Source organism: Streptomyces sp. NPDC048192 (assembly GCF_043202415.1).
Lineage (GTDB): Bacteria > Actinomycetota > Actinomycetes > Streptomycetales > Streptomycetaceae > Streptomyces.
The window spans coordinates 254,263-367,276 of the sequence record NZ_JBIDAL010000005.1; the positions used below are offsets into that span (position 1 = coordinate 254,263).

Below are 113,014 nucleotides of genomic sequence, written 5' to 3' on the forward strand. Positions count from 1 at the left end.
GGACCAAGGCCGACACCGGCACGACGGCCGACGCGAAGCCCGGCACCGACGCGACGGCCGACACCGGCGCGACGGCCGACGCAGACGCGGGGGGCAGCGCCGACACGCAGGCAGACGCGGCGACGGGTGCTGACGGGGGCTCGGGCGCGGACGGCGGGACCAAGGCCGACACCGGCACGACGGCCGACGCGAAGCCCGGCACCGACGCGACGGCCGACACCGGCGCGACGGCCGACGCAGACGCGGGGGGCAGCGGCGACACGAAGGCGGACGCGGGGACGGACGCTGACGGGGGCTCGGGCGCGGGCGCGGCCAGCAGGACCAAGACCGACACCCGCGCGAAGGCCGACGCGAAGCCTGACACCGACGCGGAGGCTGACGCAGACGCCAAGGGCAGCGCCGACACGGAGGCAGACGCGGCGACGGGTGCTGACGGGGGCTCGGGGGCAGGCGCGGCCAGCGAGACGAAGGCTGACACCACCGCGAAGACCGGCACGACGGCTGACACCGACGCGACGGCCGACGCGAAGTCCGACACCGACGCGGAGGGCAGCGCCGACACGAAGGCTGGCGCCGGTGCGGGCTCGACGGCGGTTGCCGGCGTGAAGGAAGAGGCGGACGCCGAGGTCGAGTCCCCCGCGCAGGACGACGCTGACGCCGACACGAATGCCCGGGGTGTTGGCGCCGAGGCCGAGGCCGACTCGGACGGCGACGCCGTTGCCGACGCGAAGGACGAGCCCGCGGCGAAGACGCAGCCGAAGGGTGAGGCGAAGGCTGACGCCGGGGCCCGAGCGAGCGGTGAGGCGCAGGCGAAGGCCGACGCCAAGCCCGACGCCAAGGGCGAGCCGGAGGACGTGGCTGCCGCTGCGGCCGAGGTGCGGCCGGAGCACGGCGACGGCGAAGCCGAGGACTCGGAGGACGCCCCGCAGGGGCCGCCCGCAGCCGACGGCGGGAGCCGCACGGGTGATGCGGGTGGGGGCGGCGCCCCCGTCGATCAGCCCACCGCCGTCTTCAAGGCCGTACGGCCCAAGCGGCCGGAGGTCGACCAGCCCACCACCATGCTCAAGCTCGGCGGCAAGCCCAAGGCCCCCGAGTCCGACTCCGAGCGCACCAGCAAGTTCGTCGCGCTCAAGAACGACATGGCCCCCGCGAAGCCGGACGCCACCACCCCCGTCCCGCAGGTCGGACCCGAGCGCACCACGCAGCAGCCGCTTCCCCCGAAGCCCCCGCTGGACCTGCTGGCGGAGTTGACGAACACGCCCCCGCCCCCGGAGACGGCGCTGCGCACGCTCGTGCGCCGGGTCAAGATCTGGACCCCCCTGGTCCTGCTCCTGGCGGTCGTCTTCGCGATCGTGCAGACCCTGCGCCCGCTGCCGGACCCCACTCTCGACCTCACCGCGAAGGACACCTACACCTTCGCCGGCGGCAAGGTCGACATCCCGTGGCCGGCCGGCGGCGAGGCGGCGCTGGACGTGCAGGGCATCGGCACGTTCGGTTCCTCCGGCGCCCAGAAGCCCGTGCCGATCGCGAGCGTCGCCAAGGTGATGACCGCGTACATCGTCCTGCGCGACCACCCGCTCAAGAGCGGCGCCGACGGCCCCAAGATCAAGATCGACAAGGCGGCCGAGCAGCAGTCGAACGCGGGCCAGGAGTCCACCGTGCACGTCACCGCCGGTGACTCGGTGTCCCAGCGCGAGGCCCTGGAGAGCATCCTCATCGCGTCGGCGAACAACATCGCCCGCCTGCTCGCCCGCTGGGACGCCGGTTCGGAGAAGGCGTTCGTGGCGAAGATGAACGCCACCGCCAAGGGCCTCGGCATGACGAACACGACGTACACCGACCCCTCGGGCCTGACGGACTCCACGGTCAGCACGGCCGTGGACCAGGTGAAGCTGGCGAAGGCCGCGATGACCGAGCCCGCCTTCCGCGAGGTCGCGGCGATGATGTCGTACACCGACTACAAGGGCGTCAACCACTCCAACTGGAACCACCTGGTCGGCAGCAACAACGTCGTCGGCATCAAGACCGGCACCACCACCTCCGCCCTCGGCAACCTGGTCTTCGCGGCGAAGCAGCAGGTCGGCGGCGGCACCCGCATGATCATCGGCGCGGTGCTGCGCCAGCCGGCCGGCGGCTCGGAGAACACGATCCTCAGCGCCGCCCTCGACCACAGCGACCAGCTGATCCGGGCCGCGCAGGGCGCCCTGAAGTCGGTGACGATCCTGAAGAAGGGCGATGTCGTCGGGTACGTCGACGACGGCCTCGGCGGCCGTACCCCGGTCGTGGCGACGAAGGACGTCACGGCGGCCGGCTGGGCGGGGCTGAAGGTGAGGCTGTCGCTCGCCTCCGGCACGGTACCGCACACCGCGAAGGCCGGCACCGAGGTGGGTTCGCTCACCGTGGGTGACGGTTCGACCGGTGCCGTCAAGGTGCCGGTGGCCCTGCAGAAGGATCTGGCGGAGCCCGGTTTCGGCGCCAAGCTGACCCGGCTGGGCTGAGCCCGCACCCCGGATCCGCCCGGACGCCACCGCCGCGCCCCCGCTCCTGTGAGCCGAAGGGGCGCGCCGGTGGCGGTCGCGCTCCGGAGGCGAGCCGCGCCCTGACCGCGCGCGCGTGCTAGCGTCACGAAACGGGGCAGGTCGCCGGTCGCGGGACACGGCCGCGAACTGGACGGCAAGCGGCCGCGAACACCGGGGAACACGGCCGAGAACAGAAGACGGGACACGGGGAGTGCCTTCAGGTGGCCACAGCGGAGCCGACACGCGCCGACGACGCCGATCCGGGCCCGGGACCGGGCCCGCGAATACGCCTGTCCGCGGCTGACCGGGAGGGTCCGGCCGACCACCCGGACAGCGCCGCCGGCGGTGACCGCGCCGCGGTGCGCCCCGGCGGCCTCGCGCGCGTCCTCGCCGCCGCCGAGCCCCTCAGGCAGCGGATGCTGAAGCACCCGGTGCTGTCCGTGACGGCCCTCGCCGGGGTCCTGCACATCGTGTGGTTCTTCACGTTCGCGAACAGCGGTGGCGATCTCGCGGCGCAGGACGCATGGGCGGAGTTCGTCGGCCGGCACCCGGACTCGGCGTACAACCTCGCCTGGTACGGCGGCATGCACCCGGTGTCGTACAGCGTGGTGTCGCCGTATCTGATGGCGGTCCTCGGCGTCCGTACGACGATGATGATCGCCGGGACCGTGTCGGCGGGCCTGCTGACCATGGTCCTGATCCGCAGCCGGGCGGTGCGGAACCCGCTGTGGGCCTCGCTCGCCGGGGTCGTCGCGCTGCTGTGCAACGCGATCTCGGGCCGGGTGACCTTCGGGCTCGGCACGATGTTCGCGCTCGGCGCGGTCGCGGCCGTCTTCTGCTGGCCGCACAAGTGGCGGCACAAGCGCTGGGCGAAGGCCGCGGTGGCCGCCCCGCTCGCCGGTCTGTCCACCATGGCCTCACCGGTCTCGGGGCTGTTCGTCGGCCTGGTCGCGGTCGCGCTGTTCCTGCAGAAGCGGCGGCCGGGCGCCTGGGCGCTGGGGATCGCGCCGACGGTGGTGGTCGCGGCCTCCTACTTCCTGTTCCCCTTCTCCGGCACCCAGCCGATGACGATCGGCTCGGTGATCATGCCGCTGCTGTACGGGCTGCTGTGCCTGTTCCTGGTGCCGCGGGAGTGGGTGACGGTCCGGCTGACGGCCGCGGTGTACAGCGTGGGCGTGGTCCTGGTGTGGCTGATCAGCTCGCAGATCGGGTCGAACATCTCCCGGCTGCCGATGCTGTTCGCGGGTGCGACGCTGGTGGCCGCGCTGCCGTTCACCGTGCCGAAGTCGCGGAAGTGGTACACGGCCGTGCTGGCGCTGCTCGGCTTCGCCGGGTGGATCGGCTACAAGTCGGTGGACGACATCATCCACACGACCCCGGCCGCGTCCTGGGCCCGTGAGCTGGCCCCGCTGGTGCACCAGCTGCAGAAGGCCGGCGCCGAGAAGGGCCGCGTCGAGGTGGTCCCGGCGCGCTCGCACCGGGAGGCGTCGGCGCTCGCGCCGTACGTCAACCTGGCGCGCGGCTGGAACCGGCAGGCCGACATGGAGCGCAACCCGCTCTTCTACGACGACACCCTCAACTCGGCGAACTACCACGAGTGGCTGCGGCGCTGGGCCGTGCACTTCGTGGTGCTGCCGAAGGACAACCCGGACGGCGACGGCGGCCAGCGGGAGCGGGAACTGCTCCAGCGGGGGATGCCGTATCTGAGGCAGGTCTGGGGCGACGCCAACTGGCAGCTGTTCCGGGTGACCGATCCGACCCCGCTCGCCGAGCCGGACGCGGTGGTGGACCGCGCCGAGCAGGGCGAGATGACGCTCCAGGTGCGCAAGGCCGGGCGGATCCTGATCCGGATCCCGTACTCGCCGTGGCTGAGCATCGTCGACGAGCACGGCAAGAGCCTGAAGCCGCCGCAGGTGATCTCTCCGTCCGGCACGCCGAAGAAGTACCGGAACGTCAACGGGTGCCTGATGGAGACCCCGCAGGACGCGAACGGCGACAAGTGGACGATGCTGCTCGCTCCGCGGGCCGGCACGTACCGGCTGGCCGCGCCGTACCAGCTGCCGCGCGGCACGCCGTGCCCGGACGAGCTGAAGTAGAGCCGCGCGAGTTCACGCGGAACCCCCGTGGCCTCGACCCGGTCGACCTGAAGGTTCGTTCACGTAGATGAACTCAGGTCATCAAGTCGAACATTTTTACTTCGACTTGACCTTACGCTTGCTTGTCGCGTTCATATCACCGCACCCACGATCGAGCACATGAACAGTCTCGACTGGGCCGTACTCATCGGCTACTTCGGTGTGATGGTCGCGATCGGCGTCTGGTCGCACAAGCGCGTGGACAACGTCTCGGACTTCTTCACGGCCGGCGGCAAGATGCCCTGGTGGCTCTCCGGCATCTCGCACCACATGTCGGGCTACAGCGCGGTCATGTTCACCGGGTACGCGGGCATCGCCTACACCTACGGCGTCACCTCCTTCGTCACCTGGTCCTTCCCCATCGCGCTCGGCATCGCCATCGGGTCGAAGCTGTTCGCGCCCCGCATCAACCGGCTGCGGTCCCGGCTCCACGTGGCCTCCCCGCTGGAGTACCTGAAGAACCGGTACAACCTGTCCACGCAGCAGGCGCTCGCCTGGTCCGGGATGCTGCTGAAGATCGTGGACGTGGGCGCCAAGTGGGCGGCGATCGCCACCCTGCTGTCGGTGTTCACCGGGGTCACCCTGAACCAGGGCATCCTCATCACCGGTGCGATCACGGCCGTGTACTGCACGATCGGCGGCCTGTGGGCGGACGCGCTGACCGAACTCGGCCAGTTCGTCATCCAGTTGCTGGCCGGCATCTCGATGTTCGTGGCGGTCGTGCTGAAGCTGAACGACAAGCACATCGGCTTCCTCGACGCCTGGAACGAGCCGGCGCTGCACGGCCACGGCAAGCCGCTGGTCGGGCCGTACGGCACGGTGTTCCTCCTCGCCTTCCTGTTCATCAAGCTCTTCGAGTACAACGGCGGCATGCTCAACCAGGCCCAGCGCTACATGGCGACGGGCAGCGCGCACCAGGCCGAGCGGTCGGCCCGGCTGTCGGCCGTGCTGTGGCTGGTGTGGCCGGTGGTCCTGTTCTTCCCGATGTGGATGTCCCCGCTGCTGGTCCACGCGCAGAAGCCGGACGGCTCCGACTCCTACGGCCTGATGACCGAACAGCTGCTGCCGCACGGCCTGCTGGGCCTGGTGATCGTCGGCTTCTTCTCCCACACGATGGCCATGTGCTCCTCCGACGCGAACGCCATCGCGGCGGTGTTCACCCGGGACGTGGCGCCGGTGCTGTCCTCCCGGGCGCGGGCGTGGGGCGAGCGGTCGGGGCTGATCGCGGCCCGCGTGACGACGCTCGTCTTCCTCGGCCTGTCCATGGCGGTGGCGACGCAGGTCAACTCCCCCACGTTCAAGGACATCATCACCGTCGTCATCAAGTGGGTGGCCGGTCTCATGGGTCCGATCGCGATCCCGATGATGCTGGGCCTGCTGCGCACCTTCCGCCGCTGTGGCCCCACGGCGGCGCTGACCAGCTGGGCGGCGGGTCTGCTGGCGTTCTGGCTGGTGAACTACCCCATCAACTGGCAGGTCTCGGGCGGTGTCCCGCTCCAGTACCAGGTGTCCGTGCCGCTGGCGGTGTCCCTGGTGCTCTACGTCGTCATCGGCTACGTGAAGCCGGAGGAGACGCCGGAGCGGCTCGCCGTCATCGAGAAGGTGAACACGGACGGGGACGCGGTGGCGGCGGTGCCGGTGCCCGCGAGCGCCGGCGACGACGTGATCGGGGCACCGGCGGCGGACTAGCCGCAGTGCGGCTTACGGCAGCTCGGGTGCCGGCGGTGCACTCCGGCGCGCGGCCCTAACGCGGGTACCTCGCCAGCCAGCCCGGTGACGAGCCCGCCGGGCCGTGCAGGGCCGGCCCCTGGGTCATCTCCATCGCGAAGTCGTCGGCCAGTTCCAGCACCGTGTGACGGCCCTCCAGTTCGGCCACCCAGGCCGGGGGCAGGGCCGTCTCGCCGTGCAGGGCGCCGAGGAGGCCGCCGGTGAGGGCGCCGGCCGCCGCCGACGGGCCGCTCTGGTTCACCGCGAGGCACAGCCCGTGCCGTACGTCCTCGCCGACCAGCGCGCAGTACACCGCCGCCGCCAGCAGTCCGTCCGCCGTGCCGTCGCCGGCCAGTTCCTCCACCCGCGTCGGGCTCGGGATCCCCTGCCGCACCGCTCCGAGGGCATGTTGCAGGGCGTCCGAGACGGGCTGGTGGCCGGGGCGGGCGGCGAGCAGGGCGAGGGCCCGCTGGACGGCGCCGTCCAGGCTCTCGCCCCGGGCCAGGGCGTGCACGATCACGGCGTACGCGCCCGCCGACAGACAGGCGAGGGGGTGCCCGTGGCTCTGCGCCGCGCACTCCACCGCGAGCTGCGCGACGAGCTGCGGCTCCCAGCCGACGAGCAGCCCGAAGGGCGCGGACCGGGCCATCGCCTCCGGGCCCAGTTCGCCGGGGTTCTTCGGCGACTCCAGCGTGCCCATGGTGTCGTCGCCGAAGCCGACGAGCAGGGCCCGGGTCGGGTCGCGGCGGGCGTACAGCCACTCCTCGCGGGCGAGCCAGCCGTCGTCCTTGCGGCGCTCGTCCGGCCCCCAGTCCCGCTGGGTGGCCGCCCAGCGCCGGTACGCCCGGTGCAGGTCGGTCGGCGGGTGCCAGGCGCCGGTGTCGCGGCGCACCTGGGCCCGTATCAGCCCGTCCACGCTGAACAGGGTGAGCTGGGTGTGATGGGTGACCGTGCCCCGGCGGCCGTGCCCGAAGACCAGGTCGAGCAGCCCCTCGGGGCCGTACGCGGCCCGGATCTCCTCCAGCGACAGCGGGTCGGCGGGCGCGCCGAGCGCGTCGCCCACGGCGACCCCGAGCAGGGTGCCGCGCACCCTGCTGCGGAAGTCCTGCTGCTCGGCTCGGCCCCAGACGGCGCCGGACGTCGCACTCATCCAGACCTCCCCACGGCACCGTCCGTCCGTACGACGCTAGGCACTGTAATCGACGGGGAACGGTCCGTTCACGGGGGCAAATCGGCCTCGAGTGCTCATTCCCGGCCGACCATGAGCGCCTCGACCCCGTCGGCGATCCGGTCGAGCCCGAAGTCCAGCGGGTCGGCGCCGTCCGGCTCGAACGCGCCCTCGGCGACGGCCCTGGTGAGGGCCGGGAAGCGGTCGGCGTGCCGGGCGAGCACGTCGCCGGCCAGCCGGTCCCACCGGCGTTCCTCCTCCTCGTCGCGGTCGCCGTGCTGCTGGGCGAGGTTGCGGACGAGCCCGACGACGAGGAGGAAGACCTTGTGCCGCTCGGCGGCGGTGAGCGGGGTCGGCTCCAGGACGGCGAGTGCCGCGTCCAGCCACTGGAGCTGGTTCGGGCCCATCACCTGGCGGCGCATGGGGACGGCCGCGAGGAGCCAGGGGTGCGCCGTGTAGACGCTCCACAGCCGGCGGGCCCACTCCCGCAGGCCGCCCCGCCAGTCCCCCTCCGCGACGCCCGCGAGGTCCGGCCGCTCGGCCAGCACGGACTCCACCATCAGCTCGACCAGCTCCGCCTTGCCGGGCACGTACCGGTACAGCGCCATGGCGGAGACGCCGAACTCCGCCGCGACCTTGCTCATGGAGACGGCGTCCAGCCCCTCGCCGTCGGCCAGCTCGGCGGCGGCCGCGGCGATGCGCCGGGGGGTCAGTTTCGGCTTCGGCCCGCGGGTGGGCCGGTCCTGCTCGCCCCACAGCAGCGCGAGGACCGTCCGCGGATCGGCCCCCTGCGCCTCCTTGCCCTGTCCCGCGCTCCGTCCGGCCACGAGGCCCCTCCCGCTCGGCTTCCGGGAAGCCCGTTGACTGCCCGCGACAACTGTATATACCGTAAACCCCGCAGCAAACAGCTGATGATATAAACAGTTTAGGGGGAACACCATGCTGCTGACCTACCGCGCCCTCAAGCGACGCGCGAACGCCCGGAAGCTCGCGATCACCACCCCGAACGGCGTCGACGAGTCCTCGTACGTCCGCATCGGCGGCATCGACCAGTGGATCTCGATCCGGGGTGAGGGCCGGGCGAACCCCGTGATCCTGGAGCTGCACGGCGGCCCCGGCGCCTCCAACCTGGTCTTCCTCCCGCGCACCCGCGCCTGGGAGCGGCACTTCACGATCGTCCGCTGGGACATGCGGGGCGCCGGGAAGACCTTCGCGGCGGGCGGTCCGCAGGGCCAGGGCGAGCTGACCCTCGACCGCCTCCACACGGACGCCCTGGAGGTCACGGACCACATCCGCGCCCGCCTCGGCGTGGACAAGGTCCTGCTGGTGGCCAACAGCTTCGGCACGGTCGTCGGCCTCCGCCTGGCCCGCAGCCACCCCGAGCGGTACTCGGCGTACGTCGGCACCGACCAGAACGTCGTCGCGGGCGGACGGGACACCTCGGCCTACGAGGCGCTGCTGGGCCGCCTGGAGAAGGCCGGCAAGAAGAAGCAGCTGGCCAGGATGGCCGCGCTGGGCCCGGACCGGTCGGCCTGGTCACCGCACGAGTGGGCCGAGTACGCCAGGACGGTGGTCACGACCGATCCCCTCACCTACGACACCATGAAGACGGTCGTGATCCGCTCCCTGTGGTTCTCGCCCCTGCACACCCTGCGCGACCTGCGCGCCTACCTGAAGGCCCAGACCTTCTCCGAGCAGCTGGGCCCCCAGGCCATGACGATCGACGAGTACGCCGAGGGCACCGCCTTCCGCCTTCCGTTCTTCGTCTTCCAGGGCGAGAGCGACGTCCTGACCCCACCGGAGCCGGCCCGCCGCTTCTACGCCGACGTCACCGCCCCCGTGAAGGGCTTCGCCCTCATCCCCGACGCCTCCCACTTCGCGTCCTTCCGCCACCCCGACCGCTTTCTCGACCTGATGCTGAGCAGGGTGCGGCCGGTGGTGACGGGGGACGCGGCGGTGCGCTGAAGTACCCCGCGCGGTGGCCCGGCGTCAGCCGTCGCTCCCGGTCCGGGCGGCCCTCCTGCGCCTCGGGGCGACCGCCTTGCGGATCTCCTCGGTGGCGGCGCGGAACGCGGGCGCGGCCTGCTCGAAGTAGTCGAAGAGCACCGCGCGTTGCTCGGGGCTGTAGCGGGACAGGACCTCTGCGATGTGCCGGCGGGCGGGGCCCACGACCTGCTCGATCCGGGCGAGCGCGTCCGGGACCGGCTCGACGATCACCCGTCGGCGGTCCTGGGGGTCCGCGGCGCGGCGCGCGTACCCCGCCCGCTCCAGCCGGTCGATCAGACGGGTGGTGGCCCCGGTGGTCAGGCCGGTCCTGGTGGCCAGTTCGCCCGAGGTGAGCCCGCCCTCCGCCGCGATCAGGCTGAGCGCGTACCACTCCGAGCCGTGCAGTCCGGCCGCTTCCGCGCTGGCCAGGCCCTGGAGGCCGACGGCGTCGAGGTACTGACGGAAGATCACGTGCTCGTCCCCGCCGCGCGAGGGGGTTGCCATCAACGGAGTCCTCTCCTAAATTTATCTGCACGGATGCAGATACTGCTTGTGTTCAGATTCTGCGCACAGTCTAGCGAGCAGAGGAGACCTCGCCATGCCGCACACCACGCCGGACGCCGCCGCCGTCACCGCCGTACTGACCGGACTCGTCTCCGCCTGGGAGCGCCACGACGCCGACGCCTACGGCGAGCTGTTCACCGAGGACGCCACCTACATCACCTACATCGGCACCTGCTACCGGGGGCGCCGGGACATCGTGGACAGTCACCGCGCCCTCTTCGGGGGCTTCCTCAAGGGCACCAGGCTCGCGGACGAGATCCTCGACATCCGCTTCCACGGACCGGACACGGCCGTGGTCAACGGCCGCGGCGACACCTACAAGGGCACACGGCCGCGCACACTCTCCAAGATCCAGACGTACACCCTGGTCCGCGAGGACGACGAATGCTGGCGCATCGCGGCCTTCCACAACACCAAGCGCAAGCCGCTGCTGGAGTCGATCTCCCACAGGTTGGCGCCGGCCCTGGTCCCGGCCGCGGAGAGGTGACCGAACGCCTGACGGGCGTACGGCGGTTGAGAGGTTCTCGCGGCTCGCTCAGTCTGGCGCAATGCCCTCGCGATAACCGGGCCCGCGGCAGGGCAGAATCGCGCCATGACCACCAACCCCCCACGTCACACCGGCCTCGGCCTGGCCGCCGGTGTGCTCACCGGCATACTCGCCCTCTACATCGCCCTGGTCGCGCTCGGGAACATCACCGACTTCGGGACCAACCAGCAGTTCGTACGGCATGTGCTGGCGATGGACACCACCTTCAAGGACCCGGACCTGATGGGACGGGCCATCACCAGCACCGGGCTGCAGGACACCGCTTATGTCGCGATCATCGTGTGGGAGACCGTGGCGGCCCTCGTGCTGATCGGGGGGACCGCGCTGTGGGCGTGGCGCAAGGACGACCTCGCCCGGCGCGTCTCCACCTACGGGCTGCTGATGCTGCTGCTGCTCTTCGGCGCCGGGTTCATCGCGATCGGCGGTGAGTGGTTCGCGATGTGGCAGTCGAAGACCTGGAACGGGCTGGAGGCGGCGACCAGGGTGTTCCTGCTCGCCGGAGTGGCGTTGATCGTCAACCTGCTGCCCGCGCGGCGGGCGGAAGCTATTTGACGACCGTGACGCCGGTGCCCTGATCGCCGAAGGACCACAGGGCGGCGCCGTCTTCCTTGTGGAGGCGGATGCCGCCCAGTTTCTTGCCGTCCGCCGGGGGCGGCGAGGAGCCGTCCAGGGCGTTGGAGAAGGCGATGTTCACGCCCTGCACCTTGGTGAAGTACATGACGTGCTCGATCTCCACGCCGTCGGAGCCGCGCAGGGACTGGGTGCGCAGGGTGACGGAGTACCGGCCGGGCTGCGGGTTCACCGTGCCCGGCCACACCGGAAACGTCCGCGTCGCCTTGTCGGTCGCGTCGACCATCCACACCCGCTTCTCGGACAGGGAGTACACGATCCGGCGGCCCGTGCCGGAATCGGCCGGCAGGGCGGGCGCGGCCGGCGTCTTCGGCGTCGCGGGCCCGTGGGCGCCCGCGGAAGCCGACGGGTTCGGCTTGGCGACGGCGGCGGTCGGGCCCGGCCCGTGGTCCGCCTGTACGGCGAGCGCGACCACCACCGCGGTCGCTCCCGCCGTCAGGCCGGTGACCCAGGCCCACGAGGGCAGTCGGGCAGCCACGGGACGCTTCTCCTGACGCTAGGCGTATGGGGCCCCTTCTCGGGTCGGGGGTCGGATCATCGTACTCAGTCCAGGACCGGCAGAAGTTCCGGCAGGTGCCCGTCGGAGGCCTCCGCCGCCCGCCGCCGCTCCTCGGGCACCTCGCCGTACAGCGTGGTGCGCGGTTTCGCCGGGCGGCCGGCCGCCTCGGCAACGGCGATCAGGTCGCGGACGGACTTGTAGGAGCCGTAGGAGGAGCCGGCCATGCGGGAGATCGTCTCCTCCATCAGCGTGCCGCCCAGGTCGTTCGCGCCGGAGCGGAGCATCTCCGCCGCACCCTCCGTGCCCAGTTTGACCCAGCTTGTCTGGATGTTGGGGATCCAGGGGTGGAGGAGGAGCCGGGCCATCGCGGTCACGGCCCTGTTGTCCCTGGTCGTCGGGCCCGGCCGGGCGATGCCCGCCAGGTAGACCGGGGCGTTGGTGTGGATGAAGGGCAGGGTGACGAACTCGGTGAAGCCGCCCGTCTCGCGCTGGATCCGGGCCAGCGTGCGCAGATGGCCCAGCCAGTGGCGGGGCTGGTCGACATGGCCGTACATCATCGTCGAGGACGAGCGGATGCCCAGCTCGTGGGCGGTGGTGATCACCTCGATCCAGGTGGCCGTCGGCAGCTTGCCCTTGGTCAGCACCCAGCGGACCTCGTCGTCCAGGATCTCCGCGGCCGTCCCCGGGATGGAGTCCAGGCCCGCTTCCTTGGCCGCCGTCAGCCACTCCCGGACGGACATGCCGGTGCGGGTCGCGCCGTTCACCACCTCCATCGGGGAGAAGGCGTGCACGTGCATGCCGGGGACGCGGGACTTCACCGCCTTGGCGATGTCGAAGTACGCCGTGCCGGGCAGGTCCGGGTGGATGCCGCCCTGCATGCACACCTCGACCGCGCCCACGTCCCAGGCCTGCTGGGCGCGGTCGGCGACCTGCTCCAGGGAGAGGGTGTAGGCGTCGGCGTCCGTGCGGCGCTGGGCGAAGGCGCAGAACCGGCAGCCGGTGTAGCAGACGTTGGTGAAGTTGATGTTGCGGGTGACGATGTACGTCACGTCGTCGCCGACCGCCGACCGGCGCACGTCGTCCGCGACGCGCGTGAGGGCGTCCAGCGCCGGGCCGTCCGCGTGCAGCAGGGCCAGCGCCTCCGCGTCGGTGAGCCGCGTCGGGTCGTCGGCCGCCGTCGCCAGCGCCTGCCGTACGTCCGTGTCGATGCGCTCCGGCGCCATGCCGGGGGCGGCCGCCTCGCGCAGCGCCTCCCAGTCGCCGTACACCTCGTCGAAGTCGTCGCGCCGGTCCTTGGTACGGCCCTCGGTGTCGATGGACGCGTGCAGGTCCGTGCGGCCGGTGGCCGTGAACGCCTCCTCCGGCTCCTGCCAGGGCAGGCCCCGGGGAAGGGCGCCGGGGCGGGCCAGGCCCGTCTCCGGGTCGGCCAGCGCGGCCACGTGCGGGCGCAGCCGCGGGTCCAGCCAGGGCTCGCCGCGGCGCACGAACTCGGGGTAGACGCAGAGGCGTTCGCGCAGTTCGAAGCCGGCCGCGGCCGACCGCGCGGCCAGCTCCTCGATCTGCGGCCAGGGGCGCTCGGGGTTGACGTGGTCGATGGTCAGGGGCGACACCCCGCCCCAGTCGTCGATGCCGGCGCCGATCAGCCGCTCGTACTCGGCGTCGACCAGGTTCGGCGGGGCCTGGAGGCAGGCGGCCGGGCCCATGATGTGCCGGGCGACGGCCACCGTCGCGACCAGCTCGTCCAGTTCGGCGTCCGGCATGCCGCGCATCGCCGTGTCCGGCTTGGCGCGGAAGTTCTGGATGATCAGTTCCTGGATGCCGTGGTAGGCGCGGGAGACCTTCCGCAGGGCGAAGAGGGACTCCGCCCGCTCCTCGTACGTCTCGCCGATGCCGATCAGCAGCCCGGAGGTGAAGGGGACGGACGAGCGGCCCGCATCCTCCAGCACCCGCAGCCTGACGGCGGGTTCCTTGTCCGGGGAGCCGTGGTGCGGGCCGCCGGGCTCGGACCACAGGCGGGTCGCGGTCGTCTCCAGCATCATGCCCATGGAGGGGGCCACCGGCTTGAGCCGCTGGAAGTCCGTCCAGGTCATGACGCCCGGGTTGAGGTGGGGCAGCAGGCCCGTCTCCTCCAGGATGCGGATGGAGACGGCGCGGACGTAGGCGATGGTGTCGTCGTAGCCGTGCGCGTCGAGCCATTCGCGCGCCTCCGGCCAGCGGTCCTCCGGCTTGTCGCCGAGGGTGATCAGGGCTTCCTTGCAGCCGAGCGCGGCGCCCTTGCGGGCGATGTCCAGCACCTCGTCCGGGGACATGAACATCCCGTGCCCGGCGCGGCGCAGCTTGCCGGGCACGGTGACGAAGGTGCAGTAGTGGCACTTGTCCCGGCACAGCCGGGTGAGGGGGATGAAGACGCTCTTCGAGTACGTGATGACACCGGGACGGCCCGCCTGTTCGAGACCCGCGTCGCGCACCCGGGCGGCGGACGCGGCGAGGTCGGTCAGATCCTCGCCGCGGGCCTGGAGCAGCACCGCCGCCTCGGCGACGTCGAGGGCGACGCCGTCCCGGGCGCGTTTGAGGGCGCGACGCATGGAGTTCTCGGTCGGTCCGGTTCCGGAGGTCGCGGAAGTCGTCATCCCTCGAGCATACGAGCGTGATCAGGGAACGTATCGCGCGTACCGGTTGCCGGGTGCGGGCCGCACCGCGGGAGCCGGCCGTCGGCGTACTCGGCGATGTGCGCGCGGCGGCCGGGCCCGGCCGCCGCCCCGGCGGTGTTCCGGCCGCGCGGCCTGCGCACCGGTCCGGGTGCGGATGGCCGGCCCGGGTGCTCGGGAACCCGGCCTGCATGAGCCGTGTCCGGTTCCGGACCGGTTCCCGGTGACGCTCGGGAACTCGCCCTCGCAGGACGCCGGCTCCCCGGACGCGCGGCCTGCGGGAGTCTTTCGCCGCCCTCGGCCGGGCGGCGGCCACCACCGGGGGACTCGGCACCGCACCGGCACCACCCTTCCCGCCCGGCTCGAACGCTCGCCCCGGCCGAAGACTGTCCGCGCCCCCGAACCGCGCCTACCGTGGATGCCGTGACGACGTTGCGCGGCACCCTCGCCCCCGGCTCGCCGGACTATGTGTACCTGCCCTTCGAAGTCCCGCCCGGCACACGGGAACTGCGCGTCTCCTACACCTACGACCGGCCCGCCACCCCCGCCGGCACCCCCGGCAACGCCCTCGACATCGGCCTGTTCGACGAGCGCGGCACCGAGGTCGGCGGGCCGGGGTTCCGGGGCTGGTCCGGAGGCGCCCGCACGGAGTTCTTCGTCCGGGCCGACGACGCCACCCCCGGCTACCTTCCCGGCCCGCTGCACCCCGGCACCTGGCACATCGCGCTCGGGCCGTACACCGTGGCCCCGCAGGGGCTGTCGTACGAGGTGACCGTCACGCTGACGCCGGGAGAGCCCGGCACCGCCCCGCAGCCGGTGTACCCGCCGGAACGCGCCCGGGGCCGGGGCCGGGACTGGTACCGGGGCGACTGCCATCTGCACTCCTGGCACTCCGACGGGCGCCGCACCCCGGCCGAGATCGCGGCGCTGGCCCGCGCGGCGGGGCTGGACTTCCTGGGCAGCTCCGACCACAACACCCACGCCTCGCACGCCCACTGGGCCGACGCGGCCGGCGACGACCTGCTGGTGCTGCTCGGCGAGGAGGTCACCACCAGGAACGGCCATGTGCTGGCCCTCGGCACCGACCCCGGCACGTTCGTCGACTGGCGCTACCGGGCCCGGGACCGGCGCTGGCCGCACTTCGCGCGGGTGATCCGCGACGCCGGCGGCCTGGTCGTGCCGGCCCACCCGTACGCGGACTGCGTCGGCTGCGCCTGGAAGTCCTCCTTCGCCGAGGCGGACGCGGTGGAGGTGTGGAACGGGATGTGGACGCCCGACGACGAGGTGGCGCTGGCCGCCTGGGACGGGCAGCTGGTCGCCGCCGGGCGCGAGGAGGGGGCCTGGCTGCCCGCCATGGGCAACAGCGACGCGCACCGGGACCCGGACGTCGTCGGGCACCCGCAGACGGTCGTCCTCGCCGAGGAGCTGAGCCGGGAGGCGATCCTGGCCGGGCTGCGCGCGGGACGGTCGTACGTGGCCGAGTCGCGGACCGTCTCGCTGGACTTCACCGTGACGGCGGCGAGCGGTGAACGGGCCGGGATCGGCGAGCGGTTGGCGGTCGGCGCCGACACCCCGGTGACGGCCCGGCTGGCGGTGTCGGGCGCCCCGCGCTGCTCGGTCCGCCTCGTCACCGACCAGGGCGTGCTGTTCCGCAGCGGCCCGCTGCCCGTGTCCGGGGCGGGGGTGGTGGAGTGGCGTACGACTCCGGCGTACGCGGCGTACGTGCGCGCCGAACTGCGGCACGAGACGGCGCTCGGGCCGGTGCCGGGGATGATGGCCGCGTTCACCAACCCGGTGTTCCTGGGCACGGTAGGTGCGTGAGGCCCGCGGCGGTTCAGCTCCGTGCGGCCCGCGTCAGCCGCCGCAGTTCGACGATCGTCGCGACGGCGTGCAGCCAGCGGGCGGCGGTGTCGTCGGCGTCGGCGCCGGCCGCGAGTCCTGCGCCGGCGGCCAGCCAGTCGCGGACGACGGCCGTCGCCTCCGGGCGCGGCAGCGGCTCGGGGAGCGCGGCGGCGTAGGCGAGGCCGCCGGCCCGGACGGTGTCGGCGAGGAAGGCCACCGAGCGCGGCCGGGTGCCGAGCCGGTCGAGCAGCACGGCCGCGCCCACGGCGCCGTCGCCGAACAGGGCGGTGCGCCGGGGGCCGGGCGGTGCGGTGAGGCCGTAGCGGACGAGGGTGGCGATGTCGAGCCGGGCCAGTTCGTCGTCGGTGCGGTCCGGGGGCGCGGGGCGGGGTTCGGCACGGGGTTCATGTTCCGGTCTCGGGGAGGCAGGGGGTCGGCCGGTTCAGCGGACGGTGACGGTGTAGGTGACGCGCTTCGGCGCGGACTGCCGGTACGGCGCGGTCGACGCCGGGGCCGGGGCGCCGCCGCCGTCCTCGTCGCAGGTGGTGGCGAACGTGCAGTGGGTCAGCACGATCCGGGTGCTGCCCTTGCCGGTGGCCTCGAAGGTGAAGGTGAGGCTGCTGCCCCCGCCGGCCATGTGCTTGTCGCCGGAGTTCCGGGTGCTGCGCTGCCCGCGCTCGCGGACCACGGCGACGTCGGGCCGGGGGTCGGACAGGTACCAGTGCTCGCGGGTGGAGGCGTTCTGGTGGACGGTGAGCGTGAAGCGCTCCCCGACCTTCGCGGTGATGCGGGGGTTGTCGGTGGGGTGCGCGACCGGGGCGGGCTCGTCGGTGCCGGACCCGCAGCCCGCCACGAGCGTGAGCAGCGCGAGGGCCGCTACCGCGCCGCCCGCGGCCCTGCCGCGACGCCACGGGCTCCGGCTACCCGGCCGTCGGGAGGTACACGCTGTACGCGTCGTTGAGTCCACTGTCCGCTGCCTTGCCCATGTGTCCGTTGATGAAGTCGTTCTCGCTGACCCAGGTGGTCGTGCCCCAGGGGTTGTAGATCTGCAGCATGTCGCCGTCCTGGGCGATGATGGTCATCGCGTGGGCGCCGTCCTTGCCCTGGACGTCGACGGGGACCGGGCGGCCGTCCGCGACCGCCTTCTCCACGTCGCTCAGCACCGCCCTGCGGTCGTCGGCGCTGCCGAGGTCGTGGCGCTGGTAGTCGTCGCCGGTGGCGGCGCCGATGGCGGTGTCGGCGATGTGCTCCTGCCCGTCGGGGCCCATGCCCTCCCAGTGGTCGCCGCCGTGCCCCTCCGTGTGCAGCCGGTGCTGCTCGGCCACCAGGCGCCGCTTGAAGGCCTCGGGGTCGTCCTCCTGTCCGCTGGGGCCGCCGGTGATGCCGAGCGCGTACAGCGGGTCGACCATGGCGCGCGCGGTGACGGTGGACGAGGCCACGCAGGTGCCCTCCGAGCCGTCGCCGCCCTGGATCCAGCGCTGCCCGTCGAAGGTGACGTAGTCCTTGTTGTTGTTGGAGCCGTCGGGGGCCAGGCCCTCGTCGTCCACGCTGTCCACGGCCGTGACGACCGGCGTGAGATGCCTGCGCAGCCACTCCGGGTCGTGGCCGTGGATCTTGCCCTGGAACTGCTCGATCTCCGCCACGCTGTGCCCGGCGGCCAGGGCCTTCATCAGGTAGGCCCGCTCCTGCGGGCTGTCCGATCCGGCGAGCATCCGGTCCATGGCGGCCCGGTCGGCGGTGCTCAGCCGGTCCATCCGCCGGCCGGCGCGCTCCAGGTCGTGCGCGGTGAGGATCTCGTTGAGCACGGGGTCGCCGTCGACGGCGCTGGTCTCGGCCAGCATCAGCTTGTCGACGGCCGTGAGGTCGCCCGTCCCCAGCTTGCGCATGCGGGCCTCGGCGACCCACTTGTTCAGGTCCCTGGCGACGGCGTGCGAGGCGTCGTCGGCGGCGATCGCGGCCTTGTACATGTCCTCGACGCCCAGGGAGGCGACGGAACGGGCGTTCAGCCGGACGGCCTCCTCGTCGTCGTCCTCGTAGAGGTCGTCGAACCAGCCGTCCTTGCCGCCGAGCATCCCGAGCGCCTCGCGCAGCGCCTCCCGGCCGTCGCCGTCCTGGCTCTTGGCGTCCTTGAGGGCGTCGGCGAACGTGAGCAGCGCCAGTCCGCCGCCGTACAGGGCCCGGCCCACCGCGTTGGCGGCCCGCCCCGCCGCGGCCACCGCGTCCGAGGCGAGGACACTCGTGTTCCCGGCCCAGACGTCCGGCAGGCCCTTCTTGGCCACGCTGTCGATGCGCTTGTAAAGGTCCTCGACGTCCTGCTTCTGGTACAGCTTGCCCAGGGTTTCCAGCGTCGCCGTGTCGCCGACCGGGGCGGAGACGGCGAGCGCGTCATTGATGGCGTCGATCAGGTCGTTCTTGCTGCCGGCGGAGGCGATGGTCCTGCACAGCTCGCCCAGCCGCTTGCGACGGTCGCCCGTGGACTCCGTCATCGCCCGCCCCCTCAGTAACCTGCCAGCGCCGACGGGCGGCTGGGCCGGGCGGACATGGTGCTGGTGAGGCTGCTGTCCCCGACGGCCACGCCGTGGACGTTCGTGCCGACGAGGCTGTCGCTGCCGTGGTAGGCGCCCTTCGACAGCCGTACCTTGTCGGCCAGTTCGTGCAGCGCCGATTCCAGAGCCTTGACCTCGTCCTCCCAGGCGGCGGCGTACGCGTTGAACGCCGCGGCGGCGTCCGGGCCGCCCAGCGCGTCGTCCATGTAGCACATGCCGGGCTGGATCGCCTCGCGGATCTTGCCCGCGTCGCGGCCCGCGGCGTCCAGTTCCCTCGCCTGTCCGGACATCCCGGACCTGACCGTGTAGCCGTCCGAAGACGCGCCCATCAGGCTCCCCCGTTGCATCGATCACGACCGCGGGGGAGGCTAACACGCGGCAGCCGGCGGCAGCCTGGGCGACCACACGCCCTGCACCGAGCCGCCACACCGTCCCCGTCCCCCCGTCCCCGTCGCGGCACCGCGCCGTCAGACCAGGAGAGCGACCGGCATGTCAGCCCCCGCAGACCGCAAGCACCGCGTGGTGACCGCCTTCCAGCGGCGCCTCGCCAACCCCCTGATCCGGCGGCTGCCGTTCCAGACCCTCCTGGAGACCACCGGCCGCGCCTCCGGCCTGCCCCGGCGCACGCCGGTCGGCGGGCGGAGGACCGGCGACTCCTTCTGGCTGGTCTCCGAGTTCGGCCACAAGTCCCAGTACGTCCGCAACATCCAGGCCGACCCCAGGGTCCGCGTCCGCATCGCGGGCCGCTGGCACCACGGCACCGCCCATCTCCTCCCCGACGACGACGCGGTGGCCCGCCTGCGTTCCCTGCCCCGCCTCAACAGCACGGCGGTACGGGCGCTGGGCACCAGCCTGCTGACGATCCGGGTGGACCTGACGGACTGACGCGGACCGCGTCCACGCACATCTCCCTCCCTGCAGCACCCCCTTGACGATCAGTCAGCCGGACGAGGCGTGCAAAGAAGGTGTGAGGGCTTTGTGGACCGACGCACGCCGCCCTGTGATCAGCGCCTTGGACGGCTGACGGAACCGGCCCGAACAAGGCAAACTGACGGGGTTGTTCGTGATGCCGAGGGGGACCAACGCATGGACGGTGGGCCGCGAGTGCCTGAGCAGCGGCGTTCCGGCTCCGTGGCCGTCACGGAGCCGGAGGCGCTGCGGTTCGGCGTGCTCGGTCCGGTGCGGGCCTGGCGCGGCGAGGAGCAGATCGGCACGGGTTCGCCCCAGCAGCGGGCCCTGCTGGCCGCCCTGCTGCTGCGCGAGGGCCGTACGGCGACGGCGGCGGAGCTCATCGACGCCCTCTGGGGCGACGAGCCGCCGTCGCAGGCGCTGGCGGCGGTGCGCACCTACGCCTCGCGGCTGCGCAAGATCCTGCCCGGCGTCCTGGTCAGCGAGTCCGGCGGTTACGCGGTGCGCGCGCTCGGCGAGGGCGCGCTGGACCTGGCGGCCGCCCAGCACCTCGCGGCCCAGGCGGAGAAGGCACGGGCCGCCGGTGACCTGTGCCGCGCCCGCGCGCTGCTGAACGAGGCCCTGGCCCTCTGGGACGGCGAGGTCCTGGCCGGCGTCCCCGGCCCCTACGCCGAGACCCAGCGGGTCCGCCTGGAGGAATGGCGCCTCGGCCTGCTCGAATCCCGCCTGGACATGGACCTGGAGCAGGGCTGCCACGCGGAGGCGGTGTCGGAACTGACGGCGCTCACCGCCGCGCACCCCCTGCGGGAGCGGCTGCGCGAACTGCTGATGCTCGCCCTGTACCGCAGCGGCCGCCAGGCGGAGGCCCTGGCCGTCTACGCCGACACCCGCCGCCTGCTCGCCGAGGAGCTGGGCGTCGACCCCCGCCCCGGTCTGCGCGAGCTCCAGCAGCGGATCCTCCAGGCGGACCCGGCCCTGGCGGAGCCGTCGTCCCCGGCGCCGGAGCCCTCGGCCGTCCCGGTCCGCCCCGCTCAGCTGCCCGCCTCCGTGCCCGACTTCACCGGCAGGGCGGCCTTCGTCGCAGAGCTGAGCGAGGTGCTGTCCTCGGCGTCGGAGGCACCGGACGCCGGGGGCCGGGTGATGGCGGTGTCGGCGCTGGCCGGCATCGGCGGGGTGGGCAAGACGACCCTGGCGGTCCATGTGGCCCACCGGGCCCGCAGCGCCTTCCCCGACGGCCAGCTCTACGTCGACCTCCAGGGCGCGGGCCCCCGCCCGGCCGAGCCGGAGACGGTCCTCGGCTCCTTCCTGCGCGCCCTCGGCACGGCCGACTCGGCGATCCCCGACTCGCTGGACGAACGGGCGGCCCTGTACCGCTCCGTCCTGGACGGCCGCCGGGTCCTGGTCCTGCTGGACAACGCCAAGGACGCGGCGCAGGTCAGGCCGCTGCTGCCGGGGACGGAGGGCTGCGCGGCCCTGGTGACGTCACGGGTGAGGATGGTCGATCTCGTGGGCGCCCACCTGGTGGACCTGGACGTGATGTCCCCGGACGAGGCGCTGGCACTGTTCACGAAGATCGTGGGAGAGGAGCGGGTGACGGCGGAGCGGGAGGCCGCCCTGGACGTCGTCGCGGCCTGCGGCTTCCTCCCCCTGGCGATCCGCATCGCGGCGTCCCGGCTCGCCGCCCGGCGCACCTGGACGGTCTCGGTCCTGGCGGCGAAGCTGGCCGACGAACGCCGCCGCCTGGACGAACTCCAGGCTGGCGACCTGGCGGTGAAGGCCACCTTCGAGCTGGGCTACGGCCAGCTCGAACCGGCCCAGGCGAGGGCGTTCCGCCTGCTGGGCCTGGCCGACGGCCCGGACATCTCCCTCGCGGCGGCGGCCGCGGTCCTGGACCTCCCCGTGGAGGAGACGGAAGACCTCCTGGAATCCCTGGTGGACACCTCCCTGCTGGAGTCCGCCGCGCCCGGCCGCTACCGGTTCCACGACCTGGTCCGGCTCTACGCGCGTGCGTGCGCGGAGCGGGACGAGCAGCCGCCGAGCGAGCGGGAGGCGGCGATGTCGCGCCTGCTGGACTTCTACCTGGCCACGGCGGCACAGGTGTACGCGATGGAGCGGCCCGGGGACCGGGTCGCGGACCATCTGCACCCCACCGACTATCCGGGGCTCGGCTTCGAGTCCCGGCACCAGGCCCAGGACTGGCTGTACGCGGAGGCCGTGTCCCTGCTCGCCTGCGTACGCCAGTTCACGGGTGCGAGCACGCTGCCGCGCGCCATCGACCTGCTGTGGGCCGCCGTCGACCTGACCGAGTCCGGCGCCAACTCGCGGGAGTACGACGCCGCGGCGATCGCCCTGCGCGACGCGGCGCGAACCTGCGGGGACCAGCGCGCGCAGGTGCGGGCCGCGGTGGTCCTGGCCAATGCCCACCAGCTTTCGGGCCGGTTCACGGAAGCGGACGAGTCCGCCGAGGACTCCCTGCGCCTGGGCGACTCCCACAGCGACCCGCCGGCCCGCTGCTGGGCGGCCAACATCCGGGGGGCCATCGCCTTCTACCAGCGCCGCTACGCCGACGCCGAGAAGCACTTCAAGCAGGCGCTCGCCGACTTCCGGGACTGCGCGGACCGGGCCGGCGAGGCCAGCGTGCTGTGCAACCTGTCGCGTATCCACCTGGTGACGGGACGGCCCCACAGCGCTGTCGAACTGGCCCAGCAAGGCGTCGACATGTACGAGACCCTGGGCCACGCCGTGAAGAGCGCCAACGGACGGTACGCCCTCGGCATGGCGCTCACGGAGAACGGCCGGCACGTCGAGGCGACCGAGCGGCTGCAGGAGGCGCTCGACGTCTTCCGCGAGAGCCGTCAGCGGCTGTGGGAGGGCATGACGCTGTTCCGGCTCGCGGAACTCGACCTGGCGGCCGGGCGGCCCACGCAGGCCTCGGCGAACGCCGAGGCCGCGCTGACCGTGCTCCGCGGTATCGGCGGCGAGTGGCGGCGGGGGAACGTGCTCACCCTGCTCGGCCGGGCACTGGACGACATCGGGCAGTCCGGGCGTGCCCGGGTGTGCTGGCAGGAGGCCCTCTCCATCTACCAGTCGCTTCACTCCCCGGAGGCCGAGACCGTCCGGGCGCTGATGGCGCAGACCGCGGCGGCCTGAGCCGGCCGGGACGTTCATCGTTCGTTTATCGCCCCACGGCACTCTCGTTCGTGTCGGGCCGTCGCGTCGGGGGGCACACGGACCGGCGGTGAGGTCGCCCGTCCCCACGATCTAAGGTTGGGCGATCCGTTGCTCGTCCGGCCGTCCATCGGGGGAACGGCCGGACGAGCACCCCATGTTCAGCACCAACGGGAGGGAAGCGCCATGAGCGACGCCAAGAAGGACGAGCAGGCGGTCCAGCCGGCCAACGTGCACATCACCGACGCCAAGGACAGCGGCACCGGCACGGTCACGACGGACAACGTCCACATCACCGACGCCCCGGCCACCGACACGGGCACGATCACCCCGGACAACGTCCACATCACGTCCGAGCCCGCCTGACCCGCAGACCGACGGGGGATGGGCCGCGGCGGCGCCGAGGGGGAGCCGCCGCGGCCGTCGTGTTGTCAGGACGCGGCATCCACGTCCCGCAGCTCGCACCACACCGTCTTTCCCTCCACCCCCCGGGGCACGCTCCAGCGCAGCGCCACCGCGTCCAGCAGGGCGAGTCCGCGCCCCGTCTCGTCGTCGGGCCCGGAGGCCACACGCACGGGCAGCGCCTGCGCGGCCGGGTCCGTGACCTCGACGCGGATGCGCCCACCGTGCGTCCGGGCCACCCGCACACGCACCGGCGCCCCCTCCCTCACGTGCCGGATCACGTTGGTGACGAGTTCGGTGACACAGAGCTGGACATCGGGGCAGGGCGCGCCCAGATGACGGCGCACGGTGCGGCGCAGGCCCTGAAGCGCCTCCGGCACGGCGGGCAGCTCCACGTCCAGCGGGGCCCGGCCCGGAACCGCACCGGCGCCCCGCAGCACCGCCGCCAGCCTGCGCGCCGTGGCGCCATTGCAGTTGCCGAGCGCGACCAGGCCGGCCGCAGACCGGTACGTGCCCGCGAAGCTCGGCAGGTCCACCCGGAGGGACGGCATCCCGGTACCGTTTGAAGGGCTTTCGGCTACGCAGAGCAACTGGCAAACGGCGGTGATCAGTTGTGCCCCCACGCAAGGACCCCGACGCATCGGCCAACGTCCCCTCCTTCTACGGCGCCGAGTTGCGCTATCGACGGGAACTGGCCGGACTCACCCTGGAGCAGCTGGCCGAGGGGAGCTTCCGGGGCGTGCCCTTTCTGAGCCAGATCGAGCGCGGTGAGCGGCGCATGCCGATGGATCTGGCCCGGCACGTCGACAAGGTTCTGGGAACGGACGGCTTTTTCGAGCGCCGCTGTGAAGACGCCCGCAGGGCACGGCAGTCGGGGCATGCCGAGTACTTCGCTGATGTGGCGGAGATGGAGCGGCACGCGGAGACGATCGAGGAGTGGGCACCGATGCTGGTGCCGGGGCTGCTTCAGACGGCCTCCTACGCCCGCGCGATCGTACGCGCTGCCATGCCTCGGGCCTCTGACGAGGAGGTCGAGGAGAAGGTCAGCGCCCGCAGAGAACGGGCCAAGCTCTTCGACTCGGAGAACCCGCCGAAGTTCTGGGCGATCCTGGACGAGTCCCTGATCCGGCGACCAGCGCTTCCCGATGCGCTGATGGCCGAACTGCTGGAGCACATCGCGCAGGTGGTGCGGAACACGCACTCCATTCGGCAGATCGTCCCGCAAACCGCCGGAGCCCATCCGTTCATGATGGGCATGACCAAGTTCATGACCTTCGCGGACGCACCGCCGGTGGTGTACGCCGAGTCCCTGCACAGCGGCCAACTCATCGACTATCCGCTGCTCGTGAAGCAGTACCGTGAGTCGTACGATCTGCTCAGGGCCGCCGCACTGCCGCCTGAGGCGTCCCTTGTGATCATCGAGGCTGCGGCAGAGGACTACCGAGATGGCAAGCATCGGGATTGACCTGAGCACGGCCGTGTGGCGCAAGAGCAGCTACAGCAACGGCACCGGCGGTGATTGCGTCGAAGTCTCGGACGCCGTGTGGCGCAAGAGCAGCTACAGCAACGGAAGCGGCGGTGATTGCGTCGAAGTTTCCGACATCCACCCCGGCACCGTGATCCCCGTCCGCGACTCGAAGAGGGCCCAGGACGGCCCCGTGCTCCTCTTCCAGGCGTCCGCATGGGGCGCGTTCCTCAGCTCGCTGAAGGACTGACCCCCCTCACGCCGTACGCGCCGTACCCGTGCCCTTCTCCGCGTCCAGGGCGTACACGCAGCGGTCCTTGCTGCAGGCGTACACCACGCCGTCCCTGACGACCGGGGAGCCGGTGATCTCGCCGCCGGTGGCCAGTTTCCAGCGCAGGCGGCCGTCGTCGGCCTTGAGCGTGTAGAGCAGGTGGTCGGTGGAGCCGAAGTGGATTCGGCCCTCGGCCACCGCGGGTGCGCCCACGACGTCGCCGCCCGCCTGGAAGCGCCACTTGGGCGTGCCGGTGACCGCGTCCAGCGTGTACAGGCCCTTGCCGCTGCCCACGTGGACGTGGCCGGCGGCGACCAGCACCGGTTCGATGGAGGAGCGGGCCTCCGTGGCGATGCGCCAGCGGTCGCGGCCGTCGGTGGCGTCGAGCGCGTAGACGGTGCCCAGGTAGTCGGCGAGGTAGACGCCGCCGCCGGTGACCGCGGGGCCGGGGGCGAAGGCCGGCGGGCAGAGGAAGACCGCGGGCGCCTCGAAGTGCCAGCGGACCCTGCCGCTCGCCGCCTCGACGGCGAGGACGCGGGTGCCGGCGGAGACGTAGACGTAACCGTCGGGGGCCGGGGCGAGGCGCACCGGTACGCCGCCGCAGGAGGCCGCGTCGCCGACCGGGTACGACCAGCGCTCCTCGCCGGTGCGGGCCTCCAGGGCGCGCAGCCGGGCGTCCTGCCAGACGTACACCGTGCCCTCGTGGACGAGGGGTCCGGACTCGGGGGACTCGAAGTCGGTCTGGCAGCCGGCGATCTCCCAGAGCTTCTGCCCGTTCGACGCCTCCCAGGCCTGTACGCCGCCGCCCCGGGTGCCGGTGACGACGGTGCCGCGGTCGGCGCCCAGGGAGTACACCCAGGCGTCCGTGGACAGCCGCCACAGGTCGGTGCCCTCGCGGGCGTCCAGGGCGAACAGGGTCGGGCCGTCGGAGGCGTGGATACGGCCGTCCGCCACCGCCATGGACCAGGCGACGTCCCTGGTCTTGAAGCGGCGCCGGCCGGTGGCCACGTCCAGGGCGTGCACCTCGAAGGAGGTGACGTACACCAGGTCGCCGTCGACCGAGGGGGTGCCCCAGACCTCGTTGGACATGCGGAACCGCCAGGGCCGCCAGCCGCTCGCCGTCTCCGGGGGCTGCGGCGCCGCCGCCGGTACGGCGGGGTCCGCGCCGGCGACTCCGGGGCGCGGGCGGGACCAGTGGGCGACCAGGCCGGCCTCCGGCGGGGGCGCCTTGACGGCGGCGGCACGGGCGTCGGCGACGCGCGGGCCGGGGCCGATCGGCACCGCGGCGCCGGCGAGGCGGACCGGGCCGGTGTCGGGGGCGGCGACCGGGGCGGGGACGGGCGGGTCGTAGGGGGGCGGCGGGGGCACGGCCACGCGGCCGCCGCTGCGGGGGCCGCCGGCGGGGGCCGGGGCGGGCTTGGCGGCGGGGCGGCTGCCGCGGCTGCGGGCCTCGATCAGGGCGACCGCCTTCTCGGGCAGCCAGGCGGAGGCGGTGCCGCTGTCGTCGGAGCCGGAGCCGAAGAGGTGCGGCGCCAGCTGGGCCTGGAGGTCGGCCGGGGTGGGCCGGGCGGTGGCCTCCATCTGCATGCAGGCCTCGATCAGCGGGCGCAGCTCGTCGGGCAGACCGGTGAGGTCCGGGCCCTCGCGCAGCAGCATGAAGACGGTCTCGACCGGGTTGGCGCCGTGGAAGGGCGGGTGGCCGGTGGCCGCGAAGACGAGGGTGGAGCCGAGGGAGAACACGTCGCTGGCGCCGGTGACGCTGCGGGAGTCCTTGGCCTGCTCCGGCGACATGTAGGCGGGGGTGCCGACGGCGACGTTCGTCATGGTCAGCCGGGTGTTGGAGACACCGGAGGCGATGCCGAAGTCGATCACCCGGGGGCCGTCCTCGACCACCAGCACGTTGGAGGGCTTCAGGTCCCGGTGGACCAGCCCGGCGCCGTGGATGGACTGGAGGGCCTCCGCGACGCCCGCGGCGAGCCAGCGCACGGCCTGGGCCGGGAGCGGCCCGCAGTCGTTCACTATCTCCTCGAGGGAGGGCGCGGGGACGTACGCGGTCGCGAGCCAGGGCACGGCGGCGCGCGGGTCGGCGTCCACGACGGCCGCCGTGTAGAAGCCGGAGACGGCGCGGGCCGCCTCCACCTCGCGGGTGAAGCGCACCCGGAACAGCTGGTCCTCGGCCAGCTCGGTGCGCACCGTCTTGATCGCCACGCGCCGGCCGGACGCCGAGCGCGCGAGATAGACCAGCCCCATGCCGCCGGCGCCCAGCCGGCCCAGCACCTCGAACGGCCCGATCCGCCGCGGATCGTGCTGCGTCAGCTGATCCACCACTTGCCTGCCACCTCCCCGTACGAGCCGCGTCACCCACATATGGACGCGACCGAAGTGCAGCGTCTCACCACCGCACCGCCGTGGCGGCACGCACCCCGATTCTTCCTGGCCGGGCGGCTGGTTGCGAACCCGGCGACAAGAGGGGTGTCTCGCCGCCAATCACTCCAAAGCGGGCGGAATCAGCGCTGCAACAGTGCGAACGACGCTCCCTGATTGTCGGTGACGACGGCCACTCGTCCGTACGACGTCTCAAAGGGTGGCGCCTGCACCCGGCCGCCGAGCCGCAGGACGGCCCCGAGGGCGTCGTCCAGATCCGCCACCCGGAAGTGGGTGAGGAAGTGCGGCGGATACTCGGCCGGGAAGACCTCGGTGACGTCGGCGCGGCCGAAGTCGGGCTCGGCGCCCTCGCCGAAGAGGGCGTCGTGGAAGAGGCCGCCGTAGAAGGCGTTGGCGGCGGCGGTGTCCCGGGTGTACAGCTCGGCCCAGACGAAGGTGCCGGGTTCGTGCCGGCGCTCGAAGCCCCGGTGCCGGCCCGGCTGCCACAGCGCGAACACCGCGCCGCCGGGGTCGGTGGCGAGGGCGGCCACCCCGAGGTCGCCGACCGGGAACGGGTCCATGACCACCTGTCCGCCGGCCGCGGTGATCCGCCGTCCGAGGGCCTCGGCGTCCGGGGTGGCGAACGACACCGTCCAGACGGTGGGCATACGGCCGTCGATCTTGGGCGCGAGGGAGGCGACCCGGGCCCCCTCCAGCAGCGCCCACACCGAGGAGCCGTACGCGTCCTCGAAGGTCCAGCCGAAGAGATCGCCGTAGAACCGCTTGCCCGCCTCGACGTCGGCGAGCTGGGCGTCCACCCAGCAGGGCACACCCTCCCCGTACACCTCGGCGGCCTCCTCGGCCTCTTCGTTCCCGGACGCCCTGTTTTCGGCCATGCCGTCAAAGTAACCGGGCCGCCCGCACCCCGCAGACCAGGCACACCACTCCCAGAGCACCCGTGCACCCCATTTGCAGTCGGCCGAATCGCGCTCGGATCACCCCTCGGTAAGCTGACGGCATGACAGGACAAGTGCGTACCGTCGACGGCCGCGTGGCCGGCCGGCGTGGGCAGGCGACCCGGCAGAAGCTGCTCGACTGCCTCAGCGAGATGCTCAGCTCCTCCCCCTACCGGGACGTCAAGGTCATCGATGTCGCCCGCAAGGCGGGAACGTCGCCCGCGACCTTCTACCAGTACTTCCCCGACGTCGAAGGCGCCGTCCTGGAGATCGCCGAGCACATGGCGGCCGAGGGCGCCGGACTGACCGAGCTGCTCGAGGGACGGTCCTGGGCCGGCAAGTCGGGGTGGCAGACCGCGCAGGAACTCGTGGACGGGTTCCTGGAGTTCTGGCGGAAGAACGACGCGATCCTGCGGGTGGTCGACCTGGGCGCGGCCGAAGGGGATAAACGGTTCTACAAGATCCGCATGAAGATCCTCAACTCGGTGAACGGCTCCCTGGCCGACTCGATCGCCGAGTTGCAGTCCAAGGGCAGGGTCGACAAGGACGTGAACCCGGCCGCGGTGGCCGGCTCCCTGGTCGCCATGCTCGCGGCGGTGGCGGCACACCAGAAGGGCTTCTCCTCCTGGGGCGTGAAACCGGCCGAACTCAAGCCCAACCTCGCGCTGTTGGTCCACCTGGGTGTGACGGGAAGGAAGCCGTCCAAGTAAGACCGATTTCCTTCGCTCTGCCAAGTCCTGTCTCCCGGACGGCGGTTCACACGGAACGATCGTGTGGGCCGCCGTCTGTTTTCTCCCCGGCCGACTCCGCTTGCCGCAGTGCCTCGGTGAGCGGCTGCCAGCTCCAGTGACCGGGCCCGTTGGCCTCCAGCCACTCCCGCGTCCACCGGCGCACGTCCCCGTCGCGGTCCCGGGGCGGGCCCGGCGGCCGCAGCAGGGCGAGGAGCAGTTGGTCGGAGCTTGACCGGGTGCTGTTGCCCGGGAGCCACTCGAGCGCGCGGGAAGCGGCCGTCTCCCGCCAGCGGGCGTGCCGCAGCAGCTCGGCCAGGGTGTACGGCCGGACCTTCCCGTCGGCCATGCAGAGGCCGGCGGCACGGTCGAGCTGCGGGCCGGTGAGGTCCCGCTGGGCCAGGAGGTGCCGGAGCACCTGGTCGCGCCGTTTGTTGAGCGGGCCGGGCCCGGCGACCCAGTCCAGGGTGTACTCGATCAGCGCCGTCCGCTGCTCCGTGCCGCTCGGTACGGAGTACAGCAGGCCGTTGAGGATGCCCACCGCGTGCTTGCCCTCCAGCGGCTCGGCCAGCACATGAGGCACGAGCGCGGTGGCGCACTCGGGCCCCGGGCCGGGAGCGGCCAGCAGCACGGGCAGCAGCGGGGTACGGCGGCCCGGGTGCCGTGCGATCCAGGCCGCGGCGAGGTTCTCGGCGCGGGTGCGGAGGGCGGGCGGAAGATCCTCGCGGGCGAGCAGAGGCCGGAGGAGACGGTCGGCGTTGGGGGCCTCCGCGTGGCCCTCCAGCCAGACACCGGCGGCTTCGAGGGCGCGGCCGGCGACTCCGGGGCCGAGTGAGCTCAGGCTGAGCAACGGCTCCAGGACGAACCCCGCGTCGTCACTCGCGGCATGCTTCGCCAGCCAGTGCAGGGCGTGGCGCACCGTCTCGTCCGGGTGGTCGTCGGCGAGACGGTGGTGATGCCACAGCAGCGGTCTGAGGACATAGCTGGCGTCCGGGGCGAGAGCGTGCTCCTCCAGCCACTCCAGGGCCAGCTGGACGGTCTCCGGGCGGTCGGGCTCGGCGCTGAGGAGGTCGTCCAGGAGAAAGCTGGCCTCCGGGACGGGGCCGTACCGGCGCAGCCAGCGGACGGCCAGGGCGGAGGCGTCGGCCCACGCCTCACCGGGCGGGGACACGGCGCGCAGCAGCCAGTGGAGCAGCTCGGAGTCCGGTCGCATGCCGAACTCCCGCAGCCAGCGCAGCGAGGCGTCGGCCACCTCGCGGCGCAGCCCCCGCGGCAGGTGGTCCCGGAGAAGTTCGGCCAGCAGGTGCCGCCGCGACTCGGGCACGGGCTCCTGGCGCAGCAGTTCGGTGACCCGTTCCTCGGCCGACCGGTCCCAGCGCAGCAGCGCGCCGAGGACGAACTCGTGCGGTTCGTCGGGGTTCAGCTCCAGCCACTTCCTCGCGTGTCCGACGGCCGCTGCGGCCTCCTCCTCCGTGAGATCTGCGCGCTGCAGCAGCGGGCGCAGGACAAAGGATCCCTGCCGGTTCGGGCGGTTGCGGCGCCGGTGCAGCCAGGCCAGGGCGAGGCCGACCACCCTGTTCCGGTGCACCCCGAGGTCGGTGCGCCGGAGCAGGCGGGGCAGGACGAAGGAGACGCCCGGGTTGCCGCTCTGCCGTACCACCCAGGTCAGCGCGGCGTCGCGCACGGCCTCGGCGGACGGCCCGAGCTCCCCCTCGCGGTCGAGAAGCGCGGCGAGCACGAGGGATCCGGCCGAGTGGTGCTCGTTGTCGCGCGTCCATCGCCAGGCGGCCTCCCGCAGCCGTCCGGCGGTCTCGGGCGTCAGGTCGGGGTGGCCCAGGGCGGCGGCCAGCAGCAGCGCGGCGCGGCGTTCGCGCTGGTGCCGACGGGCCCAGTCCGGCACCCGGTCGGCCACCATCGCCGTCTGCTGCGGTGTCAGGCCCTCCGCGTGCAGCAGGGCCTGCAGCAGGGCGCCCGTCTCCAGGGCGGCGGGCCGGGCCTCCAGGCAGGTCAGCGCGGCGTGGACCAGCTGGGCGGGCAGCGGGCCGGTGATCTTGTCCACCGCCTGGGCGAGCACCGCGGGCAGGTCGGCGGGCCGCTGCTCCTCGATGCGGTGCAGCCAGGGGGCGACGAGCCTGTCCCAGAGCCGCAGCATGCCCGGCTGCCAGGGGGTGCGGGCCATCAGGTCGTACGCCGTCCCGGCCGGCGGGTCGGCGGTGAGCAGCTCACCGATGGTCTCGGCCCGCCGCTCCAGCCAGCGGGCGCAGGCCTCCTCGACGCCGGCGCGCACCCGGTCGTCCTGGTCGGTGGTCCAGCGGGAGAGGTGGCGGACGGCTTGGGTGAAGACCGGCTCCGCCTCGTCGGACTGGCCGGTGTCGTCGAGGAGTGCGTCGAGGAGCTCGCCGACGGTGCGGCTCTGCACGGTCGGCCCGGGGACCAGGCAGGCGCCCAGCAGCCCGTCCGCCACGATGTCGTGCACCAGGTCGAGCCGGCCTCCGGCGGCGCCGCCGAGGAGCCAGCCGTGGTCGCGCAGCAGTTCCACCACGCTGTGGCCGAGGAGCGCGAACTCTTCGTCGGCGCGCCGGGCGAGCGCGCGGTCCACCGCCGCCTCCACGGCGGCAGCGTCCTACGGGCAGGCCAAAAGGGCGACCGTGGCCGCGAGCAGCCGGGTGTGCGGCCGGGTGTCGCCCGTCGTGCGGTCGGCGGCGGTCGGGGCGCCGAAATCCTTCTCCAGCCGGCGCCTGAGCCAGCTGAACAGGTCGTCCAGCCGCAGTTCGGACAGGTCGGGGGCGTCCCGTCCGGCGCGCGCCTGCTCCTCCAGGGCGCGGGCGATCAGCAGCGCCAGGACGGGGCGGTCGCTGCAGGCGGACACCAGCTCTTCGTCGCCCCACCGCCGCAGCGCCACGGGGGCCACCTTCTGGAAGATGCCGGTGGCCACCCTGACGCGGTACTCCCGGCCCTCCTCCAGGCGGACGCGGGTGAACAGGCCCTCCGCCTCCCGCTCCGCTCCTTTGAGCGCACCGGGCCGGACGGAGGCCAGCAGGGCCACGCGTCCCTGCGGGTCGTGCTCCTGGAGCGGTCGGCTCAGGTCCGGCACGATCAGCCGGCTGTAGCTGTCCAGGTAGTCCAGGACGAGCAGGACCCGGTCGGCACCCGCGAGCCGGGCGTGCTCCAGCGCCGCCCTCACCAGCTCATCGCCGGTGACCATGGACGTGGGGGTCGTGTGCAGGACGAGCCAGTCGCGTCCGCGGGCCCTGTCCGCCACCTCGTAGCAGGTGCGGGTCTTGCCGGCCCCTGCCACGCCCTCCAGCAGCACCCCCCGCTTCGGCTCCGCGATGCCGCCCGGCTCGAACTGCGCGTCCAGCTGGTTCAGCAGTCGCTCCGGCGCGGCCGCGCTGCGCGCGCCGGGGCTGACGAACTCCAGCTGCTGCTGGGTGAGGTAGCGCTCCGTGCCCGCCAGTTCCCGCAACGCCTGTTCGTGCGTGCGCAGGTGCGGGGAGAACCAGGACAGCTCCCACGGGGCGAGCGCGGCGAGATCCTCCGTCCAGGCCGTCCACACCGAGTCCCGGAACCAGCCGTCCACGCTGTTGTAGCGGCCCCTGACCACACCGACCACGGCATCGTCGGACGCCCGGCGCACCGGGGCGCCGCTCATGCCGCGCAGCAGGTCCTTGCTGCTGAACCTGCCGACCCGCGCTCCGTCGAGCCGCGGGCTCGTCCCCTCCCACTCGCCGCCGGCCTGGAGGTACTGGTACGCCTTCGCGCCGTGGTTTCCCGGCAGCTCCGCGAAGCCCTGCACGACCACCTCCGTGCCGCGCGGCACCCACGCCGTCGGCGCGACCCCCCGCACGGAGGCGGGGAGCGGGGTGTCGGTGCGCAGCAGGGCCAGGTCCTGCAGCACGTCCAGCCGCTCGACCACTGCTGTGCCCTGCGGGCCACCGGCCGGCCGTGCGAAGGGCACCTCGGCGCCCGGGGCGGCCATGCCGTGGTCGGCCAGGACGTGGCAGGCGGTGGCAAGGACGCCGGGGGCCGGCTGGAAACAGGTGCCTATGGGGGTGTGGCCGGTGGGGTGGAGGATGGTGGCGAGGTAGGGGGGCACGCCGGCGTGGTGCTCTGGTGCCCTGGAGGAGTCCGGTACGCCGAAGACGTCCGGTGCGCCGAAGGACGCGGGCATCACTCCGCCTCGCTGTCGGACTCCCCGTCGGCGGACGGGCGCGCTTCCCTCCCGTCGTAGGTCAGCTTCACCTTGAGCGACACGGAGCCGCCGGCCCCCGCCACGATGATGTCGCCCTTGGCCGAGAAGTTGATCCCGAACTCGATCTCCATGGCGTCCGGCCGCACCGCCCGGCCGGCCTGGCCGAGGGCCGTGGCCGTGGACGTGGCGATCTCCACGATCGTCGACTGCGCCTGCGTGAAGGCGTCCCGTGCGCGCTCGGTGAGCCCGCCCACGCCGCCGGCCGTCGGCTCGTCCCCGGGCAACCGCACCGGCACGGCTTCCACCAGGATCTCGGTGTCGCCCACCACGACCGGGATGTACACACCGTCCAGGTACACACCGTCCACGTCCGCCCCCGTCCTCGGCCACCGGTTCGCCGACCGTGATCCCCGGTGGATTCCGGTGTACCACACACCGCTTACGCCCCGCAGCCCCAACGTGCCTCTATGGACGGGCTGTTGTGGCGGGCAGCGGCCGGTCCCGCACCACGTGTTTCATCACCAGCGTCGAGGTCAGCCGCTGCACGCCCGGCAGGGTGGCCAGCCGCTCGTCGTACAGCCGCTGGAAGGCCGCGAGGTCGGCGGTGGCGACCCGGAGCAGATAGTCGGGCTCGCCGAACAGCCGCTGGGCGTCGAGGACGTGCTCCAGCTCGCCGACCGCCCGCTCGAACTCGGCGACCGTGTCCCGGTCCTCCTGCCGCATCGACACGAAGACCAGCGCCTCGAAGTTCAGCCCGAGAGCCGCCGGGTCCACCACCGCCCGGTATCCCTCGATGGCGCCGGACCGCTCCAGCTCGCGCAGCCGGCGGTGGCAGGGCGAGACGCTCAGGCGCACCCGCGCGGCCAGCTCGGTCACGGTCAGCCGCCCGTCCTGCTGCAGCTCGGCAAGGATTTTCCGGTCCACGTCGTCCATGGGTAAGATTCTCCCTCGCCATGCGCGATGTCGGGCAAACTTCGGGAACACTTTCGGGCCGTTCGCGCCTAATGTCGCCGGCATGGACTCGGGACTGCTCTTCTCCTTCCTCGCCGTGGACCTGCTGCTGGTGTGCGTACCGGGCGCCGACTGGGCGTACGTCATCGCGACCGGCCTGCGCCGCGGCCCGGTACCGCGCGCCGTGGCCGGCCTGGTCTGCGGATACGCCCTGCACACGGCGCTGGCGGCGGCCGGCCTGGCCGTCGTGGTGGCGGGCTCCCCGAAGCTGCTGACGGCCCTGACGGTGGCGGGCGCCGGGTACCTGCTGTGGCTGGGCTGGGGCGTGCTGCGCCGCCCGGCCGTGCCGAGCGCGGCGCAGGACACCGGGGACGGCCGGGGGTTCTTCCTGCGCGGGGCCGCGATCAGCGGGCTGAACCCCAAGGGGCTGCTGCTCTTCCTGTCCGTGCTCCCCCAGTTCCTCACCCTGCGCGGCGCCCATCTGCCGGTCCCGGTCCAGACGGCGGCTTACGGCCTGGTCCACATGGGGTGCTGTGCGGTGGTGTACGCCGTGGTCGGCGCGGTGTCGCGTGCGCTGCTGTCGGCGCGGCCGGCCGCGGCCCGGGCGGTGGCGCGCACGTCGGGGGCGGCGATGGTGGGGATCGGCGCGGTGCTGCTGGTGGAGCGGCTCACCACGGTGTAGCCGCGCCGGGGGCTGGTTTCTTTCGCCCGGGACGGTGGAGACCGGCCGGAACCGGTCGGCCGGCCGCGCATACGGGAAGACGCCTGCCATCGGCCGGTGTTGCCCGGCCACGGACGAGCCGCAGGAGGATGAGGGACATGGCGTTGACCCGCGAGGAGCGAGAGGCGTTCCTGGCCGAGGCCCATGTGGCCGCGCTGGCGGTGGACGCGGGGCCGGGGCGGGCGCCGCTGACGGTGCCGATCTGGTACGGGTACGAGCCGGGCGGCGAGGCGTGGATCATGACGGGGCTGGAGTCCCGCAAGAACCGCCTGATCGGCGAGGCGGGCCGGTTCACGCTGATGGTCGACCGGCTGGAGCCGACGATCAGGTACGTGTCGGTGGAGGGCCCCGTGGTCAGGACGGCTCCGGCGACGATCGAGGAGCTGCGGCGGATGTCGGCGCGCTATCTGCCGGCCGAAAAGGTGGACGGCTATGTGGACTTCGCCTGGAAGAACCACGGCGAGCAGGTGGTGATCCACATGCGTCCGGAGCGGTGGGTGTCGTCGGATCTCGGCCAGGTGTGACCATGGGGGCATGGGAACTGATCTCCCCGCACTGCTGAGGTCGCTGCGGGTCTGGGCGCCGGGGACGACCGAGCTGCGGCCCTTCGACCCGGACACCGCACCGCCGACCCCGCTGGCGCTGTTCACGAACTGGTTCGCGGACGCGGTGGCGGCCGGGCAGCCGGAGCCGCACACGATGTCGCTGGCCACGGTGGACCGGGAGGGGATGCCGGACGTACGGATCGTGATGCTGCACGGCGCCGACGCGGACGGCTGGTCCTTCGCCACGCACGTCTCCAGCCGCAAGGGCCGGGCCCTGAGCGCCCGCCCGCACGCGGCCCTGGCCTTCTACTGGCCGGTGCTGGGCCGCCAGGTGCGGATGCGGGGACCGGTGACGGCGGCGCCGGCCGAGGAGAGCCAGGCCGATCTGCACGCCCGCTCGACGGGCGCGCTGGCCGCGGCGCTCACCGGCCGGCAGAGCGAGGAACTGGCCTCGCTCGACGAGCTGCGGCAGGCGTCCGACGCGGCCTGGGAACGGGCCCGCGCCCACCCCGACGAGCCGTCCCCCACGTGGACGCTGTACCGGCTGCGCCCGCAGACGGTGGAGTTCTTCCAGGGGGACGCGGACCGGCGGCACGTGCGGCTGGAGTACCGGAGCACGGAGTTCGGGTGGAGCAGGGCGCTGCTCTGGCCGTGACCGGGCCCGCCCGCCGAACGTCTCCGCTCTCCCGCCCGGTTCAGCCGCCCGCCGCGCGTCCGGGGAACCCCCACACCGCGAACTCCGCCACCGGCCGGTAGCCGATGCGCTGGTACAGCCCGTTGCTCGTGGGGTTGGCGAGGTCGGTGAAGAGCAGGATCTCCTGGACGCCCGCCGCCCGCGCGGACCGGCTCACCTCGGCCGTGACCGCGCCCGCGTATCCGCGTCCGCGCAGGCCGGCCGGGGTGTAGACCGGAGCGACGCGGACCTGGCCGGCGGTCTCGGGGGTGACTCCGGCCAGGGAGACCGGGGTGCCGTCCGGGCTCTCCCAGAGGGTGATGCCGCCGTCCGCGATCCGTGCGTCGGCCCACGCGGCCGGGTCCGTGCCGACGCCGTGCCCGGTGTCCGCGTCGAAGGCGTGCTTCCAGCGGATCAGCAGCTCGCGGTCCGCGGTCCCGGCGATCCGCGCCCGCCCGGCGGGTGCCGGCTGCGGCACACTCAACTCGGCCAGCCGGTGCAGCCGTTGACGCTGCCGGAGGGTGGCCGCCGTACCGGTGCGGCGCTGCCAGGCCGCAGCGAAGGCCTCCGCCGACTCCCGCGGGCCGGAGACGCCGGACAGCGGCCGGTCCATCTCCGCGAGCCGGGCGGCGAGGGCGTCGGCCTGCGCCGGGGTGAGCGCGGTGACGTGCGGCGGGAAGGGCGGCGTGTGCAGCAGGGCCGCGCGGACCGCGCCGTCGTCCAGGACGCCGAAGAGCGGGGGCTCGGCGCCGTAGAAGTCCAGCCCGCGGCGTGCGAGCGCGTCCGTCACCGTCAGCGGCACCGTGTGCAGGGCGGGCCGTGAGCGCAGGAAGTCACCCGCGTGGGAGAGGAACTCGTCGAGGCCGTGGGTGAGTCGCCAGGTCTCTGGGCGCATACGGCCATGATCGGGCCCCGGCTCCGGGGCGGCACGCGGTTTTCCGGCCCCGGCAGCCCCTCCCGTGCCACCTGTGAGTACTCCCAGAATCACGGGCATATTGTTGACGATTTTGTCGCCACCAAAATACGTTCGCGAACGCAAGGCCAGGAGGTTCCGTACCGGAACCTGCCGCATCAGGCCCCCGCCGGACGAGAGGCAGCAAAGGTGAAGCACAGGGCAGTCAAGCGCAGGACGGTCGTCATGGGCATCGGCGCCACCGCCGGTGTCGCCGCGGTCGGCGGCATCGCCCTGAACGCCCAGGCATCGAGCGACCGCTCCTCGGGACAGGCCGCGTCCGCCTCGGACGCGCTCGTCTTCGACCCGGACGCGTACACCCGGCTCACCACCAGCGTGACCGGCACCGACGGCAGCACGCACTCGGTGACGTACCACTTCTGGAAGGCGCTCACCTATGTCGCCGATCCGGTCGACGAGAAGTACCAGTCCCTGAACGTGAGCGTGCCGGTCGAGATCGACGGCACCGCCGTGGACGCCTCCGACGCGCCGATCCTGTTCGCGAACTCGGTCGGCGGCTACATGCCGTCCTCGGTGGCCGACGCCACCGGCATCGGCGGCGGGGGCATGGGCGGCGGCATGCCGGGCGGCGGCGCGCCGAGCGGGGCGCCCTCCGCCTCCGCCTCGGCGCCGGGCGCGAACGGCAACACCAACGCCACCGGCGGCGCCCTGAGCACCAACCAGCTGCTGGCGCTGGCCGCCGGGTACGTGGTCGTCGAGCCCGGCGCCCGCGGCCGTACCCTCGAGAACTCGGCCGGCGAGTACTACGGCACCGCGCCCGCCGCGATCGTGGACCTCAAGGCGGCGGTGCGGTACGTGCGGTTCAACAAGGGCCGCATCCCCGGCGACACCGACCGGATCGTCTCGGCCGGCACCAGCGCGGGCGGCGCCCTGTCCGCGCTGCTCGGCGCCTCCGGCGACAGCCCGCTCTACGAGAAGTACCTGAGCGAGCTGGGCGCGGCCGACGCCTCCGACGCGATCTTCGCCACCGGCGCCTGGTGCCCGATCACCGACCTGGAGCACGCCGACGGAGCCTACGAGTGGAACTGGGGCGCCAACGCCGCCCAGTCCACCGGCAAGGTCGTCGACCAGACGGTGTCGAAGGAACTGCGCGCGCAGTTCGCCGAGTACCAGGCCGCCCTGAGGCTGCGCGGCCTGAACGGCTTCGGCCCGCTGACCGCCCGCAACTACGACGCGTACCTGCTCGAGCAGTACCTCCAGCCGTCGGCCACCCGGTACCTCGCGGCCCTGTCGGACTCCGACCGCGCGGCGTACCTGGCGAAGAACACCTTCATCACCTGGAAGAACGGCAGGGCGAGCTTCGCCTGGGACGACTACCTCACCCATGTCGGCGCCCGCAAGAAGACCACCCCGGCCTTCGACGCCTTCGACCTGTCGGCCGGCGAGAACAACGAGTTCGGCGCGGGGACGACCGAGAGCCGGCACTTCACGGCCTACTCCGCCGAGAACGACACCACCGGGCTGAGCACGCGGCGGATCGCCGCGGACATCCCCGAGAAGCTGCGGCTGATGAACCCGATGTACCACCTGGTGGAGAAGGTCAACGGGCGCCGCTCGAAGCACTGGTGGATCCGGCTGGGCGCCAGCGACACCGACACCTCGCACGTCGTCTCCGCCAACCTGGCCGCCGCCGCCGCGGGCCTCGGCGACAAGGTGAACCACCTCTACTACTGGGACAAGGGCCACGGCGCCAACGACGACCCGGGCGACTTCATCGCATGGATCGCGAAGGTGACGGGACACAAGGCCCGGAAGTAGGGGGTCCGGGGCGGGGCCGGCCGCCGTACCGCCACAACCGGCCGCCGTACGGCACCGGTCCCGCCCACTCCTCCCCCACCCGTGATCAATCCGCAACCAATTCCGGTCTTGACCGAGACCCATCAACCGGGTGCGTGATTACGCTCCCGAGCATGGCCGACTCCCGTTCCGCTTCCGCGCAGCTCTCCGCCACCCCCGCCGACCGCCCGGTGTACGTCATCGGCGCCGGTCCGGGCGGCCTGGCCGCCGCCTGCGCCCTGCGCGCACGGGGCATCCGGGCGGTGGTGCTGGAGAAGGCCGACCAGGTGGGCAACTCCTGGCGCGGCCACTACGACCGGCTCCATCTGCACACCACCCGGCGGCTGTCCGCCCTGCCCGGCCTGAAGATCCCCCGGAGGTTCGGGCGCTGGGTCTCCCGTGACGACGTCGTGCGCTACCTGGAGAAGTACGCCGAGCACCACCGGCTGGAGATCGTCACCGGCGTGGAGGTCTTCCGCGTCGACCGGGCCGGGGACGGCGCCGGCTGGCTGCTGCACGCCTCCGGCGGCCGCGAGCTGACGGGCAGCGCGGTGGTCGTCGCCACCGGCTACAACCACACCCCGCGCGTCCCCGACTGGCCCGGCCTCGAGCAGTACGGCGGCGAGTTCCTGCACGCGGGCGCCTACCGCAACGCCGCTCCGTACGCGGGCCGGGACGTCCTGGTCGTCGGCGTCGGCAACACCGGCGCCGAGATCGCCGTGGACCTGGTGGAGGGCGGGGCCGCGCGGGTGCGGCTGGCCGTGCGCACCGTGCCGCACATCGTGCGCCGTTCGACCCTGGGCTGGCCCGCGCAGTACTCGGGCGTGCTGGTACGGCGGCTGCCGGTGCGGTTCGTGGACCGGCTGTCCCGGCTCCAGGCCAGGGCCGCGCTGCCCGACCTGTCCGCCCACGGCCTGCCCCGCCCGGACACCGGGCTGTACAGCAGGGTCAAGGAGGGCGCCATCCCGGTGCAGGACGTCGGCCTGATCGACGCCGTCCGCGGCGGCAAGGTGGAGATCGTGGCCGCCGTCGACTCCTTCGAGGACGGCAAGGTGGTCCTCGCGGACGGCAGCCGGATCGAACCGGACGCGGTGATCGCGGCGACCGGGTACACCCGGGCGCTGGAGGGCCTGGTCGGGCATCTCGGCGTACTGGACGAGCGCGGCAAGCCCGCCGCCCACGGCGGCCGCACACCCGCCGGGGCGCCCGGGCTGTACTTCACCGGCTACACCAACCCCATCAGCGGAATGCTCCGCGAACTGGCCCTGGACGCCGGGAAGATCGCGAAGGCGGTGGCGAGACACCTGCGCACGGCCCGGTGACCCGCCAGGACCTCCCGGTCTCAGGTGTCGGGCACGGAAACCCTGAGGATGCGGACGACGCGGTCGGCCACGTCGGGGGTGACCGCGTCCGGGCATGCGATGCCCATGCGCCCGACGACGTCCCGCAGACACAGGTCCACCGCGCTCTCGATGAGCGGCACCAGGATGCCGATCGCCGCCCGGCCCCGCCGGCGCCCGGTGACCAGCAGGAGCACTCCCAGCGCGGCCGCCGGCCACCAGAAGGTGACGGCGGCCGCACCGAGCAGTGCGGCACCCCACGCGGCCGTCCGGGCGGCACCGGTGAAGCTGTCCCGGACGCCCTGGATGTCGTCCCGTACCTGCCCGTCGGCGACGGACCAGACATGGGGCCAGATCTCGGCCAGATCCATCCGGTAGCGCTCCGCCACCCTGGCCGTGGCCCCCGCCATACGCTGCGCCATCCAGGTCGGCTCGTCCGGGCGGCGCTCCGAATAGGCGTTCCTTCTGGCCAGCAGGCGCCGCAGCTCGGCGGCCCGGGAGTGCGTGTCGACGCCGCGGCGCCGGTTGCGGACCAGTTCCTGCCGCGCTTCCGCTTCGACCGCAAGGCAGGCCCGCTGCTTCCGGCTCCACCGCCGCTCCCGCCATCCGACGAGGAGGCGCACGTACCAGTCGGGTCCCGCGGGAAGCCAGAGCCGCTCGACCAGGCCGCCCGCCGACGACACCGCCAGGCCGGCGACGGCCGCGGACAGCAGCACGATCGCGGCAGCCACGACCAGGCCGGCGGGCTGCTGATACGCCTTGTCCGTGACCACGGACCGGACGTAGGCGCGCAGACGGGCGAGGTCGAGCGCGCGGGTGAACCCCTGGTGCCGTCCCACGAGCACACACGCCACGAACAGCAGGCCCGGCCCGAGGAGGACGGCCGCCCAGCGCTCCGCGGCCTTCTTGGACAGCTCCTGCAGGAAGGTGTTCATCACAGCAGCCGGACGCGTTCCAGCGGCCGGCCGGTCAGCGAGCACCGCGCGTCCTCGGACTCCGCCCGGTCGCAGCGCCTCACCGGGCAGACGTAGCAGGCCACTTCCGGGTCGCGGGCGCGGACACCCGGCAGCGGGCTCCAGGAACGGTTGGGCCGGGTCAGCCCGTGCAGGCCGATCGACGCCAGGGCCTCGTCGACGGCGTCCAGCGCCTCGGACAGCCGGCCCGGCTCGGCGCTGTCCTGGGTGAGCAACTCGGCGAAGTCGTCCAGCAGTTCGGTGGCGCCGGCCTCTTCGAGCATGTCCGCGAGGTCGCCATTGCGGCCGTGTTCCCGGCACAATCGTTCCACGCGCTCGGCGAGTTCCGCCGACAGCGGGTCGTCTTCGGGGGGCGGGACGCGATCGGTCACGAGCCGAGGCTAGCGGCAGCGGCGTCGAACGGCATCGGTGCGGAAGACAACGGGGGCCATGATGCGGCGCGTTCTCATCGAACGGATCCACAGACGCGTCAGGACGGCGGAGACCTCGGCCGCCGCCGCGACGGTCCTGTCCCGCGAGGCCCTGGCGGACGTGGCGGCGCTGCTGGCCCGTCACCGCACCGACGGCACCGACCTGCCCGCGCTGAAGGCCTGCGGAATGTTCTTCTTCCACCGCGCCCTCCGACAGCGGCCCGGAAGCGACGCCTCGGCGCGGGACTCCGCAGCCGCAGCCCATCTGCTCGCCGCGGTCCGGGTGCTGGCCCCGGACGAACTGCCACCGCCGTTCCGCGGCATGTACCGCCGCGTGGGTGTGGACCCACGCACCCTGTTCTCCACCGACACCGGGTTCACCACCGATCCGCTGGTGTGGTGGGACCTGGCCCTCGAGACCGGTCGCAGCGCCCCGGAGTCGACGGAGGCCGCGCACCTCACCCTGATGGCCGACCTCTTACGCCTCACCCGGCTGTCGGCGGCACCGGACCATCCGCTGTACCGGCGCGTCGTCCTGGTGCTGGGAACGCACCTGTGCCTGCTGCGTTCGGCGACGCGCGACGTGAAGGTGGCGGCCGAGGCCTACGAGGTATGCGGCACGGCACTGGACCTGCTGGCCGAGGACGACCCCGACCGCCCGCTCTTCCTGCGCAACCACGCCGTCCAGGCGATCCTGCTGGCCGAGCAGCTGGACGACGCCGATGCGGCGCGCACGGCCGTCGCACGCGCACGGGAGATCGTCCGTCTCCCCGGCGCCGACAGCGGCGACCGGCTGAACCTGGGCGCCGCCCTCGCGGAGTGTGCGCGGCTCACCGGGAACGGGCAGCAGTACGAAGAGGCGCTCGGCGTCTTCTGGCGGCTCGCGCGCTCGGCCTCGAAGCCGCGGACGATCGCCCTGGGCAATCTGAAGTCCCTGCTGGCCCGGCTGCTGGAAGACCCCCGGTACACGGACGTCGTCTCCGCGTTCTGCCGTACGGCCCTGCCGGAATCGGGCACGGAGACGTCCGCCGACGGCCCGGTTCTGGGGGCGCAGTGGTCGCTGGAGAACATGGCGAGCCAGCGGACGCAGGATCCGGCGGCACTGGCCTCCATGGTGAGTCTGGCCCGCAGGATGCTCGCCGTGGCCGCGGACGACATCTCCCGTCGGGAGGCCGCCCTCGCCGGGGCGAGCGCCCTTCACCAGCACGCCCAGCTGGTCCATTCCGCCGCCGAGGCCCGTGAGGCCGTCGCGCTGGCCCGGACCGGTCTCGACCTGACCGAACGAACGGATCCGTCGCAGTCCTTCCTCTTCAGACACGCCCTGGCCTCCGCCAACAGCGTCCTGTACGAGGTGACGGGAGATCCGCAGGCCCAGCGGGAAGCCGTCCATCAGGGCCGGCTCACCGTGGAGGGCATGGACGGCGCGGACACCGCGCAGCGGGCGACGGCCCTGACCACCTATGCGGGAGTGCTGCATCGCTACGCGGCCCGTATGTCCGACGTGTCGTTGCTGCGCGAGGCCCTGGCCGTGCAGCAACGGGCGAGCGGGATCCCCGAACTGCCCGGCCACCTCAGGGCCACGGTGTTCTGCGGGCTCGCCGGCATGCTCACCGATCTCCACGTCCTGGAAGAACCGGAGACACCGGACCGTCTCCACCAGGCGGTGGCCGCGGCCGAGCAGGCGCTCTCGCTCGCCGAGTCCGGTCTCGGCAGACACATCCACTTCGCCCGCCAGGAGCTGCTGCACGCCACGCGACTGCTGGGTGCGGCCACGGACGATCCCGACAAGCTGCGCTCCGTCGTCGGACTCGCGGACGAGTTCCTCACGACCGGCGGGGAGTCGCTGGTCAGGGGAGTCGCGCACGCGATGGAGCTGGAACGGGCGCAGGCTCTCGGCGCCCTGGCCAGGTTGGAGGGCAGTGAGGAGCACCGCCGGGCGGCGCTCGCCGGGCTGGCCCGCGTCATGGACTCGGCCGAGACCCGCCCCTGGGTGCGGATGCAGGCTGCCGCCGCCCACGTGCGGATCTCCGGTCAGGACGACCGGGAGTCGCTGGACCGGCTGGCCAAGGCGATCGATCTGCTCCGGCTCACCGTGGCGTCGGGCGCCCTGTGGGACGACCGGGAGCACGTGGTGCGCACATTCGCCGAACTGACGGAGGAGATCGTCCTGACCGGGCTGGCCACCGGTGAGCCGGTCCGGACGGTCGAGCTGCTGGAGAGGAGCAGGGGGCTGCTCCTCCAGGAGGATCTCGGCACGAGGTTCCGTCCCGGCCCGGAGCACGCCGGTCTCGACGCGGAGATCAGGTCGTTGTCGGACCGGCTACGCGCACTGGACGCCCGGGACCGCGCCGCATCGGGCGGAGGGGACGAACGGCGCCGGCTGAGCCGGGACATCGCCGCCGAGCGCGCACGGTTGATGGAGGAATGGAACCGCCTCACCGCGCGTCTTCCCGGGGAGGAGTCCCTCGACCTGACCCTCCTGGGCTCCGCCGGGCCGGTCGTGAAGGTGGTGTCGGCCTCCGGTGGCGGGCACGCCTTTCTCCTCACCGGCGACCCCGCCGAGCCGGTCCGGGTGCTGTCCCTTCCCGAACTCGACGCCGCGACCGCTCATGACCGCGTCCTCACCTTCCTGACCGCCCGCGAGTACGCCACCGAGGACAGGTTTCCCGGCCGGGTGCGGCTGCTGGCGCAGGCGGAGGTGCGCGACACCCTCGACTGGCTCTGGCGGGTGGCGGCCCGGCCCGTGATGGAGGCCCTCGGACTCACGTCCGCCCCCGAGGGCGCCTGGCCGCGCATGTGGTGGTGCCCGGTCGGTTTCCTGGGCCACCTGCCCTGGCACGCGGCCCAGTCCGCCCAGGGCGACGGCGTCCTCGACCGGGTGGTCTCCTCCTACACGACCAACCTGCGCGCCCTGCACTTCGCGCGCCGCATCCCGGACCCGCCGCCCCGGGGCGAGCGCGCGCTGATCGTCGCGCAGCCGGAGGTCCCCGCCGCGGAGCCGTTGCGCGGGGTCGGACGGGAGGTGGCCGCCGTGCGCCGCTTCGTGCCGGGGGCGACGCTGCTGGAGAACGCGGACGCCACGAAGGACAACGTGCTCGGGGCGCTGCGGTCCCACTCGATCGTCCATCTGGCCTGCCATGCCGAGAGCGACGTCCACTCGCCCGCGCGCAGCCGGCTGCTTCTGGCGGACCACCAGGAGTCGCCGCTGACCGTGGCCGACCTCGCCGGGATGCCCCTGGCCGAACGGCAGCTCGCCGTCCTCTCCGCGTGCAGCACCTTCCAGATCACTCCAGCGCTGGCGGACGAGGCCCTGCATGTCACGGCGGCCTTCCAGCAGGCGGGGTTCCGGCATGTCGTCGGTGCGATGTGGCCCGTCGGTGACGACGTCGCCACGGCCGTCGCCGACGCCTTCTACGACCGGCTCACCGATGCCGCGGCCCATCCGCCGCGAACCGGTCTCGCCGCCGTGGCCCTGCACGAAGCGGTGTCGCTGCTCCGCCACCGGTACGGTGCCGCGCCCACCAAGTGGGCCTCCTTCATCCACCTGGGAGCCTGACCATGACCGGCTTCGGCAGTCTGTCGGCACCGGCGCGCGAACTGCTGGCCCGGGCGGCCTGGCTGGCCGCCGAGCCCGTTCCGCGTGACCTGGCCGAGGCCCTGCATCCGCGTGCCGGGGACGGCCCGGTCGACGAGCTCGCCCGGGCCGGCCTCGTGTCGCCCGGCCCCGACGGTGGCTTCGTGCTGCCGGCCGAGGCCGCGGACTCGGCGCGCTCGGCCTTCGGGGAGCGAGGCAGGGACGAATCCGTCCTCGCCCTGAGCCACTACCTGGGGGACGAGGGGTCTCCCGGCGAAGTGGCGCGGTGCCTGACCCTGCTTCCCCATCTGGTCCGCTGGGTGGGGCTGACGCGCCCGGAGGACGACTTCGCGGCGGGTGCCATGCTGATGAACAGGGTCGTCGTCCTGCTGCTCCACCAGCAGATGGGGGCGTCGGCGCTGCCCGTGGCGGAGCGCGTCGTGCGCGCCTGCGAGATCCACGTCGGCCCCGACGACGTGCGGACCTGGCGCACCCGGTCCGCCCTGGCCTCCGTCCTCGACCAGGGCGGACACGTCCGCAGGGCCGCACGGCAGGCGGAGAAGGTGATCGCCGGTGTCTCCGCCCTGTACGGGGAGGACCAGCCCGACGTGTGGACGACCCGGAACAACCTGGGCGCGATGTACATGCGGCTGGGCGAGTACGACCGCGCGGCCCGTGTCGTCCGGCAGCTCGTCGAGCACCATACGGCGGTCGCCGGGCCGAGGGACCGCATGACCCTGATGGCCCGGCACAACCTCGCCGTCGTCCTGCGCAAGGCGGGCCGCCTTGCCGAGGCGCTGGAGATCTGGGCGGCGTGCGTCCCCGAGTTCGAGACGGCACTCGGCGCCACCGACCCCGACACCGTGGACGTTCGCCGGTCCTATGCCTCCGCGCTGGAGGAGCAGGCCGGGCCGGACACGTCCGACATGAGCCCGGAGGAGGCCGAGCACACGCTCGAACGGCTCTCCGGTGAGCCCGGCCGCCTCACCCAGCGCCATCTGGCGGCGCTGATCCACCGGGCGACCCAGCTGAGGAACCAGGGGCGTCTGGACGAAGCCGAATCCGACTTCCGCAGGGCCATCGATCTCGGAAGCCGGGAAGTCGGCCGGGGTCATCCCCTCGTCGTCTCGGCCCACTACCGGCTCGCTCTGCTTCATCATCTGCGCGGCCAGGACGACCTGGCCCTGGAGATCGCCGAACGGAGCCTGCTGGTGAGTGAGCGGTCTCTCGGCAGGACGCACGACGAGACCCTGATGACCGTCGTCTTCGTCCTGAGCATGCTCGCGCGGCAGAAGCGGCTCGACGAACTGCAGCAGCGGATCGAGGACTGGCTCGCGGACATCATCGGCGGCTGGGGCTTCGGCCACCCGCTGGTCCGTGAACTTGCGCGCAACCGCTCCGGCCTGGCCCTCTACGGAGTCGAGTGGGTCGGAGCGGGACGCAGCAGGCCGAAGAGCCCCGGGCACTGACCGCCGCCCGGGTCCGGGTTCCTCCGGGAAGGGGCCCGTTCAGGACACGGCGACCGCAGGAACCGGGGCAGGCGTCCGGCGGATCACCAGGGCCATCAGGGCCGCTGCCGCGCACAGGGTGCCGGAGGCGTACCAGACCAGGTCGTAGGAGCCGAAGACGTCGCGGGCGAGGCCGCCGAGGTAGGCGACGAGGGCCGCGCCGACCTGGTGGGAGGCGAGGACCCAGCCGAAGACGATGGCGCTGTCCTCGCCGTAGTTCTCGCGGCACAGGGCGAGGGTCGGCGGGACGGTGGCGACCCAGTCGAGGCCGTAGAAGACGATGAAGAAGAGCATCGGGGGGTGCACGGCGGGGCCGAGCAGCATGGGGAGGAAGACGAGGGAGACGCCGCGCAGGGCGTAGTACACGGCGAGCAGGCGGCGGGGTTCGAAGCGGTCGGTGAACCAGCCGGAGGCGATCGTGCCGGCCACGTCGAACACGCCGATGACCGCGAGCAGCGAGGCGGCCGTGGTGACCGGCATGCCGTGGTCGTGCTCGGCGGGCACGAAGTGGGTCTGGATCAGGCCGTTGGTGGAGGCGCCGCAGATCGCGAAGGTCCCGGCGAGCAGCCAGAACGTGCCCGTGCGGACGGAGCCGGCGAGGACCTTCAGGGTGCGGCGGGCGGCGCCGGCGACCGGGGCCGGCTTGGGCACGAACTCCTTGGCGCCGTACGGACGTTGCCCGATGTCGGCGGGGTGGTCGCGCAGCAGGATCCAGACGAAGGGGACCACGGCGAGCGCGGCCAGGGCCACCGTCACGGCGGCCGGGCGCCAGCCGTGGTGCTCGGTCAGCCAGGACAGCACCGGCAGGAAGATCAGCTGGCCGGAGGCGGACGCGGCGGTCAGGATGCCGCTGACCAGGCCGCGCCGCTCGGTGAACCAGCGGTTGGTGACCGTCGCGGCGAACGCGAGGGCCATCGAGCCGGAGCCGAGGCCGACCAGCAGGCCCCAGCACAGCCACAGCTGCCAGGGCGCCGTCATCCACACCGTCAGACCCGAACCGGCGGCGATGACGGTCAGCGCGGCGGCGACCACCCGGCGGATGCCGAAGCGGTCCATCAGGGCGGCGGCGAAGGGCGCGGTGAGGCCGTACAGCGCGAGGTTGACGGACACGGCCGCGCCGATCGTGCCGCGTGACCAGCCGAACTCCTGGTGCAGCGGGTCGAGGAGCAGACCGGGCAGGGAACGGAAGGCGGCCGCGCCGATGATGGTGACGAAGGTGACGGCGGCGACGGACCAGGCGCGGTGCACGCGGCGGCGCCGGGCGGGCGGGGCGGCCTGGACGGGGGCTGCGGCTGGGCTTGTCTGAGTCACGTCATACAGCGTCCCTGGTCCATGCACGCACAACGAGTGGCCCGAGGGTCAGCATTCGCTAGGATCGGGCCATGACCGCTGCCGCCGACGGTTTCCGTCCGCACCGGGTCGCCGTCCTCGCCCTCGACGGCCTGCTCCCCTTCGAACTGGGCATCCCCCACCGCATCTTCGGCCGTCCCGTGGACGAGCACGGCCGGCACCTGTACGAGGTGGTGACCTGCTCGGTGCGGCCGCCCGGACCGGTGGAGACCGACGCCGACTTCGCCGTGCACGTCCCCAACGGCCCGGAGGCCCTGGCCGGCGCCGACACGGTGATCGTCCCGGCGTCGTACGAACTCGGCCCGGTCTTCGAGGAGGGCCGGCTCACCGGCGAGCTGGCCGCCGCCCTCGCCCGCATCCGCCCCGGCACCCGGCTCGCCTCCATCTGCACCGGCGTGTACGTCCTCGCCGCCGCCGGATACCTCGACGGCCGCCCGGCGACCACGCACTGGGCCGACGCCGACCGCTTCCAGCGGCTCTTCCCGCGGGTCGAGGTGGACGCGGACGTGCTGTTCATCGACGACGGCGACGTGCTCACCTCGGCCGGGGTGGCCGCCGGGATCGACCTGTGCCTGCACATGGTGCGCCGCGACTTCGGCACGGCGGTCGCCAACGACGTCGCCCGGCGCACGGTCGTACCGCCGCACCGCGACGGCGGGCAGGCCCAGTACATCGAACGGCCGGTGCCCGACCCGCAGTCGTCGACCACGACCGCCGCCCGCGCCTGGGCGCTGGGCCGGCTGCACGAGCCGATCCAGCTGCGGGACATGGCCGAGCAGGAGGCGATGTCGGTGCGCACCTTCACCCGCCGGTTCCGTGCGGAGGTCGGGATCAGCCCCGGCCAGTGGCTCACCCAGCAGCGCGTCGAACGCGCCCGCCATCTGCTGGAGACCACCGGCCTGTCCATCGACCAGGTGGCCCACGAGGCGGGCTTCGGCACGGCCCAGTCGATGCGCCAGCATCTGCAGCAGGCGCTCGGGGTGACGCCGACCGCCTATCGCAGGACGTTCCGGACGGGCGCCCGGGCCTGACGGGAAAAGTTGTCCACACCCTGTGGAAAGACGGTCGGTACACACCTGACGGCGGGCGGCGCGCCTCCCCCCACTGCCTTGCGCACGCGCCGCCCACCAGGTGCCGACCCACACTCGGCGAGAGCCGCCGTCGCCAGGCCCTCGCCGTCCCCTCGCGGCGAATCGTCGCCCACAAGCGTGTTCAGCCGGTGACGGCCCGTCAACGCCGGTACGGGGATTTGTTACGAACGCCCTGTTCGCGGCACCCGCGCACGGATGCACCTCCGGCGCACCACCGCGACGGGTGCTACACCGCCTCGAAGGCGAAGCCCTCGTATGCGGACAGCCCGCTCCCGTACGCCACCGCTGCGCTCTGTCCGGGCCCTGCGCAGCGGTCGAGTTCGCACCAGATGCTCTTGCCGGCGCCTTCCGGGCTCCAGCCCCAGCGGTCGGCCAGGCAGTCCACGAGGGCCAGGCCCCGGCCGCCGGTCGCGTCACTGCCGGCGCACCGCGGCACGGGGGCGCGGGAGCTGCCGTCGGCGACCTCCACGCGCACGGTGCCCGCGGCGGGCACCGCTGGTGGCGCGGCCGCGTCGGCCGGCGGTAGGTCCTCATCGGCCGGCGCCGCGGACGTCGCGCCCGGCAAGGAGAGCCGGAGCACGGCCGCGTGGCCGGTGTGCACCACGGCGTTGGTCACCAGTTCGGAGACGAGCAGGATCAGGGTCTCGGCGAGCGGCTCGTCGGCCGCTATGCCGAGTCCGGCGAGCCGCGAGCGGGCCCACCTCCTCGCCCGGCCCACCTCCGTGGGGTCGGGCCGGATCTCCAGCTGCACTTGAAGCACCTGCACCGCTCACACCATCCGAACCGGCGGACTCGTGACCCCGCGCCACCGGGCCGCCGCGAAGCTCCGGGCCGCGGCGGCGATCACGAGGGCCACGATCGTAGCCATTTTCTGCATGGCCAGAACAACGGCCAGAGCAAGGGTCACGGAACGTGATTCCCTTGGACGACAGCATGGTTGACGTACAGTCACCCCAACAAGCGCTTCGGGCATATTCCATCGCGAAGGAGTACGCGTACGGCATACTGTGCGACGCTCGTGCCGGGGAGTCGAACAGGCGTCGGCCGAAGCCGTCATCGCCCCGCGAACAGCGCCGCGCACCGCGTGACCCGGCACCGCCCCAGGGGCACCGCCGGACCGGCTCGCGCTCGCCGCCACTCGCATCCCACACAAGGTACCGGAGCAGGCGGCCGACTCCGGGATGTGACGAGCCCCGCGAAGGACACAACCCGGTATCGACGCTCCGTGAAACCGGCATGCCACGATCCGCGACATCTTGGCCAACGGTTGGGGGCGGACGCTACTCCGCGACCGTGAAGTAGCGGGAGAACGCCGGGATGATGTCCGGCTCGGTGATGGCGCCGTCGGCGTCGGCGTCGAGGGCCGCGGCCACGGTGCCGGCGAGGTCGGCGGGGACGTGCAGGCAGCGCAGGACGCGGGCGGTGTCGGCGACCGTGACGCGGCCGTCGGCGTCCGTGTCCGCCACGGCGAGGGCCGCGTGCAGGAACGGGCGGGCGATCTCGGCGAAGCGCTCGGGGTTGTCGCGCAGCCGCTTGACCGCGCCGGTGACGAACTCCTCGCGGGTGATGCGCTGGTCGCCGTCCCGGTCCGCGATCCCGGCCATGCCCTGCCAGAACGCCTCCGCTCCCGCGTACAGCGCCTGCCCCTTGTCGGAGCGCGCGGTCACGGAGAACTCGGCGAGGAGCGCCTTGGCCGCCGCGTTGAAGTCCTCGCGGTCGATCCAGCCGTTGCCGTCCTGGTCGAAGGTGGCGAACCGGGCGGCGATCCTGCGCTCGTACTCGGTGCTGACCATGTCTGTTCGGGCCGCCTTACGTGTGCGTCTCGGGCGTGGGGCGGGTGGCCGGGCCACCTCGCAGGGAGCGTATGACGCGCAGGGCACCGGGATGGCCGTGACCCGGCGGTTGTGCCAAGACCGGGGGAATTCTGCGACAACAGTGTGGCCATGTCGCAAGCGCGGGGACGACGCCGCGGCGGGGCGCGAAAGGCTCGGTGAGGGCGCCGGCGGCGCGAAGGCGCGGACGGCGTGAACGGCGGCACGGTGGCGCGGGCGGCGTGAACAACGACACGGTGGCGCGGAAGGCGTGGGGGGACCTGGACCGGTGGCGAGCGGAGAGAACGGTGGCGCGCACGGCGTGCATGGCGGCACGGTGGCGCGGACGGCGTGGGCGGCCTGGACCGGTGACGAACGGTGGCGCGGTGGCGCGGACGGTGTGAACAGCAGCACGGTGGCGCGGGCAGCGTGGCGGCCTGGACCGGTGGCGAGGGGCGGGAACGGTGGCGCGGTGGGCCCGGACCGGTGGCGAGAGGGCGTCCGTCAGGCCGACAGCGGGCCCGCCTCGTCGGTCGTCGCGGCCTCGAGGTCGGGGCGGACGTCGAAGAGGCGGCGGACGCCGAGCGCGCCGAGGACCCGGTTGACGTGCGAGCCGTCCTCGGCGCCCCGGTCGGGCAGGATGAGCCGGAGCCGGCCCTGACAGGAGCGGATCAGCCGGCGGGCGGCGACGAGGACGCCGACCCCGCTGGAGTCGCAGAAGAACACGTCGGAGAGGTCCACGACGAGACTGTGGTGGCCCTCGGCCACGACGTCGTGCACGTGTTGCCGCAGCACCGGCGAGGTCATCAGATCCAGTTCCCCGGTCACCCGGAGCACGGCCCACTCGCCGTGTTCGACGCCGGTCACCTTGAATGCCACGTCCCTGCCCCTCCGCTCGCCGGAACTTCCGGAACCGCCCGGAAACGGAAGCAGTTCCTACGCTTGCTTCCGCGCGGCTGCCCAGCGGCCGTTCCCTGAAACGTCCGGCGGCAAACTGGACTTGATCAACAAGGAGCGTTTTTCGGTCACTGCCGATCGCGTTCGATCGTAGATGCACAAGGGTCGTGTGAAGCTTATGTGAAGAGGGCACTATCACCTGCGGTGCTCCGGGGGGCGCGCATTGACACAAAGGGGCGTGCGCTGTCAGGTGTGCCGACTACATTCGTCACGACGGCGCGGACAGGCTGGACGGGTCGGACACGGACGAGGGGAGGGACCGCATGGCCGAGAAGGACGCACCGCCCCGCTGGGACCGCAAGATGCAGCAGCGGCTGGCCCGCGGTGAGGCGGCCGCCCTGGGCGAGCTGTACGACCGCTTCGCCTCGCTGGTGCACGGCCTCGCCCACCGCGTCCTCGGCGACGACAAGGCGGCCGACAGCCTCACCCGCGAGGTCTTCGCCCACCTGTGGGAGCACCCCGAGACCTACGACCCCAAGAAGGGCCCCCTGCGCACCTGGGTCGCCGGGGTCGCCCGTCGGCTCGCCGTGGAGCGGCTGCGCGCCAGCGAGACGGCCGCGCTGCCGGAGGGCGGCGGCTCCCTGGCGGAGCTGGAGCGCAAGGTGCGCCGCGCCGCGGTCGCCGCCCGCGCCGACTACATCGTCCACTCCATGCCCGCCCCGCTGCGCGCCGCCCTCGACCTGGCCTACTTCCAGCGCCGCGACTACCGCCAGACCGCCACCGACCTCGGCGTCACCGAGGACGAGGCCCGCCGCCGGCTCCGCCTCGGCCTGCAGCTGCTCTCCACCGCCCACGACGCCGGCACCCCGCCGGAACCAGGGGGCGCGCTGTGAGCGGAGCGGGACGGTTCGAGGCGCAGCACGAGCACGACGAACACGACGGCCCCGGGCAGGAGCAGGAGCAGGACAAGCGGCGCGAGGGGTACGGCGGCGCCGGCGGGCGCGGTGACAACGGGCACCGCGACGCGGGCGGCGACGGCGGCTCGGGCCACGAGCCGCACGGCGCCGGCGGCTCCGAGCCGGACCGGCCGGCGCGCATACCGACGCCCCGCGCCTCCGTCGAGGACGGCGGGCGTCCGCCGTCCGCCGCCGAGGCGGACGGCCTCGTGCCCGTGCCGCTCGACCTGCCGCACGACGTCCTGAAATCGCTCCTCGGAGCCTGGGCGCTGGCCGCGTGCTCGGCGGCGGAGACGGCGGCCGTCGAGGACCATCTGGGCTCCTGCGGAAGCTGCGCCGACGAGGCGCGCCGGCTGCGCGAGGCGGTCGGCCTGCTGCACCGGCCGGAGAGCCTCGACCTCGACCCGGCGCTGCGCACCCGCGTCCTGGAGAGCTGTCTGGAGCGCCGTCCGCCGCGCATCCCGGTGCCGGAGTGGGCGGTGCCGTACGACGCCGAGACCGCGCGCCTCGACGCCCTGCTGCAGGACTTCGGGCGCGCCGAGTGGCACGCGCCGGTGCGGCTGCGGTGGTTCGAGTCCGACACGGCGCGCAGCCGTCGTACGACCGTGGCCGGGGTGATCGCACACCTGCTGTCGGTGGACGGGCTGGTCGCGGTCGGGCTGGGTCTTCCGGACCCGCTGGCCGAGGTCGGCGAGGTGGCGGAGCGGCGCGCGGTGGGCCCGCAGGAGCGCACCGAGGCGTTCTGGCGGACCTCCCGCTTCCCGCCGACCCGCTCGGTGCGCGGGCCCTGGCGGGAGCAGAGCCACAGCCTGGTGCGGACGGTGTCGTTCACCGGCGGCCACGCGGGCGGGCTCCCGGTGTCGTACGGCGACGTCGAACTGCCGCTGCACGACGCGATGCTGGACCGGGCCTTCGCGTGCTGGGTGCACGCCGAGGACATCGCGGAGGCGGTGGACTACCCCTACGGGCCGCCCGCGACGCGCCACCTGCACAAGATGATCGACCTCGCGGCCCGGATGCTGCCCGCGGCGCTGGCGGAACGCCGGCAGGCGGGGCTGGCCTCGCCCGGCCGCGGCCGCCACCTCGGCGTCGCCGGCGAGCCCGGCCGCAGCCTGCGGCTGGAGATCGAGGGCCACGCCGGCGGGGAGTGGCTGATCCCGCTGGACTCACCGGCGGCGGTGGGCTCCGCGGAGCACGAGGTGGCCCATGTGGCGCTGGACGGCGTGGAGTTCTGCCGGCTGGCCGCGGGCCGCATCTCGCCGGAGGACGCGGCGGCCGGGCAGCTGGGCGACCGGGAGGCGATCAGGGACGTGCTGTTCGCCACGGCCGGGCTGAGCCGGATGTAGGGCGCGCCGGACGCGGGCCGTGGGGCGCGGACGCGCCCCGGCCGGCTAGGCGAACACCACGGTGCGGCGGCCGTTGAGCAGGATCCGGCGCTCCGCGTGCCACTTCACCGCCCGCGCCAGCGCCTGGCACTCCACGTCCCGGCCGATGGCGACCAGCTGGTCCGGCGTCACACCGTGGCCGACGCGCTCGACCTCCTGCTCGATGATCGGCCCCTCGTCCAGGTCGGCGGTCACGTAGTGCGCCGTCGCCCCGATGAGCTTGACGCCCCTGGCGTGCGCCTGGTGGTACGGCTTCGCGCCCTTGAAGCTCGGCAGGAAGGAGTGGTGGATGTTGATGATCCGGCCGCTGAGCTGCTTGCACAGGTCGTCTGAGAGGACCTGCATGTAGCGGGCGAGCACGACCAGTTCGACGCCCTCCTCGCGGACGATCTCCAGCAGCTTCGCCTCGGCGTCCGCCTTCGTGTCCTTCGTCACCGGAATGTGGTGGAAGGGAACGTTGTAGGAGCCCACCAGCTCCTCGAAGTCGGTGTGGTTCGACACCACGCCCACGATCTCCACGGGCAGCGCCCCGATCCGCGCCCGGAACAGCAGGTCGTTCAGGCAGTGCCCGAACTTGCTGACCATCAGCAGGATCCGCATCCTCTCGTCGGCCCGGTTGATCTGCCAGTCCATGTGGAAGGAGTCGCCGACCGCCGCGAAGCTCGCCCGCAGTTTGTCCACCGTCACCGGCGCCTCGGCCGAGAAGTGGACGCGCATGAAGAACAGGCCGGTGTCGTGGTCGCCGAACTGCTGGCTGTCCTCGATGTTGCAGCCGGTCATGAAGAGGTAGCTCGACACGGCGTGCACGATGCCCTTTTTGTCCGGGCAGGAGAGGGTGAGGACGTACTGGTCGGCCGGGGCGGCGGCAGGCGCGGACTGCTCGTTCATGCCCTACAGGTTCTCACGTCGGACGCCTGCCGGGAGCGATCGTCCCGCAGGGCGGGACACCGGGACAACGGGGCGGCACGGCGGCGCGGGCGCCCCGTGCGGGCGCCCTCACGCCGTCCGGGTCATGATCCTCAGGACTTCCAGGGTCTTCGGCGGCGTGTCCGGGTCCTCGCCGTCGCTCACGGTCATCCGGACATGGGCGTCCCGCGCCGCGCGGACCGCCTCGGGCCAGCCCGGGTGGTCGAGGTAGGCGGAGACCGGCGCGTCCGGGCCGACCTGGTGCATGATCCGCAGCACCCGCAGCACGGCGGTGTCCACCAGGGCCGCCTCCTGCGAGTCCCGGAAGATCGTGCCGACGTACTTCTCGGCGGACCAGTTGTCCAGCCAGGTGTCCTCCACCAGCCGGTAGACGGCGTCGGTGACGTCGCCGTACCCGTCCACGCCGGCCAGCCAGACGTCCCGCTGGAACACCGGGTCGGAGAGCATGTGCAGCGCCGAGCGCACATTGCTGCGCCAGCGCCACCACGGCATGTCGCTTAGGGGCATGCCGCCCATGGTGGAGGAGCGACGGCCACGACGGGAAGAGTTCTCCGAACCTTGCACGGTCATCGATCGTACGTTCCCCGTCACACCAGCCTCACCGGCCCCTGTAATTCACCTCCCCGTCACCTTCGGTTGACTCTGGGTCACTCGCTGGTTCGTCGTGTGAGGGAATCGTGCGTGCACATGACCGGCAGGCGACGCGCGATCCGTACTTTCCTCCAGACTCCTCTCCGCCCCGGCAGAGCCACCGCGCTGACGGCGGGTGCGCTGGCCCTGTGCGCGTCGCTCACCGCCGGATGCGGGGTCATCCCCGGTGCCACGGGGGGCTCCGGGGATGACCCGATCAAGGTCATGACCTGGGCCCCGCAGGACACCGACGCCACCAACAAGCCCGGCATGCCGGCGATGGCCCTCGCCTACGCCAAGTGGATCAACGCGAACGGCGGCATCAACGGCCGCAAGCTGCAGGTCCTGACCTGCAACGACCACAACGACAGCGTGGGCGCCGCCCGGTGCGCCCGGTACGCGGCCGACGAGGACGTGGTCGCGGTCGTCGGCTCCTACAGCCAGTTCACCGACTCCTACTCCGCCCCGCTGGAAGGCGCCGGCATCCCCTACATCGGCGGCTACGGCGTCACCAACGACGAGTTCACCGGGCAGATGTCGTACCCGGTCAACGGCGGCCAGCCCGCCCTGCTCGCCGGTCTCGGCAAGGCCCTCGCGGCGGCCTGCGGCAACATCTCCCTGGTCCGGCCCGACAGCATCGCCGGCGACGAGCTGCCCGTGCTGCTCGACTCCGGGCTTCAGGCGGGCGGACACGCCAAGGCCGGCGACCAGCTCGCCCAGGAGGACGCCACCGAGTACGGCGACAAGGCCGGCCAGGCGCTGCGCTTCGCCACCCGGGACCTGGCGAAGAAGGGCTGCGTGGTCCCGGCGCTCGGCGACCGCACCGACACCTTCATGGACTCCTTCCGCCGCGAGCGCGACAGCTTCCCCTCGGTACGGCTGGCGACCGTGCTCGGCAGCGTCGACCAGACCGTGATCAACGCCACCGGCGGGGCGTCGGGGCCGTACGAGGGGGCGTACATCACCGGCTGGTACCCGCCGGCGTCGGACTCGCGCTGGGACACGATGAAGAAGGTGATCGACGAGGAGGCCTTCGGCGACAACCGCATCGACCCCGCGGACGCCGGAGTGCAGACCACGTGGATCGCGTACACCGTGCTGAAGGCCGTCCTGGACAAGATCGGCGGCGGCGGGGTGACCGCCGACTCGGTGCGGCGCACCCTCGACGACGGCCTGCGGGTCTCCACCGGCGGTCTCACCCCGACCCTGCACTGGTCCTACTCCAGCAAGCTGGCCGCGGTCGGCTTCCCGCGCATGGTCAACGCCGACGTCACCCTGCAGGTGGTGCAGGACGGCCGGCTGGTCGCGGCCCGCAAGGGCACCGGCGGGTTCGACGGCAGCACCGACATGACCTCGATCCTGGAGAACGCCGACGTGCAGTGACGCCCGCCGGCGCTACCTGACGACGTCACGGCCGGCACGGCGTCACAGCTGGGTCGGCTGGCGCTGGGTCAGGCCGTACCTCCGCGCGATCGCGTTCCACAGCGACGCCGCCTTCACCTTCTGCGCGCTGGCGGTGCCGCTCGCCCGGTTGCCGGCCTGGGTCTCGCCCGTGACGCGGGCGTGGCCCTTGTGGCAGACCTTGCGGTTCCTGGCCTGGTCGGCCCAGGCCGCGTAGTGGCTGTCGGCGGCGGCGGAGGCCTGCCAGGCCCTGGTCAGCGCCGTGGTGAGGTCCGCGTGGCCCGGGAGCTTGTCGACGGACAGCTTGCCGAGCCGGGTCACCAGGTCGCCGCGCTGCCTGGCCGCGTCGCGCAGGCTGGAGCCGGCCGTGTCGAGGTCGGTGCAGTTCTTGACGTCGGCCACCGACTTGATCACCGTCGCGCGGCTGCTGCCGCTGTCGGCGAGCAGCTTGTCCAGTTCGACGGCCTGCTGCCGGGCCGGGTCGACGGCGGGCGCGGAGCTCTGGCCGGGGGCCGCCGAGGTGGCCGCGACCGTCTTGCCGTCGGTGCCCTTGTCCGTGCCGCCGCCGCTGAGCAGCGCGCCCGCGCCCACCCCGATGACGACGATGCCGACGCCGATCGCGGCGATCAGCGGCACCCGCGAGCGGGTCCGGGGCGGGTCGTCGTCGTGCGCGGGGGCGTACGACGGCTGCTGTGCGCCGTAGGAGGGCTGCTGCGCTCCGTACGGCGGGCGGGCCGGGCCGCCGGGGTAGGCGTCCGGCTGCACGCGCGGCATCTGCTGGGTGGCCCCGGCCGGGCCGTCACCGTCCGCGGGGCCGCCGCGGAAGAGGTGGTCGAAGCCGTCCGGCGACGGCCGGTCCGCGCCCTGCGCCTGGTGCTGCGCCTGCGCGGCGTACGGCGGGATGAACTGGGTGGCCTCGGCGTCGGACGGCGTAGGCGGCTGCTGGGGGGCGCGGCCGAGGTAACGGGTCTCCTCGCCGTGCGACTCGGACGGCAGCGCACCGGGCGTCACGGGCGGGAGGTACTGGGTCGCGCCCTCGCCGGCGGGAGCGGCCGGGACCGGCGGCAGGTACTGCGTGGCGCCCTCGTCGGCAGATGCCTGCACCGGCGGTATGTACTGCGTCGCGCCCTCGTCCGCCGGAGGCAGCGGGGCGGCCTGCTGCCCGTACGACGGCTGCGGCTGGTGCTGCTGCTGGTACTGCTGGTACGGATCGGGCGCCGTGCCGTATCCGGGCTGCTGCCCGGTGCCGTAGCCGCCGCCCTCGCCGTAGGCCGGCTGCCCGTACGACGCCGGGGCTCCCTCGGGCGGCAGCGGGCCGGGGTTCACGGCCGGCGGCGGCTGGTGCGGGAGGTCCGGGGAGTGCCACTGCTGGGCCGCCGCCGGGGGCAGGCCCTGGTCCGGCCGGGGCGGCTGCTGCTCGGGCCCCCAGGATCCGCCCCAGGCCTGTCCGCCCGCCGGGGCGGCCGTGGCGGGCGCGGGCGCGCCGGTCATGCCCGGCAACAGGGGCTCGCCTCCGTCGGAGGGCAGCACGATGCCTTCGCGCGCGGGCCGCGCCGAGGGCTCCTCGCCCTGTCCGCTCTGCGTCACCGGGACTCCTACTAATGGGGGACCTTGTGAATCGGGCTCACGCTACCGGGTCCCCCGAGCCGGGTGCCATGCAGCTCAGGGCGCGATCTTCTTTCCTGTGACGGCGATTACAGAACCGCCCCCGCGGATTACTGCTATAGACCGCTTTGCGCGACCTTCACGCCGGGCGGACCCGCGGGGACGGTGCCGTTCAGGCCGCCTGCTGGAGGTCGAGGCGCGCCCCGAACTCCCGTACCACCGCCTCCTCCCGGAACGGCTCGAGGCGCTGCTGGAGGTCGTCCAGGTACTCGGCGCCCCGGTTGGAGCGCAGCGTCTCGAGCAGCTCCACCGCCTTCAGGCCGGTGCCGCAGGCCTGTTCGATCTCCCGCTGCTGCACCTGGGCCGTGGCGAGCAGGCACAGGCCGATGGCGCGCCGGCGGGCCCGGGACTCCGGGTGCCCGGCCAGCGACTGCTCGGCGTACCGGGCCGCCTGTTCGGGCTCGCCGAGGTCGCGGTGGCAGTGCGCCAACTCGTCGGCGAGATAGGCCTCGTCGAAGTGCCGGATCCACACCGGGTCGTCGCCCGAGGCGCCGTCCGCCCGCTCCATCGCCGTCACCGCGCGCCCGATGGAGGCCTGCGCCGCGCGCGCGTCGCCGAGCAGGGCGTGCCCGCGCGCCTCGGCCGCGTGGAACATCGCCTCCGCGCGCGGGGTCACCTGCCCGCGCGCCCCCTCCTGCGCCGCCCGGGCCAACTGGGCGATCTCGCGCGGGTTTCCGAGCTGCGCGGCGAGGTGGCTCATGGACGCGGCGAGCACATAGCCGCCGTAGCCGCGGTCCCCGGCGGCCTGCGCCAGCCGCAGCGACTGGATGTAGTACCGCTGGGCGAGGCCCGGTTGGCCGGTGTCCACGGCCATGTAGCCCGCCAGCTCCGTCAACCGGGCGACGGCGGCGAACAGTTCGCGTCCGACCGTCTCCCGGTAGGAGCCGGCGAGCAGCCCGGAGACCACGCTGTTCAGGTAGTGCACCACCACCGGGCGCACATGACCGCTGCCGAACTGGTGGTCCAGGTCGGTCAACGCCTGCGTCATGGACCGTACGGCCGCCACGTCGGCCTGGCCCACGCGCGGGCCCGCCTGGCGGGCCACCTGGGCGTCCGGCGCCGAGATCAGCCAGTCGCGGCTGGGCTCGACCAGCGCGGAGGCGGCGACGGAGGAACCGGACAGGAAGTCCCGGCGCCCCACGTCGCTGCGCCACAGCTCGCAGACCTGCTCGATGGCCCCCAGTACCGTCGGCGAGAACTGGAGACCCACCCCCGAGGCGAGGTTCTTGCCGTTGGCCATGCCGATCTCGTCGATCGTGACCGTACGGCCGAGCTTGCGCCCGAGCGCCTCCGCGATGATCGCCGGCGCCCGGCCCCGCGGCTGCTGCCCGCGCAGCCAGCGGGCCACGGACGTCTTGTCGTAGCGCAGGTCGAGACCGTGCTCGGCGCCGCACATGTTGACCCGCCGGGCCAGCCCGGCGTTCGAGCACCCCGCTTCCTGGATGAGAGCCTGCAGCCGTTCGTTCGGCTGCCTCGCCACGAGAGGCCTTGCGGCCATGTGCTACCCCCTGCGTTGCGATCCCCTGGGCCGTGACCGTTTTCGGGAAGATCACTGCCCAGTTGACATACCGTCAATGCGTGACATGTGCGGTTTGCCGGGGTAACTACGGTTGCCAACCCCACCCCTGGCTACCCCGCCCACGCCCCGGTTCCTCCCGCGCGCCCCCACCCGTGCACCCATGCGCCCCGACTGCCGGACCGATGCTCCACCCCCGCGCGCGCCATGGCCGTAACTCCAGGTGAGCGCGGGAGTTGAGAGGAGCGTGGAAGAGACGATCGCGGGCGCCCCGAACACTCAGATGGCCGGTCAGATTCCGCAGCAGCGCGGGGAATCACTGCTGGAGACGGCCGTACGCTACGCCGAGGAGCGGCACTGGGACGTGGTCCCGGGCACCTGGCTGGAAGCGGTCGCCGGCATCCAGCGCTGCTCGTGCGGCGACGCCTCCTGCCCTGCGCCGGGTGCGCACCCCGCGCGCCCCGACTGGCCGGCCCAGGCGACCGGCAGCGCGACGGTGACGCGCCGGATGTGGCAGAAGCAGCCGACGGCCTCGATCCTGCTGCCGACGGGGCGGACCTTCGACGCGCTGTCCGTCCCGGAGAGCGCGGGGTTCCTCGCGCTCGCCCGCATGGAGCGGATGGAGCTGACGCTGGGCCCGGTGACGCTCTCCCCGGACCGGCGGATGCACTTCTTCGTGCTGCCCGGGGGCGCGGTGAAGGTGCCGGAGCTGGTGCGGGGGCTCGGCTGGTCGCCCGCGTCCCTGGACCTGGTCGCGCTGGGCGAGGGGGCGTACGTGGCCGCTCCCCCGACGCGGTTCGGGTCCCGCGGGGCCGTGCAGTGGGCGCGCCGGCCCACCCCGGCGAACCGCTGGCTGCCGGGCGCCGAGGAGCTGATCTCGCCGCTCGCCTACGCCTGCGGGCGGGACCGGTGAGCACGCTCCCGCGCCCCTGAGGCCGGCCCCACCGCCGTAACCTTCATGCATGACCGAAGTTGCGGTGCGCGTACGGGGGCTCTGGAAGCGGTTCGGGCAGCAGGTCGCCGTCGGGGGGATCGATCTGGAGCTGCCCGCCGGGAAGTTCATCGGGCTGGTCGGGCCGAACGGGGCCGGCAAGACCACCACGCTCTCCATGGTGACCGGGCTGCTGCGGCCCGACGACGGCACGGTGGAGGTCGTCGGGCACGACGTGTGGCGCGACCCCGTGGCCGTGAAGGCACGCATCGGCGTCCTGCCCGAAGGACTGCGGCTGTTCGAGCGGCTGTCGGGGCGCGAGCTGCTCGGGTACTCCGGGCGGCTGCGCGGGCTGCCGGGACCCGAGGTCGACAAGCGGGCCACCCAGCTGCTGGACGTCCTCGACCTGGCCGGCGCCCAGCACAAGCTGGTCGTCGACTACTCGACCGGCATGCGCAAGAAGATCGGGCTCGCCGCCGCGCTGCTGCACAACCCCGAGGTGCTCTTCCTGGACGAGCCGTTCGAGGGCGTCGACCCGGTGTCCGCGCAGACCATCCGGGGCGTCCTGGAGCGGTACACCGCCTCCGGCGCCACCGTCGTCTTCTCCTCCCACGTGATGGAGCTGGTCGAGTCGCTGTGCGACTGGGTCGCCGTCATGGCGGCCGGCCGCATCCGGGCCACGGGCCCGCTGGACGAGGTGCGCGGGGAGCACCCGACGCTGCAGACCGCCTTCCTGGAACTGGTCGGGGCGAGCGGCCGGAACACCGGATCCGACCTGGACTGGCTGGGCGGCGGGGCCGCCCGATGACACACCTGACCTCCACCGTCGTACGGCTCAAACTGTCGCTTCTGCGGGGCGGGCTGCGGCAGTCCGGCGGCCGGCGGGCCGCGTTCGTCGCCTCCGCGGTCGTCGCCGTGCTGTTCGCGTTGTCCCAGCTGCTCGGGCTGCTCCTGCTGCGCGGGCACGCGCACGCCGACGTGATCGCCGTCCCCGGCACGGCCGTGCTGGCGCTGGGCTGGGCGGTGCTGCCGCTGTTCTTCCCGTCCGGCGACGAGACCCTGGACCCCACCCGGCTGGTGATGCTCCCGCTGCGGCCCCGCCCGCTGGTCCGGGCCCTGCTCGCGGCCTCCCTGGTGGGCACCGGCCCGCTGTTCACGCTGCTGGTGCTGACCGGCTGCGCGCTGTCCGTCGCGCACGGCGGCCCCGCCTACGCCGTCACCGTGGTCGCCGTCGTCCTCGCGCTGCTGGGCTGCGTGGCGCTGGCGCGGGCCGTCGCCACGGCCAACGTACGGCTGCTGACCAGCCGGAAGGGCCGCGACCTCGCCGTGCTGAGCGGCCTGGTGATCGCCATCGGCGCGCAGCTCGTCAACTTCGGGGCACGCGAGCTGGGTTCGGCCGGGCTCGGGCGGCTGCAACCGGTCGCCGACGTGCTCTCCTGGGTGCCGCCGGCGTCGGCGGTGGCGGCAGTCCACTCGACGAGCGAGGGGTCGTACGGCATCGCGGCCGCCCGACTCGCCGTCGCCGCGGCCGGACTGGCCGTGCTGATCGCGGTGTGGGCGCGCAGCCTGACCCGGCTGATGACCGCGCCCGACGCCTCCACGCTGCAGCCCGCCGACACCGGCGACCGCGGCCGCTCCGCCACCGGACTCGGCCGGCTGCTGCCGCACGGCCGCACGGGCCCGGTCATGGAGCGCAGCCTGCGCTACATCTGGCGGGACCCCAAGACCAAGGCCGCGTGGGTGACCTCGCTGGCGATCGGGCTGATCGTGCCCGTGTTCAACGCGGTCCAGGGCACCGGGTCCGTCTACTTCGCGTGCTTCGCCGCCGGAATGCTCGGCATCCAGATGTACAACCAGTTCGGGCAGGACACCTCCGCCTTCTGGATGGTGGCCACGACCATCTCCTCACCCCGGGACGCCTACGCCGAACTGCGCGGCCGCGCGCTGGCCCTGCTGCTCATCACCCTGCCGTACGCGGCCCTCGTCACCACGGTGACCACCGCCCTGCTCGGCTCCTGGTCGCGGCTGCCGGAGGTGCTGGGCCTGTCCTTCGCCCTGCTCGGCGCAATGCTCGCCACGGGCGCCTGGACCTCGGCCCGCTTCCCCTACTCCATCCCCCAGGAGGGCCACAAGAACGTCGCCCCCGGTCAGGCCGGCCTCGCCTGGATCGCCATCTTCGGCGGCATGGTCTCGGCGGCCCTGCTGTGCTCCCCGGTCATCGCCGCGACGATCTGGCTCCACCTCAGCGAGGGCGGCGCCGGCTTCGGGTGGCTGCTGCTGCCGGTGGGGACGGCGTACGGCGCCGGGCTGACCCTGCTGGGGCTGCGCCTGGCGGCACCGAGAACGGCGGCACGGCTGCCGGAGATCCTCACGGCGGTCAGCAAGGGGTAGGAGCCCGCTCAGTCCCCGAGCACCCGGTCGATGAACGGCGCCACCGCGGCCCGCCAGGCCGACGGCATGTCGTAGTGCGCGAGATGACCGGCGTCGGCGACCTCGGCATACTCCCCCGCCGGCAGCACCCGCACCATCTCCTGCGCCTCCGCCCGACCCAGCTGGCCGTCCACGCCGCGCACCACGAGCGCCGGGCAGCGCACCTGGGCCAGCTCCTCCCAGTGCGCGTCGTACACCCACGTCTCCCGGGACCTGAGCATCTGCTCCGGCTCGAAGACCGGACGCCAGCCGTCGGCGCCCTCGTGCATCACCTCGGCGTAGAACTCCCCGCGCGCCGGATTCGGCCGCTCCACCCAGGGATCGTCCTCGCCGAACCACTTGCGCACGTCCGCCAGCGTGGCGAAGGGGACGGGCCAGGCCCGGAACCAGTCGGCCCACTCCCGCTGCGAGGCGGCGCCCAGCGCGGAGGCCCGCATGTCGCAGATGATCAGGCCCCGGACCAGATCGGGACGTTTGGCGGCGAGCTGCCAGGCGGTCAGTGCGCCCATGGCATGGCCGATGAGGAGCGCGGGGGCGAGACCGAGCTGTTCGAGGGCGGCCTCGGCGTCGTCGACGTAGGCCTCGCGGGTGTAGGCGGCCTGTGGGGGCTTCTCGCTCTGGCCGTGCCCCCGCTGGTCGAGGGCGACGGCGCGGTGGCGCGCGGCGAGCCAGCGGGCGGTGGCGGCCCAGTGGGAGGCGCGGCCCATCAGGCCGTGCAGTAACAGCACGCCCGGCGCCGCGCGCGTCCCGCCGTCCCCCGCCTCCGGTCCCGGCTTCGGAGGGTCCGCGAACTCCCAGGCGGCCAGGCGCACGCCGCCCGCTCCCGCCACGTCGATACGCCGTGCCATGGGCCCTGGTACCCCCCAGCTCCGCCTGCCTCGTACCGGTGTACTGCCGTCCTCCACGAACCTATCGAATACTCATTCGAAAAATCCGTCTCCGCGGACAACACCCCTCATTCGAGTGACACCCCTCAAGGAATGATCGCCGCCACCGAGGGGATCTCTACTGGCGGGAGGGCGGACCGCTCGGGGAAACCGGTCCGAGGGGAATGACCCTGAGAGCTCGGGGCTCCGGGTCAGCACAGGGGAGGACAGGCCCCGGCGCCGCACGGCGCCGGGGCTCACCTCCGCTCAGCGCTTGGCGACGAACACATGCGAGGCGACGTCCGCCTCCAGCTCGGCCGCCTCACCACCGCTGCCCACCAGCACCCCGCCCGCCGACGCGGTCACGCTCACCACGGAACCGGGCTGCACCCCCGCACGCCGCAGCGTGTACATCAGCTGCGCGTCCGTCTGGATCGGCTCACCGATCCGCCGGACCACGACCGTCTTGCCGTCCGCCCCCGGATCCAGATCCGCCAGCGAGACCATGCCCTCGTCCAGGAACGGGTCCGCGCCGTCCTTCTCGCCCAGCTCCTCCAGACCCGGAATGGGATTGCCGTACGGCGACTCGGTCGGGTGCCGCAGCAGCTCCAGCACCCGCCGCTCCACCGCCTCGCTCATCACGTGCTCCCAGCGGCACGCCTCCGCGTGCACCTGCTCCCACTCCAGGCCGATCACGTCGACGAGCAGACACTCGGCCAGCCGGTGCTTGCGCATCACGCGCGTGGCGAGCCGGCGGCCCTCGTCGGTCAGCTCCAGATGCCGGTCACTGGCCACGGACACCAGCCCGTCGCGCTCCATGCGCGCCACCGTCTGGCTCACCGTCGGCCCACTCTGGTCCAGCCGCTCCGCGATGCGGGCGCGCATGGGGACGACGCCTTCCTCTTCGAGCTCGAGGATGGTGCGGAGATACATCTCCGTGGTGTCGATCAGTCCGGACATACGTGCCCCTCGATTACCTCTGCCGGCAGCCCGGCGCGTGCGCTGGCCCTGACACCAATTCTGCCGGATCCCACTGACAAGCGGGGGCCACCGGGAAAACGGGGGGACCGGCGTGCCCGGCCGCCGCCCACCGCGCACGAGTCGGCCTGCCGTCGAGCGGGAACAGATTCCGGCAAGTTGCGGGAACAGCATGTGTGCTGTGTCACGTTCCAGTTGAATGAAGGCCAGTGAGCGAACCGCGCGCCGTACCGGCGCCGACGCAGCCTCCAGGGGGTCCAGGTGAGTGCTTCCCGGCGGAGTGGGACCACCGACGAGCTGGGGCCGGACGACCCCGGCGAGTCCGGGGGATCCGATCTGCTCGCCGCACTGCTCGACGGCATGGACGCGGCCCTGTGCGCCTTCGACGCCGACGGCGTCGTCACCCACTGGAACAGGGAGGCCGAGCGGATCCTCGGCTGGACGGCCGCCGAAGCGGTCGGCCGGCACGGGTTCGCCGGCTGGGCGGTGCGCAGCGCCGACGCCGAGGAGGTGCAGGCCCGGCTGATGTCGGCGATGCACGCCCCCGGACGGCAGGTGCACGAGTTCGCCCTCGTCACCAAGGACGGCGGCCGCGTGCTGGTGCGCACCCAGTCCGCCGCCGTACGCGGACCCGACGGCAAGCCCGCCGGCGTCTACTGCGCCTTCAGCGAGGTGCACGCCCAGATCGACCTGGAACGCTCCATCGCACTGAGCGAGGCCCTCTTCGAGGACGCGGCCTGGGGCGTCGTCCTCATCGACGCCGACCTGCGGCCCGCCGTCGTCAACGCGCACGCCGCCCGCGCCCTCGGCATCGGACGCACCTCCGCGCTCGGCCGGCCGCTCGGCGAACTGCTCGCCCAGGGCGTCGAGGAACTGGAGGCCGCGCTCACCCACGTGCTGGCCGAGGGCGCGCCGCCGGCGCCCGCCGAGATGTGGGTGACCGTACGGACCCGGGAGGGCGAGAAGCGGCGCTGCTGGCGCAACGGCTTCGTCCGGCTCTCCTCGCCGCTCGCGGAGGAACCGGTGCCGCTCGGCGTCGGCTGGCTCTTCCAGGACGTCACCGACGCCAGGCAGAGCGAACAGGAAGCGTCCCTGCTCCGCTTCCGCACCAACCAGCTGCACCGGGCCGCGCGCGCCGCCGCCGAGTGCGAGGACCCCGCCGAGGCGGCCGTCGTCCACCTCGACTTCGCCCTCGCCGGCTTCGCCGACCACGCGCTGATCGACCGCGTGACCCGGCCCGCGCCCAAGGACGGCGAGGAGGGCGCCGCACGGCTGGTACGGCTGGCGGCGACACCCGCCGGAGCGCCGGGACCGAGCCTCCTCACCGGCGCGGCCGGACTGCCCGTGCGCTACGAACCCGGGCACCCGGCGCTCCAGTGCGTCGAGCGGGCCGGAACCGTCCGCGCCGACGCCGGACCGGTCGAGGCGGAAGCGGCCCGGCAGTGGGCGCTGGCCCGGCAGTGGCCCGACGACGCGGTGCACGCCCTGTGCGCGGCGCTGCGCAGCCGCGGGCGGACGCTGGGTGTGGTGACCTTCCTGCGCGGAGCCGGCCGCACCCGCTTCGAGCGCACCGACACCGGCTACGCGGAGGACGTGGCGGCCCGCATCGCCGCGGCGCTGGACCTCGCGGACGCCCTCCGGGAGACGTGACGGGGGCTACGGCGGCTCAGCGCCGGTAAAAAATCCGGTCGCCGTACTCCCGCATCACCCGGCCGTTCCACTCGTGCCCGCCGTCGACGTTGCCCGAGCGCAGCAGCGGCGGCTCGATGCCCCGGTCGGCGAGGGCGGCGGCGGCCGTCGCCATCACGGCCTGCATCAGGGCGGTGGTGACCACCGTGGAGGCCGGGGCGAAGGGCGCCGGGATCGTGTCGAGCGTCAGCTCCGCGTCCCCGACGGCGATCTTCGAGTCCAGCACGATGTCGCAGTGGTCCTTCAGGAAGGTGCCCGAGGAGTGCCGGGACGTGGTCTGCGACGCGTACGCCACCGAGGTGACGCCGATGACCTTCACACCGAGGGCGCGGGCGTTCAGCGCCATCTCCACGGGCAGCGCGTTGCGGCCCGACAGCGAGATGATCACCAGGGCGTCCCCGGCCCGCACCGGCGAGGTGTCCAGAACGGCGCTCGCCAGCCCGTCGACGCGCTCCAGGGCGGAGCCGAGGGTGGCCGGGGTGACGTCGACCCCGACGACACCGGGAACGGCGAGCAGGTTCATCAGCGCCAGCCCGCCGGCCCGGTAGACGACGTCCTGCGCGGCCAGCGAGGAGTGCCCCGCCCCGAACGCGAACAGCCGTCCCCCCGCGGCGACGGTGTCGGCGAGCAGGTTCCCCGCCGTCCCGATCCCCTCGGCCTCCTCCTCCCGCACCCGCCGCAGCAGCCCGATCGCGGCGTCGAAGAACAGCTCGGCAGGCGTGCCGTCGCTCATACGGTGCCCCTTCGCAACGTCCGTGTCGCGGATCACGGTGCGGTCTGGACCAGTGCGGTGTCAATACGGCGCCTGCCGCCGGTGCCGATCCCGGATTCCGGGCGCGCGGTCCCCCGCGAAAAAACACTTGAGCGGGTCCCGTCGGCTTCCTAAGGTGTGCGGTACACGAGAAGGGAGGTGGTTCGGCAGATGTATGAGAACCGGACGCGTGAGGTGGCTGCGGGCTAGCGGTCCGCCACCACACCATGTGCGGTGCCGGACCAGCGCGCGAAAGAGGCGTGCAGCCGGCCCAATCCCAAGCAGTCACCCGACCCGCGGGCTGCCGGTACGTCCGGCCGGCTCCTCCTTGAGGAACCCAGCCCGCGGGTCGTCTGCGTTTTCGAAGGCCCCTCAGGGGGCGAGGCGGTCGATCTGCCAGGTGCCGTCGGGGCGGGCGGTGTAGCGCAGGCGGTCGTGGAGGCGGTTCACCCGGCCCTGCCAGAACTCGATCGTCTCCGGGACGACGCGGAAGCCGCCCCAGTGCGGGGGGACCGGGACCTGTTCGTCCTCGGGGTAGCGGGCCTGGAGGTCGGCGTACGCGGTGTCCAGTTCGGTGCGGGAGGCGATCACCGAGGACTGGGCGCTGGCCCAGGCGCCCAGCTGGGAGCCGTGCGGGCGGGTGCGGAAGTAGGCGGTGGTCTCGTCGCGGCCGGTGCGCTGCGCGGTGCCGGTGACGATGACCTGGCGGGCGAGCGGGTGCCAGGGGAAGAGCAGGGCGAGGTGCGGGTTCTCGGCGAGGTCGCGGGCCTTGCGGGAGCCGTAGTTGGTGTAGAAGACGAAGCCCTCGGTGTCGAAGTGCTTCATCAGGACCGTGCGCGAGCTGGGGCGGCCGGCCGCGTCCGCCGTGGAGACGATCATCGCGTTGGGCTCGTAGACGGTGCCGTGCAGCGCGGCCCGTGCGGCGTCCTCGAACCAGCGGGCGAACTGGTCCATGGGGTGGGTGGCGAGGTCCTGTTCGGCGAGGCCCTCCGCGCGGTACTGCTTGCGCATGGCGGCGGGGTCGAGGGCGGGGTCCAGGAGGGGTTCGCGGTCGGTCACGCGGTCATCCTGCCGTATCGAACGCAACTGGCACTCAGTGTCGTGCGGGCTCCCCAAGTCTGGCACGGGGGGTTATCGTGCTGGTCCCTTGCGGTTTGGGTGACCACCGGTCGAACGGGGCATCACCGGGGTGACCTCCGCCGAACCATCTCAAGGAGCCGCCTGATGTCCGATTTCGTACCCGGACTCGAGGGAGTCGTCGCGTTCGAGACGGAGATCGCCGAGCCGGACAAGGAGGGCGGCGCCCTGCGCTACCGGGGCGTCGACATCGAGGACCTGGTCGGTCACGTCTCGTTCGGGAACGTGTGGGGGCTGCTGGTCGACGGTGCCTTCAATCCGGGCCTGCCGCCCGCGGAGCCGTTCCCGATCCCGGTCCACTCCGGTGACATCCGGGTGGACGTGCAGTCGGCGCTGGCCATGCTGGCCCCGGTGTGGGGGCTGAAGCCGCTGCTGGACATCGACGAGCGCCAGGCGCGGGAGGATCTGGCGCGGGCCGCCGTCATGGCGCTGTCGTACGTCGCCCAGTCCGCGCGCGGGCAGGCGCGGCCGATGGTGCCGCAGCGGGAGATCGACAAGGCGGCGTCGGTGGTGGAGCGGTTCATGATCCGGTGGCGGGGTGAGCCGGATCCGAAGCATGTCGCCGCCGTGGACGCGTACTGGACGTCCGCCGCGGAGCACGGGATGAACGCCTCGACGTTCACCGCGCGGGTCATCGCCTCCACCGGCGCGGATGTCGCGGCCGCGCTGTCGGGGGCCGTGGGCGCCATGTCGGGGCCGCTGCACGGGGGCGCGCCCTCGCGGGTGCTGGGGATGATCGAGGAGATCGAGCGGACGGGGGACGCGGAGGCGTACGTCAAGGGCGCCCTGGACCGGGGTGAGCGGCTGATGGGGTTCGGGCACCGGGTGTACCGGGCGGAGGATCCGCGGGCGCGGGTGCTGCGGCGTACGGCGCGGGAGCTGGGGGCGCCGCGGTTCGAGGTGGCGGAGGCGCTGGAGAAGGCGGCGCTGGAGGAGTTGCACAACCGCCGGCCGGATCGGGTGCTGGCCACGAACGTGGAGTTCTGGGCCGCCATCGTGCTCGACTTCGCCGAGGTGCCGGCGCACATGTTCACGTCGATGTTCACGTGTGCGCGTACGGCGGGGTGGTCGGCGCACATTCTGGAGCAGAAGCGGACGGGGCGGCTGGTGCGGCCGTCGGCCCGGTATGTGGGGCCTGGGCCGCGCAGGCCGGAGGACATCGAGGGGTACGGGGAGATCGCCCACTGAGGCGGCCCCTCGGGGGCGCGGGCGGCTGCGGGCCGGTGGCGGCCGGCCGTGTGGTCCGCCGCGCCCCCGCACGGGTCATGCCGCGGTCAGCAGGTTCCCGTGGTGCCGCTCCGCCACCAGCGGGTGGGCCCTCAGCTTGCCCTTGAGTTCGTTGTAGCCGTACTCCGCGTACAGGGGGTTCGCGGGGTCGGTCGTGATGCCCGGGGCCGTCGACGCGTGCGGGAAGGGAAGCGGTTCGACCCTGGCGTCCAGGCGGGGGTTGTAGAAGAAGGGCACGGAGAAGCGTTCCGTGGCTCCGGGCGGGCTGACCACACGGTGGTTGGTGGCCAGCAGGTAGCCGTTGGTGGCCACTTCGAGGAGTTCGCCGAGGTTCACGACGAAGGCGCCGTCGATGGGCGGGACGTCGTGGAAGTGGCCGTCCTCGCGCTGCACCTGGAGGCCGCCGACGCTGTCCTGGAGGAGCAGGGTGAGGAAGCCGTAGTCCTTGTGGGCGCCGACGCCCTGGTCGGTGCCGTCGCCCGCGCTGCCGGGGTAGCGGACGAGTTTGAGGTGCGGGTGGGCGTGCTCGCCGAAGATCGGGTCGTAGAAGTCGGCGGGGGCGCCGATGGCGGTGAGGAGTTCGCGCAGGAGGCGGGCGGCGACGGCGCTGAGCCTGTCGATCCAGGCGAGGGCGGCCGTGCGCAGTCCGGGCAGGGCGGCGGGCCACTGGTTGGGGCCCTGGAGCCACCAGTACGCCGGTTCGCCGGGGGCGGGGATCCGGGCGGGGCGTTCGGCGCCGATGTCGAGCTGGTCGCGCCAGTCGCGGGCGCCGGCGGTGCGTTCGTCGCCGGTGCGGGTGTAGCCGCGGAAGTGGGGGGAGTTGGTGTTGTCGAGGGCGAGCCGGTCGGCTTCGGGGAGGGCGAAGAAGGCGCGCATGGCGGTGAGGAGCGCGTCGGTCTCGGCCGGGGTGACGCCGTGTCCGACGAGCTGGAAGAAGCCGACGTCGTGGGCGGCGCCGTGCAGCTGGGCGTGGAGCCGGGCGCGGGCCTGGGGGCCGCGGTCGGCGGCCGAGAGGTCGATGACGGGGAGCTGGTGGTACGACGGGGTCGCCGTCGGGGTGTGCGTGGTCATGGGTGCGTCCGTGGGTGTACGGGGCACGGGTGGCCGCCGAGGGGTGGGACGGCCCCCGGGTGCCGGAAAGGACCGGAAAGGGAAAGGGTGAGGGGGCTGGGTCAGGCGGGCAGGCGCCGACAGCCCATGCTCGTGACGCGCACGTAATCCACGTGGCGGCGGCGGACGAGCATCGGAAGCATGGGGCAAGGGTACGTCCCGGTGCCGGATATCGGTGTGGTGCGTCCCACATGCGGCCGAGGGCTCAGCGCAGGCCCTGTTCGAGGAGGGCGGCCCACTGGGCGACGACGCGTTCGCGGCGGGCGGTGTCGTCGGTGAGGAGGTTGGCGAGGCCGAGGCCGCGGGCCATGTCGAGGAGGCCCTGGACGGTTTCGCGGACGCCGGGGCGGGTCTCGTCGGCGCCGAGGAGTTCGACGGCGATGCGGTGGGTGTCGCGGCCGACGCGGGCTTCGAGTTCGGTGACGCGGGTGCGCAGCTGGTCCTCGTCGGAGGCGGCGACCCACAGGTGCAGGGCGGCGCGGAAGAGGGGGCCGGTGAAGAGGTCGACCAGGGCGCTGACGACGGCGTGGCGGTCGGCGGGGCCCTGCGGGAACAGTTCCCTGAGCGCGGTGGAGCGCTGTTCGGCGACGTACTCGACGGCGGCGGTGAACAGGTCCTCGCGGGTGGGGAAGTGGTGCTGGGCGGCGCCGCGGGAGACACCGGCGCGTTCGGCGACGACGGCGACGGTGGAGCCCGCCCAGCCGTGTTCGGCCAGGCAGGCCACGGCGGCTTCCAGGAGCCGTTGCCGGGTGGCCCGGCTGCGGTCCTGCTTGGGGAGGCGGTCGCGTTCCGCCGTCGTGCTCATGTGGTCACACCACCCATGCCGCGTCCCGTCTTTCCAGGAAGGCCGTCATCCCCTCCCGGGCCTGGTCGGAGGAGAACAGCCGGGCCGTCAGGGCGGTGAGGTCCGCCGCGTCCCGGTCGAATGTCTCCAGCACCCTAGCCGTGAGCAGCCGTTTCGTCTCGGCCAGGGCCTGCGGGGAGGAGCGGCGCAGTCCGTCGAGGACGGGGGCGAGGGCGTCGTCCACGTCGTCGGCGGTGGTGGTGAGCAGGCCGAGGCGTACGGCCTCGGCGGGGCCGAAGCGTTCGCCGGTGAGGTAGTAGCGGGCGAGGGCGCGGGGGTCGGTGCGCGGGATGACCGGCAGGGAGATCACGGCGGGGGCGACGCCGATGCGGACCTCGGTGAAGGCGAAGGTGGCGGTGGTGGAGGCGGCGGCGATGTCGCAGGCGGCCACGAGGCCGAGGCCGCCGGCGCGGACGTGTCCGGTGATCCGGGCGACGACGGGTTTGGGCAGTTCGGTGATCTGCCGGAGGAGGGCGACCAGGGCGGCGGGGTCGGGTGGGTCGCGCAGGTCGGCGCCGGCGCAGAAGGTGGTGCCGGTGTGGGTGAGGACGACGGCGCGTACGCCGGGGTCCTTGCCGCAGTCGGTGAGGGCGTCGCCGAGGCCGGTGACGAGGGCGGCGGAGAGGGCGTTGCGGGTGTCGGCGGCGTCGAGGCTGAGGGTCTCGACGCCGCGCGCGCGGGTGCGGCTGATGAGGGTCACGGGTGCTCCCTGAGGTCCCTCAGCTCCCGGCGGAGGATCTTGCCGGAGGCGGCGCGGGGGACGGTGTCGATGAAGGTGACCTGGCGGATCCGTTTGTAGGGGGCGACGCGTTCGGCGACGTGGAGCATGATCTCGTTCTCGGTGAGCGTGCCGGCGCGGCGGACGACGAAGGCGTGCGGGATCTCGTTGCCGTCGGCGTTGCGGGAGCCGATGACGGCGGCGTCGGCGATGCCGGGGTGGGTGAGCAGCAGGGCCTCGAGTTCGGCGGGGGCCACCTGGAAGCCCTTGTACTTGATCAGTTCCTTGACCCGGTCGACGACGTACAGCCAGCCCTCGTCGTCGACGTGCCCGACGTCGCCGGTGTGCAGCCAGCCGTCGGGGTCGATCAGGGCGGCGGTGGCGTCGGGCCGGCCGAGGTAGCCCTTCATGACCTGGGGGCCGCGGATGAGGATCTCGCCGGACTCGCCGGTGCCGAGGTCCTTGCCGGGGTCGTCGAGGGAGACGATCCGCATCTCGGTGCCGGCGATGAGCCGGCCGACGGTGCCTGCGGGGGCGTCGTGGAGGCGGTCGAGGGGGACGACGTGGGTGCCCGGGGAGAGTTCCGTCATGCCGTAGGCCTGGCCGATCGGGGGCAGGCCGAGCCGCTCGGAGCAGGCGCGGGCGAGGTGGGCGTCGAGGGGGGCGGCGGCGCTGATGACGTACTTCAGGGAGGACAGGTCGTAGTGGGCGACCGCGGGGTGCTTGGCGAGGGCGAGGACGATCGGCGGGGCGACGTACAGGCCGGTGATGCGGTGGTCGGCGATGGCGGCGAGGAAGGTCTCCAGGTCGAAGCGGGGCAGGACGACGACGGTGGCGCCCTTGCGCAGGGGGGCGTTCATGAGGGCGGTGAGGCCGTAGATGTGGAAGAAGGGCAGGACGGCGAGGATGCGGTCGCCGGGTCCTGCGGGGATCGCGGGTTCGAGCTGGGCGAGGTTGGTGGCGATCTGCCGGTGGGTGAGCATCACGCCCTTGGGTGTGCCGGTGGTGCCGGAGGAGTACGGCAGCGCGGCGATGTCCTCGGCCGGGTCGAAGGCGGGCCGGGGCTCGGGAGCGGTGGTGGCGAGCATGTCGATCAGGGAGCGGTGTCCGGGTGCGGTGTCGCACACGAGGATCTCCCTGATGCCGCCTGCGAGTTCGGCGGCGCGGAGGGCGGTCTTGAGCAGGGGGGAGACGGTGACGATCCAGCGGGCGCCGCTGTCGCCGAGCTGTTTGGCGAACTCCTCGGCGGTGGCGAGGGGGTGCGCGGTGGTGACGGTGGCGCCCGCGCGGGTGGCGGCGTAGAAGGCGGTGGGGAAGGCGATGGTGTTGGGGCTGTGCAGGGCGAGGACGTCGCCCTTGCGGACCCCCGCGTCGGCGAGTCCGGCGGCGATGCGCCGGTGGAACCGGTCCAGCTGCTCGTAGGTGAGGGTGGTGCCGTCCGTGCCGTCGATGAGGGCGGGGTGGTCGCCGAAGTCGGCGGCGTGGCCCAGGACGGCTTCGTGGACGGGGAGTTCTACGGGCGGGACGTCTGCGTACTCGCTGCGGAACACGGTTCCTCCGGGCGGCTGGGCTCAGTACGACTTGGGCAGACCGAGGGTCTGGTGGGAGACGTAGTTGAGAATCATCTCCCGGCTCACCGGTGCGATACGAGCCACGCGCGCGGCCGTTATCAGGGAGGCGAGCCCGAACTCTCGGGTGAGCCCGTTGCCGCCGAGGGTGTGCACGGCCTGGTCGACGGCCTTCACGCAGGCTTCTCCGGCCGCGTACTTGGCCATGTTGGCGGCCTCGCCGGCGGCGATGTCGTCGCCGGTGTCGTAGAGGTGGGCCGCCTTCTGCATCATGAGCCGGGCCAGTTCCAGGTCGATGTGGGCCTGCGCCAGCGGGTGGGCGATGGCCTGGTGGGCGCCGATGGGGGTCTTCCAGACGGTGCGGTCGCGGGCGTACTCGATCGCCTTGGCCAGCGCGTAGCGGCCCATCCCGACGGCGAACGCCGCGGTCATGATCCGTTCGGGGTTCAGCCCGGCGAACAGTTGCAGCAGGCCGGCGTCCTCTCCCCCACTGCCGAAAGCGTGGGAGGGGCCCCCACCGACAAGCGCGTCGGCCGGCAGCCGTACGTCGTCGAGGACCAGCTCGAACTGCTTCTCGGCGGCGCTGAGTTCCATGTCGATGGGCCGCTTCTGGAAGCCGGGCGCGTCGGTGGGGACGATGAACAGGCAGGGCTTGAGCCGGCCGGTGCGGGCGTCCTCGGTGCGGCCGACGATGAGGACGGCGTCGGCGATGTCGACGCCGGAGACGAAGACCTTGCGGCCGGTGAGGAGCCAGTCGGCGCCGTCGCGGCGGGCGGTGGTGGTGATGCGGTGGCTGTTGGAGCCGGCGTCGGGTTCGGTGATGCCGAAGGCCATGAGGCGGGTGCCGTCGGCTATGCCGGGCAGCCAGGCGCGTTTCTGTTCCTCCGTGCCGAAGCGGGCGATGACAGTGCCGCAGATGGCCGGGGAGACGATCAGCATGAGGAGGGGGGAGCCGGTGGCGCCCAGTTCCTCCAGGACGATGGCCAGTTCGGTGATGCCGCCGCCCCCGCCGCCGTACTCCTCGGGGAGGTTGACGCCGAGGTAGCCGAGTTTGCCCGCCTCGGACCAGAGTTCGGCCGGCGGCTTGCCTTCGGCGACGGCCCGGACCAGGTAGTCGCGGCCGTAGCGGGTGCCGAGGGCCGCCACGGCGGCGCGGAGGGCTTTGTGCTCTTCGGTTTCGATGACGGGAGACATGGGGCTCCTAGGAAGAGGGTTCCTGCACGACGGCGAGCAGCGTTCCCGGCTCCACCTGCTGACCGGTCTTCGCCTGCAGACTGCTGAGCACACCGGTGACCGGCGCGGAGATCTGGTGCTGCATCTTCATCGCCTCCAGCCAGATCAGGGGCTGGCCCGCCTGGACGGCCGCCCCTTCCTCCAGGCCCTCGGCGACGCGGACGACCGTGCCCGGCATCGGGGCCACCAGGGACCCCGGTGCGAGCTGGGCGGCGGGGTCGGGGAAGCGGGGCAGGGCGGTGAGGCGGGTGGCGCCCACGTGGATCTCGTCGCCGTACGCCGCCACCGTGAACCGGCGCTCCACGCCGTCCACGTCGAGCACGACCAGGCGCGCGTCGGCGTGCACGACCCGCACCCCGTCGGCCGCGAGGCCCTGCCGGGTGTGCCGGTAGCGCACCTCGTGCTCCTGTCCCGCCATCGCGTACCGCTTGACCTGCGGTTGTGAGGGCAGGTTGCGCCAGCCGCCGAAGCGGGAGCGGCTCTGGGCGTCGGCGAGGGCGGCGGCGAGCGGTGCATGCGGGTCGGGGGCGGGTTCGGTCAGTGCGGGGAGGTGGCGGTCGTAGAAGCCGGTGTCCATGCGGGCCGCGGTGAACTCCTCGTGGCGCAGGGAGCGCACCAGCAGGTCGCGGTTGGTGGCGGGGCCGTGGATCTCCGCGCTCTCCAGGGCTCCGGCGAGCCTGCGGACGGCCTCCGCGCGGGTGGGCGCGTGGGCGATGACCTTGGCGAGCAGCGGGTCGTAGTGGACGCCGATGGTGTCGCCGTCGGTGTAGCCGGTGTCCAGGCGGACGCCGGCCGGTACGGCGAGGCGGTGCAGGGTGCCGGTCTGCGGGGCCCAGTCGTGGGCGGGGTCCTCGGCGTACAGGCGGGCCTCGACGGCGTGGCCGCGCGCGCGTGGCGGTTCCTTGGCGAGGGGGTGGCCTTCCGCGACCCGGATCTGCTCGGCGACCAGGTCGAGGCCGAACACCTCCTCGGTGACGGGGTGTTCGACCTGGAGGCGGGTGTTCATCTCCAGGAAGTGGGCGCGGCCGTCGGCGACGAGGAACTCGACGGTGCCGGCGCCGGTGTAGTCGACGGCGCGCGCGGCGCGTACCGCCAGCGTGTGGAGTTCCTCGGTGAGCGCGTCGGTCAGGCCGGGCGCCGGAGCCTCCTCGATCACCTTCTGGTGGCGGCGCTGGAGGGAGCAGTCGCGGGTGCCGAGGGCCCAGACGGTGCCGTGGGTGTCGGCGAGGATCTGCACCTCGACGTGGCGGCCGTGCTCCAGGTAGGGCTCGACGAAGACCTCGCCGTCGCCGAAGGCGCTCGCCGCCTCGGCGCGCGAGCTCTGCAGTGCGGCGCTCAGCTCGTCCAGGCGGCGCACGATCCGCATGCCGCGCCCGCCGCCGCCCGCGGCCGCCTTCACCAGCACCGGCAGGTCGGCCTCGGTGACGTCGGTCAGGGGCGCGAGCCCCATCAGGCGCTTGGCCCGGGTCTTGGACGCCATCGCCTCGATGGCCTCGGGGGACGGGCCGATCCAGGTCAGGCCGGCGTCGAGGACGGCGCGGGCGAAGCCGGCGTTCTCGGAGAGGAAGCCGTAGCCGGGGTGCACGGCGTCCGCGCCGGCGGCGAGGGCGGCCTTCACGATCAGGTCGCCGCGCAGGTACGTCTCCGCCGGGGTCGCGCCCGGCAGCCGTACCGCCGTGTCGGCCACGCGTGTGTGGAGCGCGCGGTCGTCGGCGTCCGAGTGCACGGCGACCGTCCGGATCCCCGCCGCGCGGCAGGTGCGGACGATCCGGCAGGCGATCTCGCCCCGGTTGGCGACCAGCAGTGTCTGGATCATGTTCCTCACATCCGGAAGACGCCGAAGCCGCCGCGTGCGCCCTGGTAGGGGGCGGTGTGGATCGCGGACAGGCACAGGCCGAGGACGGTGCGGGTGTCGCGGGGGTCGATGACGCCGTCGTCGTACAGCCGCCCGGACAGGAACATCGGCAGCGACTCGGACTCGATCTGCTGCTCCACCATGGCGCGCAGCGCGGCGTCCGCGTCCTCGTCGTACGGCTGTCCCTTGGCCGCCGCCGACTGCCGGGCGACGATCGAGAGGACGCCGGCGAGCTGCTGCGGGCCCATGACGGCGGACTTGGCGCCGGGCCAGGCGAACAGGAAGCGGGGGTCGTAGGCGCGTCCGCACATGCCGTAGTGCCCGGCGCCGTAGGAGGCGCCCATGAGGACGGACAGGTGCGGGACGCGGCTGTTGCCGACCGCGTTGATCATCATCGCGCCGTGCTTGATGATGCCGCCCTGCTCGTACTCCTTGCCGACCATGTAGCCGGTGGTGTTGTGCAGGAACAGCAGCGGGATGTCGCGCTGGTTGGCGAGCTGGATGAACTGGGCGGCCTTCTGCGACTCCGCGCTGAACAGCACGCCCTGGGCGTTGGCGAGGATGCCGACCGGGTAGCCGTGCAGGGCGGCCCAGCCGGTGACCAGGCTGGTTCCGTACAGCGGCTTGAACTCGTCGAAGTCGGAGGCGTCGACGAGCCGGGCGATGACCTCGCGCGGGTCGAAGGGGATCCTGAGGTCGCCGGGGACGATGCCGAGCAGTTCCTCCGGGTCGTACTTCGGCGGCTCGGCCGGGCCCGGATCGGGGTACGCCTTGCGGTGGTTGAGGCGGGCCACGACGCGCCGCGCCTGCCGCAGCGCGTCCGGCTCGTCGACGGCGAAGTAGTCGGCGAGGCCCGACACGCGCGCGTGCATCTCGGCGCCGCCCAGGGACTCGTCGTCGCTCTCCTCGCCGGTGGCCATCTTCACCAGCGGCGGGCCGCCGAGGAAGACCTTCGCCCGCTCCTTGACCATGATCACGTGGTCGGACATGCCGGGGATGTAGGCGCCGCCGGCGGTGGAGTTGCCGAAGACGACCGCGACCGTCGGGATCCCGGCGGCGGAGAGCCGGGTCAGGTCACGGAAGATCGCACCCCCGGGGATGAAGATCTCCTTCTGCGACGGCAGGTCGGCGCCGCCCGACTCCACCAGGGAGATGCAGGGCAGCCGGTTGGCGAGCGCGATGTCGTTCGCCCGCAGGGCCTTCTTCAGGCTCCACGGGTTGCTGGCGCCGCCGCGCACGGTCGGGTCGTTGGCGGTGATCAGGCACTCCACGCCCTCGACCACGCCGATGCCGGTGACGAGGGAGGCGCCGACCGTGTAGTCACTTCCCCAGGCCGCCAGCGGCGACAGCTCCAGGAAGGGGGTGTCCGGGTCGAGCAGCAGCTCGATCCGCTCCCGGGCGAGCAGCTTGCCCCGCTTGCGGTGCCGCTCGACGTACTTCTCGCCGCCGCCCGCGAGGGCCTTGGCGTGCTCGGCGTCGAGTGCGGCGAGCTTTTCCAGCATGGCCTCGCGGTTGGCCCGGTAGTCGGGGCCCCCGGTGTCGAGGGAGGTGTGCAGAACCGTCACAGCAGAACCTCCGGGATGTCCAGGTGGCGGGAGCGCAGCCATTCGCCGAGGGCCTTGGCCTGCGGGTCGAAGCGGGCCTGCGCGGCGACGCCCGCGCCGAGGATGCCCTCGACGACGAAGTTGACCGCGCGCAGGTTCGGCAGCAGGTGCCGGGTGACGGGCAGCTCCCGGCTCTCCGGGATCAGCTGCCGGAACCGTTCGGCGGTCAGCTCGTGCGCGAGCCACCGCCACGCCTCGTCGGTGCGGACCCACACGCCGACGTTGGCGTTCCCGCCCTTGTCCCCGCTGCGGGCCCCGGCGACCAGGCCGAGCGGCGCCCGGCGGACCGGCCCCGGCGGCAGGGGCTCCGGGAGGATGGGTTCCGCCACGGCCTCCAGGGGCCGGGTCTCCTGGGGCGGTGCCACCGGGACACGGCGTCCGTCGTGGAGGACCGCCACATGGTCCACGGCGCCATGGGGGACGTACACATCCTCGAAGACCCCATAAGGGGAGCCCTTTCCCGGTGGGGAGAGCACATGGAAGCCGGGGTAGCTGGCCAGCGCCAGTTCCACGGCGGCTCCGCTCAGCGCCCGCCCGACGACCCGTTCGTCGGGGTCCCGTACGACGAGCCGCAGCAGGGCGCTCGCGGTCTCCTCGGTAACGGCGTCGGCCCGGTCGGTGCGGACCAGCTCCCAGCGCACGTCGGCGGGCGGCGACTTGGCGAGCGCGTCGGACAGCTGCTCGCGCACCAGCCCCGCCTTGGCCTCGATGTCGAGTCCGGTGAGGACGAAGACGACCTCGTTGCGGAATCCGCCGAGCCGGTTGAGCCCGACCTTCAGCGTCGGCGGCGGCGCCTCGCCCCGCACACCGTCGATCCGCACCCGGTCCGGCCCGTCCTGGCTCAGCCGTACGGTGTCCAGCCGGGCGGTGACATCGGGCCCGGCATAGCGGCCGCCCCCCGTCTCGTACAGCAGCTGCGCGGTGACCGTGCCGGTGTCGACGAACCCGCCGCTGCCGGGGTGCTTGGTGATGACGCTGCTGCCGTCGGCGTGGATCTCGGCGAGCGGGAACCCGGGCCGGCGCACGTCGCCCTCCCGGAAGAACGCGTAGTTGCCGCCGGTGGCCTGGGTCCCGCACTCCAGCACGTGCCCCGCGACGACGGCCCCCGCGAGCCGGTCGTACTCCCTGGGCCCCCAGCCGAAGTGGGCGGCGGCGGGCCCGGTGACGAGGGCCGCGTCGGTCACGCGCCCGGTGACGACGATGTCCGCGCCGGCCCGCAGGCACTCAGCGATGCCGGACCCGCCGAGGTAGGCGTGGGCGGCGAGGGCGCCGGGGTGACGGGCGGTGAGGTCGTCGCCCTCGACGTGCGCGACCCTGACCGGGATCCCCAGCCGGCCGGCCAACGCCCTTATCTCCGACGCCAGTCCGGCGGGATGGAGCCCGCCCGCGTTGGTGACGATCCGCACCCCGCGTTCGTGGGCGAGGCCCAGGCAGTCCTCCAGCTGGCGCGGGAAGGTGCGGGCGTAACCGGCGCCGGGGTCCTTCAGCCGGTCGCGGGCGAGGATCAGCATGGTGAGTTCGGCGAGGTAGTCGCCGGTGAGGACGTCGACCTCGCCGCCGGTGAGCATCTCGCGCAGGGCGCTCGCGCGGTCGCCGTAGAAGCCGGAGAAGTTGCCTATGCGCAGGGGGTTCACCGCTCGGCCCCCTTCGGCGGGCGGCCGCCGCCGGGCGGGCCCGCGAAGGCCTGCGCGATGTCCAGCCAGCGGTCGGCGTCCGGGCCGACGGCGGTCAGGGCGAGGTCGGCGCGGTGGGCGCGCTGGGTGACGAGGAGGCAGAAGTCGAGGGCGGGCCCGGTGACGCGCTGTCCGGCGTCCTCGGGACCGTAGCCCCACACCTCGCCGGCCGGTGCCGTCAGTTCCACCCGGAACTCCTCGGCGGGCGGGGTGAGGCCGTGCACCGTGTACGCGAAGTCACGGGTCCGCACCCCGAGTCGGGCCACATGCCTGAGCCGGTCGGTGGGCGGGCGGACCACACCCAGGGCCTCGGCGACGTCCAGACCGTGGGCCCAGGTCTCCATCAGGCGGGCGGTGGCCATGGAGGCGGCCGACATGGGCGGGCCGTACCAGGGGAAACGGGCGCCGGGCGGTGCGTCGTGCAGGGCCCGGTCGAGGGCGGCGCGTCCCTCCCGCCAGGCCCGCAGCAACTCGGCGGGCGCACGCCGGGCGCCCTCCTCGGCGCCCTCGTCCACGAAGGTGCCGGGCGCGGCGAGGGCCTTCTCGACCAGCGCGCGGAAGGCGTCCGGGTCGGTGACGGCGACGAGGGCCGAGCGGTCGGTCCAGTGCAGGTGGGCGATCTGGTGGGCGACGGTCCAGCCGGGAGCGGGCGTGACGAGGGCCCACTGCTCCGGCTTCAACTCCGCTACCAGTCGGTCGAGTTCTTCGGTCTCGGCACGCAGGTCGTCGATGACGGGCGTCGGGTCGGCCATGGGGGGAGCATGGCAGGGGGGCGAGAAACAATCAAGCGTGCTTGCATTAATTTGGCGAGGTGCGGGGCGGGGCGCCGCGGGGGTGAACAGCTCGACCGGCGCCGTCTGGGTCCTTCCGGGCGGTCCCGGCGGTCCCACCGCCAAGGGCAGCCGCCTGATCACGGCCCCGTCCGTCGGCCTCTCCCAGAAGGAGAGCACCGCCCTCGGCGGCAACGGCCTGCTCGGGGTCATCTGAACAGCGGCCCGGGCAATTCGTGCACGCACCGGTCGGCGGCCTCGTCGATGGTGCGCTTCACCAGCTGCCGCACGTCCCCGTCAGCACGTCCGCGCCGACTTCCGTGGCAAGCGACGTCAGGCCTCCGGGGTCGCTGCCACTTTGGGCTTGCCCCGGCCCACCTGGGTGCGGACCGCGCCGATGCTTGCCGCTATGACCAGGGTGATGGCGGCGGCCTCGGTCAGGGAGAGGGACTGGCCGAGGATCAGGAAGCCGGCGGTGGCGGCGATGGCCGGCTCCAGGCTCATCAGGATCGCGAACGTGGAGGCGGGCAGGCGGCGCAGGGCGAGGAGTTCGAGGGTGTAGGGCAGGACCGAGGAGAGCAAGGCCACCGCCGAGCCGAGGGCGACGGTGGTGGGGTTCAGGAGGCGGGCGCCCGCCGAGGTGATGCCCAGGGGGAGGAAGAGAAGGGCGGCCACCGCCATCGCCAGGGCCAGGCCGTCCGCCTGGGGGAAGCGGCGGCCCGTACGGGCGCTGAAGAGGATATAGAGCGCCCACATGGCGCCGGCGCCCAGGGCGAATCCGACACCTGTGGGGTCGAGGTCGCTGAAGCCTCCGCCGCTCAGCAGGAAGACACCGAACAGGGCCAGGGCCGCCCACAGCGCGTTGATCGCGCGGCGGGAGGTGAGGACCGACAGGGTCAGCGGGCCCAGGACCTCCAGGGTGACCGCAGGGCCGAGCGGGATGCGGGCGACCGCCTCGTAGAAGAGGCCGTTCATCGCGCCCATGGCGACGCCGAACGCGATCACCGTGCCCCAGTCGGTGCGCGAGTGGCCGCGCAGCCGGGGGCGGCACACCACCAGCAGGACCGCCGCCGCCGCGAGCAGGCGCAGGGCGACGACGCCCAGGGCGCCGGCCCTCGGCATCAGGGTCACCGCGAGCGCGCCGCCGAACTGGACCGAGATGCCGCCGGCCAGGACGAGACCGACGGGGCCGAACGAGCCGAAGCGGCGCGGCCCTTGGACGGGGGTGACCGGAGTCGGCGTGGCGGTGCTGGGGGTGGCGGTCACGGGCGGTCCTGTGCTTGATCGGGTTCGTTCATCTCGATGTACTGCCGGGTCCAGGGTAATGGACTTCGACAGGTGCGTGAACCCTCCTAGGAACTGTCCCGGATGCTGGGACCCTGCACGCCGGATGCTGGGCGGCCGGCCCGGTGCGGGGTCAGATACCCGGCCAGGCGCCCGGCCGGATCTCCTCGCCGCGCAGTTCGTCGCCCAGCTCGTCGCGGAAGAGGGGGCGGCCGTCGGGGAGCGTGGTGGGGACGGGTCCGGCTGCTGGGGAAGGGTACGGGGTGTGGTCGTACTGCTGGTGGTACACGGGCGCGTAGCCGTACGCCGGCGCTTGCTCGTACTCCGGCGTCTGTCCGTACGCCGGCTCCTCCCACAGCGGCATGCGCAGTTCGCCGGTGTCCGTCACCGCGTTGTTCTGTGAGCGGTGCAGCCGGGCATAGGCCCCGCCGCGGGCGAGGAGCTCGTCGTGGCGGCCGGTCTCCACGATGCGGCCCCGGTCGACGACGAGGATGCGGTCGGCGTCGGGAGCGAGGTTGAGGTCGTGGGTGATCATGATCGTCGTACGGCCGGTCATCAGGCGGCGCAGGGGTTTCACGACGCGGCGGGAGGCCATCGCGTCCAGGCCCGTCGTCGGCTCGTCCAGGACCAGGACGGGCGCGTCGCGCAGGATGGCGCGGGCGATGGCCAGACGCTGGAGCTGGCCGCCGGACAGGCGGGCCGAGTTGGGGTCGACCCGGGTGTCGTAGCCGTCGGGGAGCCGGACGATGAAGTCGTGCGCGTCGGCCGCCCGCGCCGCCTCCTCGATGGCGTGGTCGCTGGCGCCGGGCCGGCCGCAGGCGATGTTGGCGCGGACCGTGTCGTGCAGGACGAGGGTCTCCTGCGGGAGCAGGGTGACGTACTCGCGCAGGCGGGCCAGCGGGAAGTCCCGCAGGGGCACGTCGTCGAGGAGGATCTCGCCGGCGTCCGGGTCGTAGAAGCGGAGCAGGAGCTTGGAGACCGTGGACTTGCCGGCGCCGCTGGGGCCGGTGACGATCACCAGCTCGCCGGGGCTGACGGTGAAGGAGAGGTCGTCGAGGGCGGTGCCGTCGGCGCCGGGGTAGCGGAAGGTGACGTTCCTGACCTCGACGGTGCCGTCGGGGCGGCCGGTGTCCGCGGGCCGGCGCGGGTCGGCGACCGAGGGGCGGACGTCCAGGATCTCGATGAGCCGCTCGGCGCCGGCCGTGGCGGCGGTGACGGTGAGGCCGAGCTGGGCCAGGCCGCGCACCGGCGGATAGAGGTAGCCGAGGAAGGCGGAGAAGGCGAGGAGCCGGCCGAGGGTCATCCGGCCGGTGGAGATCTCCCAGGCGCCGATGCCGATCACGGCGAGCACGCACACCGTCTCGATGATCTGGACGAGCTGCTCGTACGCCTCGTTCAGGCGGGTGGAGCGGACCGAGGCGCGGAACCAGGCACCGGCCTCCTCGCGCAGCCGGCGCCGCTCGGCGTCCCGGCGGCCGTAGGCCTGGGTGAGCACGATGTTGCCGAGGGACTCCTCCACCACCGAGGTGATCGCGCCGTCGGCGACCCGGCCCGCGCGGGAGACCTCCTTGATGGCACCGGAGAAGCGGCGCGCGGCCAGCCAGAACAGGGGCGCGAGGACGAAGGTGGCCGCGGCCAGGTCCCAGCGCAGCCAGAACGCGGCGGCCGCGTAGAACAGGGCGGAGAACGCCGCCGAGGCGGCGCCGACCAGGCCGGACACCACCATCGTCTCGATCGCCTCGACGTCGCTGGTCAGCCGGGAGAGCAGATCGCCCTGGCGGTGGCGCTGGAAGAAGTGCGGCGGCAGCTGCTGGACGTGGTCGAAGACGTGCTCGCGCAACCGCATCACGAAGCGTTCGGTCACCCAGGCGGCGAGGGAGTTCCCCGCGTAGGCGACGACGGCGCCGGCCACGGCGACGGCGAGCCACTTGCCCGCCGGGCTCCAGAACGCGGCCGGTGAGCCCTGCTCCAGGGCGTGGTCGGTGAGGTCGCCGAACAGCAGGATGGCCTCGGTCTCGGCGAGCGCGGCGAGGACCGTGCACAGCCACACGGCCAGCAACCACTTTCTGAGGCCCTTGGTCAGCGGCCAGAAACGGCGGAACGCCGTCCGGGCGGGAATGGTGGGGGTCTCGTCGTTCTCGTCGTTCTCGATGGTCTCGTATTCGTCCGCGTCCGCGTACTCGTCGCGCGCTGCGCTCATTGCATTTCCGTTCTTCTTTTTCGGATCACCATCCAGCGGGAAAAACGAAGAGGGGCCGACGGTGCACCATCGGCCCCTCTTTCACTTCACCGCCCGCTCAGCCGGTTCAGTGGTCCTGGCCGGGCAGCGGCTTGGGCAGCGGCTTCCGCTCGTGCTTCTTCTTGGGCTTCGGCGGGGGCGGGGGCGGGAGCTGCTTCTTCGGCTTCGGGGGCAGCGGGGCGAGCTTCTTCAGGCTCATTTCCGTCTCCTGGTGTCGCGCTGTACGTGTGTGGTGCGGAATTCCGCGTCCGGAACCCGACACCGAAGAACGTACACGCCGCCCGACCGCCTCGACGGCAAAATCGGCAAAAGTCCGCTGTGAATACCCTGGGAAATGCTGGGTGTTTCTTTGAGAAGCTGAGAGCTGCCTCAGCGGTGGGCCATGTAGAAGTCAAGCGCCTTGTGCAACAGGCGGTTCAGCGGGAAGTCCCACTCCCCCACGTACTCCACGGCCTCGCCGCCCGCGCCGACCTTGAAGCGGAGCAGGCCGAGGAGGTGGTCGGACTCCTCCAGGGTGTCGGTGATGCCGCGGAAGTCGTAGACGTGCGCGCCGAGTTCGTGGGCGTCGCACATCATCCGCCACTGCATCGCGTTGTTGGGCTGCACCTCGCGCTTGCGTGCGGTGGAGGCGCCGTAGGAGTACCAGACGTGCCCGCCGACGACCAGCATCGTGGCCGCGGCGAGGAGGTCGCCGTCGTGGTGGGCGAGGTACAGCCGCATCCGGTCGGGGTCCTCGGCGGTGAGCGCGGTCCACATGCGCTGGAAGTACGGCAGCGGGCGCGCGATGAACCGGTCCCGGCGGGCGGTCTCGGTGTACAGCTCGTAGAAGGCCGGCAGGTCCTCGTAGCCGCCCCGGACGACCTTGACGCCCGCCTTCTCGGCCTTCTTGATGTTGCGCCGCCACTGCTGGTTGAGCCCGCGGTGGATGTCCTCCAACGACCGTCCGGCGAACGGCACCTGGCAGACGTACCGGGGCTGGCCGGCGGCGAAGCCCTCCTCGCCGCCCGGCTCGGACCGCCGCCAGCCCATCCGGCGCAGCCGGCCGGCCAGGTCCTCGGCGCGCTGCTCGGAAGAGGTCGGCGGCACGTCCCGCAGCCGGTGCGCGCCGGGGTCGGTGATCGCGGCCTTGACCGCCTCGGGACTCCAGCGCCGGGCCACCACGGGCGGGCCCATCTTCACCGAGAACGCGCCCAGCCCCTTGAGGTGCGCGAGCATCGGCTCGAGCCAGCGCTCGAGATCGGGCGCGTCCCAGTCGATGACCGGCCCCTCCGGGAGATAGGCCAGGTACCGCCTGAGCTTCGGCAGCGGCCGCAGCAGCACCAGTCCGGCCCCGACGAGCCGTCCGTCGCCCTCGAACCAGCCGAGGCTCTCCGCCCGCCAGTCCTGCTTCACCTCCCCCCACGACGGCACCTGCATATGGCTGACGGAGGGACGGCCCGCCACGAAGGCGAGGTGCTCGGCGCGGGTGAGGGGACGGAGGGTGAGGGACATGGGCACTCCTGGGAGATCACAAGATGGCGGTTCCGCTCACCGTACGAAGCACCCCGGCCGTCCCCCGGTTCCCAGACCGCCGGCGCCCTCGGCCGATGCACACGGCTCAGCCCTACGGCCCTGTGCGACGCCTCGGCCGCCGGCTCTCCGCCGCCCGCCGTGCGAAGCCCGGCGCTCGGCCCGCGGCGGGCGTGCGGGCGGAGCGCCGCAGCTGGTCGGCACGGGCGAGCCCGCCCGTGGTGGCCCGGCGCCTGCACGGCATGCCGCTCCCGCGCAGGCAGCCGCGAGGCCCCGCCCCGCTGTCACTGCGCACCCCCGCTCCGCCTGTCCAGCGCCTCCGCCAGCACTTCCGCCAGGTGCCGGCCCCGCACTCCGGCCAGTTGCTCCAGCTGGGTGCGGCAGGAGTAGCCGTCGGCCAGGATCACCGTCTGCGCGGACGCCTCGCGGACCGATGGCAGGAGCTGTTCCTCCGCGCAGGCCTTCGACACCTCGAAGTGGCCTTTCTCGAAGCCGAAGTTGCCCGCCAGGCCGCAGCAGCCCCCGCTCAGCTCGCCGGTGAGGCCGGCGGCCTCGCGCAGCCGGCGGTCGGGGGTGTCGCCGAGCACCGCGTGCTGGTGGCAGTGGGTCTGGCCGGCGACCGGGCGGTCCACGGCGGGCGGTCTCCAGTGCGGGGCGTGCCGCTCCAGGGCCTCGGCGAAGGTGACGACGGCCGCGGAGAGGCGGGCGGCGCGCGGGTCGTCGTGGAGCAGTTCCGGCAGGTCGGTGCGGAGGGCCGCCGCGCAGCTCGGTTCCAGGACGACGACCGGGGCCCCGGCCCGCAGCACCGGTTCCATCAGGTCGAGGGTGCGTCGCAGGACCGTGCGGGCGTGGTCGAGCTGGCCGGTGGAGACATAGGTGAGGCCGCAGCAGACCCGGGCCCGGCGGGCGGTGAGCAGGGCGAGGGCCGGCCTTCTCCGGCCGGCGCCGATGCCGCCGCCGCGCACCAGCAGCGTCGGCGGCAGGGCCACCCGCAGCCCGGCGTCCTGGAGCACCCGCACGGCGGCCCGCCCGACGGACGGCGACAGATGCTCGGTGAAGGTGTCCGGCCACAGCACCACCAGGGTGCCGCCGCCGTCCCCGGCGGGCTCGCGGCGGCGCCACCACCCGGTGAACGTCCGTGGCGCCAGCCGGGGAATGCGCCGCTCCCCCGCGATTCCGCCCAGGCGTTTGCCGGCGGCGGCCAACGGGGCGATGGATGCCAGGGCGTTGAGCAGCGGGGCCGTGCGGGTGGCGGCCACCCAGCGCAGCCACTGCGGCAGGCGGCCCATGCTGAGGTGGGCGGCGGGGCGGCGGCGGCCGGCGTAGTGGTGGTGCAGGAACTCCGCCTTGTAGGTGGCCATGTCGACGCCGACCGGGCAGTCGGAGCGGCAGCCCTTGCAGGACAGGCACAGGTCGAGGGCGTCGCGCACCTCGGTCGAGCGCCAGCCGCCGGTGACCGGGTCGCCGGCCAGCATCTCGTGCAGCAGCCGGGCCCGGCCGCGTGTGGAGTGCTCCTCCGCGCCGGTGGCCCGGAAGGAGGGGCACATCACGGCCGGGCCGGACACGGTCGTCGTACGGCACTTGGCGACGCCGACGCAGCGGCGGACGGCGGCGCGGAAGTCGCCGCCGTCGGCCGGGTAGCCGAAGGCCACGTCCACCGGCTCGCGGGGCAGCACCGAGAAGCGGAGGTTCTCGTCCAGCCGGGCCGGGCGGACCAGCATCCCGGGGTTCAGCAGGTCGTCCGGGTCCCAGAGCGCCTTGGCCCGCTCGAAGAGGGACACCAGCTCCGCGCCGTACATCCGCGGCAGCAGTTCGGCGCGGGCCTGGCCGTCGCCGTGCTCCCCGGACAGGGAGCCGCCGTGCGCCACCACCAGGTCGGCCAGTTCCTCGGAGAAGCGGCGGAAGCGGCCGACGCCCGCCTCGGTGAGCAGGTCGAAGTCGATCCTGACGTGGATGCAGCCGTCGCCGAAGTGGCCGTAGGGCGTGCCGCGCAGGCCGTGCGCCGACAGCAGGGCGCGGAAGTCCCGCAGATAGGCGCCGAGCCGGGCGGGCGGCACCGCGCAGTCCTCCCAGCCGGGCCAGGCCTCCGTGCCGTCCGGCATCCGGGTGGCCGTGCCGCTCGCGTCCTCGCGGATGCGCCACAGGGCGCGCTGGGCGGCCGGGTCCGTCACCACCAGGGAGTCGACCACGTCGGCCGCGCGGACGATCGCCTCCGCACGCGCGCGTGCCTCGGCCGCCGACTCCCCGCCGGTCTCCACGAACAGCCAGGCGCCGCCTCTGGGCAGCCCGGCCGGCGAGCGCACCAGGTCGGCGGCCATGCCCTCGACGGTCAGCGGGCCGTGGGCGAGCAGGCCGGCCGCGGCCTCGGCGGCGGCGCTCTCCTCGCCGTACCCCAGCACGGCCAGGGCACGCGCGCGGGGGGCCGGGACCAGCCGTACGACCGCCTCGGTGAGGAGGGCGAGGGTGCCCTCGGAGCCGCAGAAGGAGCGGGCGACGTCGGCGCCCTTCTCGGGCAGCAGCGCGTCCAGTGCGTACCCGGAGATGCGGCGGGGCAGGTCCGGGAAGCCGGTGCGCAGCCGGGCAAGCGCGCCCTCGGCCAGGTCGCGCAGCCCGTCCGGCGCCCCCGCCCAGTCCCGGCCGAGCCGCAGCCGGGCGCCCCGGGCGGTCACCACCGACAGCTCGCGCACGCTGTCGGCGGTGGTGCCCCAGGCCACCGAGTGCGCGCCGCAGGAGTTGTTGCCGATCATGCCGCCGAGCGTGCACCGGCTGTGCGTGGACGGGTCGGGGCCGAAGCGCAGGCCGTGCGGGGCGGCGGCCTCCTGGAGCCGGTCGAGGACCAGACCCGGCTGGACGACGGCCGTACGGGTGGTGGGATCCAGCTCCAGCAGGCCGCTCATGTGGCGGGTGAAGTCGAGCACCACGCCCGTGCCGGTGGCCTGCCCGGCGATCGACGTGCCCCCGCCGCGCGCCACCACGGGCACCCCGCGCGCCCGGCAGACCTCCAGCACCGCGGCCACGTCGTCGGCGTCTGCCGGCGCGACCACGCCGAGCGGGACGCGCCGGTAGTTGGACGCGTCCATGGTGACCAGCGCCCGGGAGGCGGCGTCGAAACCCACCTCGCCCCGGACGGCGCCGCGCAGCTCCGCTTCGAGACCCGAGTGATCCGTCATGCGTCCCAGGATGCATCCGCTCACGGACAGTCACCGAGAGTTTTCCACAGCCTCGCACATATCGTCGTACGAATTCACGAGTCCGGCGCCCGGTGATCTCGTCTCATCGGACGGACACGGTTCCGCCCGGTTTCGCCCACCGGATACCCTCCGAGTCGTGGCCGACATCCAGATTCCCGCTGACATCAAGCCCGCCGACGGACGTTTCGGCGCGGGCCCCTCCAAGGTGCGCACCGAGGCGCTCGACGCCCTCGCCGCGACCGGAAGCTCCCTGCTCGGCACCTCCCACCGCCAGGCGCCCGTCAAGAACCTGGTCGGCAAGGTCCGCGAGGGGATCTCCGAACTGTTCTCCCTGCCCGAGGGCTACGAGGTGATCCTCGGCAACGGCGGCTCGACCGCCTTCTGGGACATCGCCACCCACGGCCTGATCGAGAACAAGTCCCAGCACCTCAGCTTCGGCGAGTTCTCCTCCAAGTTCGCCAAGGCCGCCAAGCTCGCCCCGTGGCTGGCCGAGCCCACCGTGATCTCCGCCGACCCCGGCACCCACCCGGAGGCGCGGGCCGAGGCGGGCGCCGACGTCTACGCCTTCACCCACAACGAGACCTCCACCGGTGTCGCCATGCCGATCAAGCGCGTGGCCGGCGCCGACGAGGGTGCGCTCGTCCTCGTGGACGCCACCTCGGGCGCGGGCGGCCTCCCGGTCGACGTCGCCGAGACCGACGTCTACTACTTCGCGCCCCAGAAGTCGTTCGCCTCCGACGGCGGCCTGTGGATCGGCGTGTTCTCCCCGGCCGCGATCGAGCGCGCCGAGCGGATCCACGCCTCCGGCCGGCACGTCCCGGAGTTCTTCAGCCTGCCCACGGCGATCGACAACTCCCGCAAGAACCAGACGTACAACACCCCGGCCCTCGCCACCCTCTTCCTGCTCGAGCAGCAGCTGGAGTGGCTCAACGGCCAGGGCGGTCTCGCCTGGTCCACGGCCCGCACCAAGGACTCCTCGACCCGCCTGTACTCCTGGGCGGAGGAGTCCAAGTACGCCACCCCGTTCGTCGCCGACCCGGCCAAGCGCTCGCAGGTCATCGGCACGATCGACTTCTCCGACGAGATCGACGCGGCCGCCGTCGCCAAGGTGCTGCGCGCCAACGGCATCGTGGACACCGAGCCGTACCGCAAGCTCGGCCGCAACCAGCTGCGCATCGCGATGTTCCCGGCGATCGACCCGGCGGACGTCGAGGCGCTGACGAAGTGCGTCGACTACGTGATCGAGCGACTCTGACCTCCCGGCGCGTACGACGCTGAAGGGCGCCCGGTGATTCGTCACCGGGCGCCCTTCTCTTCATGGTGCGCAGTGCCGTGCGAAGTGCCGTACGCGGTGCCGGCCGTGGCCCGCACCCCGCGCGGTCCTCACGCGGCCGCGCACGTGAGCGTCGGCGTCGCAGCGCCGCCCGGCGCCGCCGAGAAGCCGAAGCTTGTCGAGGCGCCCGCGGCCAGGCTGCCGTTGTACGCGGCGTTCGTCGCGGTCACGGTCGAACCGCTCTGCGTGTACGAGGCGTTCCACAGGGAGGTGACCTTCTGCCCGCCGCTGAACGTCCAGGTGACCTTCCAGGACGACAGCGCGGTGGTCCCGGTGTTCTTCACGGTCACGTCCGCGTTGAACCCGCTGCCCCAGTCACTGCTGACGGAGTAGGTCGCGGTGCAGGCCGCAGAGGTGCCCCCGCCGCCTCCACCGCCGCCACCGCCGCCACCGCCGCCGGACCCGCCGCTGCTCGCGAAGAGCGGCGCCTTGATGCCGGCCAGGTAGCCGTCCTTGACGGTGTCCACGGTCTGCCAGTCGTCCTTCAGGATCCCGCCCGTGTCACCGGAGTCGGGGTTCCACGACCAGAAGGTCCACGGGAAGGAGTCGGCGCCGTACGTCGACGTGGGCCGCAGGTAACTCACCAGCGCCGCCAGCCACTTCTGGTCCACCGTCGACTGCAGGGTCGTACCGAACTCGCCGACCCACACCGGGGCGATGTTCTGCTTGAACAGGTAGCCCCAGTACTTGTCCCAGATGCCGGGCATGTTGTCCGGGAAGGACGGGTCGCTGAACCAGCTCTGCTGGGCCACGCTGGTGGCGTAGTCGTGGGCGGAGTAGACGACCCGGTTCGCCACGTCGAGCCGCACCGGGTACTGCCCGGCCCCCATCAGGTTGCCGCCCCACCAGCCCGAGACGCCGTTGTAGGTCTGCACGCCCTCCACGAAGACGAGCAGGTCCGGGTTGACGGACAGGACCGCGTCGCCGGCCCGCTCGGCGGCCAGGCGCCAGTCGGTGGCCTGGTCGCCGCAGCCCCAGCAGGCCGGGTCGTGCGGCTCGTTGTGCAGGTCGATGCCGATGACCGTGTCCTGGCCCTTGTAGCGGGTCGCCAGCGCCTTCAGGTCGGCGATCCAGGTCGATTCGGGGACGGAGGAGGTGTACCAGAGCGCGGACTGCCCGCTGGAGTCGGGGCGGTGCCGGTCCAGGATCACCTTCAGCCCGTCCTGCCCGGCGTACGCCACGATCTTGTCCATGACCTGCAGCGAGGTCAGGCCCTGGAGGTCGGCGTTCTTGCCGCTGGAGAAGTCGATGCTGGTCGGCATGGCGCCGGGCTTGAGGATGTCGTCGCTGTACGGCAGCCGGATCGTGTTGTAGCCCAGCGACTTCATCTGGTCGATCATGCTCTTGTAGTCGCGCGACCAGAGGCCGTGGACGACCTGGTTGCTCGTCTCGAAGCCGAACCAGTTGACCCCGGCGATGCGCACCGGCTGCCCGGCCGCGTCCAGGATCTGCCGGCCGCTGGTGTGCCAGTAACCGGCGCCGGGAGCCTCGGCCGTGGCCGTGACGTGCGCCCCGGCGGTCGCCGCGTGGACGGTCTGTGCCCCGGCAAGGGGCAGGAGGAGCGCGGCGGCGGCTGCACACAGCGCTCTTCGCAGGCTGCGGAACATGTGCCTTGTCCTCTCGGGAGGCGCGGCTCGGACTGAGGGTATGGGAGCGCTCCCATTCGCCGCGCATCCCCCAGGAAACGCGAGCGCCATGCTCACGTCAAGGCACTCGACGCGCATCCGTCGCGAGCGCACGGACCCGGCAGCGGCGCCCGGCCCCGCCGGCCGGGGCGCGTTCCGGCCACGCCGGCGAGGCGACGCCGCGCCCGCGACCGGCGGACGCCGGCGCTCAGCCCCGCCGACGCAGCCGGCTGAACCCCAGGAGGGCGGCGATGCCGGCCACGACCACGACGGCCCCGACCTTCAGGCTCCCGCCGCCGACGCCGGCGTCCCCGCCACCGCGGCCGGAACTCGCGGCGGCGGACGGCGACTTGACGGAACCGCCGCCCGGCGCGTCCTTCGCCACCACCTCGCTGCCCGCGCCCTCGCTGCTGTACAGCAGCTTGGTCCCGTCGGCGGAGTAGGTGACGCCCTCGCCCTGTCCTTGGAGGGGCACGTCCAGCCGGCCCTCGCGCTTGATACGGCCGCCGTTCCAGTCGTAGAGGATCCCGCCGAAGTAACCGCGCACCGCCAACTGCCGTCCGTCGGGGGAGAACGCCGCGTCCGTCGCCCACAGGTCGACGGGGGCGATCGGCCTGAAGACGTTCGTGCCGGACGGGGAGAGGGTGGCCGGGCCCTCGTAGAGGTGCCCGCCGTCCTCCTTCTTGTCGATGATGTAGACCCGCCCGGTCTTCGGGTGGACCACCAGCGACTCGGCGTCGCGCGGCCCGTCGGAGTACTTCACGACGTACTGCGTGGCGGTGACCGTCTGGTCCCGCAGCTGCTTGGGCTCGGGCAGCCGGTAGATCCACACGTACGGCCACGTGCCGCCCAGGTTGTCGCCGATGTCGCCGAGGTAGATCTCGTCGTGCGGTCCGATGGAGATGGCCTCGACGTCGCGCGGGGCGCCGATGCCGCGCAGGGTGATCCGGGCGACGGTCTTCCCGGTCCGGCTGTCCACGGCGTAGATGTACGGCCCGTGGCCGCTGTCGTTGTGCGTCCAGTAGACGCCGGGGTGGAGGCGGGAGGCGGCGAGCCCGCTGGACTCGCTGATGCTGGGGTCCTTGAAGGTGAACCCCTGGTCGCCGTCCCCGTCGGCGGCGGATGCGGGCAGCGCGCAGGCGCCGGCGAGCAGCAACCCGGCGAGGACGGCGGACGATCGGCGCATGCGCCAAGCCTGCCACTGCCCGCGGGCGTTCACCCCGCGGGCCCCTGCCGGGGCCGCCGGACGTGGTGGGCCTCACACCCCACCGGCACGGAAGATCGTTCATCATGAGCGGATGCTCAGGTTCATGCCCGTAGGTGACTCCATGACGATCGGGAGCGCGGGCGAACACACATGGCGTTACCGGCTGTGGCGGCACCTGCGCGAGACGTACGGCGGCCCGTTCACCTTCGTCGGCCCGCGCGAGGAGCTGTACGACAAGGCCGCCGAGGCGCCGGTGTCGTACGACTACGCCGACCCCGGCTTCCCCCGCCGCCACCTGGCCGGCTGGGGCGAGGGCTGGGTGCACATGACCCCGCTGATCGGCGAGGCGGTGCGGCGGCACCGGGCGGACGTGCTGCTGGTCTCCCTCGGCCTCATCGACCTGGGCTTCTACACCAACGCCGAGCAGACGGCGCAGAACGTGCGGGCCTTCATAGCGAGCGCGCGCGAGGCCGATCCGGGCATCCGCATGGTGCTGCTGCCGGTGATCCCGAACATCCGGGCCCAGGTGGACGAGCCGTTCGCCGCGCAGGTGGACCAGTTCAACGACCTGCTGGCGAAGTGCGCGGCCGACCTGGACGAGCACCGGTCCCCGATCCTGCTCGCCCCGCGCCCCGAGGGCTACGACATCCACGCCGACACCTACGACGGCACGCACCCCAACGCGAGCGGCGAGCACCGGATCGCGGCGGCGTTCGCGTGGGCGATGCGGGAGGCGTGGGGGATCGGACAGGCGTACGCGACCGGAACAAGCTGACCGAATTCCGGCGTATCGCGGTCACCGTGCGTATCGTTGCACCGCGCGGCTGCACTCGTCCGTTGGGGCAGCCGGGGAGGAGCGCCACGATGACCGTCCTCGAAGACAGGATCGAGATGGCCGAGGAGAGCGGCGAGCCGACTCTGGACGACCTGTTCGAGTCGCTCGAGCGGACCACCCCCGAGGGATACAAGGTCGACATCGTCGAGGGGGCCATCTTCATGGCGCCGCAGCGGGACACCCACTGGGAGATCATCCTGGACATCGTTGAGCAGTTGCGCACCAAGTACCCGCGCAGGCGCGTCAAGTCGGACGTCCGGATCGACTACCCCGGCCACCTCAACGGCTTCTGCTCCGACGTCACGCTCGTGGCCGAAGACGCCGAGAAGACGCCCGGGGGCCTGTGGCGCTGCGAGGACGTCGAGTTCGTCGCGGAGGTCATCTCCAAGGGCACGGGACACAACGACTACGGCCCCAAGAAGACGGCCTACGCCACCGCCGAGGTCCCGGTCTACCTCGTCGCCGACCCCTACCAGGGCAAGTGCCACCTCTACACCCAGCCGAAGGACGGCGACTACGTCAGCGAACTGACGGTCCTGTTCGGAGCGGACGTCGACATGACCACCACCGACCTGGGCCTCACGCTGAAGACCGACGAGTTCCTCCGCGACTGACGGGCCGGATGCCAGGATGCGGCCCATGACCTACGGCTGCATCGCCTCCATGAAGACCGTCCCCGGCTCCCGCGACGAGGTCGTCGCCATCCTCCTCGGCGCCGCCGAAGGCCTCCGCGCGGCCGGGTGCGACGCGTACATCGTGGGGCTCGCCGACGATGACGACGTGACGATCTGGGTGACCGAGGTCTGGCGGAGCAAGGAGCACCACGACGCCTCGCTGGAGCTGCCCGAGGCGCGGGCGGCGATCGGGACGGCCATGCCCCTGCTCACGGGCGAGTTCACCAAGCGGGAACTGACGGTCGCGGGCGGCCTCGGCCTCTGAGCCGCCACGCCTGCCGCCGAAAGCCCTTGCTTAGAGCGCACTTCAAGCCGTTGGCTAGAGGACCATGAAGTACACGCAGCTTGGACGCACGGGACTCAAGGTCAGTCGGCTCGTCCTCGGGACGATGAACTTCGGGCCGCAGACGGACGAGGCCGACAGCCACGCCATCATGGACGCCGCCCTCGACGCGGGCATCAACTTCTTCGACACCGCCAACGTGTACGGCTGGGGGGAGAACAAGGGGCGGACCGAGAGCATCATCGGCAACTGGTTCGCCAAGGGCGGCGAGCGCCGCGACAAGGTCGTCCTCGCCACCAAGGTCTACGGCAACATGGGCGCCGACGGGCAGCCGGCCTGGCCCAACCACGACAAGCTCTCCGCGCTGAACATCCGGCGCGCGGTGGACGCCAGCCTCAAGCGGCTGCAGACCGACTACATCGACCTCTACCAGTTCCACCACATCGACCGGGACACCCCGTTCGAGGAGATCTGGCAGGCCATCGACACCCTGGTCCAGCAGGGCAAGATCCTCTACGTCGGCTCCTCCAACTTCCCCGGCTACAAGATCGCCCAGGCCAACGAGGTCGCCGCCCGCCGCGGCGGCACCATCGGCCTGGTCAGCGAGCAGTGCCTGTACAACCTCGCCGAGCGGCGCGCCGAGATGGAGGTCATCCCGGCCGCGCAGGACTACGGCCTCGGGGTCATCCCGTGGTCGCCGCTGCACGGCGGTCTGCTCGGCGGCGTGATCAAGAAGGAGGTCCAGGGCGGCCGCCGTGCCTCCGGCCGGGCCGCGGACACCCTGAAGGACCCGGCTTCCCGCGCCCAGATCCAGGCGTACGAGGACCTGGTCGACAAGCACGGCCTGGAGCCCGGCGAGGTGGCCCTGGCCTGGCTGCTGACCCGGCCGGGCGTGACCGGTCCCATCGTCGGCCCGCGTACGGCCGAGCAGCTTCGGTCCGCGATCAGGGCGTCCGAGCTGGAGCTGAGCGAGGAGCTGCTGGCCGGCCTGGACGAGGTGTTCCCGGGCCCGGGCCCGTCCCCGGAGGCCTTCGCCTGGTAGTTCCGGTGGGGCAGGCGCGGGGCCGCATCCGGCATGCGGCCCCGCCGCGGGGCGCGGCCGGCCGCCCACTCCGGCCAGGCCCTACCTGACCGCCGCAGCCACGGCTACCACAACGAACATCAGAACAAGTACACCGGCCATGATCCGGTTCCGGGTTTTCGGGTCCACGCCATCGAGCCTAACCGGCCCCGCCCAGGGACCAGCGGGCGACCGCCTCGTAGCGCGGCTGCTCCCCCGCCACCCCCGAGCGCGGCAGATTGCTCCGCACCAGCACCAGCTCGTCCACCGTCCAGGTCCTGCTGGTGAACTCGCGGAGCAGGTCGACATGCGGCCGTACGTCCACCGAGTCCCGGCCCCGCGCCACCGTCAGGTGCGCCTTGTACCGGCGGTGCTCCCCCATCGGCACGCCCGCCTTCCGCGCCGCCGACTCCGCCCGGTCGGCCAGCAGCCGCAGCGCCTCCACCTCGCCGTGGGCGCCGGTCCACAGGGCCTTGCCGCGCCCGAACTGGCCGCCGCCGGAGAGGGCCAGGGCGAAGGGCGCCGTACGGCGGGCCGCCCGGGCCAGGCGGTCCGACAGGTCCGGCACGAGGCCGTCGGCGACCTCGCCGTAGAAGGCGAGGGTGAAGTGCCAGCCCGGCCGGTGGGTCCAGCGCAGCCGCTCCGCGCCGGGCAGCGTCTGCAACCTGGCGACCTCGGCGGCGAGTTCACGGACGACGGACTCCGGAGGGAGCACCGCGGCGAAGAGTCTCATGGGGCCAGTGTCCCTCCGGGCACGCGCACGCCCGAGCGTGCCTCGTCGCTATGCGTATCGTTGTCCTGCGCGCCTGCACACGTCCGTGAGCAGCCGGGGAGGAGCGCCGCCATGACCGTCCTGGAAGACAGGATCGCGATGGCCGAAGTCAGTGGCGACCTTACGCTCGACATGTTGTTCGAGTGGCTGGAGAAGATGCCCGTCCCCGAGGGATACAAGGTCGAGATCGTCGGGGGGCACATCTTCATGTCACCGCAGCGGCAGAGTCGCTGGGAGATCATCGCGGCCGTCTACGACCAGTTGCGCGTGAAGTACCCCCGCAGCCGGATCGCCTCGGATGTGCGCATCGACTTTCCTGGTCGTCTGAACGGCTTCGCGTGCGATCTGGCCGCGATGGCCGAGCAGGCGACGCCGGACGACAACGGCCGCTGGCGCCACCAGGACGTCGAGTTCGTCGCCGAAGTGATCTCCAAGGACACTTCAGCCAACGGCTACGGCCCCAAGAAGACGGCATACGCCCACGCCGAGGTTCCGGTGTACCTGATCGTGGATCCGTACACCGCTCAGTGGCATCTGCACACCCTGCCGAAGGACGGCGCGTACCACGCCGAGGTCAGCTTCGGTTTCGGCGATGACATCGACCTCACCGGCACCCCGGTGGGCCTGGTACTCAAGACCGACGAGTTCCCCCGCGACTGAGTCCAGGCCCCGCCGTCCGCCGGAGGCTCACGCCGCCGTGGTCAGCCGCTCCCGGTCCCTCGGGACGAACCGGACCCGGGGGTGGCCGCGGTGCCAGCCCACCGTCAGGCGCAGGCCGCCGACGCGGGCCAGGACCAGGCCGACGACCGCGGCGGCCGCCGCCGAGACGACGCCGCCGAGGGCGAAGCCGATCCGGGCGCCGTAGGTGTCGGTGATCCAGCCGACGACGGGCGCGCCCAGCGGCGTACCGCCCATGAACACCATCATGAACAGGGCCATCACCCGGCCCCGCATGGCGGGGTCGGTGGCCATCTGCACGGCGGTGTTCGCGGTGACGTTGACCGTCAGGCCGCAGACCCCGATCGGCACCATGAGCAGCGCGAACAACCAGTACGACGGGGCCAGCGCGGCCACCACCTCCAGCGTGCCGAAGGCCAGCGCGGCGGCGGTCAGGACGCGCAGCCGGGCCGTGCCGCGCCGGGCGGCGAGCAGGGCGCCGCACAGGGAGCCGACGGCCATCAGGGTGTTGAAGAGGCTGTAGGAGCCGGCGCCGGAGTGGAAGACGTGGTCCGCGTAGGCCGACAGCCACACCGGGAAGTTGAAGCCGAAGGTGCCGATGAAACCGACGAGGACGATCGGCCAGATCAGCTCGGGCCGCCCGGCCACGTACTGCAGGCCCTCGCGCAGCTGTCCCTTGCCGCGCGGGGCGCGCTCGACGACGTGCAGCTCGCGGGCGCGCATCAGCAGCAGGCCGGCGATGGGCGCGACGAAGGACAGGCCGTTGGCGAGGAACGCCCAGCCGGTGCCCACGCCGGTGATCATCACACCGGCGACGGCCGGGCCGACCAGGCGGGCGGACTGGAAGTTCGCGGAGTTCAGGCTGACCGCGTTCTGCAGCTGCTCGGGGCCGACCATCTCGGAGACGAAGGACTGCCGGGCCGGGTTGTCGACCACCGTGGCGAGGCCCACGGCGAAGGCGGCGACGTAGACGTGCCAGACCTGGACGTGGCCGGAGAGTGTGAGGAAGGCGAGCACCAGGCCCGTCAGGGCCATGGCGGACTGGGTGACCAGCAGCGCGGGGCGCTTGGGGAGCCGGTCGACCAGGACACCGCCGTACAGGCCGAACAGCAGCATCGGCAGGAACTGCAGGGCGGTGGTGATGCCGACCGCCGCGGAGGAGCCGGTGAGGCTGAGGACGAGCCAGTCCTGGGCGATGCGCTGCATCCAGGTGCCGGTGTTGGAGACGACCTGGCCGAGGAAGAAGAGGCGGTAGTTCCGGATCTTCAGCGAGCTGAACATCGAGGAGGTGCGGGCGGTGGGGGTAGTGGGGGTGGCCGGTGCGGGGGCGGAAGGTGTTCCGGATCCCGTACTCAAAAGCGTTCGCCTCCTACATCAGCGGGCTTACAGGTGTGCGAGCTTCTCCAGCACGGGGGCGGCGGCGCGCAGGGCGGCCCACTCGTCCTCGTCGAGGCCCTCGATCAGGCCGGCCAGGAACGCGTTGCGCTTGCGGCGGCTCTCCTCGAGCATCGCCTCGGCCTGCTCGGTCTGGGTGACGACCTTCTGGCGCCGGTCCTCGGGGTGCGGCTCCAGCCGGACCAGCCCCTTGGACTCGAGCAGCGCGACGATGCGGGTCATCGACGGCGGCTGGACGTGCTCCTTGCGGGCGAGCTCGCCCGGCGTGGCCGAGCCGCAGCGGGCGAGGGTGCCGAGCACCGACATCTCCGTCGGGCTCAGCGACTCGTCGACCCGCTGGTGCTTGAGCCGACGGGACAGCCGCATCACGGCGGAGCGGAGTGAGTTCACGGCGGCAGCGTCGTCGCCATGGGTGAGGTCCGGCATGTTCTTTAGGATATCTCATTACCCTGCCTAAAGACTACCGTGACACGCCGGGATGCCCGTGATACCCGCCACTGAACCGTTCGATCACTCGTATGAGTGAGTCGGTTCCGGAAAGTGACGCATCGGGGCCCCGGATGTGGCGACCCTCGTACGCATGGGGACCAGTGTGCTCAGCCTGCGGATAGACGGGGAGCTGCTCGAAAGGCTCCGGCACCATGCGGCGAAAAGAGGAATGAGCGTGCAGGACTATGTGGTCCGCACGCTCATCCGGGACGACTTCGACGAGCGGTTCCAGGCCGCCGTCGAGGAGACGGAGAAGTTCTACGGCGTCGGGTGACGCCCGCCGGTCAGGTGAGTCCCAGGGCCGGCATCAGGTAGTAGAAGGCGAAGACCGCCGAGACCAGGTACATGGGCACCGGGATCTCGCGGGCCCGGCCGGCCGCCAGGCGCAGCACGGTGAAGGTGATGAAGCCCATGCCGATGCCGTTCGTGATCGAGTAGGTGAACGGCATCATCAGCATCGTCACGAACGCCGGGATCGCGATCGTGTAGTCGGCCCAGTCGATCTCCTTGACCGAGTTGGACAGGATCAGGAACCCGACCGCGATCAGCGCCGGGGTCGCCGCCTGGGACGGGACCATCGTGGCGACCGGGGTGAGGAACAGCGCGACGGCGAAGAGGCCGCCCGTGACGACGTTCGCGAGGCCCGTGCGGGCGCCCTCGCCGACGCCGGCGGTGGACTCCACGAAGGCGGTGGTGGCCGACGAGGAGCTGGCGCCGCCCGCCGCGACCGCGAGGCCGTCGATGAACAGGACCTTGTTGATGCCCGGCATGTAGCCCTCGGCGTCCGTCAGCTTCGCCTCGTCGCTGACGCCCATGATCGTGCCCATCGCGTCGAAGAAGCACGACAGCAGGACCGTGAAGACGAACAGGATGCCGGTCAGCACGCCGACCTTGGAGAAACCGCCGAACAGGCTGACGTGACCGACCAGGCCGAAGTCGGGGGTGGCGACCGGGTTGCCGGGCCACTTGGGGACGGTCAGGCCCCAGGACGGGATCGTGGTGACGGCGTTGAGGACGACCGCGAGGACGGTCATGCCGACGATCGAGATCAGGATCGCGCCCGGCGTCTTGCGCACGATCAGCGCGAAGGTGAGCAGCACGCCGAGGATGAAGACCAGCACCGGCCAGCCGTGCAGATGGCCGCCCACGCCGAGCTGGACCGGGACGGTGGTCTGGGCGGCGTCCGGCATGCGCGTGATGAAGCCGGAGTCGACCAGGCCGATCAGCATGATGAACAGGCCGATACCGATCGAGATCGCCTTGCGCAGCCCGAACGGCACGGCGTTCATCACGCGCTCGCGCAGGCCGGTGGCGACCAGCAGCATGACCACGAAGCCCGCGAGGACGACCATGCCCATCGCGTCGGGCCAGGACATCCGGGGCGCCAGCTGCAGCGCGACGACCGAGTTCACGCCGAGGCCGGCGGCGAGCGCGATCGGCACGTTGCCGATGACGCCCATGAGCAGGGTGGTGAACGCGGCCGTCAGCGCGGTCGCCGTCACCAGCTGGCCGTTGTCCAGATGGTGCCCGTACATGTCCTTCGCGCTGCCGAGGATGATCGGGTTCAGCACGATGATGTACGCCATCGCGAAGAAGGTGGCGAAACCGCCGCGGACCTCACGGGCGACGGAGCTGCCGCGCTCGGAGATCCGGAAGTAGCGGTCGAGCGCGCCCTGGGCGGGCGCACCGCCCGGCATTTCGGGGGTGGGGACCTTGGCGGGTGCCGAGGTGGACATGCGTTACCTCATCACCGACGGGGTTCCCCCGAGCCCCGTTGGAGTTTCGTACGAACAGAAGTGGACACAGACAAACGGTTTCAGTATGAAGGTATGAGTCGTAGATCGCTATCTCCGCGCGTAGACCTGATCGCCTCGTAAGCTGTGCGGTATGGCCAAGTGGACTCCCAAGCACGAGGCGCCGGAGCCCCTGGAGGGCCCGGTGGTCGCCACCGTCACCGGCGGGACGATCGTCTGGTTCGCCCTCTTCCTCGTGCAGCTGCCCTTCTACGGCTGGTTCCGGGACCACGGGCACCTGTGGTGGCTGTGGACCTGCCTGGCCGGCGGCGGACTGGGGCTGATCGGCATCTGGTACGTCAGGAGGCGGGACGCGGCGATCAAGAAGGCGGCGGGGCTGCGGTCGACGTCGGCTCACTAGCTCGGCCGGCCGGAAGGCGGGCAAGGGGGCAAATCGGCACGTACCGTCGATGACATGAGCCATATCGACGCGGGCGCCGAACTCGATCCCGTGCACCCGGTGGCCCTGCCCGCGAGCCGGCCGGCCGGGCTGACCGCCGCGGAAGTGGCCGAGCGGCGTGCGCGCGGGCAGGTCAACGACGTACCCGTGCGCAGCAGCCGGTCGCTGGGCGAGATCGTCCGGGCCAACGTCTTCACCCGGTTCAACGCGATCATCGGCGTGCTGTGGCTGATCGTGCTCTTCGTCGCGCCGATCCAGGACGGCCTGTTCGGCTTCGTGATCCTTGCCAACACCGGCATCGGCATCGTCCAGGAGTGGCGGGCCAAGCAGACCCTCGACGCGCTCGCGGTGATCGGCGAGGCCCGGCCGACGGTGCGTCGCGACGGCACCGCCCTCCCGGTGGCCGTCCACGAGATCGTGCTCGGCGACCTGATCGAGGTCGGTCCGGGCGACAAGGTCGTGGTCGACGGGGTCTGCGCGGAGGCCGACGGGCTGGAGATCGACGAGTCGCTGCTCACCGGCGAGGCGGACCCCGTGGTCAAACGGGCCGGCGATCCGGTGCTGTCCGGCAGTTTCGTGGTCGCGGGCGGCGGCGCCTTCCAGGCGACCAGGGTCGGCCGCGAGGCCTATGCGGCCCGGCTGGCCGAGGAGGCCTCCCGCTTCACCCTGGTCCACTCCGAACTGCGCACCGGCATCTCCACGATCCTCAAGTACGTCACCTGGATGATGGTCCCGGCCGCGGCCGGGCTCGTCGTCACCCAGCTCGTCGTCAAGAACCACGGCCTGAAGGACGCGGTGGCCCGCACGGTCGGCGGCATCGTCCCGATGGTCCCCGAGGGGCTGGTGCTGCTCACCTCGGTGGCCTTCGCGATCGGCGTCATCCGGCTCGGCCGGAAACAGTGCCTGGTGCAGGAGCTGCCGGCGATCGAGGGGCTGGCCCGCGTCGACACCGTCTGCCTGGACAAGACCGGCACCCTCACCGAGGGCGGCATGGACGTCACCGAGCTGCGGCCGCTGGACGGCGCCGACGAAGCGTACATACGCAAGGTGCTCGGCGCGCTCGGCGAGTCCGACCCGCGGCCCAACGCCTCCCTCCAGGCGATCATCGACGCCTGCCCGGACAGCGAGGACTGGCGCTGCGTGGAGTCGCTGCCGTTCTCCTCGGCCCGCAAGTACAGCGGGGCCGCGTTCAGCGAGGCCGACGGCGAGTCCAGCACCTGGCTGCTGGGCGCCCCGGACGTCCTCCTGCCGCCCGGCGACCCGGCCCTGGCCGAGACCGAGCGCCTCAACGAGCAGGGGCAGCGGGTGCTGCTGCTGACCCGTACGAGCCGCGACCTGGACGACCCCGACCCGGCCCGCGGCGGCCGGCCCACCGCCCTCGTCGTCCTGGAGCAGCGGCTGCGGCCCGACGCCGCCGACACCCTGCGCTACTTCGCGGAGCAGGACGTCCGCGCCAAGGTCGTCTCCGGCGACAACGCGGTGTCGGTCGGTGCGGTCGCCGGCAAGCTCGGCCTCACGGGGACGGCCGTGGACGCGCGGCACCTGCCCGCCGACCGGGCGGGGATGGCCGAGGCACTGGACCGGGCCACGGTGTTCGGGCGGGTCACCCCGCGGCAGAAGCGGGACATGGTCGGGGCACTGCAGTCGCGCGGGCACACGGTCGCGATGACCGGCGACGGCGTGAACGACGTGCTCGCGCTGAAGGACGCCGACATCGGGGTGGCCATGGGCTCCGGCTCGGAGGCGACCCGGGCGGTGGCGCAGATCGTGCTGCTGGACAACAGTTTCGCGAGCCTGCCGTCGGTGGTCGCGGAGGGCCGCCGGGTGATCGGCAACATCACGCGGGTGGCGACGCTGTTCCTGGTGAAGACCGTCTACTCGGTGCTGCTGGCGGTCCTGGTGGTCTGCGCACAGGTCGCATACCCCTTCCTGCCCCGGCACCTGACCCTGCTGTCCACCCTCACCATCGGCGTCCCGGCGTTCTTCCTGGCCCTGGCGCCCAACAAGGAGCGGGCGAGACCGCACTTCGTGCGCCGCGTGATGCGGTACGCGGTGCCGGGCGGCGTGGTGGCGGGGGCGGCGACCTTCGTGACGTATCTGATCGCCCGGGGGGTGTACACGGGAAGCGACCGGTTGGCCGCGCAGACCAGCGCGGCGACGCTGACCCTGTTCCTGGTCTCCCTGTGGATCCTGGCGATCATCGCCCGCCCCTACACCTGGTGGCGGCTGGCCCTGGTGGCCGCGATGGGAGCGGCGTTCCTGCTGGTGCTGGCCGTGCCCGCGCTGCAGGCCTTCTTCGCGCTGAGGCTGGTGGGGCTCACGATGCCGTGGACCGCCGTCGGCGTCGCGGTGGTGGCGGCGGCCGCCCTGGAGTGGCTCTGGGCCTGGGTCGGCCGCCGCTTTCCCGACTAGGCCGGGGTCACTTCACGCCGACGTACACGCCCGTGGCGCTGACCGCCGGAGTGGTCGTGGTGCCGGCGAAGGAGTAGCGCCAGTAGCCGCTGTAGTTCGCGGTGGCGCTGGTCTTCAGGTTGCCGGAGGAGTCGGTGTACACCGTCTTGACGGTGGTGTACGTGGTGGTGCCCGCCTTGCGGAACTGGAGCTTGACCGGCTGGTTGGTGTAGCCGTGGTACAGGTTGTCGTCCCAGTTCGCGCGGGAGAGCTTGCCCGACACCGTGAAGGTCTTGCCCTTGTAGACGGACGTCGAGCTGACGGTGGTCGTCAGCTTGGAGTAGCGCTGCACCAGGGTGGTGCCCAGGCCGCTCTGGTCCTTGAAGCCGACCTTGCTCATGTCGGGGTTCTGCTGGTCCTGGCCGTTGAAGGCGACGGCCTCGGCGGCCACGTTCCAGGTACCGGCGTCCGCGCTCTTCGGGTCGGCGTCGGTCGGGTAGATGTCGATGGAGCCCTTGCAGGTGGCCGTGGTCGACGTGACGTCGGTGCAGGTGGCCGGGTTGTCGCCGTACAGCTCGGGGGCGGTGTCGCTGTAGGTGCCGTGGTAGAGGAAGGCGTCCGTGTAGAAGTCGCTCGCGTGGATGTTCACGTCCGAGCCGTGCGTCAGCGTGTACGAGTACGAGACGCTGACCTTGTTGGTGCTGCCGACCTTGATCGCCTTGGCGATCGAGACGCCGGAGAAGCCGGCGTTCAGCGTGTAGGGGGTGCCCGAGTCGGTGACGGCCTGCGCGGCCGGGACTGCGAGGGCGGTGATGGCCAGGGCGCCGGAAGCGGCGGCCACGGCGGCACGTATGCGCATGTGCGTTCCCTTGGAGGGAGAAGTGATCGTGGAGTCGGTCGACTCACGCGATCAGATCCGCGAGGGCTGCCGCCGGTTGTACGGCCGGAGCCCCCGCGGACCGGATTTTGTGCCGCGCTTACCGATCCATTACTGCACGTCGACGAAGTCGCCCGTGGCGTTGACCGCCGGGGTGGTCGAGGTGCCCGCGAAGGAGAAGCGCCAGTAGCCGTCGACCGAGGCGGTGGTCGTCGTCTTCAGGTTGCCGTACCCGTCCGACTTGATCGTCTTCAGGGTGGTGTAGGTGCTGGAGCTCTTCTTGCGGAACTGCAGCTTCACGGACTGGTTGGTGTAGCCGTGGTACTTGTTGTCCTCCCAGTTGGCCCGGGAGAGCTTGCCGGTGACCGTGATGGTCTTGCCCTTCTTCACCGGCTCGGGGGAGGCGTTGACCGTCAGCTTGGAGTAGCGCTGGACCAGTGTGGTGCCGAGGGCGCCCTGGTCGGCGTAACCGACCTTGGTGATGTCGAAGTCGGGGCTGCTCGGGTCCTGGCCGTTGTACGCGATGGCGAGGGCGCCGCCGTGCCAGGTGCCGGCGTCGGAGTTCATCAGCTCGCCCTCGGCCGGGTAGACGTCGATGTTGCCCTTGCAGCTGGCGGTGGTCGACGTGACGTCCGTGCAGGTGGCCGGGTAGTCGCCGAAGAGCATGTTGTCCGGCGTGTCGAACGCGCCCTTGTAGATGTAGGGGCCGGTGAGGAAGTCGTCGGCCTTGATGTCGACGTCCGCGCCGTGGGTCATCGTGTAGGTGACCGTGGTGGCGACGTGGTTGGTCGTGCCGACCTTGACCGCGCCGGCGATCTTGAAGTTGGAGAAGGTGACGTCCATCGCGTACGGCTCGTCGGTGTCGCTCGAGGCGGCGAACGCGGTCTTGCCGGAGGAGGCCTTCTGGGCGGCCTCGCGGATCTTGAGGATGTCGGCCTTGGAGGGCGTCGCGGAGCCGCCGGCGGCCTGCGCGGCAGGCACGACGAGGGCGGAGAGGGCCAGGGCGCCGGAGACGGCGGCCACGGTGGCGCGAATACGCATGCGTTCCCCTGTGTGGAGAAAGTGGACCCGAGGTCCAAAGTGATCAAGGAGTCAGTCGACTCACGGCATCAGACCCGCGAGGGAATCGACTGGTTGTACGACGGAAGCCGGGAGTTCCCGGCAGCTTCACCGGACGGCCACCCCACGTTCGCCGACGCGGGCGGCGCTCACCGCCGCGACGGCCGAGGCGCCCCGCGCGGGGGAAGGCGTACCGAAGCCGCCGGCCGGCGCGGCCGGGACAGCGAGGATGCCGGCGGCGGTGGTGGCGCGTGGACGCATGTGTCCCCCTGCGTGCGTGGCGATGGCTGAAGTCCGGTGACTTCGGTGGGTCAGACTCGGCACACAGGGGAACGGTTGTACGGAAGTTGAAGAAGTTGTGAGAGATTTCCGGAGGCGGTCGCCGGGGCGCCGTCAGTCGAACCAGCGGTCCCGGGCCAGCTCCTCCGTCCGTGACGGGTCCTCCAGCAGGGCCGCCACCTCGAAACGCCGGGGCCACTGTCCCGCCGCCCACGCCAGCCCGGCCGCGACCCCCTCCAGGGTGGCCGCGTGCAGCACGCCGTCGTCGGTGAGCCGCCAGTCGATCTCCACACCGTCCACGACGAGTTCGTCGTGCTCCACGTACGTCTCGGGCATGCGCGGGCCGAGCAGCACCCGCACCGGCTCCGGCACCTCGTGCTCGGTCCCCTCGGAGTGCACCTCGCCGGTGACGGACTCGCTCAGCCGCCGCACCTGGAACAGCTCCGCCAGCTCGGCCGCGCGGGACGGCCGTACCGGCAGCAGCGGGACGCCCGCGGTGAACGGCAGCAGGTCGGGCGAGTCGACCACGACCGCCTCCGCCGCGTCCACGACCTCCACCCGGCCGTCGACCACGGCCCGCAGCTCCTCCGGCAGGGTCACCTGCTCGGGGTCCATCTCCGCCAGCGCCCCGTACAGGCCGTGCAGTTGGGCGGGCGTCACGGTGCGCGCGGGGTCGGCGAGCCGGTCCAGCAGCTCGGCGGCGCCGCCGGGCTCGTCCAGCAGGGCCGCGACCGAGGTGCGCACGCCCAGGGCGCGCAGCACCTGCTCGTCCTCGAACCCGGTGGCGTCGGCCTCGTCGTACAGCCCGCGCAGCAGCGGGTCCCCGCCGGCGGTGAGCAGCCCGGCCGGGCGGCGCCCGTCGAGCACCGGGTGCCCGCGCAGCCACCAGGCGGTGTACGGCCGTACGGTGTCGTGGGTGCCGTCGTGCAGCAGGATGCGGACCGGCTGGGTGAGCGCGTCCCGCAGCGGGGGCTGCGCGAGCAGCGCGAGGGCCTCGGGCCAGCGGTCGTCGTCCACCAGGTCCAGGTCGCGCACGGCGACCAGCTCGGTGGCGACCGGCGGCACCGGGCTGTCCGGGAAGCGGTCGAGGACGTCCTCGCACCACACGTCGACGGCGTCCAGCAGCCCGGCGTCGTCGGGCTCGGCGAAGTCGCTCTCCCTGGGCTCCAGTTCGTCCGGGTCCAGGACCACGTCGGTGGCGCGGACCAGCGCGAAGTTCGCGAGCACGCCGCAGGCGGCCAGCGGCTGCTCGCCCCACTTGTCGGCCAGCTCCTGGTCCACGGCGGCCAGTTCGCCCTCGCGGATCACCCGGGCGAAGGGGCTGCCGGGGAAGACGAGTTCGCCGGCGGGGGCCGGTTCCCCGTCCTCGTCGGGCAGGGCGAGCGCGCCCAGCCAGGGCTCGTCGCCGGGCTCGAGGCCCGCGTCCCGGACCAACGCGAGGACGGTGTCGGCCAGTTCCTCCGCGTCCGGGGCGTCCTCCTCCCAGCCCCCGATGCCGCCCTCGTCGTCCAGCGAGGCGGCGACGGCGGCGCGCACCTGCGGGGTGGTGAGCACCGCGCGCGGGGTGGCGGGCAGCGCGCCCAGCTTCTCCAGCAGCGGGTGCGCGGCTTCCTCGTGGGCCACCTTCAGGCCGAGCCGCCCGAGGACGTCCGCGTCGATCCGGGCGGCGTCGGGGGTGGGCAGCAGGACCTGCCGGGGGCCGATGGTGGTCCGCCCGTCGGCGAGCGGCACCGGGAGTCCGGACAGCCGGTCGGGGTCGACCCCGGCGAGGCTGTCGTAGAGCCGCCACCACCAGCCGGGGTCCTTCTCCAGGCCGGCGAGCCGGTCGACGGCGTCGGCGAGCCGCAGCCGGGCCACCCCGAGGGTGCGCAGCTCGACGCGCCGCTCCAGTCCGGCGGGCAGCAGGGTGGGCAGCACCTCGGCGAGCACCCGCACGGTGTCGGCACCGGCGCCCTCCACGACCTCGGCGTCCCGGGGCCGCAGCGCCTGCGGCAGCTCGTGGTCGTCGCCCTGCGCGAGGACGGCCGGGGGCAGGAAGGCGGTGCGCGGCAGCCGCTCCAGCACGGCCTGCCGCAGCGCGCCGTCCAGCTCGCCCTTGCCGAGCGGTCCCGGCACCAGGTCGATGATGCCGTCGGTCACCGGCCGCCAGTCGGCGAGCAGTTCGGCGTAGGCGTCGGCGGCGCGCTGCACCAGGAAGTCGGTGAGCGGGCCGGGAGCGGTGTGCCGGCGGGTGGTGTCGAGCGGGAAGGAGGCGATGAGCAGGGCGGGCACGCCGAGCGGCTCGTCGCTGGGGGTCGGCGCGTGCACGACGGGCGTGGTCCGGGGCCGCACCGGCCGCCCGTCCGCGTCCTCGGGCACGGCCCAGGTCACCGACCAGTGGGGGCGCAGCCGCTCCTCCACGGGCCGGTCGGCGAGCAGGTCGGGGGTGAGCGGGCCGTGCGCGGAGGCGGTGCGCCACCGGGTGGTGCCGGCGCGGGAGTCCTCCACCACGACGACGGCGCCCTCGTCGCGGCGGCGCAGGGTGCGCTCGGCGCCGCCGGCCTCGATGACGACCTCGGTCAGGCCCGGCAGGGCGAGGAGCAGCGCGTCGTCGACGGCGTTCAGCAGCCGCTCGGCGAGATCGGCGGCGGCCGCGTCCCGCAGGGGCAGGATGACGGCGGTGTCGTACGGGTCCGGGGCGGTGCCCTCGGCGGCGAACGGCAGCCGGAGCAGCGGCACATGGCCGTCCCGCCGCCGCACCTCGTCGCCCAGGCCAGGGCTGTGCCGGGCGGTCTCGGCGGCCAGCTCCCGCGCCTCGCCGAGCGACCAGCGGACACCGCCGTGCCGGCCCACGATCGCGGGTTCGTCGGTCACCGCGAGCACGGCGGCGAACCCGACCCCGAACCGGCCGACGGCGCCCTGAGTGACCTCCGTGTCCCGCTTGGCGGAGGCGCGCAGCGTGGACAGCGACTCGACACCGGCCGCGTCCAGCGGGGCGCCGGTGTTGGCGGCGACGAGGACGCCGCCGTGGAGGGTGAGCCGCAGCCGGCCGGGCACCCGCGCCCGGGCGGCGGCGTCGGCGGCGTTCTGGGCCAGCTCGACGACGAGCCGGTCCCGGTAGCCGCCGAGGACCAGGTCCTCCTCGGCGTTGGCGTCCTCCCGGAACCGGGCGGGGCTGGTGGCCCAGGCGTCGAGGACACCACGGCGCAGCCGGGCCGTCCCGAACGGATCGGCACCCTCGGCCGCCGGCCGCACGTACTTGCTGCTCACGTTCACACTCCTCATCACGCGTGAGGACGAAGGTACAGCGCGGCGCGGACGGATCCGCCGGTGAGCGGGCGGCCCCGCCCGGAGGGCGGGCGGCGGGAGGCCGACGACAGGGCCCGGAGCGGCTTCGCCGGCCGGCGGGCGGGGGTCGCCGCGGCTCGTACCCTCACCCGGTCGCGCCCGGCTTCCGGACGGTGAGAGCCCGGGTCAGGAATGCCCCAGTTCCGCCGTGTCCTCGTCGCCCGTCTCCGGGACCGAGCCCGAGTCGCGGGCGGGGCGCAGCGGGAAGGGGTCGACGCGGGTCTCGTCGATGACCGGCGGGGCCGGCTGGGGCGGCTTCGGCATGACGGCCGCCTCGGAGTGGCCGCCGCAGCCGTAGCCCAGGGAGACCACATGCCCGTCGGCGGGCGAGAACTCGTTGGCGCACACCCCGAACGCCTGCCCCAGGGAGCCGCCGATGGGTGCCAGGAAGCCGCACGTCATGCAGGTCGCGGGGGCCGCCTGGGCCATCGCGGTCTTGGCGCCGTACGACTCCTCCCAGCGGTCGGCGGCAACGTGCAGGCCGTAGCGGGACAGCACCCGGGCCCGGCGCATGCCCAGCTCCTCGGCGACGGCCGCGATCGAGCCCCGGGACGGGGCGGTGGGCTGGACGGCGGGGGCGCCGGGGGCGACGTCGGCGTCCTCGGCCTCCGCCAGCTCCGCCATCTCCTGGGAGACGGCCGAGTTCGGCGGCGGCTCCTCCTCACCCGTGTAACCGGGCTCCAGACGCAGGTCGTCCTGGTCGGTGGGGAGCAGATCGCCGGGGCCGAGGTCGCCGGGCCGCAGCCGCTCGCTCCACGGCACCCACTCGGGGGCGAGCAGGGCGTCGGGGCCGGGCAGCAGGACCACCTCGTCGAGCGTGACGATCCGGGCGCGGGAGGCGCGGGCCACGGTCGCCGCCCAGCGCCAGCCGCGGTAACCGGGCTCCTTGCACTCGAAGAAGTGCGTGACGACTCGGTCGCCCTCGGAGACGAGGCCCACGTGCTCCCCGACCACACCGGGAGCGGCGGCCTCCTCGGCGGCGGCGCGGGCGAGATCGACCGCCTCGGCGCACAGACGGTCGGGGGTGCGGCTTCGCGTGGTCGCTGCGCTCACAGGTATCGCTTCTCTCCTACGCCGTCTCGTCGAGGGCGGCTGCCTGAAGGCGGGCCTGCCGACGGAGCGGACCAGGGGACCGCATCGACGTCATGCATCCGCGCGCTCGGGCGCACCTCTGCCATCCATTCTGCGTTATGGCTGAGATAGGCACGCTACACCGAACAAGATTCCTCGCCGCCACGCGGGATTCCTTCCCGTCCGCCCGCCCCTCGGCCTCATCCGCGCGGGACCGCACTATCCACCCGCTTCTCAGGGCACTATGAACCACGTGGCGACCGCGGACAGGCGTGGTGTTCGAGGTGGCGGTGCGAGCCGGGCCGGTGGCGCCGTCCGTTCCGTCGGGCGTGCCCTGCACGTCCCCGTGACCGGGGCGGCGCGCGGGATCCGCAGAGCCACGCACGCGCACGGGGCGGGCGAGTCCGGCCTCGGCAAGCTGATCGAGCTGCACGCCGTCAACGGCGCGGGCGACGTGATGGTCACCGTCGCACTGGCGTCCACGGTGTTCTTCTCCGTGCCGACCGACGAGGCGCGCGGCCGGGTCGCCCTGTACCTCGCCATCACCATGGCGCCCTTCACCGTCCTCGCCCCGGTCATCGGCCCGCTCCTGGACCGGCTGCCGCACGGCCGGCGCGCCGCCATGGCCGGGGCCATGCTCGCCCGCGCCCTGCTGGCACTGGTCGTCTCGGGCGCCGTGGCGAGCGGCAGCCTGGAGCTGTATCCGGCCGCGCTCGGGGTGCTGGTCGCGTCGAAGGCGTACGGCGTGGTGCGCAGCGCGGTCGTGCCGCGGCTGCTGCCGCCCCGGTTCTCCCTGGTGCGGGCCAACTCCCGGGTGACCCTCGCGGGGCTGCTGGCCACCGGTGTGGCCGCGCCGGTCGCGGCCGGGCTGCACCGGGTCGGCGATCCCTGGCCGCTGTACGGCGCCTTCCTGATCTTCGTCGGCGGGACGTTCCTGTCGTTCTCCCTGCCGCCCAAGGTGGACTCCGCCAAGGGCGAGGACGTGGCGCTGCTCGCTGCCGACGAGCAGCATCTGCACGGCACGCAGCGCCGGAAGGAGCGCGACAAGGAGGGGATCAAGCGGCCGGGGCTGCGGACCGTGGGCCCCGCCGTCACGCACGCGCTCGGCGCCAACGCGGCCCTGCGCTGCCTGTCCGGCTTCCTGATCTTCTTCCTCGCGTTCCTGCTGCGCGAGCACCCGCTGACCGGGGAGAGCGCGGCGGTCTCGCTCGGGATCGTGGGGGTCGCCGCCGGCGCGGGCAACGCGCTGGGCACGGCCGTCGGCTCCTGGCTCAGGTCACGCGCCCCGGAGATCATCATCGTGGCCGTCGTCGCGGTGGTGCTCGGCACGGCGATCGTGGCCGCCCTGTTCTTCGGGGCGTTCCTGGTGGCCTGTCTCGCGGCCGTCGCCGGATTCGGGCAGGCGCTGGCCAAGCTGGCCCTGGACGCGCTGATCCAGCGGGACGTTCCGGAGCTGGTGCGCACCTCGGCGTTCGCCCGCTCGGAGACGCTGCTGCAGATGGCGTGGGTGTTCGGCGGCGCCGTCGGCATCGTGCTGCC

General features: G+C 72.9%; 96 protein-coding genes (1 of these 96 cut by a window edge). 40 read left to right on the forward strand and 56 right to left on the reverse strand.

From position 1 onward, the window contains the following. The 3 genes from ACGFZN_RS11975 to ACGFZN_RS11985 all read left to right on the forward strand — a co-directional run. A partial coding sequence (locus ACGFZN_RS11975; RefSeq protein ID WP_393858324.1) for a D-alanyl-D-alanine carboxypeptidase occupies positions 1-2,498 on the forward strand: 2,498 nt, incomplete at its 5' end. A gap of 242 nt (positions 2,499-2,740) precedes the next feature. After that, positions 2,741-4,615, forward strand: a complete 1,875-nt coding sequence (locus ACGFZN_RS11980) for an MFS transporter (protein WP_393858325.1) — start codon at positions 2,741-2,743, stop codon at positions 4,613-4,615. Positions 4,616-4,774: 159 nt separating this feature from the next. After that, positions 4,775-6,343: a sodium:solute symporter family protein gene (locus ACGFZN_RS11985; protein WP_393858326.1), complete on the forward strand. Its 1,569-nt coding sequence runs from the start codon at positions 4,775-4,777 to the stop codon at positions 6,341-6,343. 55 nt (positions 6,344-6,398) lie between these two features. On the opposite strand, the gene ACGFZN_RS11990 is transcribed toward ACGFZN_RS11985, so the two are convergent. Continuing rightward, positions 6,399-7,511, reverse strand: a complete 1,113-nt coding sequence (locus tag ACGFZN_RS11990) for an ADP-ribosylglycohydrolase family protein (RefSeq protein ID WP_393858327.1) — start codon at positions 7,509-7,511, stop codon at positions 6,399-6,401. A 95-nt stretch (positions 7,512-7,606) separates the two neighbouring features. After that, entirely contained in the window at positions 7,607-8,356 is a 750-nt protein-coding gene (locus ACGFZN_RS11995) for a TetR/AcrR family transcriptional regulator (protein WP_393858328.1), read from the reverse strand. A 112-nt stretch (positions 8,357-8,468) separates the two neighbouring features. Here ACGFZN_RS11995 and ACGFZN_RS12000 point away from each other — a divergent pair, with 112 nt between their 5' ends. After that, complete coding sequence (locus tag ACGFZN_RS12000; RefSeq protein ID WP_393858329.1) at positions 8,469-9,494, forward strand: alpha/beta fold hydrolase; 1,026 nt, start codon at positions 8,469-8,471, stop codon at positions 9,492-9,494. A 24-nt stretch (positions 9,495-9,518) separates the two neighbouring features. On the opposite strand, the gene ACGFZN_RS12005 is transcribed toward ACGFZN_RS12000, so the two are convergent. Next, positions 9,519-10,019 (reverse strand): MarR family winged helix-turn-helix transcriptional regulator, encoded by a 501-nt coding sequence (locus ACGFZN_RS12005; protein WP_393858330.1) that lies wholly within the window; start codon positions 10,017-10,019, stop codon positions 9,519-9,521. Between the two features lie 94 nt (positions 10,020-10,113). Here ACGFZN_RS12005 and ACGFZN_RS12010 point away from each other — a divergent pair, with 94 nt between their 5' ends. Then, positions 10,114-10,566, forward strand: a complete 453-nt coding sequence (locus ACGFZN_RS12010) for an SgcJ/EcaC family oxidoreductase (protein ID WP_393858331.1) — start codon at positions 10,114-10,116, stop codon at positions 10,564-10,566. A 105-nt stretch (positions 10,567-10,671) separates the two neighbouring features. Continuing rightward, a complete protein-coding gene (locus tag ACGFZN_RS12015) occupies positions 10,672-11,178 on the forward strand; it encodes a DUF2165 domain-containing protein (RefSeq protein WP_393858332.1) in 507 nt (168 codons plus the stop codon). Here the strand turns inward: ACGFZN_RS12015 and ACGFZN_RS12020 are convergent. Both ACGFZN_RS12020 and ACGFZN_RS12025 read right to left on the reverse strand, forming a co-directional pair. Further along, positions 11,171-11,734: a hypothetical protein gene (locus tag ACGFZN_RS12020; RefSeq protein ID WP_393858333.1), complete on the reverse strand. Its 564-nt coding sequence runs from the start codon at positions 11,732-11,734 to the stop codon at positions 11,171-11,173. The genes ACGFZN_RS12015 and ACGFZN_RS12020 overlap by 8 nt on opposite strands. 65 nt (positions 11,735-11,799) lie before the next feature. Continuing rightward, a complete protein-coding gene (locus tag ACGFZN_RS12025) occupies positions 11,800-14,385 on the reverse strand; it encodes a bifunctional FO biosynthesis protein CofGH (RefSeq protein ID WP_393858334.1) in 2,586 nt (861 codons plus the stop codon). Positions 14,386-14,817: 432 nt separating this feature from the next. Here ACGFZN_RS12025 and ACGFZN_RS12030 point away from each other — a divergent pair, with 432 nt between their 5' ends. Beyond that, complete coding sequence (locus ACGFZN_RS12030; protein ID WP_393858335.1) at positions 14,818-16,224, forward strand: CehA/McbA family metallohydrolase; 1,407 nt, start codon at positions 14,818-14,820, stop codon at positions 16,222-16,224. 13 nt (positions 16,225-16,237) lie between these two features. On the opposite strand, the gene ACGFZN_RS12035 is transcribed toward ACGFZN_RS12030, so the two are convergent. The 4 genes from ACGFZN_RS12035 to ACGFZN_RS12050 all read right to left on the reverse strand — a co-directional run bounded on the left by ACGFZN_RS12035 (position 16,238) and on the right by ACGFZN_RS12050 (position 19,120). After that, positions 16,238-16,510, reverse strand: a complete 273-nt coding sequence (locus tag ACGFZN_RS12035; RefSeq protein ID WP_393858336.1) for a hypothetical protein — start codon at positions 16,508-16,510, stop codon at positions 16,238-16,240. Between the two features lie 177 nt (positions 16,511-16,687). Next, a complete protein-coding gene (locus ACGFZN_RS12040) occupies positions 16,688-17,098 on the reverse strand; it encodes a protease inhibitor I42 family protein (protein WP_393858337.1) in 411 nt (136 codons plus the stop codon). A gap of 67 nt (positions 17,099-17,165) precedes the next feature. Next, on the reverse strand, positions 17,166-18,731 hold the full coding sequence (locus ACGFZN_RS12045; RefSeq protein WP_393858338.1) for a peptidoglycan-binding protein: 1,566 nt from the start codon (positions 18,729-18,731) through the stop codon (positions 17,166-17,168). 11 nt (positions 18,732-18,742) lie between these two features. Further along, positions 18,743-19,120 (reverse strand): hypothetical protein, encoded by a 378-nt coding sequence (locus ACGFZN_RS12050; protein ID WP_393858339.1) that lies wholly within the window; start codon positions 19,118-19,120, stop codon positions 18,743-18,745. Between the two features lie 160 nt (positions 19,121-19,280). On the opposite strand from ACGFZN_RS12050, the gene ACGFZN_RS12055 reads away from it, so the two are divergent. From ACGFZN_RS12055 to ACGFZN_RS12065, 3 genes are all read left to right on the forward strand, one after another. Beyond that, positions 19,281-19,676, forward strand: a complete 396-nt coding sequence (locus tag ACGFZN_RS12055; protein WP_393858340.1) for a nitroreductase family deazaflavin-dependent oxidoreductase — start codon at positions 19,281-19,283, stop codon at positions 19,674-19,676. Positions 19,677-19,877: 201 nt separating this feature from the next. Then, the gene (locus ACGFZN_RS12060) at positions 19,878-22,850 is read left to right on the forward strand and encodes a BTAD domain-containing putative transcriptional regulator (RefSeq protein WP_393858341.1); all 2,973 of its coding nucleotides are present in this window, start codon (positions 19,878-19,880) and stop codon (positions 22,848-22,850) included. Between the two features lie 204 nt (positions 22,851-23,054). Then, positions 23,055-23,234 (forward strand): hypothetical protein, encoded by a 180-nt coding sequence (locus ACGFZN_RS12065; RefSeq protein ID WP_393858342.1) that lies wholly within the window; start codon positions 23,055-23,057, stop codon positions 23,232-23,234. Between the two features lie 65 nt (positions 23,235-23,299). Here the strand turns inward: ACGFZN_RS12065 and ACGFZN_RS12070 are convergent, their stop codons facing one another. Continuing rightward, on the reverse strand, positions 23,300-23,821 hold the full coding sequence (locus tag ACGFZN_RS12070; protein WP_393858343.1) for an ATP-binding protein: 522 nt from the start codon (positions 23,819-23,821) through the stop codon (positions 23,300-23,302). A gap of 62 nt (positions 23,822-23,883) precedes the next feature. Here ACGFZN_RS12070 and ACGFZN_RS12075 point away from each other — a divergent pair, with 62 nt between their 5' ends. Both ACGFZN_RS12075 and ACGFZN_RS12080 read left to right on the forward strand, forming a co-directional pair. Continuing rightward, the gene (locus tag ACGFZN_RS12075) at positions 23,884-24,735 is read left to right on the forward strand and encodes a helix-turn-helix domain-containing protein (protein WP_393858344.1); all 852 of its coding nucleotides are present in this window, start codon (positions 23,884-23,886) and stop codon (positions 24,733-24,735) included. Further along, the gene (locus tag ACGFZN_RS12080) at positions 24,716-24,985 is read left to right on the forward strand and encodes a DUF397 domain-containing protein (RefSeq protein ID WP_393858345.1); all 270 of its coding nucleotides are present in this window, start codon (positions 24,716-24,718) and stop codon (positions 24,983-24,985) included. Before ACGFZN_RS12075 ends, ACGFZN_RS12080 begins: the two co-directional genes overlap by 20 nt. Before the next feature lie 6 nt (positions 24,986-24,991). Here the strand turns inward: ACGFZN_RS12080 and ACGFZN_RS12085 are convergent, their stop codons facing one another. Further along, positions 24,992-27,334, reverse strand: a complete 2,343-nt coding sequence (locus ACGFZN_RS12085; protein ID WP_393858346.1) for a PQQ-binding-like beta-propeller repeat protein — start codon at positions 27,332-27,334, stop codon at positions 24,992-24,994. Between the two features lie 179 nt (positions 27,335-27,513). Then, entirely contained in the window at positions 27,514-28,266 is a 753-nt protein-coding gene (locus tag ACGFZN_RS12090; protein ID WP_393858347.1) for a VOC family protein, read from the reverse strand. A 134-nt stretch (positions 28,267-28,400) separates the two neighbouring features. Between ACGFZN_RS12090 and ACGFZN_RS12095 the strand changes: the two genes are divergently transcribed. Further along, positions 28,401-29,036, forward strand: coding sequence for a TetR family transcriptional regulator (locus ACGFZN_RS12095; RefSeq protein WP_393858572.1), 636 nt, complete (start codon positions 28,401-28,403; stop codon positions 29,034-29,036). 46 nt (positions 29,037-29,082) lie between these two features. Here the strand turns inward: ACGFZN_RS12095 and ACGFZN_RS12100 are convergent, their stop codons facing one another. The 4 genes from ACGFZN_RS12100 to ACGFZN_RS12115 all read right to left on the reverse strand — a co-directional run bounded on the left by ACGFZN_RS12100 (position 29,083) and on the right by ACGFZN_RS12115 (position 34,179). Then, complete coding sequence (locus ACGFZN_RS12100; RefSeq protein ID WP_393858348.1) at positions 29,083-31,665, reverse strand: hypothetical protein; 2,583 nt, start codon at positions 31,663-31,665, stop codon at positions 29,083-29,085. Positions 31,666-31,677: 12 nt separating this feature from the next. Beyond that, entirely contained in the window at positions 31,678-33,225 is a 1,548-nt protein-coding gene (locus ACGFZN_RS12105; protein ID WP_393858349.1) for a trypsin-like peptidase domain-containing protein, read from the reverse strand. Further along, the gene (locus ACGFZN_RS12110; protein WP_393858350.1) at positions 33,225-33,614 is read right to left on the reverse strand and encodes a CU044_2847 family protein; all 390 of its coding nucleotides are present in this window, start codon (positions 33,612-33,614) and stop codon (positions 33,225-33,227) included. The genes ACGFZN_RS12105 and ACGFZN_RS12110 overlap by 1 nt, the downstream gene beginning before the upstream one ends. A 97-nt stretch (positions 33,615-33,711) precedes the next feature. Next, positions 33,712-34,179, reverse strand: coding sequence for an Lrp/AsnC family transcriptional regulator (locus tag ACGFZN_RS12115; protein ID WP_393858351.1), 468 nt, complete (start codon positions 34,177-34,179; stop codon positions 33,712-33,714). Positions 34,180-34,261: 82 nt separating this feature from the next. Between ACGFZN_RS12115 and ACGFZN_RS12120 the strand changes: the two genes are divergently transcribed. The 3 genes from ACGFZN_RS12120 (at position 34,262) to ACGFZN_RS12130 (ending at position 36,118) form a co-directional block, all read left to right on the forward strand. Further along, complete coding sequence (locus ACGFZN_RS12120; RefSeq protein ID WP_393858352.1) at positions 34,262-34,879, forward strand: LysE family translocator; 618 nt, start codon at positions 34,262-34,264, stop codon at positions 34,877-34,879. Positions 34,880-35,016: 137 nt separating this feature from the next. After that, positions 35,017-35,442 carry a pyridoxamine 5'-phosphate oxidase family protein gene (locus ACGFZN_RS12125; RefSeq protein ID WP_393858353.1) on the forward strand — a complete coding sequence of 142 codons (426 nt, stop codon included), beginning with the start codon at positions 35,017-35,019 and terminating at the stop codon, positions 35,440-35,442. A gap of 10 nt (positions 35,443-35,452) precedes the next feature. Beyond that, complete coding sequence (locus ACGFZN_RS12130; RefSeq protein ID WP_393858354.1) at positions 35,453-36,118, forward strand: pyridoxal 5'-phosphate synthase; 666 nt, start codon at positions 35,453-35,455, stop codon at positions 36,116-36,118. A 40-nt stretch (positions 36,119-36,158) separates the two neighbouring features. Here the strand turns inward: ACGFZN_RS12130 and ACGFZN_RS12135 are convergent, their stop codons facing one another. Then, positions 36,159-37,031 (reverse strand): GNAT family N-acetyltransferase, encoded by an 873-nt coding sequence (locus ACGFZN_RS12135; RefSeq protein ID WP_393858355.1) that lies wholly within the window; start codon positions 37,029-37,031, stop codon positions 36,159-36,161. A 243-nt stretch (positions 37,032-37,274) separates the two neighbouring features. On the opposite strand from ACGFZN_RS12135, the gene ACGFZN_RS12140 reads away from it, so the two are divergent. Together ACGFZN_RS12140 and ACGFZN_RS12145 are read left to right on the forward strand one after the other, a co-directional pair. After that, a complete protein-coding gene (locus ACGFZN_RS12140; protein ID WP_393858573.1) occupies positions 37,275-38,867 on the forward strand; it encodes a subtype B tannase in 1,593 nt (530 codons plus the stop codon). 152 nt (positions 38,868-39,019) lie between these two features. After that, positions 39,020-40,207, forward strand: coding sequence for a flavin-containing monooxygenase (locus ACGFZN_RS12145; protein WP_393858356.1), 1,188 nt, complete (start codon positions 39,020-39,022; stop codon positions 40,205-40,207). Positions 40,208-40,227: 20 nt separating this feature from the next. Here the strand turns inward: ACGFZN_RS12145 and ACGFZN_RS12150 are convergent, their stop codons facing one another. Then, complete coding sequence (locus ACGFZN_RS12150; protein ID WP_393858357.1) at positions 40,228-41,160, reverse strand: hypothetical protein; 933 nt, start codon at positions 41,158-41,160, stop codon at positions 40,228-40,230. Continuing rightward, entirely contained in the window at positions 41,160-41,570 is a 411-nt protein-coding gene (locus tag ACGFZN_RS12155) for a hypothetical protein (protein WP_393858358.1), read from the reverse strand. The genes ACGFZN_RS12150 and ACGFZN_RS12155 overlap by 1 nt, the downstream gene beginning before the upstream one ends. Before the next feature lie 58 nt (positions 41,571-41,628). On the opposite strand from ACGFZN_RS12155, the gene ACGFZN_RS12160 reads away from it, so the two are divergent. Continuing rightward, entirely contained in the window at positions 41,629-45,165 is a 3,537-nt protein-coding gene (locus tag ACGFZN_RS12160; RefSeq protein WP_393858359.1) for a CHAT domain-containing protein, read from the forward strand. A 2-nt stretch (positions 45,166-45,167) separates the two neighbouring features. Continuing rightward, positions 45,168-46,652 carry a tetratricopeptide repeat protein gene (locus tag ACGFZN_RS12165; protein WP_393858360.1) on the forward strand — a complete coding sequence of 495 codons (1,485 nt, stop codon included), beginning with the start codon at positions 45,168-45,170 and terminating at the stop codon, positions 46,650-46,652. 39 nt (positions 46,653-46,691) lie between these two features. Here ACGFZN_RS12165 and ACGFZN_RS12170 read toward each other — a convergent pair whose 3' ends face one another. Further along, the gene (locus ACGFZN_RS12170; RefSeq protein WP_393858361.1) at positions 46,692-48,002 is read right to left on the reverse strand and encodes an MFS transporter; all 1,311 of its coding nucleotides are present in this window, start codon (positions 48,000-48,002) and stop codon (positions 46,692-46,694) included. A gap of 71 nt (positions 48,003-48,073) precedes the next feature. Here ACGFZN_RS12170 and ACGFZN_RS12175 point away from each other — a divergent pair, with 71 nt between their 5' ends. Further along, positions 48,074-49,072 (forward strand): GlxA family transcriptional regulator, encoded by a 999-nt coding sequence (locus ACGFZN_RS12175; protein ID WP_393858362.1) that lies wholly within the window; start codon positions 48,074-48,076, stop codon positions 49,070-49,072. Between the two features lie 286 nt (positions 49,073-49,358). Here ACGFZN_RS12175 and ACGFZN_RS12180 read toward each other — a convergent pair whose 3' ends face one another. The 3 genes from ACGFZN_RS12180 to ACGFZN_RS12190 all read right to left on the reverse strand — a co-directional run bounded on the left by ACGFZN_RS12180 (position 49,359) and on the right by ACGFZN_RS12190 (position 51,822). Then, positions 49,359-49,883 carry an ATP-binding protein gene (locus tag ACGFZN_RS12180; RefSeq protein WP_393858574.1) on the reverse strand — a complete coding sequence of 175 codons (525 nt, stop codon included), beginning with the start codon at positions 49,881-49,883 and terminating at the stop codon, positions 49,359-49,361. A gap of 529 nt (positions 49,884-50,412) precedes the next feature. Beyond that, positions 50,413-50,925 (reverse strand): EF-hand domain-containing protein, encoded by a 513-nt coding sequence (locus tag ACGFZN_RS12185; RefSeq protein ID WP_393858363.1) that lies wholly within the window; start codon positions 50,923-50,925, stop codon positions 50,413-50,415. 522 nt (positions 50,926-51,447) lie between these two features. Beyond that, entirely contained in the window at positions 51,448-51,822 is a 375-nt protein-coding gene (locus ACGFZN_RS12190; RefSeq protein ID WP_393858364.1) for an STAS domain-containing protein, read from the reverse strand. A 341-nt stretch (positions 51,823-52,163) separates the two neighbouring features. Between ACGFZN_RS12190 and ACGFZN_RS12195 the strand changes: the two genes are divergently transcribed. Both ACGFZN_RS12195 and ACGFZN_RS12200 read left to right on the forward strand, forming a co-directional pair. Beyond that, positions 52,164-52,733: a sigma-70 family RNA polymerase sigma factor gene (locus ACGFZN_RS12195; RefSeq protein ID WP_393858365.1), complete on the forward strand. Its 570-nt coding sequence runs from the start codon at positions 52,164-52,166 to the stop codon at positions 52,731-52,733. Beyond that, positions 52,730-54,142, forward strand: coding sequence for a zf-HC2 domain-containing protein (locus ACGFZN_RS12200; RefSeq protein ID WP_393858366.1), 1,413 nt, complete (start codon positions 52,730-52,732; stop codon positions 54,140-54,142). The genes ACGFZN_RS12195 and ACGFZN_RS12200 overlap by 4 nt, the downstream gene beginning before the upstream one ends. Before the next feature lie 45 nt (positions 54,143-54,187). On the opposite strand, the gene purU is transcribed toward ACGFZN_RS12200, so the two are convergent. After that, on the reverse strand, positions 54,188-55,069 hold the full coding sequence (gene purU, locus ACGFZN_RS12205) for a formyltetrahydrofolate deformylase (protein WP_393858367.1): 882 nt from the start codon (positions 55,067-55,069) through the stop codon (positions 54,188-54,190). 108 nt (positions 55,070-55,177) lie between these two features. Beyond that, positions 55,178-55,678, reverse strand: a complete 501-nt coding sequence (locus ACGFZN_RS12210; protein ID WP_393858368.1) for a hypothetical protein — start codon at positions 55,676-55,678, stop codon at positions 55,178-55,180. A gap of 117 nt (positions 55,679-55,795) precedes the next feature. Here ACGFZN_RS12210 and ACGFZN_RS12215 point away from each other — a divergent pair, with 117 nt between their 5' ends. Then, positions 55,796-57,121 (forward strand): ABC transporter substrate-binding protein, encoded by a 1,326-nt coding sequence (locus ACGFZN_RS12215; RefSeq protein WP_393858369.1) that lies wholly within the window; start codon positions 55,796-55,798, stop codon positions 57,119-57,121. Between the two features lie 42 nt (positions 57,122-57,163). On the opposite strand, the gene ACGFZN_RS12220 is transcribed toward ACGFZN_RS12215, so the two are convergent. Next, complete coding sequence (locus ACGFZN_RS12220) at positions 57,164-58,726, reverse strand: hypothetical protein (protein ID WP_393858370.1); 1,563 nt, start codon at positions 58,724-58,726, stop codon at positions 57,164-57,166. Between the two features lie 190 nt (positions 58,727-58,916). Beyond that, a complete protein-coding gene (locus ACGFZN_RS12225) occupies positions 58,917-60,302 on the reverse strand; it encodes a transcriptional regulator (RefSeq protein WP_393858371.1) in 1,386 nt (461 codons plus the stop codon). Between the two features lie 265 nt (positions 60,303-60,567). Between ACGFZN_RS12225 and ACGFZN_RS12230 the strand changes: the two genes are divergently transcribed. The 3 genes from ACGFZN_RS12230 to ACGFZN_RS12240 are packed head-to-tail and all read left to right on the forward strand — an operon-like array spanning position 60,568 to position 63,642. Further along, positions 60,568-61,233, forward strand: coding sequence for a bifunctional DNA primase/polymerase (locus ACGFZN_RS12230; protein WP_393858372.1), 666 nt, complete (start codon positions 60,568-60,570; stop codon positions 61,231-61,233). A gap of 49 nt (positions 61,234-61,282) precedes the next feature. After that, entirely contained in the window at positions 61,283-62,059 is a 777-nt protein-coding gene (locus ACGFZN_RS12235) for an ABC transporter ATP-binding protein (RefSeq protein WP_393858373.1), read from the forward strand. Beyond that, positions 62,056-63,642, forward strand: a complete 1,587-nt coding sequence (locus ACGFZN_RS12240; RefSeq protein WP_393858374.1) for a transporter — start codon at positions 62,056-62,058, stop codon at positions 63,640-63,642. The genes ACGFZN_RS12235 and ACGFZN_RS12240 overlap by 4 nt, the downstream gene beginning before the upstream one ends. 8 nt (positions 63,643-63,650) lie before the next feature. On the opposite strand, the gene ACGFZN_RS12245 is transcribed toward ACGFZN_RS12240, so the two are convergent. Then, positions 63,651-64,529: an alpha/beta fold hydrolase gene (locus ACGFZN_RS12245; RefSeq protein ID WP_393858375.1), complete on the reverse strand. Its 879-nt coding sequence runs from the start codon at positions 64,527-64,529 to the stop codon at positions 63,651-63,653. Between the two features lie 285 nt (positions 64,530-64,814). Continuing rightward, positions 64,815-65,507, reverse strand: a complete 693-nt coding sequence (locus ACGFZN_RS12250) for a metal-dependent transcriptional regulator (RefSeq protein ID WP_330339277.1) — start codon at positions 65,505-65,507, stop codon at positions 64,815-64,817. A gap of 279 nt (positions 65,508-65,786) precedes the next feature. Here ACGFZN_RS12250 and ACGFZN_RS12255 point away from each other — a divergent pair, with 279 nt between their 5' ends. Next, complete coding sequence (locus ACGFZN_RS12255) at positions 65,787-67,175, forward strand: PAS domain-containing protein (RefSeq protein WP_393858376.1); 1,389 nt, start codon at positions 65,787-65,789, stop codon at positions 67,173-67,175. Positions 67,176-67,191: 16 nt separating this feature from the next. Here the strand turns inward: ACGFZN_RS12255 and ACGFZN_RS12260 are convergent, their stop codons facing one another. Both ACGFZN_RS12260 and pdxH read right to left on the reverse strand, forming a co-directional pair. Next, the gene (locus ACGFZN_RS12260) at positions 67,192-67,947 is read right to left on the reverse strand and encodes an SIS domain-containing protein (RefSeq protein WP_393858377.1); all 756 of its coding nucleotides are present in this window, start codon (positions 67,945-67,947) and stop codon (positions 67,192-67,194) included. Between the two features lie 390 nt (positions 67,948-68,337). Continuing rightward, positions 68,338-69,024 (reverse strand): pyridoxamine 5'-phosphate oxidase, encoded by a 687-nt coding sequence (pdxH, locus tag ACGFZN_RS12265; RefSeq protein WP_393858378.1) that lies wholly within the window; start codon positions 69,022-69,024, stop codon positions 68,338-68,340. Between the two features lie 165 nt (positions 69,025-69,189). Here pdxH and ACGFZN_RS12270 point away from each other — a divergent pair, with 165 nt between their 5' ends. Further along, positions 69,190-70,290: a citrate synthase 2 gene (locus ACGFZN_RS12270; RefSeq protein WP_393858379.1), complete on the forward strand. Its 1,101-nt coding sequence runs from the start codon at positions 69,190-69,192 to the stop codon at positions 70,288-70,290. Positions 70,291-70,365: 75 nt separating this feature from the next. On the opposite strand, the gene ACGFZN_RS12275 is transcribed toward ACGFZN_RS12270, so the two are convergent. The 9 genes from ACGFZN_RS12275 to ACGFZN_RS12315 all read right to left on the reverse strand — a co-directional run bounded on the left by ACGFZN_RS12275 (position 70,366) and on the right by ACGFZN_RS12315 (position 81,686). Further along, positions 70,366-71,400: an isopenicillin N synthase family dioxygenase gene (locus tag ACGFZN_RS12275; protein WP_393858380.1), complete on the reverse strand. Its 1,035-nt coding sequence runs from the start codon at positions 71,398-71,400 to the stop codon at positions 70,366-70,368. A 244-nt stretch (positions 71,401-71,644) separates the two neighbouring features. Beyond that, positions 71,645-72,244, reverse strand: a complete 600-nt coding sequence (locus ACGFZN_RS12280) for a TetR/AcrR family transcriptional regulator (RefSeq protein WP_393858381.1) — start codon at positions 72,242-72,244, stop codon at positions 71,645-71,647. A gap of 4 nt (positions 72,245-72,248) precedes the next feature. Next, positions 72,249-72,983, reverse strand: coding sequence for an enoyl-CoA hydratase family protein (locus ACGFZN_RS12285; RefSeq protein WP_393858382.1), 735 nt, complete (start codon positions 72,981-72,983; stop codon positions 72,249-72,251). Beyond that, positions 72,980-74,551, reverse strand: coding sequence for a 4-coumarate--CoA ligase family protein (locus tag ACGFZN_RS12290; RefSeq protein ID WP_393858383.1), 1,572 nt, complete (start codon positions 74,549-74,551; stop codon positions 72,980-72,982). The genes ACGFZN_RS12285 and ACGFZN_RS12290 overlap by 4 nt, the downstream gene beginning before the upstream one ends. A gap of 21 nt (positions 74,552-74,572) precedes the next feature. Continuing rightward, on the reverse strand, positions 74,573-75,763 hold the full coding sequence (locus ACGFZN_RS12295; protein ID WP_393858384.1) for an acyl-CoA dehydrogenase family protein: 1,191 nt from the start codon (positions 75,761-75,763) through the stop codon (positions 74,573-74,575). Positions 75,764-75,770: 7 nt separating this feature from the next. Beyond that, entirely contained in the window at positions 75,771-77,618 is a 1,848-nt protein-coding gene (locus ACGFZN_RS12300; protein WP_393858385.1) for an acetyl/propionyl/methylcrotonyl-CoA carboxylase subunit alpha, read from the reverse strand. 5 nt (positions 77,619-77,623) lie between these two features. Further along, a complete protein-coding gene (locus tag ACGFZN_RS12305) occupies positions 77,624-79,222 on the reverse strand; it encodes an acyl-CoA carboxylase subunit beta (protein WP_393858386.1) in 1,599 nt (532 codons plus the stop codon). Then, positions 79,219-80,895 (reverse strand): acyclic terpene utilization AtuA family protein, encoded by a 1,677-nt coding sequence (locus ACGFZN_RS12310; protein WP_393858387.1) that lies wholly within the window; start codon positions 80,893-80,895, stop codon positions 79,219-79,221. Before ACGFZN_RS12310 ends, ACGFZN_RS12305 begins: the two co-directional genes overlap by 4 nt. Beyond that, positions 80,892-81,686 carry a TIGR03084 family metal-binding protein gene (locus ACGFZN_RS12315; protein ID WP_393858388.1) on the reverse strand — a complete coding sequence of 265 codons (795 nt, stop codon included), beginning with the start codon at positions 81,684-81,686 and terminating at the stop codon, positions 80,892-80,894. Before ACGFZN_RS12315 ends, ACGFZN_RS12310 begins: the two co-directional genes overlap by 4 nt. 82 nt (positions 81,687-81,768) lie before the next feature. Between ACGFZN_RS12315 and ACGFZN_RS12320 the strand changes: the two genes are divergently transcribed. Then, a complete protein-coding gene (locus ACGFZN_RS12320; RefSeq protein WP_393858389.1) occupies positions 81,769-81,921 on the forward strand; it encodes a hypothetical protein in 153 nt (50 codons plus the stop codon). Positions 81,922-82,037: 116 nt separating this feature from the next. Here ACGFZN_RS12320 and ACGFZN_RS12325 read toward each other — a convergent pair whose 3' ends face one another. The 5 genes from ACGFZN_RS12325 to ACGFZN_RS12345 form a co-directional block, all read right to left on the reverse strand. After that, positions 82,038-82,970 (reverse strand): DMT family transporter, encoded by a 933-nt coding sequence (locus ACGFZN_RS12325; protein ID WP_393858390.1) that lies wholly within the window; start codon positions 82,968-82,970, stop codon positions 82,038-82,040. A 151-nt stretch (positions 82,971-83,121) separates the two neighbouring features. Next, entirely contained in the window at positions 83,122-85,188 is a 2,067-nt protein-coding gene (locus ACGFZN_RS12330) for an ABC transporter ATP-binding protein (RefSeq protein WP_393858391.1), read from the reverse strand. Positions 85,189-85,294: 106 nt separating this feature from the next. Next, the gene (locus ACGFZN_RS12335; RefSeq protein ID WP_393858392.1) at positions 85,295-85,426 is read right to left on the reverse strand and encodes a hypothetical protein; all 132 of its coding nucleotides are present in this window, start codon (positions 85,424-85,426) and stop codon (positions 85,295-85,297) included. 170 nt (positions 85,427-85,596) lie between these two features. Next, a complete protein-coding gene (locus ACGFZN_RS12340; RefSeq protein WP_393858393.1) occupies positions 85,597-86,718 on the reverse strand; it encodes a lipid II:glycine glycyltransferase FemX in 1,122 nt (373 codons plus the stop codon). A gap of 302 nt (positions 86,719-87,020) precedes the next feature. Next, complete coding sequence (locus tag ACGFZN_RS12345) at positions 87,021-89,906, reverse strand: FAD-binding and (Fe-S)-binding domain-containing protein (RefSeq protein ID WP_393858394.1); 2,886 nt, start codon at positions 89,904-89,906, stop codon at positions 87,021-87,023. A 157-nt stretch (positions 89,907-90,063) separates the two neighbouring features. Here ACGFZN_RS12345 and serC point away from each other — a divergent pair, with 157 nt between their 5' ends. Then, a complete protein-coding gene (gene serC, locus ACGFZN_RS12350; RefSeq protein WP_393858395.1) occupies positions 90,064-91,182 on the forward strand; it encodes a phosphoserine transaminase in 1,119 nt (372 codons plus the stop codon). A gap of 128 nt (positions 91,183-91,310) precedes the next feature. On the opposite strand, the gene ACGFZN_RS12355 is transcribed toward serC, so the two are convergent. Together ACGFZN_RS12355 and ACGFZN_RS12360 are read right to left on the reverse strand one after the other, a co-directional pair. Further along, on the reverse strand, positions 91,311-92,867 hold the full coding sequence (locus ACGFZN_RS12355; RefSeq protein ID WP_393858396.1) for a cellulase family glycosylhydrolase: 1,557 nt from the start codon (positions 92,865-92,867) through the stop codon (positions 91,311-91,313). 226 nt (positions 92,868-93,093) lie between these two features. Next, a complete protein-coding gene (locus ACGFZN_RS12360) occupies positions 93,094-94,071 on the reverse strand; it encodes a WD40 repeat domain-containing protein (RefSeq protein WP_393858397.1) in 978 nt (325 codons plus the stop codon). 112 nt (positions 94,072-94,183) lie between these two features. Between ACGFZN_RS12360 and ACGFZN_RS12365 the strand changes: the two genes are divergently transcribed. From ACGFZN_RS12365 to ACGFZN_RS12380, 4 genes are all read left to right on the forward strand, one after another. Then, a complete protein-coding gene (locus tag ACGFZN_RS12365) occupies positions 94,184-94,867 on the forward strand; it encodes a GDSL-type esterase/lipase family protein (RefSeq protein ID WP_393858398.1) in 684 nt (227 codons plus the stop codon). An 89-nt stretch (positions 94,868-94,956) separates the two neighbouring features. Next, positions 94,957-95,541 (forward strand): Uma2 family endonuclease, encoded by a 585-nt coding sequence (locus ACGFZN_RS12370; protein ID WP_393858399.1) that lies wholly within the window; start codon positions 94,957-94,959, stop codon positions 95,539-95,541. Between the two features lie 25 nt (positions 95,542-95,566). After that, positions 95,567-95,866, forward strand: a complete 300-nt coding sequence (locus ACGFZN_RS12375; RefSeq protein ID WP_393858400.1) for a putative quinol monooxygenase — start codon at positions 95,567-95,569, stop codon at positions 95,864-95,866. Positions 95,867-95,930: 64 nt separating this feature from the next. Next, the gene (locus ACGFZN_RS12380) at positions 95,931-96,926 is read left to right on the forward strand and encodes an aldo/keto reductase (RefSeq protein WP_393858401.1); all 996 of its coding nucleotides are present in this window, start codon (positions 95,931-95,933) and stop codon (positions 96,924-96,926) included. A gap of 178 nt (positions 96,927-97,104) precedes the next feature. Here the strand turns inward: ACGFZN_RS12380 and thpR are convergent, their stop codons facing one another. Continuing rightward, the gene (gene thpR, locus ACGFZN_RS12385; RefSeq protein WP_393858402.1) at positions 97,105-97,677 is read right to left on the reverse strand and encodes an RNA 2',3'-cyclic phosphodiesterase; all 573 of its coding nucleotides are present in this window, start codon (positions 97,675-97,677) and stop codon (positions 97,105-97,107) included. A 111-nt stretch (positions 97,678-97,788) separates the two neighbouring features. On the opposite strand from thpR, the gene ACGFZN_RS12390 reads away from it, so the two are divergent. After that, positions 97,789-98,376: a Uma2 family endonuclease gene (locus ACGFZN_RS12390; protein WP_393858403.1), complete on the forward strand. Its 588-nt coding sequence runs from the start codon at positions 97,789-97,791 to the stop codon at positions 98,374-98,376. A gap of 27 nt (positions 98,377-98,403) precedes the next feature. Here the strand turns inward: ACGFZN_RS12390 and ACGFZN_RS12395 are convergent, their stop codons facing one another. Together ACGFZN_RS12395 and ACGFZN_RS12400 are read right to left on the reverse strand one after the other, a co-directional pair. Beyond that, positions 98,404-99,750, reverse strand: coding sequence for an MFS transporter (locus tag ACGFZN_RS12395; RefSeq protein ID WP_393858404.1), 1,347 nt, complete (start codon positions 99,748-99,750; stop codon positions 98,404-98,406). 27 nt (positions 99,751-99,777) lie between these two features. Beyond that, positions 99,778-100,215 carry a MarR family winged helix-turn-helix transcriptional regulator gene (locus tag ACGFZN_RS12400; protein ID WP_393858405.1) on the reverse strand — a complete coding sequence of 146 codons (438 nt, stop codon included), beginning with the start codon at positions 100,213-100,215 and terminating at the stop codon, positions 99,778-99,780. 154 nt (positions 100,216-100,369) lie between these two features. On the opposite strand from ACGFZN_RS12400, the gene ACGFZN_RS12405 reads away from it, so the two are divergent. Further along, positions 100,370-100,552, forward strand: a complete 183-nt coding sequence (locus ACGFZN_RS12405; protein ID WP_330339246.1) for a ribbon-helix-helix protein, CopG family — start codon at positions 100,370-100,372, stop codon at positions 100,550-100,552. Positions 100,553-100,562: 10 nt separating this feature from the next. On the opposite strand, the gene ACGFZN_RS12410 is transcribed toward ACGFZN_RS12405, so the two are convergent. Then, positions 100,563-102,014, reverse strand: coding sequence for an NCS2 family permease (locus ACGFZN_RS12410; RefSeq protein WP_393858406.1), 1,452 nt, complete (start codon positions 102,012-102,014; stop codon positions 100,563-100,565). Positions 102,015-102,165: 151 nt separating this feature from the next. On the opposite strand from ACGFZN_RS12410, the gene ACGFZN_RS12415 reads away from it, so the two are divergent. Then, complete coding sequence (locus ACGFZN_RS12415) at positions 102,166-102,432, forward strand: DUF2530 domain-containing protein (RefSeq protein WP_393858407.1); 267 nt, start codon at positions 102,166-102,168, stop codon at positions 102,430-102,432. A 54-nt stretch (positions 102,433-102,486) separates the two neighbouring features. Beyond that, complete coding sequence (locus ACGFZN_RS12420) at positions 102,487-104,883, forward strand: HAD-IC family P-type ATPase (RefSeq protein WP_393858408.1); 2,397 nt, start codon at positions 102,487-102,489, stop codon at positions 104,881-104,883. 7 nt (positions 104,884-104,890) lie between these two features. Here ACGFZN_RS12420 and ACGFZN_RS12425 read toward each other — a convergent pair whose 3' ends face one another. From ACGFZN_RS12425 to ACGFZN_RS12445, 5 genes are all read right to left on the reverse strand, one after another. Next, positions 104,891-105,721 (reverse strand): hypothetical protein, encoded by an 831-nt coding sequence (locus tag ACGFZN_RS12425; protein WP_393858409.1) that lies wholly within the window; start codon positions 105,719-105,721, stop codon positions 104,891-104,893. A gap of 129 nt (positions 105,722-105,850) precedes the next feature. Further along, a complete protein-coding gene (locus tag ACGFZN_RS12430) occupies positions 105,851-106,780 on the reverse strand; it encodes a hypothetical protein (RefSeq protein WP_393858410.1) in 930 nt (309 codons plus the stop codon). Positions 106,781-106,906: 126 nt separating this feature from the next. Next, positions 106,907-107,059 carry a hypothetical protein gene (locus tag ACGFZN_RS12435; protein ID WP_393858411.1) on the reverse strand — a complete coding sequence of 51 codons (153 nt, stop codon included), beginning with the start codon at positions 107,057-107,059 and terminating at the stop codon, positions 106,907-106,909. 132 nt (positions 107,060-107,191) lie between these two features. Continuing rightward, positions 107,192-110,341: a sacsin N-terminal ATP-binding-like domain-containing protein gene (locus ACGFZN_RS12440; RefSeq protein ID WP_393858412.1), complete on the reverse strand. Its 3,150-nt coding sequence runs from the start codon at positions 110,339-110,341 to the stop codon at positions 107,192-107,194. A gap of 189 nt (positions 110,342-110,530) precedes the next feature. Beyond that, positions 110,531-111,457, reverse strand: coding sequence for a DUF3027 domain-containing protein (locus ACGFZN_RS12445; RefSeq protein WP_393858413.1), 927 nt, complete (start codon positions 111,455-111,457; stop codon positions 110,531-110,533). A 262-nt stretch (positions 111,458-111,719) separates the two neighbouring features. Between ACGFZN_RS12445 and ACGFZN_RS12450 the strand changes: the two genes are divergently transcribed. Further along, on the forward strand, positions 111,720-113,014 hold the 5' portion of the coding sequence (locus tag ACGFZN_RS12450) for an MFS transporter (RefSeq protein ID WP_393858414.1). It continues 124 nt past the right edge of the window; only the first 1,295 of its 1,419 coding nucleotides appear in the window; the start codon lies at positions 111,720-111,722; its stop codon lies beyond the right edge, outside the window.

What these genes read in the sequence shown, in the direction of transcription:
- ACGFZN_RS11985 (WP_393858326.1), top strand. Translation starts at nt 4,775, where the DNA reads ATGAACAGTCTCGACTGGGCCGTACTCATCGGCTACTTCGGTGTGATG.
- ACGFZN_RS11990 (WP_393858327.1), bottom strand. Translation starts at nt 7,511, where the DNA reads ATGAGTGCGACGTCCGGCGCCGTCTGGGGCCGAGCCGAGCAGCAGGAC.
- ACGFZN_RS12000 (WP_393858329.1), top strand. Translation starts at nt 8,469, where the DNA reads ATGCTGCTGACCTACCGCGCCCTCAAGCGACGCGCGAACGCCCGGAAG.
- ACGFZN_RS12005 (WP_393858330.1), bottom strand. Translation starts at nt 10,019, where the DNA reads ATGGCAACCCCCTCGCGCGGCGGGGACGAGCACGTGATCTTCCGTCAG.
- ACGFZN_RS12010 (WP_393858331.1), top strand. Translation starts at nt 10,114, where the DNA reads ATGCCGCACACCACGCCGGACGCCGCCGCCGTCACCGCCGTACTGACC.
- ACGFZN_RS12015 (WP_393858332.1), top strand. Translation starts at nt 10,672, where the DNA reads ATGACCACCAACCCCCCACGTCACACCGGCCTCGGCCTGGCCGCCGGT.
- ACGFZN_RS12025 (WP_393858334.1), bottom strand. Translation starts at nt 14,385, where the DNA reads ATGACGACTTCCGCGACCTCCGGAACCGGACCGACCGAGAACTCCATG.
- ACGFZN_RS12045 (WP_393858338.1), bottom strand. Translation starts at nt 18,731, where the DNA reads ATGACGGAGTCCACGGGCGACCGTCGCAAGCGGCTGGGCGAGCTGTGC.
- ACGFZN_RS12050 (WP_393858339.1), bottom strand. Translation starts at nt 19,120, where the DNA reads ATGGGCGCGTCTTCGGACGGCTACACGGTCAGGTCCGGGATGTCCGGA.
- ACGFZN_RS12055 (WP_393858340.1), top strand. Translation starts at nt 19,281, where the DNA reads ATGTCAGCCCCCGCAGACCGCAAGCACCGCGTGGTGACCGCCTTCCAG.
- ACGFZN_RS12060 (WP_393858341.1), top strand. Translation starts at nt 19,878, where the DNA reads ATGGACGGTGGGCCGCGAGTGCCTGAGCAGCGGCGTTCCGGCTCCGTG.
- ACGFZN_RS12065 (WP_393858342.1), top strand. Translation starts at nt 23,055, where the DNA reads ATGAGCGACGCCAAGAAGGACGAGCAGGCGGTCCAGCCGGCCAACGTG.
- ACGFZN_RS12070 (WP_393858343.1), bottom strand. Translation starts at nt 23,821, where the DNA reads ATGCCGTCCCTCCGGGTGGACCTGCCGAGCTTCGCGGGCACGTACCGG.
- ACGFZN_RS12080 (WP_393858345.1), top strand. Translation starts at nt 24,716, where the DNA reads ATGGCAAGCATCGGGATTGACCTGAGCACGGCCGTGTGGCGCAAGAGC.
- ACGFZN_RS12090 (WP_393858347.1), bottom strand. Translation starts at nt 28,266, where the DNA reads ATGGCCGAAAACAGGGCGTCCGGGAACGAAGAGGCCGAGGAGGCCGCC.
- ACGFZN_RS12105 (WP_393858349.1), bottom strand. Translation starts at nt 33,225, where the DNA reads ATGCCCGCGTCCTTCGGCGCACCGGACGTCTTCGGCGTACCGGACTCC.
- ACGFZN_RS12115 (WP_393858351.1), bottom strand. Translation starts at nt 34,179, where the DNA reads ATGGACGACGTGGACCGGAAAATCCTTGCCGAGCTGCAGCAGGACGGG.
- ACGFZN_RS12120 (WP_393858352.1), top strand. Translation starts at nt 34,262, where the DNA reads ATGGACTCGGGACTGCTCTTCTCCTTCCTCGCCGTGGACCTGCTGCTG.
- ACGFZN_RS12125 (WP_393858353.1), top strand. Translation starts at nt 35,017, where the DNA reads ATGGCGTTGACCCGCGAGGAGCGAGAGGCGTTCCTGGCCGAGGCCCAT.
- ACGFZN_RS12130 (WP_393858354.1), top strand. Translation starts at nt 35,453, where the DNA reads ATGGGAACTGATCTCCCCGCACTGCTGAGGTCGCTGCGGGTCTGGGCG.
- ACGFZN_RS12135 (WP_393858355.1), bottom strand. Translation starts at nt 37,031, where the DNA reads ATGCGCCCAGAGACCTGGCGACTCACCCACGGCCTCGACGAGTTCCTC.
- ACGFZN_RS12140 (WP_393858573.1), top strand. Translation starts at nt 37,275, where the DNA reads ATGGGCATCGGCGCCACCGCCGGTGTCGCCGCGGTCGGCGGCATCGCC.
- ACGFZN_RS12145 (WP_393858356.1), top strand. Translation starts at nt 39,020, where the DNA reads ATGGCCGACTCCCGTTCCGCTTCCGCGCAGCTCTCCGCCACCCCCGCC.
- ACGFZN_RS12150 (WP_393858357.1), bottom strand. Translation starts at nt 41,160, where the DNA reads ATGAACACCTTCCTGCAGGAGCTGTCCAAGAAGGCCGCGGAGCGCTGG.
- ACGFZN_RS12160 (WP_393858359.1), top strand. Translation starts at nt 41,629, where the DNA reads ATGATGCGGCGCGTTCTCATCGAACGGATCCACAGACGCGTCAGGACG.
- ACGFZN_RS12165 (WP_393858360.1), top strand. Translation starts at nt 45,168, where the DNA reads ATGACCGGCTTCGGCAGTCTGTCGGCACCGGCGCGCGAACTGCTGGCC.
- ACGFZN_RS12175 (WP_393858362.1), top strand. Translation starts at nt 48,074, where the DNA reads ATGACCGCTGCCGCCGACGGTTTCCGTCCGCACCGGGTCGCCGTCCTC.
- ACGFZN_RS12185 (WP_393858363.1), bottom strand. Translation starts at nt 50,925, where the DNA reads ATGGTCAGCACCGAGTACGAGCGCAGGATCGCCGCCCGGTTCGCCACC.
- ACGFZN_RS12195 (WP_393858365.1), top strand. Translation starts at nt 52,164, where the DNA reads ATGGCCGAGAAGGACGCACCGCCCCGCTGGGACCGCAAGATGCAGCAG.
- purU (WP_393858367.1), bottom strand. Translation starts at nt 55,069, where the DNA reads ATGAACGAGCAGTCCGCGCCTGCCGCCGCCCCGGCCGACCAGTACGTC.
- ACGFZN_RS12210 (WP_393858368.1), bottom strand. Translation starts at nt 55,678, where the DNA reads ATGACCGTGCAAGGTTCGGAGAACTCTTCCCGTCGTGGCCGTCGCTCC.
- ACGFZN_RS12215 (WP_393858369.1), top strand. Translation starts at nt 55,796, where the DNA reads ATGACCGGCAGGCGACGCGCGATCCGTACTTTCCTCCAGACTCCTCTC.
- ACGFZN_RS12225 (WP_393858371.1), bottom strand. Translation starts at nt 60,302, where the DNA reads ATGGCCGCAAGGCCTCTCGTGGCGAGGCAGCCGAACGAACGGCTGCAG.
- ACGFZN_RS12235 (WP_393858373.1), top strand. Translation starts at nt 61,283, where the DNA reads ATGACCGAAGTTGCGGTGCGCGTACGGGGGCTCTGGAAGCGGTTCGGG.
- ACGFZN_RS12240 (WP_393858374.1), top strand. Translation starts at nt 62,056, where the DNA reads ATGACACACCTGACCTCCACCGTCGTACGGCTCAAACTGTCGCTTCTG.
- ACGFZN_RS12245 (WP_393858375.1), bottom strand. Translation starts at nt 64,529, where the DNA reads ATGGCACGGCGTATCGACGTGGCGGGAGCGGGCGGCGTGCGCCTGGCC.
- ACGFZN_RS12250 (WP_330339277.1), bottom strand. Translation starts at nt 65,507, where the DNA reads ATGTCCGGACTGATCGACACCACGGAGATGTATCTCCGCACCATCCTC.
- ACGFZN_RS12260 (WP_393858377.1), bottom strand. Translation starts at nt 67,947, where the DNA reads ATGAGCGACGGCACGCCTGCCGAGCTGTTCTTCGACGCCGCGATCGGG.
- ACGFZN_RS12270 (WP_393858379.1), top strand. Translation starts at nt 69,190, where the DNA reads ATGTCCGATTTCGTACCCGGACTCGAGGGAGTCGTCGCGTTCGAGACG.
- ACGFZN_RS12275 (WP_393858380.1), bottom strand. Translation starts at nt 71,400, where the DNA reads ATGACCACGCACACCCCGACGGCGACCCCGTCGTACCACCAGCTCCCC.
- ACGFZN_RS12280 (WP_393858381.1), bottom strand. Translation starts at nt 72,244, where the DNA reads ATGAGCACGACGGCGGAACGCGACCGCCTCCCCAAGCAGGACCGCAGC.
- ACGFZN_RS12295 (WP_393858384.1), bottom strand. Translation starts at nt 75,763, where the DNA reads ATGTCTCCCGTCATCGAAACCGAAGAGCACAAAGCCCTCCGCGCCGCC.
- ACGFZN_RS12300 (WP_393858385.1), bottom strand. Translation starts at nt 77,618, where the DNA reads ATGATCCAGACACTGCTGGTCGCCAACCGGGGCGAGATCGCCTGCCGG.
- ACGFZN_RS12315 (WP_393858388.1), bottom strand. Translation starts at nt 81,686, where the DNA reads ATGGCCGACCCGACGCCCGTCATCGACGACCTGCGTGCCGAGACCGAA.
- ACGFZN_RS12330 (WP_393858391.1), bottom strand. Translation starts at nt 85,188, where the DNA reads ATGAGCGCAGCGCGCGACGAGTACGCGGACGCGGACGAATACGAGACC.
- ACGFZN_RS12335 (WP_393858392.1), bottom strand. Translation starts at nt 85,426, where the DNA reads ATGAGCCTGAAGAAGCTCGCCCCGCTGCCCCCGAAGCCGAAGAAGCAG.
- ACGFZN_RS12340 (WP_393858393.1), bottom strand. Translation starts at nt 86,718, where the DNA reads ATGTCCCTCACCCTCCGTCCCCTCACCCGCGCCGAGCACCTCGCCTTC.
- ACGFZN_RS12345 (WP_393858394.1), bottom strand. Translation starts at nt 89,906, where the DNA reads ATGACGGATCACTCGGGTCTCGAAGCGGAGCTGCGCGGCGCCGTCCGG.
- ACGFZN_RS12355 (WP_393858396.1), bottom strand. Translation starts at nt 92,867, where the DNA reads ATGTTCCGCAGCCTGCGAAGAGCGCTGTGTGCAGCCGCCGCCGCGCTC.
- ACGFZN_RS12360 (WP_393858397.1), bottom strand. Translation starts at nt 94,071, where the DNA reads ATGCGCCGATCGTCCGCCGTCCTCGCCGGGTTGCTGCTCGCCGGCGCC.
- ACGFZN_RS12365 (WP_393858398.1), top strand. Translation starts at nt 94,184, where the DNA reads ATGCTCAGGTTCATGCCCGTAGGTGACTCCATGACGATCGGGAGCGCG.
- ACGFZN_RS12370 (WP_393858399.1), top strand. Translation starts at nt 94,957, where the DNA reads ATGACCGTCCTCGAAGACAGGATCGAGATGGCCGAGGAGAGCGGCGAG.
- ACGFZN_RS12375 (WP_393858400.1), top strand. Translation starts at nt 95,567, where the DNA reads ATGACCTACGGCTGCATCGCCTCCATGAAGACCGTCCCCGGCTCCCGC.
- ACGFZN_RS12380 (WP_393858401.1), top strand. Translation starts at nt 95,931, where the DNA reads ATGAAGTACACGCAGCTTGGACGCACGGGACTCAAGGTCAGTCGGCTC.
- thpR (WP_393858402.1), bottom strand. Translation starts at nt 97,677, where the DNA reads ATGAGACTCTTCGCCGCGGTGCTCCCTCCGGAGTCCGTCGTCCGTGAA.
- ACGFZN_RS12390 (WP_393858403.1), top strand. Translation starts at nt 97,789, where the DNA reads ATGACCGTCCTGGAAGACAGGATCGCGATGGCCGAAGTCAGTGGCGAC.
- ACGFZN_RS12400 (WP_393858405.1), bottom strand. Translation starts at nt 100,215, where the DNA reads ATGCCGGACCTCACCCATGGCGACGACGCTGCCGCCGTGAACTCACTC.
- ACGFZN_RS12405 (WP_330339246.1), top strand. Translation starts at nt 100,370, where the DNA reads ATGGGGACCAGTGTGCTCAGCCTGCGGATAGACGGGGAGCTGCTCGAA.
- ACGFZN_RS12410 (WP_393858406.1), bottom strand. Translation starts at nt 102,014, where the DNA reads ATGTCCACCTCGGCACCCGCCAAGGTCCCCACCCCCGAAATGCCGGGC.
- ACGFZN_RS12415 (WP_393858407.1), top strand. Translation starts at nt 102,166, where the DNA reads ATGGCCAAGTGGACTCCCAAGCACGAGGCGCCGGAGCCCCTGGAGGGC.
- ACGFZN_RS12420 (WP_393858408.1), top strand. Translation starts at nt 102,487, where the DNA reads ATGAGCCATATCGACGCGGGCGCCGAACTCGATCCCGTGCACCCGGTG.
- ACGFZN_RS12425 (WP_393858409.1), bottom strand. Translation starts at nt 105,721, where the DNA reads ATGCGCATACGTGCCGCCGTGGCCGCCGCTTCCGGCGCCCTGGCCATC.
- ACGFZN_RS12430 (WP_393858410.1), bottom strand. Translation starts at nt 106,780, where the DNA reads ATGCGTATTCGCGCCACCGTGGCCGCCGTCTCCGGCGCCCTGGCCCTC.
- ACGFZN_RS12435 (WP_393858411.1), bottom strand. Translation starts at nt 107,059, where the DNA reads ATGCGTCCACGCGCCACCACCGCCGCCGGCATCCTCGCTGTCCCGGCC.
- ACGFZN_RS12440 (WP_393858412.1), bottom strand. Translation starts at nt 110,341, where the DNA reads ATGAGGAGTGTGAACGTGAGCAGCAAGTACGTGCGGCCGGCGGCCGAG.